At 71.1% G+C, this 113,932-nt stretch carries 104 protein-coding genes and 6 pseudogenes (2 of these 110 cut by a window edge); 29 read left to right on the top strand and 81 right to left on the bottom strand.

Annotated elements, in window-relative coordinates; genetic code table 11:
* Together ABZU53_RS13580 and ABZU53_RS13575 are read right to left on the bottom strand one after the other, a co-directional pair.
* Nucleotides 1-2,246 carry the 5' portion of a type 2 lanthipeptide synthetase LanM family protein gene (locus tag ABZU53_RS13580; RefSeq protein WP_355066001.1) on the bottom strand. The gene continues 916 nt to the left of window position 1, outside the view, so 2,246 of the gene's 3,162 nt are visible here — the first part of the coding sequence; its start codon is at nucleotides 2,244-2,246; the stop codon falls past the left edge of the window.
* Between the two features lie 85 nt (nucleotides 2,247-2,331).
* A complete protein-coding gene (locus ABZU53_RS13575) occupies nucleotides 2,332-2,514 on the bottom strand; it encodes a mersacidin/lichenicidin family type 2 lantibiotic (RefSeq protein ID WP_234581741.1) in 183 nt (60 codons plus the stop codon).
* 327 nt (nucleotides 2,515-2,841) lie between these two features.
* On the opposite strand from ABZU53_RS13575, the gene ABZU53_RS13570 reads away from it, so the two are divergent.
* On the top strand, nucleotides 2,842-5,487 hold the full coding sequence (locus ABZU53_RS13570) for an AAA family ATPase (protein ID WP_355065999.1): 2,646 nt from the start codon (nucleotides 2,842-2,844) through the stop codon (nucleotides 5,485-5,487).
* 83 nt (nucleotides 5,488-5,570) lie between these two features.
* Here the strand turns inward: ABZU53_RS13570 and ABZU53_RS13565 are convergent, their stop codons facing one another.
* From ABZU53_RS13565 to ABZU53_RS13535, 7 genes are all read right to left on the bottom strand, one after another.
* Nucleotides 5,571-6,548 carry a hypothetical protein gene (locus ABZU53_RS13565; protein ID WP_354862509.1) on the bottom strand — a complete coding sequence of 326 codons (978 nt, stop codon included), beginning with the start codon at nucleotides 6,546-6,548 and terminating at the stop codon, nucleotides 5,571-5,573.
* A gap of 32 nt (nucleotides 6,549-6,580) precedes the next feature.
* Entirely contained in the window at nucleotides 6,581-8,110 is a 1,530-nt protein-coding gene (locus ABZU53_RS13560) for a plastocyanin/azurin family copper-binding protein (RefSeq protein WP_355065997.1), read from the bottom strand.
* Nucleotides 8,111-8,118: 8 nt separating this feature from the next.
* Entirely contained in the window at nucleotides 8,119-12,066 is a 3,948-nt protein-coding gene (locus tag ABZU53_RS13555) for a ThuA domain-containing protein (protein WP_355065995.1), read from the bottom strand.
* Nucleotides 12,067-12,084: 18 nt separating this feature from the next.
* Nucleotides 12,085-13,089 carry a multicopper oxidase domain-containing protein gene (locus tag ABZU53_RS13550; protein ID WP_355065993.1) on the bottom strand — a complete coding sequence of 335 codons (1,005 nt, stop codon included), beginning with the start codon at nucleotides 13,087-13,089 and terminating at the stop codon, nucleotides 12,085-12,087.
* Nucleotides 13,090-13,323: 234 nt separating this feature from the next.
* Complete coding sequence (locus ABZU53_RS13545; protein ID WP_355065991.1) at nucleotides 13,324-14,163, bottom strand: amino acid ABC transporter ATP-binding protein; 840 nt, start codon at nucleotides 14,161-14,163, stop codon at nucleotides 13,324-13,326.
* A gap of 5 nt (nucleotides 14,164-14,168) precedes the next feature.
* Entirely contained in the window at nucleotides 14,169-14,963 is a 795-nt protein-coding gene (locus ABZU53_RS13540; RefSeq protein WP_354862518.1) for an amino acid ABC transporter permease, read from the bottom strand.
* A 76-nt stretch (nucleotides 14,964-15,039) separates the two neighbouring features.
* On the bottom strand, nucleotides 15,040-15,858 hold the full coding sequence (locus ABZU53_RS13535; RefSeq protein ID WP_354862520.1) for a basic amino acid ABC transporter substrate-binding protein: 819 nt from the start codon (nucleotides 15,856-15,858) through the stop codon (nucleotides 15,040-15,042).
* A 420-nt stretch (nucleotides 15,859-16,278) separates the two neighbouring features.
* Between ABZU53_RS13535 and ABZU53_RS13530 the strand changes: the two are divergent.
* Nucleotides 16,279-16,665, top strand: a pseudogene (locus tag ABZU53_RS13530) (helix-turn-helix transcriptional regulator); the annotation flags it as partial.
* Between the two features lie 284 nt (nucleotides 16,666-16,949).
* On the opposite strand, the gene ABZU53_RS13525 reads toward ABZU53_RS13530, so the two are convergent.
* The 3 genes from ABZU53_RS13525 to ABZU53_RS13515 form a co-directional block, all read right to left on the bottom strand.
* Nucleotides 16,950-17,858 (bottom strand): hypothetical protein, encoded by a 909-nt coding sequence (locus ABZU53_RS13525; RefSeq protein WP_355065990.1) that lies wholly within the window; start codon nucleotides 17,856-17,858, stop codon nucleotides 16,950-16,952.
* 83 nt (nucleotides 17,859-17,941) lie between these two features.
* Entirely contained in the window at nucleotides 17,942-18,604 is a 663-nt protein-coding gene (locus tag ABZU53_RS13520; RefSeq protein ID WP_355065988.1) for a response regulator transcription factor, read from the bottom strand.
* A complete protein-coding gene (locus ABZU53_RS13515; RefSeq protein WP_355065986.1) occupies nucleotides 18,601-19,719 on the bottom strand; it encodes a histidine kinase in 1,119 nt (372 codons plus the stop codon). Before ABZU53_RS13515 ends, ABZU53_RS13520 begins: the two co-directional genes overlap by 4 nt.
* Nucleotides 19,720-19,938: 219 nt before the next feature.
* Here ABZU53_RS13515 and ABZU53_RS13510 point away from each other — a divergent pair, with 219 nt between their 5' ends.
* Nucleotides 19,939-20,376, top strand: coding sequence for a DUF6223 family protein (locus tag ABZU53_RS13510; protein WP_355065985.1), 438 nt, complete (start codon nucleotides 19,939-19,941; stop codon nucleotides 20,374-20,376).
* A gap of 604 nt (nucleotides 20,377-20,980) precedes the next feature.
* Here ABZU53_RS13510 and ABZU53_RS13505 read toward each other — a convergent pair.
* The 3 genes from ABZU53_RS13505 to ABZU53_RS13495 form a co-directional block, all read right to left on the bottom strand.
* Nucleotides 20,981-22,234 carry an RNA polymerase sigma factor gene (locus ABZU53_RS13505; protein ID WP_355065983.1) on the bottom strand — a complete coding sequence of 418 codons (1,254 nt, stop codon included), beginning with the start codon at nucleotides 22,232-22,234 and terminating at the stop codon, nucleotides 20,981-20,983.
* Nucleotides 22,235-22,271: 37 nt separating this feature from the next.
* Nucleotides 22,272-22,643 carry a YciI family protein gene (locus tag ABZU53_RS13500; protein WP_355065982.1) on the bottom strand — a complete coding sequence of 124 codons (372 nt, stop codon included), beginning with the start codon at nucleotides 22,641-22,643 and terminating at the stop codon, nucleotides 22,272-22,274.
* Between the two features lie 67 nt (nucleotides 22,644-22,710).
* Entirely contained in the window at nucleotides 22,711-23,397 is a 687-nt protein-coding gene (locus ABZU53_RS13495) for a DUF998 domain-containing protein (protein ID WP_355065980.1), read from the bottom strand.
* A gap of 232 nt (nucleotides 23,398-23,629) precedes the next feature.
* Here ABZU53_RS13495 and ABZU53_RS13490 point away from each other — a divergent pair, with 232 nt between their 5' ends.
* Nucleotides 23,630-25,141: a PLP-dependent aminotransferase family protein gene (locus ABZU53_RS13490; protein WP_355065978.1), complete on the top strand. Its 1,512-nt coding sequence runs from the start codon at nucleotides 23,630-23,632 to the stop codon at nucleotides 25,139-25,141.
* Here ABZU53_RS13490 and ABZU53_RS13485 read toward each other — a convergent pair.
* From ABZU53_RS13485 to ABZU53_RS13415, 15 genes are all read right to left on the bottom strand, one after another.
* A complete protein-coding gene (locus ABZU53_RS13485; RefSeq protein WP_355065976.1) occupies nucleotides 25,086-26,546 on the bottom strand; it encodes a UbiD family decarboxylase in 1,461 nt (486 codons plus the stop codon). The genes ABZU53_RS13490 and ABZU53_RS13485 overlap by 56 nt on opposite strands.
* A complete protein-coding gene (locus ABZU53_RS13480) occupies nucleotides 26,546-26,911 on the bottom strand; it encodes a chorismate mutase (RefSeq protein ID WP_355065974.1) in 366 nt (121 codons plus the stop codon). Before ABZU53_RS13480 ends, ABZU53_RS13485 begins: the two co-directional genes overlap by 1 nt.
* Entirely contained in the window at nucleotides 26,908-27,255 is a 348-nt protein-coding gene (locus ABZU53_RS13475) for a cupin domain-containing protein (protein ID WP_355065972.1), read from the bottom strand. The genes ABZU53_RS13480 and ABZU53_RS13475 overlap by 4 nt, the downstream gene beginning before the upstream one ends.
* Entirely contained in the window at nucleotides 27,245-27,949 is a 705-nt protein-coding gene (locus ABZU53_RS13470) for a flavodoxin family protein (protein WP_355065970.1), read from the bottom strand. Before ABZU53_RS13470 ends, ABZU53_RS13475 begins: the two co-directional genes overlap by 11 nt.
* Before the next feature lie 56 nt (nucleotides 27,950-28,005).
* Complete coding sequence (locus ABZU53_RS13465; RefSeq protein WP_354855618.1) at nucleotides 28,006-29,310, bottom strand: TrpB-like pyridoxal phosphate-dependent enzyme; 1,305 nt, start codon at nucleotides 29,308-29,310, stop codon at nucleotides 28,006-28,008.
* A gap of 26 nt (nucleotides 29,311-29,336) precedes the next feature.
* Entirely contained in the window at nucleotides 29,337-30,557 is a 1,221-nt protein-coding gene (locus ABZU53_RS13460; RefSeq protein ID WP_355065968.1) for an MFS transporter, read from the bottom strand.
* Entirely contained in the window at nucleotides 30,548-31,783 is a 1,236-nt protein-coding gene (locus tag ABZU53_RS13455) for an ATP-grasp domain-containing protein (protein WP_355065966.1), read from the bottom strand. The genes ABZU53_RS13460 and ABZU53_RS13455 overlap by 10 nt, the downstream gene beginning before the upstream one ends.
* The gene (locus ABZU53_RS13450) at nucleotides 31,780-32,568 is read right to left on the bottom strand and encodes a phenylalanine--tRNA ligase beta subunit-related protein (RefSeq protein WP_355065964.1); all 789 of its coding nucleotides are present in this window, start codon (nucleotides 32,566-32,568) and stop codon (nucleotides 31,780-31,782) included. The genes ABZU53_RS13455 and ABZU53_RS13450 overlap by 4 nt, the downstream gene beginning before the upstream one ends.
* Entirely contained in the window at nucleotides 32,565-33,854 is a 1,290-nt protein-coding gene (locus ABZU53_RS13445; RefSeq protein WP_355065962.1) for an MFS transporter, read from the bottom strand. Before ABZU53_RS13445 ends, ABZU53_RS13450 begins: the two co-directional genes overlap by 4 nt.
* Nucleotides 33,854-35,143 (bottom strand): amidohydrolase family protein, encoded by a 1,290-nt coding sequence (locus ABZU53_RS13440; RefSeq protein WP_355065960.1) that lies wholly within the window; start codon nucleotides 35,141-35,143, stop codon nucleotides 33,854-33,856. The genes ABZU53_RS13445 and ABZU53_RS13440 overlap by 1 nt, the downstream gene beginning before the upstream one ends.
* 33 nt (nucleotides 35,144-35,176) lie before the next feature.
* Complete coding sequence (locus ABZU53_RS13435) at nucleotides 35,177-35,827, bottom strand: prephenate dehydratase (RefSeq protein WP_354855624.1); 651 nt, start codon at nucleotides 35,825-35,827, stop codon at nucleotides 35,177-35,179.
* Nucleotides 35,811-37,235, bottom strand: coding sequence for a phenylacetate--CoA ligase family protein (locus tag ABZU53_RS13430; protein ID WP_355065958.1), 1,425 nt, complete (start codon nucleotides 37,233-37,235; stop codon nucleotides 35,811-35,813). Before ABZU53_RS13430 ends, ABZU53_RS13435 begins: the two co-directional genes overlap by 17 nt.
* A 64-nt stretch (nucleotides 37,236-37,299) precedes the next feature.
* Nucleotides 37,300-38,010 carry an SDR family NAD(P)-dependent oxidoreductase gene (locus tag ABZU53_RS13425; RefSeq protein ID WP_355065956.1) on the bottom strand — a complete coding sequence of 237 codons (711 nt, stop codon included), beginning with the start codon at nucleotides 38,008-38,010 and terminating at the stop codon, nucleotides 37,300-37,302.
* Nucleotides 38,007-38,600, bottom strand: coding sequence for an aminodeoxychorismate/anthranilate synthase component II (locus ABZU53_RS13420; protein ID WP_354855627.1), 594 nt, complete (start codon nucleotides 38,598-38,600; stop codon nucleotides 38,007-38,009). Before ABZU53_RS13420 ends, ABZU53_RS13425 begins: the two co-directional genes overlap by 4 nt.
* Nucleotides 38,597-40,060 (bottom strand): anthranilate synthase component I family protein, encoded by a 1,464-nt coding sequence (locus tag ABZU53_RS13415; protein ID WP_355065954.1) that lies wholly within the window; start codon nucleotides 40,058-40,060, stop codon nucleotides 38,597-38,599. The genes ABZU53_RS13420 and ABZU53_RS13415 overlap by 4 nt, the downstream gene beginning before the upstream one ends.
* A 413-nt stretch (nucleotides 40,061-40,473) precedes the next feature.
* Between ABZU53_RS13415 and ABZU53_RS13410 the strand changes: the two genes are divergently transcribed.
* Nucleotides 40,474-41,823 carry a PLP-dependent aminotransferase family protein gene (locus ABZU53_RS13410; RefSeq protein WP_355065952.1) on the top strand — a complete coding sequence of 450 codons (1,350 nt, stop codon included), beginning with the start codon at nucleotides 40,474-40,476 and terminating at the stop codon, nucleotides 41,821-41,823.
* Nucleotides 41,824-41,943: 120 nt separating this feature from the next.
* Here the strand turns inward: ABZU53_RS13410 and ABZU53_RS13405 are convergent, their stop codons facing one another.
* The gene (locus ABZU53_RS13405; RefSeq protein WP_355065950.1) at nucleotides 41,944-42,540 is read right to left on the bottom strand and encodes a VanZ family protein; all 597 of its coding nucleotides are present in this window, start codon (nucleotides 42,538-42,540) and stop codon (nucleotides 41,944-41,946) included.
* A gap of 145 nt (nucleotides 42,541-42,685) precedes the next feature.
* Complete coding sequence (locus ABZU53_RS13400; RefSeq protein WP_354855631.1) at nucleotides 42,686-43,396, bottom strand: alpha/beta hydrolase; 711 nt, start codon at nucleotides 43,394-43,396, stop codon at nucleotides 42,686-42,688.
* 343 nt (nucleotides 43,397-43,739) lie between these two features.
* On the opposite strand from ABZU53_RS13400, the gene ABZU53_RS13395 reads away from it, so the two are divergent.
* Complete coding sequence (locus ABZU53_RS13395; RefSeq protein ID WP_355065949.1) at nucleotides 43,740-45,254, top strand: family 43 glycosylhydrolase; 1,515 nt, start codon at nucleotides 43,740-43,742, stop codon at nucleotides 45,252-45,254.
* Between the two features lie 99 nt (nucleotides 45,255-45,353).
* Complete coding sequence (locus ABZU53_RS13390; protein WP_355065947.1) at nucleotides 45,354-46,397, top strand: SMP-30/gluconolactonase/LRE family protein; 1,044 nt, start codon at nucleotides 45,354-45,356, stop codon at nucleotides 46,395-46,397.
* 59 nt (nucleotides 46,398-46,456) lie between these two features.
* On the opposite strand, the gene ABZU53_RS13385 is transcribed toward ABZU53_RS13390, so the two are convergent.
* Complete coding sequence (locus ABZU53_RS13385) at nucleotides 46,457-46,732, bottom strand: hypothetical protein (protein WP_354855633.1); 276 nt, start codon at nucleotides 46,730-46,732, stop codon at nucleotides 46,457-46,459.
* 489 nt (nucleotides 46,733-47,221) lie between these two features.
* Between ABZU53_RS13385 and ABZU53_RS13380 the strand changes: the two genes are divergently transcribed.
* The gene (locus ABZU53_RS13380; protein WP_354855634.1) at nucleotides 47,222-47,413 is read left to right on the top strand and encodes a hypothetical protein; all 192 of its coding nucleotides are present in this window, start codon (nucleotides 47,222-47,224) and stop codon (nucleotides 47,411-47,413) included.
* A gap of 72 nt (nucleotides 47,414-47,485) precedes the next feature.
* Here the strand turns inward: ABZU53_RS13380 and ABZU53_RS13375 are convergent, their stop codons facing one another.
* Entirely contained in the window at nucleotides 47,486-48,220 is a 735-nt protein-coding gene (locus ABZU53_RS13375; protein ID WP_354855687.1) for a cytidylate kinase family protein, read from the bottom strand.
* 79 nt (nucleotides 48,221-48,299) lie between these two features.
* Between ABZU53_RS13375 and ABZU53_RS13370 the strand changes: the two genes are divergently transcribed.
* Together ABZU53_RS13370 and ABZU53_RS13365 are read left to right on the top strand one after the other, a co-directional pair.
* On the top strand, nucleotides 48,300-49,160 hold the full coding sequence (locus ABZU53_RS13370) for an oxygenase MpaB family protein (protein WP_355065945.1): 861 nt from the start codon (nucleotides 48,300-48,302) through the stop codon (nucleotides 49,158-49,160).
* Nucleotides 49,161-49,331: 171 nt separating this feature from the next.
* Nucleotides 49,332-51,179: a glycoside hydrolase family 15 protein gene (locus ABZU53_RS13365; protein ID WP_355065943.1), complete on the top strand. Its 1,848-nt coding sequence runs from the start codon at nucleotides 49,332-49,334 to the stop codon at nucleotides 51,177-51,179.
* 36 nt (nucleotides 51,180-51,215) lie between these two features.
* Here the strand turns inward: ABZU53_RS13365 and ABZU53_RS13360 are convergent, their stop codons facing one another.
* The 3 genes from ABZU53_RS13360 to ABZU53_RS13350 are packed head-to-tail and all read right to left on the bottom strand — an operon-like array spanning nucleotide 51,216 to nucleotide 53,450.
* Complete coding sequence (locus tag ABZU53_RS13360) at nucleotides 51,216-52,397, bottom strand: aminotransferase class I/II-fold pyridoxal phosphate-dependent enzyme (protein ID WP_355065941.1); 1,182 nt, start codon at nucleotides 52,395-52,397, stop codon at nucleotides 51,216-51,218.
* Nucleotides 52,398-52,455: 58 nt separating this feature from the next.
* Nucleotides 52,456-52,674, bottom strand: coding sequence for an NAD(P)-binding domain-containing protein (locus ABZU53_RS13355; protein WP_355065939.1), 219 nt, complete (start codon nucleotides 52,672-52,674; stop codon nucleotides 52,456-52,458).
* 5 nt (nucleotides 52,675-52,679) lie between these two features.
* Nucleotides 52,680-53,450, bottom strand: a complete 771-nt coding sequence (locus tag ABZU53_RS13350) for an MBL fold metallo-hydrolase (RefSeq protein WP_355065938.1) — start codon at nucleotides 53,448-53,450, stop codon at nucleotides 52,680-52,682.
* A 254-nt stretch (nucleotides 53,451-53,704) separates the two neighbouring features.
* On the opposite strand from ABZU53_RS13350, the gene ABZU53_RS13345 reads away from it, so the two are divergent.
* Nucleotides 53,705-54,313: a helix-turn-helix domain-containing protein gene (locus tag ABZU53_RS13345; RefSeq protein WP_354855640.1), complete on the top strand. Its 609-nt coding sequence runs from the start codon at nucleotides 53,705-53,707 to the stop codon at nucleotides 54,311-54,313.
* A gap of 158 nt (nucleotides 54,314-54,471) precedes the next feature.
* On the opposite strand, the gene ABZU53_RS13340 is transcribed toward ABZU53_RS13345, so the two are convergent.
* The 7 genes from ABZU53_RS13340 to ABZU53_RS13310 form a co-directional block, all read right to left on the bottom strand.
* The gene (locus tag ABZU53_RS13340; RefSeq protein WP_355065936.1) at nucleotides 54,472-55,911 is read right to left on the bottom strand and encodes an NAD(P)/FAD-dependent oxidoreductase; all 1,440 of its coding nucleotides are present in this window, start codon (nucleotides 55,909-55,911) and stop codon (nucleotides 54,472-54,474) included.
* Nucleotide 55,912: 1 nt separating this feature from the next.
* A complete protein-coding gene (locus ABZU53_RS13335) occupies nucleotides 55,913-56,470 on the bottom strand; it encodes a hypothetical protein (RefSeq protein WP_355065935.1) in 558 nt (185 codons plus the stop codon).
* 75 nt (nucleotides 56,471-56,545) lie between these two features.
* Complete coding sequence (locus tag ABZU53_RS13330; RefSeq protein WP_355065933.1) at nucleotides 56,546-56,845, bottom strand: hypothetical protein; 300 nt, start codon at nucleotides 56,843-56,845, stop codon at nucleotides 56,546-56,548.
* A gap of 343 nt (nucleotides 56,846-57,188) precedes the next feature.
* Nucleotides 57,189-58,424: a low temperature requirement protein A gene (locus tag ABZU53_RS13325; RefSeq protein ID WP_355065931.1), complete on the bottom strand. Its 1,236-nt coding sequence runs from the start codon at nucleotides 58,422-58,424 to the stop codon at nucleotides 57,189-57,191.
* Nucleotides 58,425-58,567: 143 nt separating this feature from the next.
* Complete coding sequence (locus tag ABZU53_RS13320; protein WP_354855645.1) at nucleotides 58,568-58,861, bottom strand: DUF1330 domain-containing protein; 294 nt, start codon at nucleotides 58,859-58,861, stop codon at nucleotides 58,568-58,570.
* 232 nt (nucleotides 58,862-59,093) lie between these two features.
* Nucleotides 59,094-59,444 (bottom strand): transposase family protein, encoded by a 351-nt coding sequence (locus ABZU53_RS13315; RefSeq protein WP_355065929.1) that lies wholly within the window; start codon nucleotides 59,442-59,444, stop codon nucleotides 59,094-59,096.
* 255 nt (nucleotides 59,445-59,699) lie between these two features.
* Nucleotides 59,700-60,152 (bottom strand): VOC family protein, encoded by a 453-nt coding sequence (locus tag ABZU53_RS13310; RefSeq protein WP_354855647.1) that lies wholly within the window; start codon nucleotides 60,150-60,152, stop codon nucleotides 59,700-59,702.
* A gap of 281 nt (nucleotides 60,153-60,433) precedes the next feature.
* On the opposite strand from ABZU53_RS13310, the gene ABZU53_RS13305 reads away from it, so the two are divergent.
* Entirely contained in the window at nucleotides 60,434-61,780 is a 1,347-nt protein-coding gene (locus ABZU53_RS13305; protein WP_355065927.1) for a UvrD-helicase domain-containing protein, read from the top strand.
* Nucleotides 61,781-61,866: 86 nt separating this feature from the next.
* Here ABZU53_RS13305 and ABZU53_RS13300 read toward each other — a convergent pair whose 3' ends face one another.
* Nucleotides 61,867-61,989, bottom strand: a complete 123-nt coding sequence (locus ABZU53_RS13300) for a hypothetical protein (RefSeq protein WP_355065925.1) — start codon at nucleotides 61,987-61,989, stop codon at nucleotides 61,867-61,869.
* Here ABZU53_RS13300 and ABZU53_RS13295 point away from each other — a divergent pair.
* The 4 genes from ABZU53_RS13295 (at nucleotide 61,978) to ABZU53_RS13280 (ending at nucleotide 64,172) form a co-directional block, all read left to right on the top strand.
* Nucleotides 61,978-62,592: an ATP-binding domain-containing protein gene (locus ABZU53_RS13295; RefSeq protein ID WP_355065923.1), complete on the top strand. Its 615-nt coding sequence runs from the start codon at nucleotides 61,978-61,980 to the stop codon at nucleotides 62,590-62,592. The genes ABZU53_RS13300 and ABZU53_RS13295 overlap by 12 nt on opposite strands.
* 151 nt (nucleotides 62,593-62,743) lie before the next feature.
* A complete protein-coding gene (locus tag ABZU53_RS13290) occupies nucleotides 62,744-63,118 on the top strand; it encodes a metalloregulator ArsR/SmtB family transcription factor (protein ID WP_355065921.1) in 375 nt (124 codons plus the stop codon).
* Entirely contained in the window at nucleotides 63,115-63,597 is a 483-nt protein-coding gene (locus ABZU53_RS13285; protein WP_355065919.1) for an SRPBCC domain-containing protein, read from the top strand. Before ABZU53_RS13290 ends, ABZU53_RS13285 begins: the two co-directional genes overlap by 4 nt.
* A gap of 11 nt (nucleotides 63,598-63,608) precedes the next feature.
* Complete coding sequence (locus tag ABZU53_RS13280) at nucleotides 63,609-64,172, top strand: dihydrofolate reductase family protein (RefSeq protein WP_355065917.1); 564 nt, start codon at nucleotides 63,609-63,611, stop codon at nucleotides 64,170-64,172.
* Nucleotides 64,173-64,292: 120 nt separating this feature from the next.
* Here ABZU53_RS13280 and ABZU53_RS13275 read toward each other — a convergent pair whose 3' ends face one another.
* The 11 genes and pseudogenes from ABZU53_RS13275 to ABZU53_RS13225 form a co-directional block, all read right to left on the bottom strand.
* Entirely contained in the window at nucleotides 64,293-66,242 is a 1,950-nt protein-coding gene (locus ABZU53_RS13275; protein WP_355065915.1) for a translation factor GTPase family protein, read from the bottom strand.
* Between the two features lie 378 nt (nucleotides 66,243-66,620).
* A pseudogene (locus ABZU53_RS13270) lies at nucleotides 66,621-66,804 on the bottom strand (ATP-binding cassette domain-containing protein); the annotation flags it as partial.
* Nucleotides 66,805-67,233: 429 nt separating this feature from the next.
* Nucleotides 67,234-67,740, bottom strand: coding sequence for a hypothetical protein (locus tag ABZU53_RS13265; protein ID WP_354855654.1), 507 nt, complete (start codon nucleotides 67,738-67,740; stop codon nucleotides 67,234-67,236).
* A 338-nt stretch (nucleotides 67,741-68,078) separates the two neighbouring features.
* A pseudogene (gene ptsP / locus ABZU53_RS13260) lies at nucleotides 68,079-69,683 on the bottom strand (phosphoenolpyruvate--protein phosphotransferase); the annotation flags it as partial.
* A complete protein-coding gene (locus ABZU53_RS13255) occupies nucleotides 69,676-69,951 on the bottom strand; it encodes an HPr family phosphocarrier protein (protein WP_354855655.1) in 276 nt (91 codons plus the stop codon). The pseudogene ptsP and the gene ABZU53_RS13255, both read right to left, overlap by 8 nt.
* Before the next feature lie 9 nt (nucleotides 69,952-69,960).
* Nucleotides 69,961-71,001: a zinc-dependent dehydrogenase gene (locus ABZU53_RS13250; protein ID WP_355065913.1), complete on the bottom strand. Its 1,041-nt coding sequence runs from the start codon at nucleotides 70,999-71,001 to the stop codon at nucleotides 69,961-69,963.
* Nucleotides 70,998-71,432, bottom strand: coding sequence for a PTS sugar transporter subunit IIA (locus ABZU53_RS13245; RefSeq protein WP_355065911.1), 435 nt, complete (start codon nucleotides 71,430-71,432; stop codon nucleotides 70,998-71,000). The genes ABZU53_RS13250 and ABZU53_RS13245 overlap by 4 nt, the downstream gene beginning before the upstream one ends.
* Complete coding sequence (locus ABZU53_RS13240; RefSeq protein ID WP_354855658.1) at nucleotides 71,425-71,733, bottom strand: PTS lactose transporter subunit IIB; 309 nt, start codon at nucleotides 71,731-71,733, stop codon at nucleotides 71,425-71,427. Before ABZU53_RS13240 ends, ABZU53_RS13245 begins: the two co-directional genes overlap by 8 nt.
* Nucleotides 71,734-71,737: 4 nt before the next feature.
* Nucleotides 71,738-72,898 (bottom strand): PTS mannitol transporter subunit IICB, encoded by a 1,161-nt coding sequence (locus ABZU53_RS13235; protein WP_354855659.1) that lies wholly within the window; start codon nucleotides 72,896-72,898, stop codon nucleotides 71,738-71,740.
* Between the two features lie 60 nt (nucleotides 72,899-72,958).
* Nucleotides 72,959-73,867, bottom strand: a complete 909-nt coding sequence (pfkB, locus tag ABZU53_RS13230) for a 1-phosphofructokinase (protein WP_355065909.1) — start codon at nucleotides 73,865-73,867, stop codon at nucleotides 72,959-72,961.
* Nucleotides 73,864-74,625, bottom strand: coding sequence for a DeoR/GlpR family DNA-binding transcription regulator (locus ABZU53_RS13225; RefSeq protein WP_354855661.1), 762 nt, complete (start codon nucleotides 74,623-74,625; stop codon nucleotides 73,864-73,866). Before ABZU53_RS13225 ends, pfkB begins: the two co-directional genes overlap by 4 nt.
* Nucleotides 74,626-75,034: 409 nt before the next feature.
* Here ABZU53_RS13225 and ABZU53_RS13220 point away from each other — a divergent pair, with 409 nt between their 5' ends.
* The gene (locus ABZU53_RS13220; RefSeq protein ID WP_354855662.1) at nucleotides 75,035-75,238 is read left to right on the top strand and encodes a hypothetical protein; all 204 of its coding nucleotides are present in this window, start codon (nucleotides 75,035-75,037) and stop codon (nucleotides 75,236-75,238) included.
* A gap of 127 nt (nucleotides 75,239-75,365) precedes the next feature.
* On the opposite strand, the gene ABZU53_RS13215 is transcribed toward ABZU53_RS13220, so the two are convergent.
* The 4 genes and pseudogenes from ABZU53_RS13215 to ABZU53_RS13200 form a co-directional block, all read right to left on the bottom strand.
* A complete protein-coding gene (locus ABZU53_RS13215) occupies nucleotides 75,366-75,632 on the bottom strand; it encodes an ABC transporter permease (protein WP_355065907.1) in 267 nt (88 codons plus the stop codon).
* Nucleotides 75,633-75,733: 101 nt separating this feature from the next.
* Nucleotides 75,734-76,030, bottom strand: a pseudogene (locus ABZU53_RS13210) (ABC transporter permease); the annotation flags it as partial.
* 45 nt (nucleotides 76,031-76,075) lie between these two features.
* Nucleotides 76,076-76,660 (bottom strand): phosphatase PAP2 family protein, encoded by a 585-nt coding sequence (locus tag ABZU53_RS13205; RefSeq protein WP_355065905.1) that lies wholly within the window; start codon nucleotides 76,658-76,660, stop codon nucleotides 76,076-76,078.
* 107 nt (nucleotides 76,661-76,767) lie between these two features.
* Nucleotides 76,768-78,015 carry a hypothetical protein gene (locus tag ABZU53_RS13200; protein ID WP_355065903.1) on the bottom strand — a complete coding sequence of 416 codons (1,248 nt, stop codon included), beginning with the start codon at nucleotides 78,013-78,015 and terminating at the stop codon, nucleotides 76,768-76,770.
* Nucleotides 78,016-78,493: 478 nt separating this feature from the next.
* On the opposite strand from ABZU53_RS13200, the gene ABZU53_RS13195 reads away from it, so the two are divergent.
* From ABZU53_RS13195 to ABZU53_RS13180, 4 genes are all read left to right on the top strand, one after another.
* Nucleotides 78,494-78,988 (top strand): SMI1/KNR4 family protein, encoded by a 495-nt coding sequence (locus ABZU53_RS13195; RefSeq protein WP_355065901.1) that lies wholly within the window; start codon nucleotides 78,494-78,496, stop codon nucleotides 78,986-78,988.
* Between the two features lie 134 nt (nucleotides 78,989-79,122).
* Nucleotides 79,123-80,226 (top strand): FUSC family protein, encoded by a 1,104-nt coding sequence (locus ABZU53_RS13190; protein WP_355065899.1) that lies wholly within the window; start codon nucleotides 79,123-79,125, stop codon nucleotides 80,224-80,226.
* Between the two features lie 170 nt (nucleotides 80,227-80,396).
* Nucleotides 80,397-81,281, top strand: coding sequence for a class I SAM-dependent methyltransferase (locus ABZU53_RS13185; RefSeq protein WP_355065897.1), 885 nt, complete (start codon nucleotides 80,397-80,399; stop codon nucleotides 81,279-81,281).
* 648 nt (nucleotides 81,282-81,929) lie between these two features.
* Complete coding sequence (locus ABZU53_RS13180) at nucleotides 81,930-82,343, top strand: carboxymuconolactone decarboxylase family protein (RefSeq protein WP_354855690.1); 414 nt, start codon at nucleotides 81,930-81,932, stop codon at nucleotides 82,341-82,343.
* Nucleotides 82,344-82,841: 498 nt separating this feature from the next.
* Here ABZU53_RS13180 and ABZU53_RS13175 read toward each other — a convergent pair whose 3' ends face one another.
* From ABZU53_RS13175 to ABZU53_RS13165, 3 genes and pseudogenes are all read right to left on the bottom strand, one after another.
* Nucleotides 82,842-83,219, bottom strand: a complete 378-nt coding sequence (locus tag ABZU53_RS13175) for a hypothetical protein (protein WP_355065895.1) — start codon at nucleotides 83,217-83,219, stop codon at nucleotides 82,842-82,844.
* Between the two features lie 23 nt (nucleotides 83,220-83,242).
* Nucleotides 83,243-84,112: an ROK family protein gene (locus ABZU53_RS13170; protein WP_355066033.1), complete on the bottom strand. Its 870-nt coding sequence runs from the start codon at nucleotides 84,110-84,112 to the stop codon at nucleotides 83,243-83,245.
* A gap of 90 nt (nucleotides 84,113-84,202) precedes the next feature.
* A pseudogene (locus ABZU53_RS13165) lies at nucleotides 84,203-84,367 on the bottom strand (winged helix-turn-helix domain-containing protein); the annotation flags it as partial.
* A gap of 88 nt (nucleotides 84,368-84,455) precedes the next feature.
* Between ABZU53_RS13165 and ABZU53_RS13160 the strand changes: the two are divergent.
* The 4 genes from ABZU53_RS13160 (at nucleotide 84,456) to ABZU53_RS13145 (ending at nucleotide 92,116) form a co-directional block, all read left to right on the top strand.
* Nucleotides 84,456-85,730, top strand: a complete 1,275-nt coding sequence (locus tag ABZU53_RS13160) for a DUF1479 domain-containing protein (protein WP_354855669.1) — start codon at nucleotides 84,456-84,458, stop codon at nucleotides 85,728-85,730.
* Nucleotides 85,731-86,056: 326 nt separating this feature from the next.
* A complete protein-coding gene (locus ABZU53_RS13155; RefSeq protein WP_355065894.1) occupies nucleotides 86,057-89,440 on the top strand; it encodes a hypothetical protein in 3,384 nt (1,127 codons plus the stop codon).
* Nucleotides 89,441-89,444: 4 nt separating this feature from the next.
* Nucleotides 89,445-91,424: a pre-toxin TG domain-containing protein gene (locus tag ABZU53_RS13150; protein ID WP_355065892.1), complete on the top strand. Its 1,980-nt coding sequence runs from the start codon at nucleotides 89,445-89,447 to the stop codon at nucleotides 91,422-91,424.
* A 302-nt stretch (nucleotides 91,425-91,726) separates the two neighbouring features.
* Nucleotides 91,727-92,116 (top strand): OsmC family protein, encoded by a 390-nt coding sequence (locus ABZU53_RS13145; RefSeq protein ID WP_354855674.1) that lies wholly within the window; start codon nucleotides 91,727-91,729, stop codon nucleotides 92,114-92,116.
* A gap of 515 nt (nucleotides 92,117-92,631) precedes the next feature.
* On the opposite strand, the gene ABZU53_RS13140 is transcribed toward ABZU53_RS13145, so the two are convergent.
* A complete protein-coding gene (locus tag ABZU53_RS13140; protein ID WP_355065890.1) occupies nucleotides 92,632-92,829 on the bottom strand; it encodes a transposase in 198 nt (65 codons plus the stop codon).
* A 149-nt stretch (nucleotides 92,830-92,978) separates the two neighbouring features.
* Here ABZU53_RS13140 and ABZU53_RS13135 point away from each other — a divergent pair, with 149 nt between their 5' ends.
* Nucleotides 92,979-93,428, top strand: a complete 450-nt coding sequence (locus tag ABZU53_RS13135) for a hypothetical protein (protein WP_355065888.1) — start codon at nucleotides 92,979-92,981, stop codon at nucleotides 93,426-93,428.
* A gap of 300 nt (nucleotides 93,429-93,728) precedes the next feature.
* On the opposite strand, the gene ABZU53_RS13130 is transcribed toward ABZU53_RS13135, so the two are convergent.
* Both ABZU53_RS13130 and ABZU53_RS13125 read right to left on the bottom strand, forming a co-directional pair.
* A complete protein-coding gene (locus ABZU53_RS13130; protein ID WP_355065886.1) occupies nucleotides 93,729-94,136 on the bottom strand; it encodes a hypothetical protein in 408 nt (135 codons plus the stop codon).
* 114 nt (nucleotides 94,137-94,250) lie between these two features.
* Entirely contained in the window at nucleotides 94,251-94,967 is a 717-nt protein-coding gene (locus tag ABZU53_RS13125) for a DUF899 family protein (protein WP_355065884.1), read from the bottom strand.
* Between the two features lie 137 nt (nucleotides 94,968-95,104).
* Between ABZU53_RS13125 and ABZU53_RS13120 the strand changes: the two genes are divergently transcribed.
* Complete coding sequence (locus ABZU53_RS13120) at nucleotides 95,105-96,025, top strand: RNA polymerase subunit sigma-70 (RefSeq protein WP_355065882.1); 921 nt, start codon at nucleotides 95,105-95,107, stop codon at nucleotides 96,023-96,025.
* Nucleotides 96,026-96,036: 11 nt separating this feature from the next.
* Here ABZU53_RS13120 and ABZU53_RS13115 read toward each other — a convergent pair.
* Nucleotides 96,037-97,284 (bottom strand): annotated as a pseudogene (locus tag ABZU53_RS13115) (IS701 family transposase).
* A gap of 372 nt (nucleotides 97,285-97,656) precedes the next feature.
* Between ABZU53_RS13115 and ABZU53_RS13110 the strand changes: the two are divergent.
* Nucleotides 97,657-98,187 carry a tyrosine-type recombinase/integrase gene (locus ABZU53_RS13110; protein ID WP_354855680.1) on the top strand — a complete coding sequence of 177 codons (531 nt, stop codon included), beginning with the start codon at nucleotides 97,657-97,659 and terminating at the stop codon, nucleotides 98,185-98,187.
* 15 nt (nucleotides 98,188-98,202) lie between these two features.
* Here the strand turns inward: ABZU53_RS13110 and ABZU53_RS13105 are convergent, their stop codons facing one another.
* The 11 genes from ABZU53_RS13105 to ABZU53_RS13055 all read right to left on the bottom strand — a co-directional run bounded on the left by ABZU53_RS13105 (nucleotide 98,203) and on the right by ABZU53_RS13055 (nucleotide 109,585).
* The gene (locus tag ABZU53_RS13105) at nucleotides 98,203-98,364 is read right to left on the bottom strand and encodes a hypothetical protein (protein WP_354855681.1); all 162 of its coding nucleotides are present in this window, start codon (nucleotides 98,362-98,364) and stop codon (nucleotides 98,203-98,205) included.
* A gap of 486 nt (nucleotides 98,365-98,850) precedes the next feature.
* Nucleotides 98,851-99,231, bottom strand: coding sequence for a DUF4913 domain-containing protein (locus ABZU53_RS13100; RefSeq protein WP_354855682.1), 381 nt, complete (start codon nucleotides 99,229-99,231; stop codon nucleotides 98,851-98,853).
* On the bottom strand, nucleotides 99,225-100,658 hold the full coding sequence (locus ABZU53_RS13095; protein WP_355065880.1) for a glycoside hydrolase family 19 protein: 1,434 nt from the start codon (nucleotides 100,656-100,658) through the stop codon (nucleotides 99,225-99,227). The genes ABZU53_RS13100 and ABZU53_RS13095 overlap by 7 nt, the downstream gene beginning before the upstream one ends.
* Nucleotides 100,659-100,662: 4 nt before the next feature.
* On the bottom strand, nucleotides 100,663-102,411 hold the full coding sequence (locus ABZU53_RS13090) for a TraM recognition domain-containing protein (RefSeq protein ID WP_355065878.1): 1,749 nt from the start codon (nucleotides 102,409-102,411) through the stop codon (nucleotides 100,663-100,665).
* Nucleotides 102,408-104,162 carry an ATP/GTP-binding protein gene (locus ABZU53_RS13085; RefSeq protein ID WP_354855685.1) on the bottom strand — a complete coding sequence of 585 codons (1,755 nt, stop codon included), beginning with the start codon at nucleotides 104,160-104,162 and terminating at the stop codon, nucleotides 102,408-102,410. Before ABZU53_RS13085 ends, ABZU53_RS13090 begins: the two co-directional genes overlap by 4 nt.
* Nucleotides 104,159-105,658: an SCO6880 family protein gene (locus tag ABZU53_RS13080; RefSeq protein ID WP_354855686.1), complete on the bottom strand. Its 1,500-nt coding sequence runs from the start codon at nucleotides 105,656-105,658 to the stop codon at nucleotides 104,159-104,161. The genes ABZU53_RS13085 and ABZU53_RS13080 overlap by 4 nt, the downstream gene beginning before the upstream one ends.
* 20 nt (nucleotides 105,659-105,678) lie before the next feature.
* Nucleotides 105,679-107,220, bottom strand: a complete 1,542-nt coding sequence (locus ABZU53_RS13075; RefSeq protein WP_355065876.1) for a hypothetical protein — start codon at nucleotides 107,218-107,220, stop codon at nucleotides 105,679-105,681.
* A 1-nt stretch (nucleotide 107,221) separates the two neighbouring features.
* Nucleotides 107,222-107,959, bottom strand: coding sequence for a hypothetical protein (locus ABZU53_RS13070; protein WP_355065874.1), 738 nt, complete (start codon nucleotides 107,957-107,959; stop codon nucleotides 107,222-107,224).
* Between the two features lie 3 nt (nucleotides 107,960-107,962).
* Entirely contained in the window at nucleotides 107,963-108,331 is a 369-nt protein-coding gene (locus ABZU53_RS13065) for a hypothetical protein (protein ID WP_354863163.1), read from the bottom strand.
* A gap of 67 nt (nucleotides 108,332-108,398) precedes the next feature.
* Nucleotides 108,399-109,085 (bottom strand): hypothetical protein, encoded by a 687-nt coding sequence (locus tag ABZU53_RS13060; protein WP_355065872.1) that lies wholly within the window; start codon nucleotides 109,083-109,085, stop codon nucleotides 108,399-108,401.
* The gene (locus ABZU53_RS13055; protein ID WP_354863165.1) at nucleotides 109,082-109,585 is read right to left on the bottom strand and encodes a hypothetical protein; all 504 of its coding nucleotides are present in this window, start codon (nucleotides 109,583-109,585) and stop codon (nucleotides 109,082-109,084) included. Before ABZU53_RS13055 ends, ABZU53_RS13060 begins: the two co-directional genes overlap by 4 nt.
* A gap of 299 nt (nucleotides 109,586-109,884) precedes the next feature.
* On the opposite strand from ABZU53_RS13055, the gene ABZU53_RS13050 reads away from it, so the two are divergent.
* Nucleotides 109,885-110,847, top strand: a complete 963-nt coding sequence (locus ABZU53_RS13050; RefSeq protein ID WP_355065870.1) for a hypothetical protein — start codon at nucleotides 109,885-109,887, stop codon at nucleotides 110,845-110,847.
* 64 nt (nucleotides 110,848-110,911) lie between these two features.
* Here ABZU53_RS13050 and ABZU53_RS13045 read toward each other — a convergent pair whose 3' ends face one another.
* From ABZU53_RS13045 to ABZU53_RS13035, 3 genes are all read right to left on the bottom strand, one after another.
* Complete coding sequence (locus ABZU53_RS13045) at nucleotides 110,912-112,198, bottom strand: ricin-type beta-trefoil lectin domain protein (RefSeq protein WP_355065868.1); 1,287 nt, start codon at nucleotides 112,196-112,198, stop codon at nucleotides 110,912-110,914.
* 234 nt (nucleotides 112,199-112,432) lie between these two features.
* A complete protein-coding gene (locus tag ABZU53_RS13040) occupies nucleotides 112,433-113,515 on the bottom strand; it encodes a zf-HC2 domain-containing protein (protein ID WP_355065866.1) in 1,083 nt (360 codons plus the stop codon).
* A 99-nt stretch (nucleotides 113,516-113,614) separates the two neighbouring features.
* On the bottom strand, nucleotides 113,615-113,932 hold the 3' portion of the coding sequence (locus tag ABZU53_RS13035) for a sigma-70 family RNA polymerase sigma factor (protein ID WP_354863117.1). 249 nt of this gene lie beyond the right edge of the window; the window shows 318 of its 567 coding nt (coding positions 250-567); the start codon falls outside the window, past its right edge — the gene reads right to left on this strand; its stop codon occupies nucleotides 113,615-113,617.

Raw genomic sequence — 113,932 nt, 5'->3', positions numbered from 1 at the left:
GGAATCCGCTGGTCGAGGACGCGGGCCGCCAGCCCGGCAGCCGCCCGGCCGGCGAGGTCGGTCAATCGCCGTTCACCGGTGAGTCGGCCGGCGTGGGCCAAAAAGAGCGCCACGCCCGCGATGCCGTCGTAGAGGTGCGGGCCGAGCGGCGTCGGCGCCCACCGGCCCGGGTCGGCGGCCGAGGGCGTGAGGCCGAACCAGGTCGGCTCGGCACCGGGGCAGGCGAGACCGGCCACCACGTCCGCCACCTCGGCCGCGGCGGCCAGGTAGGCCGCCGGGGCGGGCGTCGACGCCGGTGCCAGATCCGCCAGCCGCCAGCGCACCCGCGCGTGGGGCGCGTCGGTGCCGTCCACCCGGGCGGCGAAGGCGGCCTCGATCAGCCAGCGCTGCCGGGCCAGGTCGGCCGGCCCGAGCCGGGCCAGCCGGCGACGCGCCTCGTCGAGTCCGGACCGGGCCAGCAGGCCCGGCAGTCGTTGGCCCCGGCTGCTCCAGAGGTCACGCGAGTCCACCCGGGTGGTGAACATCGGCACGTCGCGGCGTGCCAGGTCGGCGCGCTCCGACGCGACGGTGGCCGCCAGCAGCGGCAGTTCCGCGACCCCCGACCAGAGCCAGTCGTACAGCCGCTCGGTGTCGAGGCCGTCCTGCAGCGCGTCGGTGTGCAGCGCCGCGTCGCGCAGCCGCAGGTACGTGCGGGTGGGGCGGAGCACGACGCGGATCTCGTCGGCGGCGAACGCGGTGAGCGGCCCGTGCGGGGCCAGCAGGTCGTCTCGGACGGCGGCGAGGAGGTGCGTCATCGACTCGAACCCCTGCACCACCCGCGGCAGGTGCGCGGCGACGTCGATCGCCGCGCCGGCGGTGGCGGGGTCCTGCCGGCCCGGCTCGTCGTGGTGGTGACCGGGAGCGCACAGCCGCATCTCGTCGGTCCCCTCGTCCTGCCACGCCGAGCAGCTGCAGCCGTCGCCGACCGGTCCGGCGGCCTCGTCGGCGCGAGGCAGCAGGCCGACCGCGAGCACCGAGTCGGCGATCGCGTCCCCGCCCCGGGCGCTCGTGGACCGGGCGACCGCCGGAGTGAACACGGTCTCCAGGTCGATCAGGACCGGATGCTCACCGTGGGCGACCACGTTCTCCTGGTGGCAGTCGGTGGCGCCGATGGCCTGCAACAGGGCCAGCAGGGCGCCGAACCGGTGGGCGTAGCGGCGCTGTCCGGCCGGCGTGGCGGGCGCGCGGGTGTCGACGTACGCGGCCCAGCCGTACTCGCCGCGCGGCAGCACGGTGAAGGTGTGCAGGTCGGCGCCGCGGTCGTTGAGCCAGGCCAGCAGGTGCTGGAACCGGGCCTCGACGGCAACCGGGCGGGGCTTGTAGACCAGCCGCAGCCCACTGTCGAACGTCGCCACCAGCACCCGGCGGCCGTCGCGGTGGGGGTCGCCGGTCTCCTGGACCTCGACCAGGCGACCGAGCGGGGCCCCGGAGTGCAAGGTCGCCGCGAGCGTCGGCGCGTCGGCGCGGAGCCGGTGCAGGAACTCGACGGTGCGCTCGGCCCACGCGCGGGTCAGCTCGTACGCCTGCCGGGCCAGGACCGGGTAGTCGGCCAGCAGGTCCAGGGCGGCCTCGGGCGCGCGGTACCGGCCGAAGAACGCCACGAAGCGCTCCTGCGGCGTCGCCCCGGACGACGTGCCGCGCAGCCGGTCGATGTTGAGTTCCAGGACGACGGCCCGGCTGAGGAGCACGACCAGTTCGTCGAGCAGGCCGGTCAGTCCCAGCCGGTCCGCGTCGGCCGGCAGCGGCACAGCGTCGTCGGCGAGGTGACGAGCCTGACGTGCCACCTGGGCGCGGGCCTGTGCGACCAGGGGCGCCACCAGGACGAGGCAGGCGTCGAGCGGGCGGCCGGGCAGCAGATCGGGGTCGATCTCCCCGTCCGCCGCTCGCGCGTAGCAGGCGAGCAGTTCGTCGATCCATGCTGGCGTCCCGTCAAGACGTGCGGCGAGCAGCTCGGGCGTCTCGTCGAGCAGAGCGAGAAGCATCTGCTCGTCGATGCCCTCGGCCGCCAGCCGGCGTCGCCAGTCCTCGTCGTTGGTGAACGCGCCGGCGGTGCGCCACCGCGACAGCCGCCACCGCGACCGCTCGCCGGGCAGCGAGGCCGTCGGCACGGGCGCGGCCAGCCGTTCGGCGATGCTCAGCGCGGCCAGGAGGCGCTGCTCGACGCGGACACTCGGGTCGTCGGCGGCGCGGTGCGGGTGTTCGGACATGCGGGGCTCCCGTGACGGTGGGGTGGGCGGAACGACGGGGTCCGGGCCGGGCCCGGACCCCGTGCGGACCCGAGGGTTCGAAAGATCAGCAGACGCAGTGGCAGCACGCCGTGGTGTGGCCGGTGGTCGCGGCGGCGCCGCCGGCCACGGTCTCCAACTGGTCGCGGTCCAGCTCGACCAGACCGGCCGGGTGGGTCTCGACGGCCTCGGGCGAGGCGGCGCGGCGGTACTCGTCCTTCCAGCTGCTGACGATGTCGGTGATGGACATTCGTGGCTCCTTTCGCGACGACCGTCGGCCTGTCCGGCGGTCGCTTGCAGAAACCAGCGTGCGGGCCACGGGGGTGCCGGCACATGAGTAGCCGCTACCTCATCCCGGGCCGGTGGTGTCACGCGGACGACAACCGAACCGCGCGGTCGGAGCGTCAGGTGTGCAGGCATGTCTGGAAGCTGACGGCGCCACCGGATGGGGGTGTGTGAGGGTGGGGCCCGCGCCACCCAGACCGCCGCGCACACACGGTCCGGCCGAGCGAGCGGATCGAGGACGGAGATGGCGACCGGGCCCGGGGCGGGCACCCGGCCGGTTTGAAGGGGTTCCGTGGCTGCATCAGGGGGTTTCGTCGACGGGGACGCCGGATGGCCGTTCGTCGGCCGGGCGCGCGAGCGTGACCGGGCGGTCGAAGCGCTCACCGCGTCGGCGGGTTGGGGCGTCCTGCTCACCGGCGATCCGGGGGTGGGCAAGAGCCGGCTGCTGGAGGAGGTGCTGGCTGAGGCGCTGCGACGGCAACATGTCGTGCTCCGGGTCACCGCCACTCCGGGCTGGCGCGGCGTGCCGTTCGGCGTGCTCGCCAGCCGGCTGCCCCAGCCGTCGGACGCGAGCGTCGCCGACGTCTTTCGCGACGTCGAGCGCCGGCTGCGCGAGGTCGCGGCGGGCCGGGGCGTGGTGGTCGGGGTGGACGACCTCAACTGGCTGGACGACGCGTCCGGGGCGCTCCTCGAACGCCTCGTCGCGGGCGGCACCGTGCGGGTGGTCGCGAGCGTCCGGGGTGACGCCCTGCACGCGGCGCCGGTCGCGGCGCTGCACCGCTTCCGCGCGGTCGACCGGGTCCACGTGCCGCCCTTGGACCCGGACGAGACCGCAGTGCTGGTCCGCGAGGGGCTCGGCGGCCCGGTCGACGGTCTGACGATCGGCGCGCTGTGGCGGATCAGCCAGGGCAACCCGCTCTTTTTGCGCGAGGCGCTCCGGTGCGGGTTGCGCGACGGTGGCCTCGTCCAGCGCGACGGGATGTGGACGTGGCCCGCCGAGTCGCTGTGCTCCACACACCTGTCCGACCTCATCGAACAGACCCTCGGCACGCTCAGCCCGGAGGAGGCCGAGGCGTTGCGGTACGTCGCGCACGCCGAGCCGGCTCCGCTGGCGCTGATCGAGCGGACCGTCGACCCGCCCGTCGCGGAACGGCTCGAGGAGCGCGGCCTGATCCGCCTGGTCCGGCATGACACGGGCGTGCTGGTGCAGACCGGCCATCCGCTGTACGCCGAGGTGGTCCGCAACCGCACCGGGGAGCTGCGGGCCCGCCGGCTGCGCCGGACCCTGGCCGAGGCGCTGGCGGGCGTCGACGGCGGCGGCACCGAGGACCGGGCACGGATCGCGGCCTGGCGCTGCGAGGCCGATCTGCCGGTCGATCCGGACGACCTGCTGGCCGCGTCGGAGTACGCGCTGCGCCGTCACGACGCGGCGCTGGCCGAGCGGCTGGGCCGCAGGGTCGACTCGGCGCGGGGCGACTGGCAGGTGGGCCGGGCGTTGGTGGCTCAGGGGCGCGGCGACGAGGCCGACCGGCACCTGGCCCGCGCCGCGGCCGACCTCGACGACGCGCGCGACCGCGCCGAGGCGACGGCGCTGCGGGCGCTGAACATGTACTGGGGTGACCGACGGCCCGACCGCGCCCGCGAGGTGATCGACGCGGGCCGTCACGACCTGCCCGCCGACGCGCTCGCCGGGTTGCTCGCGGCGGAGGTGGGGATCGCGGCGTTCGGCGGCGACGCGGGGGGCGCGCGTGCCCTGATGGCACGCCTGGCCGCCGACCGGCCCCGGGACCCGCTGCTGGCGACGGCCGTCGCGGCGTTGCTGCCGTACCTGCTGCTGTTCGACGGGCAGCCGGGGCAGGCGGTGCGGATGTTCGACACCGGAGAGGTCGACATCCCGGAGACCTGGCCGACGATGCGTGCCGCGACGCAGGCCTGCCACGTGCAGGCCCTGCTGCTGTCCGGGCGACTGCACGACGCCGAGCGGCTGGCCCAACGCTACTACCGGGACGCGGTCACGCGGGGCGCGGCGGACGCGGTCGGGCTGCTCGCCTTCTCACTGGGCAAGTGCGCCTACCACGCCGGGCAGATGCGGCGGTCGATGCGCTGGCTGCACGAGGCGCGGACCCTCACCGCCGACCGTACGCTGTTCCCGATCCGCGACTACGTGCTGTCGGCGAACGCGTACGTGGCGGCGCAGTTGGGTGAGCTGGCGGAGAGCGGGAGGTTGTTGCGGCAGCTCTTCGACGATCGCACCGACGGCGACGGCCCGCACGGCGGCGGGCTGGTGGCCATCGACGCCGAGTTGACCGCGGCCTGGCTGACCGCCGCGCAGGGCCACCCGGCGACGGCCGTCGCGACGCTGCGGGAGTTGCAGGGGCGTGCCGGGCAGGCGACGACGGTCACGGTCGAGTGCCTGCACCTGCTGTCTCGCCTGGAGCCCGGCACCGCGACCGCCGAGCGGCTGTGCACGGTCACCGCCGACTGTGACAGTCCACTGTTCGCGCTGTGGTCCGAGTACGCCCACGCGCTCGCCGCCGACGACCCGGCCGCGCTGGAACGCGTCGGCAGCGCCCTGGAGGCCAGCGGCTACCTGACGCTCGGGCTGGAGGCCGTGGTCGCCGCCGAGAGGGCGTGCCACCGTCGAGGCGACCAGCGCCGGGCCAACCTGCTGGCCCGGCGCGCGGACCTGCTGCGGGAGCGGTGCGGCGGATACTGGCCCCCGTTGAGCCCTCGGCCGTCGGACCGGGACGGGCTCACTCCCCGGGAGCGACAGATCTGCGAACTGGCCTCGGCCGGGCACGACAATGCCGCGATCGCGGCCAAGCTGGTGTTGTCGGTGCGGACGGTGGAGAACCACCTTCAGCGGGCGTACGTCAAGCTCGGCGTCCGGGGCCGCAGCGGGCTCCCGACGGCGATCGGGGCGCAGCGGGCGGGGTAGGGCGCGGGCGCTCACCCGGTGACCCGCGGGGTCGGGTCGGACGCGGTGTGCCGTCCGACCCGACGCCCGCGGGCGTCGATCCCCTAGAGCCGGGCGTCGCCGGCCGCGGTGGCCTCCTGCACCGCCGAGGTACGACGGACCTCGGCGCGCTCGTCGCCCGCGTCCTCCCGGTCGGGGGCGGCCATCCGGGCCGCCCGGTTGGCGGTCGGCGCGGCCTGCTCGCCGGTCACGCCGCCGCGGATGCGGTTGTTCGCGGCCACCTGCGCGGCCGGGTTGTTGCCCGTCACCGTCAGCTGGCCGTTGATGATGTTGTCGTCGACCGTGACGCCACCGGTGGTGGTGGTGACGCTGACGTCCGCGCCCCAGTAGCCGCCGGAGGCGCAGCTGTCCAGGCCGCCGTTCGGGCCGAGTTGGACACCGCCGAGGTTGCCGGCGAACGTGGCCCGACCCCGGACCGCGCTGCCGCACACGACACTGCCGGTGGCGCTGTTGAGCACCGACAGGGTGCCGTCGACGAACGAGTCGTGCACGTCGGTGTAGTAGGTGCCGGTGCTGCTGACGTTGCGCGTCACCTGGGTGCCCCCGTCGAGCCGGACCTCACCGGCGCCGACGGTGACGTTCCCGGCGATCGTCGCCGCCTCGGCGAACAGGAAACTGTCGATGGTGGCCGAGCCCTTCGGCCGGACGGTCACCGCACCGGTCTGGGCGTCGGACAGGAAGACGCCGTACCCGCCGGCGGCCAGCACCACCTGGCCGTCGACGCTGGTCTCGGTGGCGTCGAGGTAGCCGTCGGCGGCGACGCGTACCTCACCGCTGACCCGGCCACCGGTGACCACCAGGTTGGCGCCGGCGGCGACGGTGACGTTGCCGGTGATCGTGGTGCCGGTCAGCGCACATGACTCACCGGCCGGAACGAGCAGGTCGTTGGGCACGGTCACCGCACCGCCGGTGCCGATGCAGTGGGTGACCAGGTCGGCGTGGGCGGTGGGCGCCACGGCCAGCACCGAGGCGGCGATAACGGCGGTCACGGTGGCCAGCTTGGCGACGGTACGTCCGGGCATCGTGGTACTCCCTGTCGGTGAGATTCGGGTGCTCATGCGCCGACGTCCGATCGGGCCGCGGCCCGGACGATGGCGCCCTGCTGCCGCTTGGTCAGCGTTCCGGTGGTCACGAGAGCGGTGGTGACCGCCTCGACGTGCCGGACGAAGTCGGCGTGGCCGGGGTAGTCGGCGTGTTCGTCGATCAGATCGTTGATGGTGCAACCGTCGCCGGTGTCGGCGTTGGCCACGCCGGTGTCGTCACCGTCGATGATCACCGTGGCCCGGGTGTCGGACGCGGGGCAGGCGTCGGTGCCGTCGGCCACCACAGTGAACGTGGTGGACCGCTCGGCGGCGGCGTTCCCCGCGGTGTCGGTCGCCCGGTACCGCAGGGTGTGCGCGCCGGGCGTGCGGACGGTGACCGGGCCGGCGTACGCGGTCCAGCCGCCGGTGTCGAGCGCGTACTCGACCGACGCCACGCCCGAGCCGGCGTCGGTCGCGGTGACGGTGACTGTCGCCGCGCCGACGTAGGCGCCGGCGGCGTCCCGCTCGCCGGTGACCGTGGCGGCCACCGTGGGCGGGGTGTCGTCCTCCTCCGGCGGGGCGACGACTGTGAAGTGGGCCATCTGCTCCGCCGAGGTGTTGCCGGCGACGTCGGTCGCCCGGAAGTGCAGCATGTGCATCCCGACCGCGGTCACCACGATCGGATTCGTGTACGCGGTGAAGGCCGCGCCGTCGAGGGCGTACTCGATGGTGGCGACCCCCGATTCGGCGTCGGTGGCGGTCAGCGTGGCGGTGGCCGTACCGACGTAGTTGCCGTCGCCGTCGCGGTCGCCGGCCAGCGCGTCCGTGACCACCGGCGCGGTGGTGTCCTCCTCGGTCGGCTCGACGATGCGGAACGACACCGAGCCGACCGTGCTGGTGTTGCCGGCCTGGTCGGTGGCGCGGAACTGCACCGAGTGGTCGCCGACCGCGCTGATGCGCACCGGCTGGGTGTACGGCGTGAAGCTGGTGTCGTCGACCTGGTACTCGACGGTCTCCACACCCGAGCCGGTGTCGGTGGCCGTGACGGTGACCGTCGCCGTACCGACGTAGTTGCCGTCCTGGTCGCGGTCGCCCGACACGGCGGCGGTGACCGTCGGCGGCGTGGTGTCGTCGCCTCCCCCGCCGTCGGTGACGACCAGTTCGCCGACCATCTGGCTGTGGCCGGGGATCGAGCAGAAGTAGCGGTACCGGCCCGGGGTCAGCGTGACGGTCGCCTGGTGCCGGCCGTCGTTGGCGTCGAACGGGCTGGCCAGGATGTTGACTGTGACGTCGTGGTTGTAGCCCTCGGTGCTGGTGTCGAAGGTCAGGGTGTGCGGCATTCCGGTCGTGTTGCCGGTGGCCGCGCTGTTCTCCCAGATGATCGTCGCCGCGCCGGCCACCGCCTGGGTGGGCACGGACTTGTAGCGGGTGGTGTTGTCGTCGGCGGTCCAGGTCAGCACCTGGTCCGCGGCGGCGCGCGGGGCGGCGGAGGCGGGTGGCGCGGCCAACGGCGTGACCGTGAGCAGGAGCGCCGCCAGCGCGGCCGTGAGTCGTCGGATCATCGTCTCTCCTAGAGTTCCCGCACGCGGATGTTGCGGAACTCGGTCAGGTCGTTGTCACCGTGGTTCTGCAGGCCGATGAAGCCGCGCAGGAACTGCCGCAGGTCGGTCGGCGGGTCGCCGGCACGGGAGGACTGCTTGCCCGGCGTGTTGTCGAACTCGTTGATCACCACGCCGTTCCGGATCATCGTGTAGTGCTGCCCGACCGCCCGGATCTCGTAGTCGTTCCACACGTTCTTCGGCGTGACGCCGGCCTGGGCGAGCGGCACCGGGTCGAAGTTGTAGACCGAACCGGTCTTCTGCGGCTCGCCGGTGTCCCCGTCGTAGATCTGGATCTCGTGTCCGCAGTAGATCGCCATCCAGGCCGGCGAGGTCCGGGCCGACCCGATCGTGCCGCAGCTGCCCGGTGGCCGCTGCTCCAGCGGGGTTCGCAGGTCCGGGAAGCGGATGAAGACGCCGGTGTTGGCGCGGCCGGTGCCCGGTGCGATGTCGCGGAACTGCACCTTGAGCGAGAAGTCCGCCAATTCCTTGGTGTGCCAGAGCATGCCGAGGCCGCCGCTGGAACGCAGTGCCCCGTCCGGCTGGATGCTGAACGATCCCGTCGGAGCCTGCTGCCAACCACGCAGCGACTCGGCGGTGCCGTCGTAGAGCGGCTCGTATCCGGTGCGCCCGTCCCGGCCGATCTCGGACGCGGCGGCCAGGCGGGTGAGCGTGCCCGATTCGCGGGCGTTGAGCAGGCCGTCGTCCTGCAACGCGCGGGTCACCGCGCTCACGTGCCGGACGAAGGCGTTGTGGTCGGGCCAGGTGCTCTCGTCGTCGATCAGGTCGTTGATCGTGCACCCCTGCCCGACCGTGCGGCTGGGCACTCCGGTGTCCGTGTCGCCGAGCCACACCGTGTCCCGGGAGTCCGGCACCGCGCAGCCGACCGTGACGGTGGTCTGCACCGTCGCCGTCTCGCCGTCGGCGTACGTGACGGTGAGCTTCGCGGTGTAGGTGCCGACCTTGGCGTACGTGTGCCGGGGGTCCGCCTCGGTCGACGTGGCGCCGTCGCCGAATTCCCACCGGTGGCTCACGCCGCCGGACCGGGAGCCGGTGAAGGCGATCGTCAACGGCTTGTTCTGCACGGCGACGGAGTTCGCCGCCGGTGCCGGGGTGGGCGCACCGCCGGTGTAGGTGATCCGGATGAGCTTCTGGTTGGGGTGCAGGCTGAAGAACCCGCCTCCGTAGTCGAGCAGGTAGAGCGCGCCGTCCGGGCCGAACTTGGCGTCCATCCAGCTCTGCAGCCGGGTGTCACCGTTGCCGCTGGGGATGATGGCCCGCAGCGACTCGGCGTACACCGGCGGGGTGGCCGTCGGCACGCCGGCGGGGTCGACGGTGACCGCGACCCGGTTGGCGGCGTTCGACTCGTCGCCGATGAACCACTTCTCGTCCCAGTACGCCGGCCACGCCACAGTGCTGTTCGGATCGACCCGGTCGCGGTGGTAGGTGGGACCGGACATGATGGCCTGCCCGCCGCCGCGCAGGTACGGCTGCGTGTAGGTGGCGTCGGCCGCGACGTACGTCGGGAGGCCGCTGCCGTCGGTGCGCTTCGGGAAGACCGGGCCGCCGCCATCCGGCGAATACCAGATCATGTTGTCCCGGGCCGCCGGGATGTCCACCAGCCCGGTGTTGCGCGGTGACTCATTCTTCAGGTTGCCGCAGTCGTACCAGCCGGTCAGCACTGTCGCGTCGGTGCTGCTGCGGTCCCGGTACGGCTGCCGGTTGCCCATGCAGTACGGCCAGCCCTGGTTGCCGGCCGACGTGATGATGGTGGCGGTCTCGTACTTGGCGGGGCCCAGCGTGGGGCTGGGCGAGGCGGCGTCCGGGCCGACCCAGCCGGCGGTCAGCCACTGGTGCTCCGGGTCGATCTGGAGGCGGGCGATGTTGCGCACGCCCATTACGTAGATCTCCGGGCGGGTCTTCTCGGTGCCGGGCGGGAAGAGGTTGCCCTCCGGGATGGTGTACGTGCCGTCCGCCTCGGGGTGGATCCGGATGATCTTTCCGGCGAGGTCGTTGGTGTTACCCGACGTACGGCGGGCGTCCTGGAACGAGATCCCCTGGTACTCCTGGGTCCAGTTGTTGCCGGAGTAGCCCTGCGACCCCTCGGAGGAGTTGTTGTCGCCGGAGCCGACGTAGAGGTTGCCCTTCGCGTCGAACGCCATGCCGCCGCCGGCGTGGCAGCAGCTGTGGATCTGCACCGGGAACTGCAGCAGGTCCTTGCGGGTGCCCTGGTCGATGGTCTGGGCCGCCCGGTCGTAGGTGAAGCGGGAGATGGTGCGCTGCCCGACCCGTTTCACCCGGTCGATCGACTCGTGTGGCATCCAGTAGACGTAGAGCCAGCCGTTCTCGGCGAACTTCGGGTCGGGCACGATGCCGAGCAGGCCCTCCTCGTTCTTCACCAACTCTGAGCCGCTGCCCCGGTTGCCCATGACCCGCAGGGTGGTGAGGAGTTTCACCTGCCTGCTGCGGGGGTCCCAGGAGTGGATGGTGCCGCAGCCCAGGCCGACGTTCGGGTCGTTCCAGTCCGCGATCGGGCCGCTGGGGCAGGCCGCCTTGCCGACGTAGAAGACCGTGCCGTCCGGCGCGATGGTGAGCCCGTGCGGCTCGCCGATCTGGTCCAGCTGCCCGGTCTGGTTGGCGGCGGTGAGCCGCTCCACCTTGTAGTTCGCGGCGATCGTCGCCTGGCAGTCACCGCGTACGCGCCCGGTGGTCCAGTTCAGCGCCCCGGCCAGGTGCGCGCGGAACGCCTCCTCGCCGTAGCTGCCCTCGGTGTGGCCCATGCCGGTGTAGAACGACCGCCCGCCGTCGTAGTCCCGGCACCAGGACACCGGGTGGAACGGGCCGTTGGCGCCCGGCCCCGGGTCGTAGTGCCGTTCCTCGACCTGGGCGAGGGTGTGCACCGCGCCGATCGGGTTCGGGTCCCAGTTGTCCCAGCGGTCCGACCGGGTGAGGGTCAGCGGCAGCGACGCGGTGGCCGGGTGTTTACGGTCCAGGATGTCGACCACCGCCCGGTTCACGGGGGTCGGCGGCGGCGCGGTGGCCGTCCCGGTGAACAGGCGCAGGTCGGCGAGCTGGATCAGCGGCTCGCCGCTGTTGGCGGTGATGTTCAGCCGGTAGCGGCTGAACTCCTGCGGCGTGGCGATGTCGAACCGCCGGGTCTGGAACCGCTCCGCGAAGGTCTGGTTGGTGCGCCGGTCCAGATCGGACCAGGTCTGGCCGTCCGTGGAGCCCTGCAGGGTCCAGTCCTTCGGGTCCCGCCCGACGAAGTCGTTGGCCGACGTCAGCGCGTACCCGGTGATCCGCTTCGGTGCGGCCAGCTGGTACGCCACCCACGCGGTCGGGGTGCGGACCAGCCACTTGGTGTTGGCGTCGCCGTCGGTCAGCTTCTCCTTGGTCTCGCTCGGCGGGTTCTCGCCGCTGGCGGTCACCGCGGCCACCGGCTCGGCAACCGGGATGGCGCCCGCCGGGCGGGTGCCGATCAGGCCGGTGAACCAGGTGGAGTCGACCTGCGCGCGGGCGGCGTCGGCGATGCCGACGAAACCCCCGCCGGCCTTCATGTAGCCCTGGAGCGCCGACTCCTGGTCGCGGTTGAGCGCGGCGCCCGTCGCGGAGAGAAAGACCACGCTGCGGTACGCCGAGAGCCCGGTCGTGGTGAAGACCGCCGGGTCCGTGGTGGCCGTGACATCGATGTCATGACTGGCCGCAAGCTGTCGGATGGTGTCCACGGCACGCGACACCGGGTCCTGTTGTTCGGCCACCGGCCCGTGGAATACGAGCACGGCTGTTCTGGGCGGCTGGGCCGCCTGGGCGGCGGCCGCGGGTCGCGGCGCGGCGGTCGCCGCCGTGGCCGTGGCCGTGGCCGGAATCAGTGTGGCGAAGGCCGCTACCGCGGCGAGGGCTCGTCGTACGTCTCTGGTCATCCCCGTCCCCACTTTCGGTCAGCTTCCATGCGTGTGGGTGTGGCCCTGGAACCGGTGGATCGCCTCCTCGGCGCCGGGGGGCATGCTGCCGTCGGCGTTGCGCACCAGGAAGATCCCGGCCATGCCGCCGTCGGAGTGGTTCTGCACGTGGCAGTGGTACATCCACGCGCCGGGTCCGACGCCCTCCCCGGCGAGCACCTGGAACCCGAACGAGCTGCCCGGGTTGAGGTCCTTGTTGTCGATGACCAGGCTCGGGTCGGCCGGTCCCTCCAGCATTCCGGTGCGGTTGTCCGCCCAGCGGTGCGCGTGCAGGTGGAAGGTGTGGAACAGGTTGCCGTGCCCGATGGCGAGCCACTCCACCCGCTGGCCCAGGTTCGCCTCGAACATCGGCGTGTCCGGGGCCATCCGGTTGTTGATCGTCATGTCGTGGAACACGACAGTGAACTGCTTCTCCGGCAGGATGTCGCCGCGCCGGCGGACGATCAGCGCCCCGTACAGGCCCTTCGCGACTCCGGCGGTGCCGTGGTCGGTGCCCATGGCGTGATCGTGGTAGTGCCAGTAGCCGGCGCTGCCCGGCATGTACCGGCGACCCGACGCGGCCACCATCTCGTGGGAGCGCCAGACGTACGTCCGGGTCTCGCCGGGGTTGTTGAACGAGTCGTTGAACGGGCTGCCGTCCGAGTCGGTGCTGTAGTCCACCCCGTGCGGGTGGATGGACAGCCGCTGGGTGGTGGTGTTGACCAGGGTGATCTCCAGGGTGTCACCCTCGTAGATCTCCAGCACGGGCCCCGGCACGGTGGCCTGCCCGGGTGCGAGGCCGTACCCGAACAGCCCGCCGGGCAACTGCTCGGCGTAGATGGTGACCTTCTTGGTCACTCCGGCGGCGGCCCGGGCCGGGCTGCCTCCGAACGCGCCGCCGAGCGTGGGCGCGGACGCGCCCAGCGCCCCGGCGGCGAGCGCCCCGGTGGCGATCAGTGATCGGCGGGACAGGTGACGATGGGAGCCAACGGCGTGATCGTCCATGGGTCTCCGTTCCCGACCGGGCGAAGACGCGACGAGGGCAGGGTGCATCGACCGCCGAGCACAAGGCGGCAGCACGACTGAGGTGAGGATCGTCGCGGACTTCGCTCGGAAGACTCAGAACTTTCGATGGATGAACCCAACTTATGTAATCCATCGACGAAAGTACAGGTCTGATTGCAGGAAGATTACCGCGAGATCACGCCGTACGTCGATTGACCAGGCGATGTGGAGTGCTCAGACGGTGTGCCGGTCGTCCGTCGGCAGGCCGGGCGCCTCGGGCGGCTCGGGCGACTGGTCAGGCTGACCGAGCCGCTCCACCCGGGTCGGGTCGAGGACCCGGGCGAGGAACGCGCGCGTCCGCTCGTGCTTCGGCGCGCCCAGCACCTCCTGCGGCGGCCCCTGCTCGACCACGACGCCACCGTCCATGAACACGACCCGGTCCGCCACGTCCCGGGCGAACGCCATCTCGTGGGTGACCACCATCATCGTCATGCCGTCCTCGGCGAGCCCCCGCATGACGGTGAGCACGTCGCCGACCAGCTCCGGGTCGAGCGCCGAGGTCGGCTCGTCGAAGAGCATGAGCTTCGGCTCCATCGACAACGACCGGGCGATCGCGGCCCGCTGCTGCTGCCCGCCGGAGAGCTGCGCCGGGAACGCGTCGGCCTTGTCGGTCAGGCCGACACGCTCCAGGTTGGCCCGCGCGATCCGCTCGGCCTCGGCGCGACCGCGCCGCAGCACCCGCCGCTGGGCGATGGTGAGGTTGTTCAGCACGGTCAGGTGCGGAAACAGGTTGAACGACTGGAACACCATGCCGATGCCCCGGCGTACCGCGTCGATCTCGACGTCGGGGTCGGTCATCTCGACGCCGTTCACCCAGATCGTGCCGGCGGTCGGCTCCTCCAGCAGGTCGACGCAGCGCAGCAGCGTCGACTTGCCGGAGCCGGACGGCCCGATGACGCAGACGACCTCGCCCTGGCCGACCTCGAAGTCGATGCCCTTGAGCACCTCGAGCGGCCCGAAGGACTTGTGCAGGTCGCGGATCTCGACGGCGGGACGGGACGGGGTGGTCGTCATGCGGGTCACCGGGCCTTGGCGTAGCGGAGTTCGAGGCGGCGCACCACCTGGGACAGGGGCAGGGTGATGACCAGGTAGGCGAGGCCGGCCACCAGCAGCGGCGTGGCGTTCACCCGGTCGTTGAGCATGTCCCGGCCGAACTTGGTGACCTCGATGGTCTGCGCCGTCACGCCCAGCACGTAGGCCAGCGACGAGTCCTTGGTGAGCAGGATGAGCTCATTGGTCAGCGGCGGGATGACGATCCGGAACGCCTGCGGAATGACGATGGTGCGCATGGCGGTGAAGTGCGACATGCCGAGGGTGCGGGCCGCCTCCATCTGCCCCTTCGGCACGGCCTGGATGCCGGCCCGGATGGTCTCGGCCATGTACGCGGCGGCGGTGAGGCCGAGACCGATCGCGATCGAGCCGAACACGCCGCCGGGAATCTCCCGCTCCGGGAAGGCGATGGGGATGCCGTACCCGACGAGGAAGAGGATCAGCAGCGCCGGCAGACCCCGGAACAGCTCGATGTACGCGGTCGCCAGCCAGCGGTACGGCGCCACCCGGGACAGCCGCATCAGGGCGAGGACGGTGCCGAACACGAGGCCGAAGGCGAACGCGCCCAACGTGTAGAGGATCGTGTTGCGCAGCGCCACGGTGATGATCGTCGGAAACATCGACTCGATGATGTCGACGCGGAAGAACGCGTCCTTGAGCCTGCCCCAGTCCGCGGCGAAGAGCACCGCGGCGATGATCGCGACGAAGACCAGGTACTGGATGCCGAGGGACAGTCGTTCCCGCTGGCGGCGTCGCAGCTTCACGTTGGCTCGTTGCCTTCCCGGAGTGTGCCGACGGGAAGGGCGCGCGTCGCGCGCGCCCTTCCCCACTGAGCTTCGATCAGGCGCTCGGCCGCTTGCCGATCCACTTGGAGTAGATCGCGTCGTACGAGCCGTCCTGCTTGGCCTTGGCCAGCGTCTCGTTGATCTTCTTGAGCAGTTCCGGGTTGCCGTCCTTCTTCACCGAGAACCCGTACTGCTCGCCGGTGTCGAACTCGGCGGTCACCTCGAACCCACCCGGGTTCTTGCGGAGGTACTCGGTCCACACCGGCAGGTCGTTGACGGCGGCCTCGACCTGGCCGTTGGCGACGGCCTGCTGCAGGGCGGCGAGATCCTCGAACTCGACCAGCTGCAGGCCCTTCTCCTTCTCGAACTTCCGGGCGTAGTCACGACCGGTGGTGGCCGCCTGGACGCCGAGCTTCTTGCCCCGCAGGTCGTCGAGCGACTTGTACGGCTTCCCGGTCTTGACCAGCAACGCCTGCGTCGCGTCGAAGTACGGGTCGGAGAAGTTCATCACCTTCTGGCGTTCGGCGGTGATGGTCATGCCGGCGGCCGCCGCGTCGCACTTGCCGGTGTTCAGGTCCTGACCGGACTTGATCCCCTCGAACGGCGTGTCGATGATCGTCTGCTCGACGCCAAGCTCCTTGGCCACGAGGTCCATCACGTCGACGTCGAACCCGGTGACCTTGCCGCTGGCGTCCTTCGACTGGAACGGCGGGTACGGCAGGTGGGTGCAGACGGTCAGCTTGCCGGCCTCGACCAGCTTGACCCCGCTGGCCTGGACCTCGCTGTCATCCTTCTTGGCGCATCCCGCGCTCAACGCCAGAGCGGCGACCGCCGCGACAAGGCCGGCCTGACGGACTGCGCTACGGACTCTCACGAGTGTCCCTCCGGTTCGGCTCCCCTGTGACGGGCAGCCAGGTTGGTGCGAAGACGGTGTGACAGGGGACGGTACCTGATTCGACGAACGGTACCCAGATCACGGGGCGTAGCCGTCGTGCTGCGGCGTCCATCACAGCCCGTGAACGGGACAGGCGGACACGTTCGGGACGACGGGCCGCAGCGGACCCCGACCGTCCGCCGTCGTCCGGTGACCCGAGGCGCGGGCCGCTCCGCCGCGACGAACGGCAGTTGAGTATCCGACCCACCTCGAACGAGTAAGCCGTCGTGCCGGCCACCGCTGCGCCACCACAGAAGCTGGTGGACGATCAGGGGTACCGCCGTCACGGGAATGGGGAAGCAGAACTGACCATCGAGCCGGGTACACCGAGGCGATTCCGGGTGGGAGGGCACGGCTGAGATGGACAGCTACCCCATGACCCCTCAGATGGCCTTCGCGCAGTTCGTCCGCCAGGCCGTCGACGACGCCCGCGAGGAGCACGGTTGGACCGTCGGCGACATCGCGCAGCACACCGGCGTCAGCCGCTCGACGCTGTTCCGCTGGCTCGCCGGTGACTGGCAGCGCTACCCCGAGCTGGCGAAGGTGCGCAGCCTCTGCGCCACCCTCGACCTCTCCATCGCCGCCGCGATCCGGCCGCTCGCGATGCCGAACGCCGCCGTGACGCCCCGGGTGCTGGCGGAGGTCGAGGCGGACATGGGCAGCATCCGCCGGCGGTTGCTCGACGACACGGTCTCCGCCGCGGACAAGCGCCAGATCCGGAAGCTTCTCCGCCGTCTCGCCGGCCGCGACCTCCCGGTCGAGGGGGCGTCGCCGTCCACGACCGGCTCCGGCGCCACCCCACCCTCCCCGTCGCAGGCAGGTGCGTCCCGCCGGTAGCTCGATCGGACGGGCGCCGCAGGGCCGGCCGACCTCAGCGCGCGGCAACTCCGCCGGCCTCAGCGCGTAGCGCAGCCAGCCTCAGCGCGTAGCGCAGCCAGCCTCAGCGCGTAGCGCAGCCAGCCTCAGCGCGCGGCGCGAGCCGGCCTCAGCACGGTGACGCGACCCGGCCTCAGCGCGGGACGCAGCCGGCCTCAGCGCGTGGCGCGGCCCGGGCGGCCCGGGCCGGTGCCGGAACGCCGGGAACCGATGCGGGGAGCCCGCACCACCGGGGAGCTGCCGGCTCCGGGGCGGAAGTCCCGTGCCGCGGCGGCCACCATGTCGTCGGGATCGCCTTCGAGCGTCCGCCGGACGTGCGCCGGGATGATCTCCGACGTGGCCATCGCCAGCCGGACCTGCACCGAACGGTCGTCGACCAGGGCCGCCAGATCCTCCTCGTCCAGCTCCAGCGCGCGGACCAGCGCGGCCCGCACGTCGACCGCCGGGTCCCTGGCCAGGGCGCTGCGCTGCCCGGCGGTGGTCCGCGGGTTGCGGGCGAGCCCCTTGCGGACGCGGACGGTGCGGTCGGCCAGCAGGGCGACGATGACGTCCGGATCGTGGGTGTGCGTGGCGAGCCGTTCCCGCACCTCGGGTGAGACGTCGTCGACCAGCCGGGCGGCCAGCTCGGGCTCCAACTCGCGGGTCTCGGCGAGCAGGCCCCGAAGCTCCTTGTCGGGTGCGGCTGCCATCACCCGGCGGACCGACTCGTCGCAGGCCGGGTTGCCGGCGACGGCCCAGCGGACCCACCGGTCCGCGTCCTTGACCAGACGCAGGAGATTGCCGACCGAGGTCGCGGGATTGCGCGCCACGGCCTCCCGGACATGACGATCATGGTCGCGGGTCAACGACCGCAGGGCCTGCGCGGGCGCGTCCGGCCGGGCCGCGACCGCCTTGCGGACCGCGACCGACGCGTCGGACGCCAGGTCGATGAGGGTCATCTGTGGCGTTGTGGGGTCGTGTGCGACGGCGAGCCGCGCGTCCGCCCCATCACCGGTCGGACGGTCGGCCGCCGTGCCCGACCCGCTGTCCCGGTCGGCCCCGCCGACGTGCTGCTGCTTGCCCATGGGCGCAATCATGGCACGCGCCGAACCGGACCCCGCGCGGCAAGCCCGCTCGCAGCCCCTGGTCCGCGGCGAGCCGCCGAGGGTCAGTCCTGGCGCGGGGCCACCAGGCCGGACTCGTACGCGACGACCACGAGTTGGGCGCGGTCGCGGGCGTGCAGCTTGGCCATGGCCCGGTTGATGTGGGTCTTGGCGGTCAGTGGGCTGATCACCATCCGCGTGGCGATCTCGTCGTTCGACAGGCCCTGGGCGACCAGGACGACGGCTTCGCGTTCCCGGGTGGTCAACTCCCGCAGGCCGGTCGGGGCCCGCAGGTGGCGCGGCTCGGCGACGTACCGGTCGATGAGCCGGCGGGTGATCGACGGCGCGAGCAGCGCGTCACCCCGCGCGGCGACGCGTACGGCATGCAGGAAGTCCTCCGGCTCGATGTCCTTGACGAGGAAGCCGGCGGCGCCGGCGCGCAGCGCGTGAAAGACGTGTTCGTCGAGGCCGTAATTGGTCAGGATCACGACGTGCACCCCGGCCAGGGCCGGGTCGGCGGCGATGAGCCGGGTCGCCTCGATGCCGTCCAGCACCGGCATCTGGATGTCGATGAGCGCGATGTCGGGCAGGTGACGCCGGGCGAGGGCGACCCCCTCCCGGCCGTCGGCGGCCTCGGCCACCACCTCGATGTCGTCCTCGATGTCGAGGAGCGCGCGGAAGCCGCTGCGCAGCAGCGCCTGGTCGTCGACCAGCAGGACGCGGATCATCCGGGCGGACCGACGGGAAGTTCCGCGTGGACGGTGAAGCCACCCTCGTCCCGCGGCGCCGCGTGGAGGCGACCGCCCAGGGCGGTGACCCGTTCGCGCATCCCGAGCAGCCCGACTCCGGGCTTTGGCACGGTGGCCAGCGTGGCCGTGCCGTCGTCGTCGACGCGGATCGCGAGGGCGTCCGGACGGTAGTCGACGCGGACCGACGCCGTGGCCGCGGCGGCGTGCCGGGCGACGTTGGTGAGGGACTCCTGCACGATCCGGTAGGCCGTCCGGTCCACCGCCGCCGGCACGGCCTGTCGTTCGCCCTCGACCGTCAACGTCGCGTCCAGCCCGGCCATCCGGGCCCGCTGCACCAACTCCGGCAGGTGTTCGAGGCCGCGCGGCGGGTTCCTGCCGTCGTCCCGCAGGGCCTCCAGGGTCGCGCGCAACTCCCGGCTCGCCTCACGGCCGGCCTCCCGGATCGCCAGCAGCGCCTCCGGCACCGCCTCGCCGCGTCGGCGGGCCAGGTGGACGGCCACCTCGGCCTGCACCTTGATGATCGAGATCTGGTGGGTGAGGGAATCGTGCAGCTCCCGCGCGATGTGCAGCCGCTCCTCGTCGGCGCGGCGGCGCGCGGTCTCCTCCCGGGTGCGCTCGGCCTCGTCGGCCCGCCGCTCGGCCTGCCGCAACGCCTCACCGGCGGCGCCTGCGGCGATCAGCCACGCCACCTCGAGCGCGCCCCGGGCCCGTGCGAGCGCCTCGCCCAGCGGCAGGTCCTGCGGCGGGGCGAGAGCCGTGAGGGGCAGAGCGACAAGCATCAGCACGGCGGCGACGACCGTGACGACACGGTGGCCGGCCCGCACGCCGGTGTAGACCGCGAACAGGAAGGCGACGGCCGGCACGTCGAAACCGACCGCCTGGTACCCCACGGCGCACAGCCCGGTGACGGCCAGGACGGCGACGGGCCACCGACGACGCGCCGCCAGCGCCAGACCGCTGGCCGCCAGCAGCGGATAACCGAGCAGGTCGCTGTCGAGGGTGGAGTGGTCCGCGGACAGCCCGGCGACCAGCAGCACCGCCGCCACGCCGACGGCGATGGCCCAGTCCCGGACACCGGCACGCCCTGTGCTCATGGGCGCACCCTAGCCCGAGGTACGCCCCGGGCGACTCCTGCGCGCGGACGACCGGCGCCTACCGCACCTGCGGTAGTCGGGCGCCATCCGCGCCGTGCGCGGCAGTCGCCTGCGCCGGTGGCGGCAGCGCGGAATGCCTCCGGCTGCCGGACGACCGACGGTCGAAGCGGCGACAGGATCGAACGACAACCAACGAGACGTACGACGAAGGAGAAGCACATGTTGCTCTCAGCAAGGCCGACGCGGGCCCGACTGGTGCTCACCGCTGCCGCGTCCGCCGTGGCCGGAGGATTCGGGCTGGCCGCGCCGGCCGCCGCGTACACCTCGTCCGCACCGCTGGCGGCCAGCGTCACCACCATGAGCGCCGGGCGACTCGGTGCGATCGTGGGCGGTCTGCTGGGCCTGGCGGGGGTGATCGTCGGCGCGTTGGCCCTGGCCCGGCCCGCCAGCCGCGTCGGCACCGGCAGCGGGCTGCTCGGGGCCACCGTGGCCCTGGCGGCCGGGCTGATCGGCGTCGCCCTCGGCGCGCTGGTGGTGGCAACCTCGGACGGCGGGATCGGCACCGGCAACGGACGCGGCGGTGCGTACGTGGCCCTCGTGGTGGGGGTGGCCGCCCTCGGCCTCGGCGGGTTGGCGCTGCGCCGCTCCCGCACCTGACCTCCCGTCCGGCGCGGCGTCACCCGTCGGATGACGTCGCGCCGAAGCCGCCCGGTGGTGAGACCGTCCGATCCGGGCGTCGGCCCTGGCGGCTGGCGCAACCTCTTCGGTCGGAGGACGTGTGGCTGCATGTCGCCGCTCGCACCGGACCTTGAGGAACGATGAACCGACAACCACACGCGTGCTCCTGCCTCTCACCCTCCTGGCGGGGCTGGCAGGCTGCGCCACTGCCGACCCCAGCCCGGTGGCCGGGGCCGGCAGCCCGTCACCCACTCCCGGCACCACGACCGCCTCCGGCGTGGCGTCGACCAACCCCGGCGTGCCGTCACCGACCCGCACCGCGGCGCCCGCCACGCCGATCACCACCGTCGAGGCCGCCTGCCCGGTCAGCGCCGCGACCCTGCAACGGGTGGCGGGGCTGGGAGACACCCACCGGATCGACCCGGACCACATCAAATGCGCGCGGCAGTGGGCCACCGCCGGGGTGATCGCCACGCACGACGCGGCCCGCAAACGGCACTCGTCACAGCCACTCCGCGTCGAGCATGTCATTGGACACCTAAAAAGAGGTGACTGGCCCTCCCGACAACCGCGCACGAGGTGGTCAGCCCTCCGACTTAGCGCGGAAGATCTCCCGTTCTTTGGCGTTGCGGGTCAGCGCGGCGGCCCGCGCGTACTCCTGCCGGGACTCGGCAGTCCGGCCGAGCCTCGCCAGGAGATCAGCTCGTACGGCGGGGAGCAGCGGGTACTGATCCAGCGCGCCACTCGCCTGCACCTTGTCGGCAATGTCCAAACCCTCGGCCGCTCCCTGGGCCATTCCCACCGCGACCGCCCGATTCAACTCGGCGACCGGCGACGGCCAGACATAGGACAGCACCAGGTAGAGCGCCGCGATTCGCGACCAGTCGGTCTCCTGCGCCGACCGGGCCCGAGCGTGACAGGCGGCGATCTCGGCCTGCAACACGAACGGTCCGAGCGCGCCGCCGATCTCCTGGGCCCGGGCCAGTGCCGCGAGGCCACGCCGGATCAGCAGTCGGTCCCAGCGGGCCCGGTCCTGGTCGCCGAGCAGAATCGCCGCACCGGCCTCGTCGGTGCGCGCCCACGTTCGCGACGACTGGATTTCCATCAGCGCCACCAGCCCGTGCACCTCGGCCTGATCCGGCATCAGCCCGGCCAGGACTCGGCCCAGCCGCAACGCCTCCCGGCAGAGGTCCGGTCGCATCCAGTCCTCGCCGGCGGTCGCCGAGTATCCCTCGTTGAAGATCAGGTAGAGAACTTCCAGGACCGAGGTCAGCCGCTGGGCGAGCTGATCCGGTGGCGGGAGCTCGAACGGCACCCGTTTAGCGGCCAGGGTGCGTTTGGCCCGCACGATCCGTTGCCCAACGGTCGGCTCGGCGACGAGGAAGGCCCTGGCGATCTCCTCGGTGGTCAGGCCACCGAGCACCCGCAGGGCGAGCGCGGTACGCGCCTCCGTCGACAGCACCGGATGGCAGGAAATGAAGATCAGCCGCAGCAGGTCGTCGCCGACGTGATCGTCCAACGCGTCGTCCACGGCCTCCTGCTCGTCGACCGGGGCGATCTCCAGGTCCCGGCCGATCTCCGCGAGCTTCTCGCCGTACCGGACTCTGCGCCGGACCAGGTCGATCGCCCGATGCTTGGCGGTGGCCATCAGCCATGGCCCTGGATCTCGCGGTACGCCCTGCCTCGGCCACTGCTCCAGCGCGATGACGAGGGTGTCCTGGGCGATCTCCTCGGCCAGGCCGACGTCGCGCACGATCCGGGTCAGACTCGCGATGAGTTGAGCCGCCTCGATCCGCCAGACCGCCTCGACAACGCGATGTGGATCGGTAGCCGTCATGGCTACCGATCCAACCACCATCGAGGTGCTCGCCTGCTCATCCCTGGGGTGCGAAGTCCTCCGGCCCGAAGACCCGGGAGACTTCAGCCTCGCCTTCCCAGCCCTCCCACAGGTCCCGGTGCAGGCGCATGAACCGGCCGGCCCACTCGACAGCCTCCGCCTTGGAACGGACGTCGTACACCACGTAGCTGATCAGCTCCTTGGCCTCGGCGAAAGGACCGTCGACGACGCTGAGCCCGCCGGCGGTGACGTCGATCCGGGCGCTGTCCACGGTGGGAGCCAGACCGCCCATGTCGAGCATCACGCCGGCGTTCGTCGCGTCCATGCCGAGCTTCGCGATGGCCTCCATCAGCTCTGCGGGCGGCGGGGTGTCGGGCTGGGCTGCCTTGAGAATCACCAGATAACGCATTGCCTTCTCCTCTTGGTCGTAGTCAGTGCGGGTTGGATCGGAACGAGTGTCCATCGGATGAGCTGAATCAGTGCGACGCGCGCCGGTAGCGATTGACCGCGACGGCCGCCTGCCAACCGGAAACCAGCAGCACCGCGCCAGTGAAGGCGAGCAGGCTCCAGGACGCGCCAGCACCGGCGGTCAGACCCAGGAAGCTGGCGCCGAACACCACGCCGACGACCCGCGAGGACCACGCCCAACCGGCAGCGCCTTCGGCGGCGAAGCGGCGGGCCAGCACGAAACACGCAGCGATCAGGCAACTGAACCCGATGGCACCGGCAGCGAAGTGACCGTAGCCGTGCCAGCTGATCGTGCCAGGGCCGTCCGGGGTGCCGACCGGGAAACCCAAACCCGGGTCCGCGCGCAGCAGACCGGCGGCGATCAGGCTCACGCCGTACCCGCCGATGAGCCTCGGCGCCCAGCGCGCTCCAGCCCCGGTCCCCAGCACCCGACGCAGCCCGACCGCGGACGCGATGGTCATCAGGCCGCTCACCAGGAAGTTCGTGATGTGAACCCAACCGCGGTCGCCGTTGCTGAGCATGCTCCACGCGTGCCGCGTCGGGTCGAAACCAGCCCGGGTGAACACCTCGATCAGCGACACCGCGACATACAGTGGGCCGGCGATGACGCCGTAGGCCAGGAGGGATTTCGTGACCCGGACCGCCGGGTCGCAGGTCGTCGCGGCCGACGTGGTGGTGGTCATCTGCTCGGTCATCGTCGTTGCCCTTCGCGGTGGGTCGGCTTGTCCGGCCCTTCACCACTCCCTCGAACGACCAGACCCCACTTCGACAGCCCAGCCCAAGTGTTTTTGCAGATCGGAAAACTAGAGTCGGCGGTATGCGGATCCGGATCGACGGCAGCGACCTCCCCGGCCGCCGCACCAGCGCGGATGCTGACGCACTGCGGCTCGCCAACGTACGCGTCGGGGTCCAGAGGAGCATGGGCAGGTGAGTTCTGACCAGCTCCTCGTCACGCTGGACCGCGACAGTTCGGTTCCGTTGCAGCAGCAGCTCTGCGACCAGATCAGTGGGTCCGTGCGGGCCGGCCGGCTGCGCCCGGGCGACGCGGTGCCGCCCAGCCGCGAGCTGGCGCACCAGCTCGGGGTCTCCCGGACGGTGGTGACCCGGGCGTACGAGCTGCTGCGGGCCAACGGGGTGCTCACCTCACGGCGGGGTTCCGGCACACGGGTCAGCGCCGCGCTGACCGACACGCCGCCACCCGCCACGCGCGCCGCCCGCGCGCACCTGCGGCCCGAACCCCCACTGCCCACCGACGCCGGCAGTGCGCTGTGGAAGCCGTGGGAACCGGCGCCGATGCACCGGCCGGACGGGACGTACGACTTCCGGCACGGCACGCCGGCGCTGGCCAGCTTCCCGGTGACCCGGTGGCGGCAGTCCCTCGCCGACGCGGTGAGCCGGGCCGACGCGGTGGCCCTGGGTTACGGCCCGGCCGAGGGCGCGCTGTCGTTGCGTGCTCAGATCACCGCCCTGCTGCGGCGCAGTCGCGCGCTGGACGCCACCCGCGAGAACACGGTGGTGACCAGCGGCGCCACCCAGGCCATGGACATCCTGGTCCGGCTGCTCGTCGGCCCCGACGACGTGGTGATCATCGAGGATCCGAGCCACACCGTGCTGCGGCAGATCTTCGGCTACTCGCGGGCCGCGGTGGTGCCGGTCGGTGTCGACGAGGAGGGCCTGCGGGTCGACGAGATCGAGTGCCAGGTCCGCGCGCACGGCCTCGACCCGGCCCGGGTACGCCTGGTCTACGTCACCCCGTCGCACCAGTTCCCCACCGGGTTCATCATGTCCGAGCGGCGGCGACGAGCGCTGCTGCGCTGGGCCCGCGAACACGGGGCCACGGTGCTGGAGGACGACTACCACAACGAGTTCACCTTCGCCGAGGAGCGGTTGCCGTCGCTGGCCGCCGACCCGCAGGACGCCGACGTGGTCTACGTCGGCAGCTTCAGCAAGACCCTCTTCCCCTCGCTGCGCATCGGGTACGCGGTGTTGCCGCCACATCTCGTCCGGTCGTTCCTGGGCGTCAAGTGGATCACCGACCGGCTGACCCCGACGCTTACCCAGGAGGCGCTGGCCGAGTTCATCTCCTCCGGCGCGTACGCCCGGCACATCGGCCGGATGGACCGCCTCTACCGGCAGCGGCGCGCCCGGCTGCTGGAGGCGCTGTACGAACACTTCGGCGCGGGGGTGCGGATCTCCGGCACGGCGGCCGGGCTGCACGTGCTGGTGACCCTGGGCGGCGCGCCCGACGTCGGCGAGGCCGAGATCGTGCGCGCCGCCGCCGCGCGAGGCGTACGGGTCTACCCGGCCTCGGGCTACTTCGTCACCCGCCCGCCGACCGAGCCGACCTTCCTGATCGGGTACGCGGCGCTGCCCACCGCAAAGATCACCGAGGGAGTGGCGCTGCTGGCCGCCGCGGTGCGGGACGTGACGGCTCGGTGAAGCGGGGCCGGTGAAAGCGCGCGCTCTGGGCGTACGGGACGGTGCAGTCGAAGACCGCCTTCGCCGTGCGCCCGTCGGCCGACAGCGACGGTGAGTAGCCGGTGTGCTGGCTCGGGTCGAGCGGAAAGCCCTCCCGGTCCGGCAGCACGAGCAGGTCCTGGTCGGCCTGGAAGCGGGTGACCATCGCCCACCACAGGTCCTGATCGGACTCGATGTCGACGTCCTCGCCCACGCACAGCACCAGCTTGGCCATCCGGAACTGCTTCAGCACCGCCTCGGCGGCGGCGCGTACCGCGGCGTCGTCGGACGGGCCGCGCTTGGCCGGCCACTGGAGCACCACCATGAGCTGACCACCGCCCGCGGTGTGACAGTGCGCCGCCAGGGCCGGCGTCCCCCGGCGGCGCAGCAGGTCCAGCACCGCGGCCTCCATCCCGAAGCCGAGCAGCACCGACTGCTCGTGCCCGGGCCCGGAGACCGCCTGCAGGATCGGGCTCTCCCGGGCGGTGATCGCGGTGACCTGGATCAGCGGCAACGAGGGATGCGCCCGACCCTGGTAGCCGAGGAACTCCGGCGTGGCCACCGTGCCGTGCGCGCTCTCCGGCACCCGGTCGGCCAGCAACTCGCCCTCGATGACGTACTCGGCGTGCGCGATGAACTCGGCGTCCACCGTGGCGCAGGGCAGCAGCTCCACCGGCTGACCGGCGAGCGCGCCGGCCACCGCCAGCTCGTCGAGGTCCGGCGGGACCAGCGAGGTCGGGCAGCAGGAGGACAGCAGCACCGCCGGGCTCAGCCCGAGGTGGATCGCGACCGGCAACGGACGCCCCCGGCGCAGGGCGGCCTGGTGCGCGAGCTCCAGGTCCCGTCCGGGCACCATCCAGATGGTCAGCGTGTCGGGCCCCTGCACGCACATCCGGTGCACGGACAGGTTGCGGACCCCGGTGTCCGGGTCGGTGGCGAGCACCGCGCCGAGGGTCAGGTACGGCCCGGCGTCCTCGTCGGTGAGGACCGGCACCGGCAGCGCGGTCAGATCCAACGGCAGCGTCTCGCGCGGCCAGCGGGACGCGTCGGGGGCGGGCACCGGCGGACGGGGGGCGGCCACCGCGGCGAGCAGCCGGTGCGGCAGCTCGGCCGGCGTGCAGCCGAGCAGACCGGAGGCACGCCGGCGGGTGCCGTAGAGGCCCATCAGCACCGCCCGGGTCGGGCCGTGGTCGGGGCGTACCCGGTCGAAGAGCACCGCCGGGCCGGCACCGGTGGGCGGGGCGGCGGGCGCACCCGCCCAGCGGGCGTAGTGGGCGGAGACGCCGTAGCGGGCGGGCAGCTCCGTGGCGACGCGGACCAGCTCGCCCGGGAGCGGGTCGAGGCTGGCCAGGGCGTGCCGCAGGTCGACGGGCGGGCGGTGGCTCATCACTCCTCCGCCAGTGACGCGGTGGCACGGCGGGCTGCCAGCAGGTCGAGCTGCATCCGGGTCAGCTCGTCGATGAGCGCACGGTAGGTGCCGACCGCGACCTCGGGCGGCATGCCGTGCCGGGTGGCCAGGTCGTGCACCCGGCCGAGCACCTGCCGTACCCGGTCGGGTGATCGGACGGTCGCCTCGTCCGTCTTGTGCGCGGTCAGCTCCTGCACCACCCGGGTACGCTCCGCCAGCAGGGCGATGATCCGCTGGTCGAGCGCGTCGATGGCGACCCGCAGCTCGGCGATCCGGGCCGGGCCGTCGGCGCCGCCGGCCGGCGGAGAGCCGGCCGGCGGCGCGACCCGGTGCTGATCGCTCACGGCTGCGGGACCTGGTCGATCACGAAGACGACGCTGGGCTCGGCGTCGCTGCCCTGGGACCGGTGCTCCTCGTCGTCGGGGATGACGAAGCCCATGCCGGGGCGGCACGGCACCGACCGGTCCCGGAAGTGGATGGTGAACTCGCCCTGCAGGACGTAGCCGGTGTGCCCGCGCAGGCACCAGTGGTGCTCGTCGAAGCCCGGCGGCAGCTCCAGCAGGCGCAGACGCTGACCCCCGACGTACGAGATCTTGACGCGCCCCTCGGCTCCCGGCTTGTCCCACCTCTCCCACTCGGTGGCCGGGAAGTCGATGCCGACCGGCGCGGCGACCTGCTCAGTGGACATTCTCGATATCTCCTCTGGTTGGGGCGGTTTCGGTACGGCGGGGCCGCGGAACACGCTCGTTGCGGTCGCGGCGCGGGAGGACCGGACCGCCGTCGACCCGCTGGTGCCGCTTGAGCAGCTGCACCATGTCGAGCATCCGGTGCACCATCCGCTCCAGCGCGTCGACGCCCTCGACATCGGTCAGGCCGGGAGCGCCGGTGGTGTTGCGCAGCAGGACGGGGAAGCCGCTGCCCACCAGAATCATCCGGTTGAGCAGCAGGTTGTTGACGATCTGGTTGTGCACCGACGAGTCGCTGTATCGGCGCCCGGTGACGATGATGCCGCCGACCTTGTCGGCCAGCGGCCGGGTGAAACGCAAATAGCCGACGCCCGCCCGCTCGATGAAGACCTGCATGAGGTGGGCGAGGCCGAAGCCGTGCACCGGGGCCGCGTAGATCAGCCCGTCGGCGCTGGCCATCTGCTCCACCAGGGCGGGGACGTCGTCGTCCACCTGGCAGGGCAGAGTACGGCTGTTGCAGTCGCCGCACGGGCTGCACGGCGAGATGCGGTGCTCGCGTAGCGCGATGGTGCGCAGGATCGCGCCCCGCTCGGCGATCAGCTTGCCCGCGTACGCGATGGCGTGGTCGGTGTTGCCACCGGCCCGTTCCGATCCGTTGATGGCGAGGATGGTCGCTGCTTCGCTGTGCAATGGCACCCCCGGTGCTCGTCGCGAAGGGTGGACGCCGCAGCGGCGCCCACCCCCTTGCGAGGTCAGTCCGTCAGTTTTCCGGCGAAGTAGTCGATGTAGGCCTGCATGTCGAAGTGGCCGTGCCCCGAGAGGGAGAAGACGATGGCCTTCGACTCGCCCGTCTCCCGGCAGCGCAGCGCCTCGTCCACCGCCACCCGGACCGCGTGGGTGGACTCCGGGGCCGGCACGATCCCCTCGCTGCGGGCGAACAGCACGCCCGCCTCGAAGCAGGCGGTCTGCGGCACCGCCCGCGCCTCGATCAGGTCGATGTCCCGCAGCGCGCTGACGATCGGCGCCATGCCGTGGTAGCGCAGCCCACCGGCGTGGATCGCCGGCGGGTGGAAGTCGTGGCCCAGGGTGTGCATCTTGGCCAGCGGGGTGAGCCCGGCGGTGTCGCCGAAGTCGTAGTCGTAGCTGCCCTGGGTCAGCGACGGGCAGGAGGCCGGCTCCGCCGCGACGAACCGCACCGTCGGGCCGCCCCCCAACTGGCGGCGCAGGAACGGCAGCGCCAGCCCGGCGAAGTTGGAGCCGCCGCCGGCCGCGCCGACCACGATGTCCGGGTAGTCGTCGGCCATCGCGAGCTGGAGCAGCGCCTCCTGCCCGATGATCGTCTGGTGCATCAGCACCAGGTTGAGCACCGAACCGAGGGCGTACTTGGCGGCGCCGCCGCTGGACATCGCCGCCTCCACCGCCTCGGAGATGGCCAGGCCGAGGCTGCCGGTGGAGTCCGGGTCGGCGGCGAGGGCCGCCCGGCCCGCCCCGGTACGGTCGCTCGGGCTCGCGGTGACCGACGCGCCGAACGTCTCCATCAACCCCCGCCGGTACGGCTTCTGGTCGTAGCTGATCCGCACCATGAAGACCTCGCAGTCGAGGCCGAAGTACGCGCAGGCCATCGAGAGCGAGCTGCCCCACTGGCCGGCGCCGGTCTCGGTGGTCAGCCGCTGCACGCCGTCGAGCTTGCTGTAGTACGCCTGCGGCACGGCGGTGTTCGGCTTGTGGCTGCCGGCCGGGCTGACCCCCTCGTACTTGAAGTAGATCCGGGCCGGCGTGTCGAGGGCCTGCTCCAGGCGACGGGCGCGTACGAGCGGGCTGGGCCGCCACTGCCGGTAGATGTCGAGCACCGGCCCGGGGATGTCCACGTCCCGCTCGGTGGTGAACTCCTGCTCGATCATGCCGGTGGCGAAGAGCGGTTCGAGATCCGCCGCGGTGATGGGCTCCCGGGTGCCGGGGTGCAGCATCGGGGGCAGTCCCTTGGGCAGGTCGGGAACCACGTTGTACCAGGTCGTCGGGATGTCACTCTCGGGCAGCACGAACTTCGTCGCGGTCATGGCCTCTTCCGATGCGGGGTGGGGTGTCAGGGACTGGCGGTGGCCGGTTCGGCGAGTGCCGGCACGGGCCGGACGGCCGGTCGGATCCGCAGCGCTGCGAACGCGACCATGCCGACCACCGGGGTCAGCAGGAGCAGCAGGAGAACGGGACGGTGTCCCTGGGTCTGCCAGACGAAGCCGAGACCCATCGGCACGACCAACCGGGCGGAGCTGAGCACGAAGGCGTTCAGGGCCATGAAGCCGCTGACCCGGTGCTCCGCCACGTGGTCGGCGATGTAGGTGGGCACCACCACCGACGCGATGATCTCGCCGAGGGTCCAGACCACAGTGGAGAGCAGCACGGCGGGCAGCGAGAACGCGAACACCAGGACGGCCATCCCGGTCGACCAGAGCAGGCCCGCCACGATCAGCAGGACCCGGGTCGAGTACGCCTTGATCCGCTTCTCGATCAGCAGGCTCGCGCTGACCACGACGACGCTGTTGATGGTGTAGACCGCCCCGACCAGCGCCACCGACGAGTGCAGCACTGTGGTGACCGCGAGGGGCAGCGTGTATTCCAGACCGATCAGCGGCGCGACGTAGCAGAACGAGACGAGCACCAGCACCGCCACGTCGAGGTCGCGCAGCAGCCCGGCCCGTCCGGTGCTCGCGGTCAACGACGCCGTCTGGGCACGCCGGGTGTCCGCCGGCACGAAGAGCCAGATGGTCGCCGCCGCGAGCAGGCCGAGCAGGATGTTCCCGGCGAACATCAGCTGGTACGAGAAGGCCGCCGCGAACCCGCCGAGCAGCGGGCCGACCCCCATGCCGAGGTTGTTGGCGAGGTAGCTGACCGTGTACGCGAAGGGCCGCTCACCGGGCTCGGTCAGGTCGGCGATCAGCGTGTTCGCCGCCGGCGCGAACATCCCCATCCCGACCAGCGCGACGAAGAGCAGCACCGCGTACGTCCAGGTGGGACCGTTGACCAGGGCGAGGCCCAGGTAACCGGCCGCGTTGAGCAGCAGGCTCGACACCAGCGCGGCGCGTCGGCCGGCCCGGGCGCAGACCGGGCCGCTGAGCAGGCTACCGGCGAGCAGGCCGGTGCTGCCGACGGAGATCAGCACGCCCGCCTCGCCGGTGCTGAGGTGCCGGCTCTGCACGAGGTAGACCGCGAGCAGCGGGAACACGAACATGCCGGCCCGGTTGATGAAGGAGGCGTAGACCAGCATCCGCAGCGGGCGCGGCAGGGCCCGGAACCGGGTCAGCCACATGACGGCTCCCCCACCGGCTCGGTGCGCACCTCGAAGGAGTCCCGGATGACCTTGAACCGGGCACGGACGTCGTCGAAGTCCCGGCCCTCGCAGACGTACCAGCCGAGCACGTCGTTGGAGGCGGTCGGCACGGCGAGCACGTCCCCGACGGTCTTCCACACGTCCGCGTCGCGCACCGCGTCCAGCGCCCGCAGCTCGTCGACCGTGGTGATCGCGGTGATCCGGCCGTACCGGTCGGAGCAGAGGTATTCGGTGCCGATCTCCGGGCCGAGGGTGGCCGCCGGCACGTGCTCCGGGTCCAGTTCCAGGCGGCACCACTCCCCCGCCAGGTTGATCCCCCGGCCGGCCTGGATGGCGGGGACGATCGAGCCGCCGCCGGCCCGTGCGGCCGCCTCGCCGAAGACGACCTCGCCGTCGTCGCGGAGGAAGAACTCCACGTGCGCCACGCCGGTACGCATCCCGAAGCCGCGCAGCACGGTGGCGCTGGCGGCCAGGATGCGCCGCTCCGCAGGGGTCAGATCGTGCTTGCGGGAGACCGTGCCGCCGGGCTCGTCGCGGAACTCCAGGACCGAGTACGTGTAGCGGGAGAGCTGCTCGAAGACCACCTCGCCGTCGCGCAGCAGCGAGTCGACGTGGTACTCGGCGCCCCGGACGTACTCCTCCACCCGGTAGTCGTGCCGGTCGTCGGCGATCAGCGGCCACACCCGGGCCAGGTCCTCGGTGGAGTCCACCCGGTGGGTGTCGCCGCAGGCCCAGCCGGCGTACGGCTTGATCACCACCGGCCAGCCCGCCTCGGCGGCGAACTCGGCGACCGCCCCCACCGTCTCCGGGCGGCACGAACGGGCCACCGGCACGCCCAGCTCGGTGGCCCGGCGGTGCATCACGTTCTTGTCCCGGAAGGTCAGGGCCTCCTCCGGGTCGAGCCCGTCGATGCCGTGGTCGCGCCGGCAGTACGCGGCGGTCAGCACGTCACCCTCGAAGAGCGGGAAGATGCGCCGCACCGGGTGCGTGGCGAGGATCGTCGCGACGACCGAGCGGACGGCCTCGGTGTCGTCGAGGTCGGCGTGGTAGCAGGGCAGGCCGGCGGCTTCGGCGGCCGGCTGCCCGGTCGGCAGCAGCGCCACGCTGGTCACGCCCAGCTCGGCGGCGGCGGCGACCACGCTGCGGAACTGGGCCGCGTACCGGCCGGCCGCCGGCCGGTAGATCACCAGGATCGCGCGGTTCACGGACGACTCCCCTGGTGGTTGCCGGCGGAGCTGAGCGGGCCTGCGGTACGCAGGACGGCGCTTGTCGTTCCTGCGTCGAGCACCGCCTCCTGCCGCGGGGCGTCGGACAGGTCGTCGAGGGCGGCGGTCAGCTGGGCCAGCGCGTCCACCACCTCCGCCCGGCCGCCGGGGTGGGCCGACTCGACGGTGAGCAGCAGCCGGTGCCGGCCCAGGTCGGTGCGGACCAGGTGTCCCTGCCGCCAGTTCCAGCGCCGGGAGTGGGCCCGCCCGTCGGCGTCGGCGTAGACGACCTCGCCCGGTTCGGGTCGCTCCGGCGCGTCGGGCACGCCAAGGGGCAGGAACGTCTCGGTGCCGTCGGCCGGTCGGACGACGAGGTCGGTGATGCCGTCGACCGCGCACGAGGCCACCGGCAGCGCCGCGCCGAGCGAGACGGCGTTGCAGAGGTCGACCAGGGCGTTGATCCGGGGCAGCCGGTCGCCCTTGGCGACCCGTCGGGCGATCGACTCGGCGGCGCAGGGGAACCGGTTCGGGTTCACCCCCACCGTCCGGTACGCCTCCCGCCACGCCGCGATGCCCGGCAACTCGGCCACCCCCGCCTTGTCCAGGTCGGCCGCGTGCAGCGCGTCCTCGGCGGCGGTCAGCAACGCCGACACGCGGGGAGGCGCCGGGGCGACCTCGATCGCCGGCAGGGCGAGCACGCCGAGGACGTAGTCCGGCACTGCGGTCAGCACCCGGTCGTCGATGCGGACGGTGAGGGTGTCCGCACCGTCGCTGAGCTGGGTCATCGTGATCCTCGTGAGGTTCGGGTCCGATTGTCGGTCCGACCGTACGCAGCGCGACGACCACCGGGTGTGGCCAATCCGGGGTGATCCGGTGTGGCCAATCCGGCGGTCGGTGGCTGGTCGTCGCGACCGCCGGCACGGGTCCGCGCGCCGAGCAGCGTGGTGCCCACCGCCAGGACGCAGAGCGCGGCGCCGACCGGCCCGAGCAGGTCGAGGGCGTCCGCGCCGCCGTGGCGCAACAGCCGGTTGCCGAGGAAGCCGCCGAGGGCGATGCCCACGAACGTGGCCGAGGAGTTGAGGGACAGCAGCAGCGGCCCGGAGGTCGGCGCGATCGTGAAGAGCCGGTGCTGCTGGGCCGGCTGCGTGGCCATCGCGGTGACGCCCCAGGCCGCCATGGCCAGCGCGGCCGGAAGCAGCGCCTGCCGGGTCAGCGGCAGCGTGACCAGCACCAGGGCGAGCCCGGTGATCGAGACCACCAGGACCGGCAGGCCACCGAAGCGGTCGGTGGCCCGCCCGCCGAGCACCGTCCCGACGACCGCCGGCACACCGAAGATCAGCAGCAGCACCGCGAGCAGGGTTCCGTCGCCGTCGGTGGCCGGCGCGAGCAGCGCCCCGACGTACGTCAGGGCGAGGTAGCCGCCGGTCATGAAGAGCGCGGTGGTGAGCACCGCCAACCCGACGCGGCTCTCGCGCACCGGGGCGAGCCGGGCTGCCAGCGATGGGCCGGGCGGCAGCGCCAGCCTCGGCAGGCCGACCAGCACCGCCACCGCGCAGGCGGCGCCGAGGGCGGCGAGCAGCCAGAAGGTGGCCCGCCACTGCAGGTCGGCGGCGAGCCAGGTGCCGAACGGCACCCCGGCCACGGTGGCCGCGGAGAGGCCGCCGAGCACCACGGCCATGGCCCGGCCACGCCGCTCGGGCGGGGCCAGCGCGGCCGCCGACGCGGTGGCGGCGGGGACGTAGAGCGCGGCGCTGACCGCCGTGAGGACCCGGGCCAGCAGCAGCAGCGGCAGGTCGGGGGCGAGCGCCGAGGCGACGTTGCCCAGGGTGAACCCGACCAGCGAGATCACCAGCACGGTACGCCGCTCCAGCCGGCCGGCCAGTGCGCCGAGCACCGGGGCGGCGACGGCGTACGCGAGGGCGAAAACCGTGCTCACCCACCCGGCCGAGGCGACGCTCACCCGCAGCGTGCGGGCCACCTCGGGGAGCACCCCCGCGACGACGAAGGTGTCGGTGCCGATGGCGAACGCCCCGACGGCGAGCAGCGGGACGACCGGCACGGACCGCCGCATCACGCCACTCCCGCCGGCTGCCCGGCGCGGTAGCGGGCGGCGTCCCCGGCGACCACCCGGCCGCCCAGCAGCACCAGCTCGATCGCCTCCGGCCGGCCCAGCACCGTGATGTCCTCGGCCGGGTCGCCGTCGGTGACGACCAGGTCGGCCAGCCGGCCCGGCTGCACCGTGCCCGCGTCGTCGCCGCGCCCGGCCAGCCGCGCGCCGTTGGCCGTGGCCCAGGTCAGCACCACCGGCGCGGGAATGCCGGCCATGCTCACGTAGGTCTCCAGCTCCTCGGCGTACCGGCCGTGCGGGGTCCAGGCGAACCCGAAGTCGTCGCCGGCCACGATGGGGATGCCCATCTGCACCATCAGCGGCAGGATGCGCAGGGTGTTCTCCACCTCGGCCTGGAACTCGAGCGTCTCCAGGTACTCCGGGGTCTTGCCGTGTCGCGTGCCGGTGGTGAGCAGCCGGTACGGCTGGTGCAGGCTCGGCACCACGAAGATGCCCCGCTCGGCGATCGCCTCCAGGGCCGCGTCGTCGGCGTACGTGGCGTGGTCGATCACGTCGACCCCGGCGGCGATGGCGTTGCGGATGCCGCCCAGCCCGCGCGAGTGCGCCCGGATGCGGACCCCCCGCTCGTGCGCCGCCCGCGCCGCGATCACCAGCTCCTCGGCCGTGAACAGCAGCTCGTGGGAGCGGCCGTTGGGGAACGTGTCGTCCCCGGTGGAGAAGACCTTGATGATCTCCGCGCCCTGCTTGACCTCGGTGTCGACGTACTCGATCAGCTCTTCCGGGGTGTCGGCCAGCCGCATGAGGTCACTCGGAATGCGTTGCTTGACCGCCGGGTTGCGGCGCTCCGGCGGACCGGACACCATCAGGTCCCGGCTGCACGGGGTGATGCGCGGGCCGGGCAGCTGGCCGGCGTCGATCGCCCGGCGCAGCGCCATGTCGATGCCGGCCACCGAGCCGGCGCCGACGAAGGCGGTGTAGCCCAGCCGCAGCATCTCCGCCGCGTTGGCGGCGGCCCCGAGGGTGACCTCCGGGATGCTGTACTTGAACAGCATCTCCCGGCCGTCGAGCACGTTCAGGTACGCGATGTGGGTGTGGCCGAGCGTCATGCCCGGCATGACCGTCCGGCCGTCGAGGTCCAGGACGTCGATGTCCGGGTCGTGCAGGGGCGCCTGCGCCTCGGGTAGCACGGCCGCGATGCGCTCGCCGTCGAGCAGCACGCTGTGGCGCGGTCGGGAGGGCACCGCCAGTCCTTCCTGGACGGTGGCGCGGTGCAGCAGCATTCGTCGGGACACGAGGCGTCTCTCCGGTTCTCTCGGTGTCTGGTCTCAGCGGCGGCCGAACAGGGTCCACACGATCTCGGCGCCCGGACGGCGGGCCACCCACCGCAGGCCGTGGCCGTCGACCCCGGGCGCGTTGGTCACGGCGACGTCGGCGCCGCCGGCGGCGAGGATCTCGGCGGCGTGCTGGGTGGAGTCGGCGTCGACCCACCGCACCGACCGGTCCCGCAGGGCCGGTGGCGCGAGGTCGGTGAAGATCCGCCGGACCTCCCAGAGAGCGGCCACGGCGAGCTGACCACCGGAGGCGTCCGGCTCGCGGTCCGGATGGGCCGCGATGCCGTACTCCGGGGTGGCCTGGGCGAAGTAGGCCTCCAGCCGCAGGTCGCGGTGCCAGTGGAAGCGGGTGAGCCCCTGGTAGGCGCTCGGCACGAGGGCCTGGTCGACCCGCCGGTCCACCAGCGCCGCGAGCACCGCGTCGAAGGTGTCGGACAGCTCGACGCGCAGCCCGTGCCGCTCGGCGAGGAACACCGCGGTCAGGTGGCTGGACGTCCCGGGCGGGCCGAGCGTGGCCAGCGTGGTGCCGGGCCGGCTCGCCCAACCGTCCACCACGCTGCGCCAGCGCCGCCCGTACGCCTCGGTGAGCGGCCCGGGCAGCGCCGGCACCCGCTCGTCGGCGACGGTCTCAGGTGGTGTAGCCACGGTTGCCCGCCATCCGCTGCGCCACCTGGGTCTCGTGGTCGGCCTCGACCCGCCGGTCGACGATCCGGGCGGCCTTCCAGCTCACGAAGGCGCCGGTGCTGACGATCGGGTCGAGCCCGTCGGTCAGCTCCACCTCGACGGGTACGCCGAGCGCGGCGGCGGCCCGCTCCCGGGTGCCGTCGGCCACCCCGGCGGGGTCGTCGACGAGGTCCTTGAGCAGTTCCAGGCGGACGGTCAGCCGGTCGCCGCCGGCGGCCGGGTCGTGGTCGATCACCACCTGGTAGCCGCCGGAGCCGGTGACCCCGGTCAACACGGCCGTCTCGATCTGGCCGGCGGTGAAGCGTCGACCGCCCAGCTCGATGCGGTCCAGGGTCCGGCCGACGATCTGCACGAGGTCGCCGGCCATCTCGCAGTCACAGTCGGACGCCTCGACGATCACCGCGTCGCCGGTGCGGTAGCGGACCAGCGGTTTCACCCCGTCGATCAGCATGGTGACGGTGAGTTCCCCGCTGCCGCGTGGGCCGTGCGACGCGCCCGTCTCCGGGTCCACCACCTCGATCAGGTAGTTGGTCTGGGAGAGGTGCATCCGCTTGTTGCGGCAGGCGGTGGCGATGACGAACGCCTCCTGCGAGCCGTACAGGATGTTGTAGACGTCCGCGCCCCAGACGGATTCCAGGTTGCGGGCCAGCGCCGGGGTGCACATCTCGCCGGTGACGAAGAGCAGCTTCACGGCGAAGTCCTCACGCAGCCGGTAGCCGTAGTGCTCGGCCGCCTTGGCGAGCATCATGGCCACACCCGGCGTGCAGCAGACGACCTCCAGCTCCAGGTCCTTCATGAGTTGCAACGCCTTGGCGAACCCGATCACCGGCGAGTACGGCCAGATCTTCGCGTTGAGCGAGCCGACGTTGCGGGCGATGTCACCGAGGGTGTCGCCGAAGGAGTGCACCTCGGTCGGGCCCATCAGCCCGATCCGCGGCGGGTGGTCGCCGAAGTGGTGGCGGAAGATCGACGCCCAGGACTCGGTGACGTGGGCGTTGCTGGCCACCACCTCCCGACCGTCGCGGGGGCACGGGGTCGCGCGGCCCGTCGTGCCGGTCGTCTCGTAGAAGAAGATTCCCTCGGCCAGCGGTCGGCTGAGCACGTCGAGCATCTCCTCGCGCAGGTGCGTCTTCGTCGTGAAGGGCAGCCGGTCGAGGGTCGCGGGGGTGATCGTGGCGAGGTCGACGTCGGCCAGGTGCCGGGCGTAGAACGGCGAGCCGGTCGTCACCTGGTCGAGCACCGTGCGCAGTTGGCGTTCCCGCCACGCGTTCAGCTCGGCGGGATCGAGGGTGCGGTCGTAGAAGGCCTTGTGCAGGGCCAGGTAGTCGACGGCGAAGTCGGCCGCCGGTCCGGTGGTCGGAAGCCACATGGTCGGGATCCTCTCCAGGGGTGAGCCGGCTGCGGTGCGATCGGCGCTCGGGCGGTGACGCGGCTCAGTGCAGGCCGCCGTTGACGTCCACCACCGTGGCGGTGACGTAGCTGCTGGCCGGGTCGGCGAGCCAGGCGACGGCCGCGGCGATCTCGGCCGGTGTGCCGAACCGGCCGACGGGAATCCGGGCCCGGTAGTCGTCGCGACGCTGCGCCGGAATCCGGGCGGCCATCGGGGTCTCGACCAGGCCGGGAGCGACCGCGTTGACCCGGATGCGGTGCTCGGCGAGCGACCGGCCGAGGCTGTGGGTGAGCGCGATGCACGCACCCTTCGACGCCCCGTACGCCGCGTCCGGGCTGCCGGACTGCCCGCTGATCGAGGCGACGTTGACCACCGTGCCCGGCCGGCCGGCGCTGATCAGGGCGCGGGCGAACGCCTGCGTGCAGAAGAACGCGGCGCCCACGTTGACGTCGAACACCTGCGCGTACGTCTTCGGGTCGTAGTCGAGGAAGGCTCGGGCGTGGTAGACCCCGGCGTTGTTCACCAGCACCTCCGGCAGGCCGTACCGCTCGCGGATCTCCGCGAAGAGCTGCTCGACCTGCTCCGGCACGGCCACGTCGGCGACCAGCGAGGCGTACGCCGCCGGGTCGCCGGCCGGGTCGACGTCCACGCCGAGCACGCGGTGCCCGGACTCGGTCAGGGCCGCCGTCACGGCCCGACCGATGCCGCCCGCCGCGCCGGTGACCACGGCGAGGGGTGCCGACCGGTCGGTCATGACGAACCCGCCGTCAGCGTCGCCGACGCACTGCGCAGGAAGTTGTCGAACAGGCGCAGCCCGTCCTCGGTGAGCACGCTCTCCGGGTGGAACTGCACCCCCTCGACCGCCAGGGCCCGGTGTCGTACCCCCATCACGTAGCCGTCGTCGGACGACCGCGCGGTGACGTGCAGGGCCAGCGGCGCCGGGTCCGCGACGATGAGCGAGTGGTAGCGGGTCACGGTGAGCGGGGCGGGCGCGCCGTCGAAGACCCCTCGACCGTCGTGCGTGACGACGCTGGTCTTGCCGTGCATCAGGTGCCGGGCGACCGCGACCGTCCCCCCGTACGCGAGGCCGATCGCCTGATGGCCGAGGCAGACGCCGAGCAGCGGGACCTGGCCGGCGAAGGCGTGCACCAGCTCCACGTGCCCGGACTCGGCGGGATGACCAGGCCCGGGGCCGAGCACCACCGCGTCCGGTCGTAGGGCCGCGAGCTGGTCGCTGGTCCGCGTCCGGGAGCGGACCACCACGGTCCGCGCGCCGAGCGTCCGCAGGTACTGGTCGATGATGTGGGTGAAACTGTCGTACGCGTCGACGAGCAGGACCTTCACGACAGCAGCTCCGCACCGGTCAGGGCCCAGAAGGTGGCGTTCATCTTGGCCAGCGTCTCCCGCCACTCGTCGCCGGGTGTGGAGTCGGCGACCACCCCGGCGGACGCCTGGGTGCGGTAGCGCCGGCCGTCGTGCACGGCGGTGCGGATGCAGAGCGCGAGCACGGCGTACCCGCGGACGTCCACGAGCCCGACGGCGCCCGCGTAGACGCCCCGAGGCTCGTCCTCCAAGCCGTCGATGATCTCCATCGCCCGCAGCTTGGGGGCGCCGGTCATGGTGCCGGCCGGGAAGGTGGCGCAGATCGCCGCCCACACGTCGGCGTCGTCGGCGAGCTGGCCGGAGACGGTGGAGACCAGGTGGTGCACGTACGCGAACGGCTCGACGTCGAACATGGCGTCGACGCTGAGCGTGCCGGGCACGCAGACCCGGCCGATGTCGTTGCGGCACAGGTCGACAAGCATGACGTGCTCGGCCCGTTCCTTCTCGCTGGCCGCCAGCTCGGCCACCCGCCGGCGGTCGGTCTCCGGGTCGGTGGCCCGGGGCGCGGTGCCGGCGATCGGCCGCATCGACAGTCGGCCCTGTTCGATGCGCAGGAACAGCTCCGGGCTCGCCCCGATGACGGTCTGGCCGGCCCACGGGGTCAGGTACATGTACGGCGACGGGTTGCGGTGGCGCAGCCGTCGGTAGACCTCCAGCGGCGTGAGCGTGGTCTCCACGTCGATCCGGTGGCCGATCTGGATCTGGTAGCTGTCCCCCACCTCGATGTGCCGCAGGCACTGCTTCACCCGGGCGGCGAACGTCTCCTCGTCGACGGTGTCCCGGACCAGGCTGGGCGGCGGGGCGGCCGGCACGTCCGGGTGGCCGTCGGCCGGCCCGGGAAGGTCCGGTAGCCGGGCGGCGGCGTCGTCCGGCGGCAGGTGCGGGCCGGAGGCGGAGAGCTGCCGCACCGTGCCGGCGCGCAGGTCCCACCAGACGGTGTGCCGGAACAGCGCGAGTGTGCAACGCGGGATGTCGTCGACCACCCGGTCGATCCAGAGCTCGTCCATGTCCCGCGCGGCCTCGTACGCCAGGGTGGTGAGGAAACCGAAGGCGAAGCTGTCGGCGGGGACTGTGGTGCGGACCGCGAACGCCCGCTGCACGGCCCGGACGGCGGCCCACACCTCGCTCGGTCCGGCGACCGGCCAGACCCGCTGGGCGCCGCGGCGCCGGACCGGCTCGCCCAGGACGGCGGTCAGCACGGCGGCCACGGCGTCGCCGAGCGCACCCTCGGCGGTCACCTCCAGCCGGTCGGCGATGAACCGCACCTCGGCGAGAAGACCCCAGCCGACGGCTGCCGCACACCGGTCCTGCGCCGGGCCGTCCAGGCTTTCGAAGAGATACAGATCGTTGTCCGTGCAACTTTCCGCGAGTGCCGTATAGAGCGACAAAGGATCGATCGACGGCAGTGTGACAGATGTCACCTCTATGGGAATTGAGTTGGTCAATGGTGTATGTGCCGCCGCCACCGAATGCGACGGGATGGGCGACGTGGCGAGCTCTGTTGACAATAGGGACACTTGCGGAACCCCCTCTGAACAGCCCGATTCCGCGCCACCGTTGGCGCTGACCCCACCGGCGACGCGGCAGGTCGGACCCTTCCCCCCAGACGAAAGGACTCGCACGACCACTCTGGCACCGGCGGTGGAGGCGTCCGCATTGGACATTCTCGGAACGTACGCCCTGATTCGCCGGTCAGTGAGCGGTTGCGCGCCCGGCCAACACTTTCCACAGGCACGGATCACGCTGTCCATACCACTTCGACGATCTCGGAGCGGACCACTTGTCCCTGAATCTAAGCCTGTCAATAGATGCCCAATCACGTGAAACGCTGGCGGTGCAGCTCCGTAACGCATTTCGTACGCAGATCGAGGAGGGCACGCTGCGTCCCGGCACCCGCGTGCCGTCGAGCCGGCAACTCGCCGCCGACCTCGGGGTGTCCCGCAGTGTGGTCGTCGAGGCGTACGAACAGCTCTGCGCCGAGGGGTACCTCGTCTCCCAGCACGGCTCGGGCACGTCCGTGGCGGCGACGCGTACCGACGTCGGCTCGGCGCTCACCCCGGACGACCGTGCACCCGCCGCGGCGGTCCACGACCTGCGCACCGGCGGCCTGCACGACTCCACCTTCCCCCGCCAGGACTGGATCCGGGCGGTCAGCGCGGTGGTCACCTCGGCCGGCCGCCGGGAGCTGGGGTACGCCCCACCGTCCGGCCTGCCCGTCGTCCGGCACACCCTCGCCGGCTACCTCGGCCGGGTCCGCGGCGTCCGCACCCGACCCGAACACCTCATGATCACGTCAGGCTTCGCGCAGGGCCTCGCGCTGCTCTGCCGCGAGTTGCGCGACCGGGGCCACGACACCATCGGGGTGGAGGACCCGGGACACCCGGGCGAGTGGGAGTTCATCGCCGAGGCCGGACTGCGTCCGGTGGGCATCCCGGTGGACAGCGACGGCATCCGGGTCGACGCGCTGGCCGCGAGCGGGGTCCGCGCCGCGCTCGTCACCCCGGCCAGCCAGTTCCCGACCGGGGTCACGCTCAGTGCGCAACGCCGGGCGCACCTGGTCGCCTGGGCGCAGGAGGTGGACGGTTACCTCGTCGAGGACGACTTCGACGCCGCCCTGGTCGCCCCGGCGCAGCGGATGCCGGCGCTGCAGAGCCTCGCACCGGACCGGGTGATCTACGCCGGCAGCGCCAGCAAGGTCCTCGCCCCGGCGCTGCGCCTCGGCTGGCTGGCCACCCCGGCCGACCTGACCGCACGCGTCGAGCGGATCCGCGCCGGCTGGGACATCGGCTGCTCCGGCCTGGAGCAACTCGCCTTCGCCCGGCTGATCGACACCGGCGCGTTCGACCGGCACCTGCGCCGACTCGGCGCCGACGTCCAGAAACGCCGTCAGGCGGTCCAGCAGTTCGTCTCCCGCCACCTGCCCGACGTCACCGTCCTCGGTCAGAACGGCGGGCTCCAGGCGTACCTGGCGCTGCCGGCGCGGTGCGCCGAGGAGGCGTTGGTGCAGGCGGCCCGCCGCCGGTCGGTGCTGGTCCGCGGCGGCCGCTTCTACGCCCTGCGTGCGAACGACCGGCCGCCGGCGCTGGTCGTCGGCTACGCCGGGGTACGCGGCCCCGAGCTGGGCCGCGGGCTGGCCGGGATCGCGGCGGCCTACCGGGAGACGACCGGCGGCAGCGGTGCGTGAAGCCGCGAAATCCGCTTGGTACTGGCGGCGGGCTCCGGCGGAGTGTCCCGGTGACCGCACGGGGTCTGGACGTCGACGCAACCATCGCGCGTGAAGCCTCGCTGGGGCGGAGCCCGGAGGTCAGCGTGGCGACGCCGTGACCGATCGCGGCCGATCCGACGCCGTGTCGGCCCTGCCGCGCCACCAGTGGCGCGCCGCGAACGCGGCCAGCCCGGCGCCGGCGGCGTTGAGCAGTACATCGTCCACGGACGTCACCCGGTCCAACCGCAGGACGTACTGCGCGGCCTCGACCAGGACCGAGCAGCCCGCGGCGAGCGCCACGATCCGTGGTACGGACGCCAGTGCCGCGAACCGCAGCGGAGCGAAGAATCCCAACGCCGCGAACACCAGGAGGTTGCCGACGACCTGACCCGTCAGCGTCAGCAGCCCTCCGTCGGAGAAGATGGTGAACAGGTCACGGAGCGGCACCAGGCTCAGCCGCCCGGGAACAGCACCCGCCCGGGAGCCCGGCAACATGATCATCCAGACCCACGGCAGCGTCCCGTACACGATGCCGACCTCGGCCAACGACGTTCGCCACGCCCACGGGGCGCCGTTCGCACGCCGACGGCGGGCCAGAGCCCACACCGCCAGCGCGGCCAACGGCAGTGCGGCCACCGTGATGAGCACGACGCTGGTGAACGAGCCGACCCAGCCGTGCCACCCCTCGATCACCACCCGGGCACCATAGCCGCCTTCCCACCGAGGCGTCGCCGTGCGTCCACGACGAACCGGGAGACGACCGGCCGCGGCGGTTGATCAGTCGCTGCGCCCGGCCCGGGTCGGCTCGCTACGACGTGACCCGTCGCGTCGCGTCGGCCACTCAGGTGGCCCGGACCGCCTCGATGATCGACTCGGCGACCTCACCCGGCCGGGCCACCGCCATCGCGTGCGAGCCACCGACGATCTCGCGCTGGCCCCGCGGGGCGGCCCGCTCGGCCATGAACCGGTGCGCGGCGGCCGGGATGTTCATGTCGGCGTCGCCGAACACGAACCAGCTGGGCAGGGCTCGCCAGGCGGGGTCGCCGGAGAGCCCGTCGCTCAGGGCCTGCTCGGTGATCGGCCGCTGGGTACGGGCCATCAGCGCGGCAAGGTCGCCCGACACGTCCGCGGCGAACTGCGCGTGATAGGCGTCCTGGCCGATCGCCACCTCGTTGCCGCCGGTCGACACCGGGTACTGCACCAGGGTGTCGGCGAGCGTGCTGCCGGGGAACTTCCCGGACAGCGACAGCGCCGATTCGCCGGTGTCCGGAGCGAAGGCGTTGACGTACACCAGGGCCCGCACCGTTGTGTCGCCCGCCGCGGCCTGCGTGATCACCATGCCGCCGTACGAATGACCGACGAGGACGACCGGGCCGCCGATCCCACGTACCACGTCCCGCACGTACGCGGCGTCGCCCGCGACGCTGCGCAGCGGGTTCGCGGCGGCCACCACGTTGTACGCGGCGCCCAGCCGCTCGATCACGCCGTTCCAGCTCGCCGACTCGGCGAACGCGCCGTGCACGAGGACGATGGTGGGCTCCGGATCGGGCATGACACGCGCTCCCTTGCTCCGTGACAGTGTTCATCCGCCGGCCACGCCGGCGTGCCTGATTACCCGTTCCGCGACCGCGAAACGTCCCGTTCCGCCGCACGTCGCGCTCGATCGTGGTGATCTGTCCGCCGCGTTGGATGCCATGGTCGGCACCGCCCTCTGCCGCAGCGTCCGGAACATCTTGACACTCATCGATGTTAGCGCCAACACTTAGGGCCGTTACGTGGGCGCAACGCGCTCGACATGATCCCGGCCCGCGGGCGTTCCTTCCCAGCGGGTGCCGCGGGTTGATCGCCGCTTTCGCGGCCGATCGGCTCTCGCGCACAGACGTCACGGAGGACAGATGCCGCTGCGACTCCACCGAGCCGATGCCGCCGCCGGCCGAGTCACCGGCCCGGGGCGTACCGGCCGCGGTGGCGCCCGACGCCCCCGATCGGTCCTGGCCGCGGTGCTGGTGGTGCTCGCCGTGTCGGCCGGCCTGCCGATGGCCGGGCCGGCGCACGCCGCAGCCGCCGTGAGCTACACCAACCCGCTGGTCAACCAGCGGGCCGATCCACACATCTTCCGGCACACCGACGGCTACTACTACCTGACCGCGACCGTGCCGCAGTACGACCGGATCGTGCTGCGGCGTGCGACCACCCTGCAAGGGTTGGCGACGGCCGCGGAGACGACGATCTGGAGCCGGCACACCAGCGGAGAGATGGGCGCCCACATCTGGGCGCCGGAGATCCACTTCATCAACAACCGGTGGTACGTCTACTTCGCCGCCGGCCGGACGGACGACGTGTGGCGCATCCGGATGTACGTGCTGGAGAACGCCAACGCGAATCCGCTGACCGGTTCGTGGACCGAACGCGGCCGGATCACGACACCCTGGGACACCTTCAGCCTGGACGCCTCGACCTTCGTGGCCAACGGCGTGCGCTACCTGACCTGGGCGCAGCAGGAGCCGGGCATCTCCACCAACTCGAACGTCTACCTCGCCCGGATGGGCGCCAACCCGTGGCAGATCACCGGCACCGTGACCCGACTCGTCGTGCCGACGTACGACTGGGAGACCCGCGGCTACCGGGTCGCCGAGGGCCCCGCGGTGATCCAGCGCAACGGCCGCCTCTTCCTGACCTACTCGGCCAGCGCCACCGACGCCAACTACTGCCTCGGGATGCTGAGCGCCTCCGCCACCGCGAACCTGCTCGACCCCGCCGCCTGGAGCAAGAGCCCCAACCCGGTGTTCACCAGCAACGCGGCCACCGGCCAGTACGGTCCCGGTCACAATTCGTTCACCGTCTCGGAGGACGGGCAGAGCGACATCCTGGTCTATCACGACCGCAACTACCGGGACATCAGCGGCGATCCGCTCAACGACCCGAACCGACGGACCAGGGTGCAGAAGCTGTACTGGAACGCCGACGGCACCCCCAACTTCGGCATCCCGGTGCCCGACGGGGTTACCCCGGTCCGGCTGCGGTCGCACGACCTGACCACCAGCTACATCCGACACTACGACTACCGGGCCCGAGTCGAGCCGAACGTCACCAACCTCGCCGACAGCCAGTTCCGCATCGTCAACGGCCTGGCCGGCGGCGGAACGGTGTCGCTGGAATCCACCAACTTCCCGGGCTACTACCTGCGTCACTACGGCTTCGCCCTGTCCATCGCGCGGAACGACGGCTCGTCGGTCTTCTCCAGCGACGCGAGCTTCCAGCTCCGATCGGGCCTGGCGGACAGCGCCGGGCTCTCGTTGGAGTCCCAGAACTACCCGGGCCGCTACGTCCGCCACCGCGACGGTCTGCTCTACCTGGAGGCGGTCAGTTCGAGCGGCGAACGCGCCTCCGCCACCTTCCACCTGGAATAGCTGGACCGGGCCGGCTGCCCCACCAGCACCGTGCCCGCCCCGCGACCCCGAGATCGTCGGCCGGTCCTCGCGACCCGCCGACGCCGATTGGAGCATCCGATGATCCGGCGTCCCACCATCGCCGTCCTGGCCGGACTCTGCCTCGCGGCCAGCGCCGCCCCGCTGCCCGCCGCCGCACCTGTGAGCGCTCACACCACGGCCGCCGTCGCGCTCGCCGGTCCGCCCGGCACACCGCCCGGAGCGTGCCTGACGGGGGCCGGGTCCGGGTCACCGCTGCCGTCCAGCTCCGTGACGGCGACGAAGATCCGAAGCGGCTTCAACTTCCTCGAAGGACCCGTCTGGGTCGCCGACGGTGGTTATCTGCTCTTCTCCGACATGGCCGCCGGCAGCGGGCCGTACAACGTCCAGCCGTCCACGATCCGCCGGTTCACCCCGCCGTCGACCTTCGACACGTTCGTCGCCAACGCCGGCAGCAACGGTCTGGCGCTCAGCGCCGACGGCCAGCAGGTCATCGCGGCCACCCACGACCAGCGCAGCGTGTCCGCGTACCGGTTGAGCGACCGGAGCCGCAGCACCGTCGCGGCGAACTACCAGGGCCGGGCGTTCAACTCGCCCAACGACGTCGCGGTCCGGTCCGATGGCGTCACCTACTTCACCGACCCCAACTTCCAGCGCGGCAACCGCCCGGACCAGATGAACGGCCGTACCAGCGTCTTCCGCGTCTCCGGCGGCCAGGTGTCGCTGGTGGACGACCAGTTGCGCCAGCCCAACGGCATCGCGCTCTCGCCGGACGGATCCACGCTGTACGTGGGCGCCTACTCCGAGAACAAGATCTACAAGTACGCCGTCCAGCCCGATGGCACCACCGGCGCGCGCAGCGTCTTCGTGAACTACATCGGCGGCCCGGACGGCGTCACGATCGACTGCGCCGGCAACGTGTACTGGGCCTCGGGCGGGGACTCCCTGGTCCACGTCTACTCCCCCACGGGCACCCAGCTCGGCACGATCCGGCCCGGCTTCTCCGGGACGACAAACGTGGCCTTCGGCGGGCCCGATCGGCAGACCCTCTACATCACCTCGGGTGCGTGGGGCGACTCCGGCCTCTACAGCGTGCGGCTCAACGTCCCGGGCTATCCGTACTGAGGGCGGCCCGGAGGCGACCCCGACGCCCGGACCTGTCCATCAACACCCGGCGATACGGCTCAGGCCGTAACGCGACGGCTGGGAACCCTTTTCCGCCCCGGTTGCCCGATCGTGACGGGTGCCGGGGCGGATCGCAGCCCCTCCTCCATGACGAAGATCGACCGTCGCGCCACCGCGTCGCCTCGATCGTCGAGCTGGTACCCGTCGAGCCAGACCCACCCGTCGTAGGTGATCCAATCGAGTACGCGGATCACGCGGAACCGGATGGGGCGGATGAACTGCACGCTGGCTTCTCGCCCCACGATCAACAAGTCGCCGGCCTTCATGCGAGCCATCCGAGGAACCTGCGGTATACAGCGTCGGTGGGAGCCCAGGACATGTCCTGCGCGGCTGCCACCAGGTGCGATCCCATGTAAGTCCGGAGACCCACCGGCGACGCGGCGTACTCCCCCAGCAGTTCCACCCGGCGTATGGCACATGGCCAGGGGCGGTCACACGCCTCGCACAGCCACAGCGGGAGGACCGGTCCGTGCGCGGTCATCGGCTCTCACCTGGCCAGTGACCCCGGTTGATCGGAACCTTGTGCCTGGCTCGACAGGGCAGCTCATTCCCGCACTTGCAGACGTTGCGCCACTTGATCCACGACCACACCGGCTTATGTCTGCGAGCCAAGGTCAGGGCAACGGCCGTCAGATATTCCGCAAAAGTGACGCGTCGGGTCATTCACCTACCGCATCACAAGGGGTTGCACGAGGGCAACCCCCAAAGGCGTTGTCCCACCCTGTATGGCCTCGTTCAATTCGCAGGGCTCATACCGTCAGATTGTGGAGCTGCTTGGGCTGGATGAGATCCGCGACTTGCTTGGCGGGATCAGCAAGCAGCGTGCCACGATCATCGTGGGCCGCAAGGGATTCCCTGACCCCCTCGCCACCTTGAGCATGGGCCGCGTCTGGGATGGCAAGGCTGTTCGATCCTGGATCGCCAAGAACCGCCCCAGCCCGACGGACGAGGACTGACGCAAACTCGGGCCAGACCGGGGGCACCTCTGTCAGATCACCAGCGGCTCGGCGGCGCGGCCGTCAAGTCGACTATCGGCGTGGTGCCGGCGTAGGACTTGACCGACTGTGCGGGCGCTCAGAGCGGCTCGCGAACCGGTCCAGTGTCTCCCAGACCGGCTGCCGGGGGTCGTCGTTGTGCACGATGATGTCGGCATGATCGGTCGGGCGGACCGTCGCGTTGTAGAGCTGCTGGGAGGGGATGTAACGCTCCCGCCAGCGCCGTTCGACGTCGGCCCGGGATGACACCCGGCTCTCTCGGACCACGGCACGATCCACCGTCGCCTCGAGCGCGACCGACACGAAGACGCGCAGGTCCCACCGGTCGATCAGTTCCGGGCGCATGAGGAAGACGCCGTCGAAGAGCAGCACCGCGTCGGTCGGGGCGGTCGTGACCGGCGGGGACACAACGATGTCGGTGGTGGGGTCGTAGACCGCGGGTCGGAAGCGTCGGTCTCCGTCCGGGCCGAGCGGATCCAGCAGAACCCGCTTCAGCGCCTCGTGGTCGTGGGTGTCGAAGTAGCAGCCTTCGGCCGAGTACTCGCCGCGCGGATAGCGCTGCGCCCTGGGGAAGAGGAAATCGTCGATAGTCGCGCGGATGACGTCGCGGCCCTGTGCGCGCAGGACGACGGCCAGTTCGTCGGCGAGGGTGGTCTTGCCGGCGGCGGGCGGTCCGTCGATGGCGACCCGCATCGGGTGTGCGACGGCGACGGATCCGACCGCTTCGGCCAGCCGGCCGAGCACCTCGTCACGGGCGCCGTGCGCCATGCCTGTCCCGCCCATCTGTGTTCCAAAACGGAGTGAGCTTACACTCACGTTCCGTGCCGATGTCTGGAGACGCCCGCCGATGAGAGGCCGCTACGACAACCTGAAGCGGACCCGCACGCTGGACCCGCAGCGTGACTACCTGGACATCTACCAGACCATGCTGCGCCGCGAGTTCCCCTGGGACATGAAGCTCGGGCTCAACCTCGCCTTCAACCGGTCCTTCTCCATCCCCGCCATCGCCGCCGTGCACACCGCCACCGGCGAGCTGACCGACCGCACCCAGAAGCGCATCGACGACACCGGCCTGCTGATGTACGAGATGGTGCTCAACGGCTTCGACCAACCCCGTGGCCGCGACGCGCTGCGGCGCGTCAACCAGATCCACCGCCCGTACGACATCGGCAACGACGACTTCCGCTACGTCCTCGGCTGCCTGGTCGTGATCCCGACGCGGTGGTTGCAGGAGTACGGCTGGCGCCCGCCCTGCTGTCACGAGCGGCAGGCGACGTACCTGTTCTACCGGGAGCTGGGCCGGCGGATGGGCATCACGGACATCCCCGGGTCGTACGCCGAGTTCGAGACCTGGTTCGACGCGCACGACGCGGCTCACCTGCAGCCCAGCGACGAGGCGGCGGCCATCGAGCGGGCCACCCGGGTGTTGATGCTCACGCGGCTCCCCCGGCTGCTCGCACCGCTGGGAAACGCGCTGGTCAGCGCCATGTACGACGCGCCGCTGCGACGCGCGACGCGGGTCGACGCGCCGCCGTGGCCAGTCCGGGCCGGCCTGCACGCGGCGTTGAAGACGCGCTCGCGGCTGCAGCGGTGGTGCGGGTCGCCACGGACGACACCGCTGTTCGCCGAGGGCATGAGAGCCAGGAGCTACCCCGACGGGTACGAGATCAGCCACCTCGGCCCGCACCACGACCCCGCCCCTGAGTAGCACGCCGCCGCCCAGGGGGTCAGGCCGCCCTGGCGAGAGGGGTGGCTTCCCGTGTCCCAGGGCCCGAGATCCCCTGCCCGCACGACAGGGTGGCTGAACGTGAATCTCGCCTGAGCCGACAGTTCTCCCCCTAGGTTCGATGCGCAGGACGCAGCCAAACCGGGGAGAGACGTGGACAGCTATCCGGCGATCGAGGATCACGGACTCATCGGCGACCTGCAGACCGCCGCGCTGGTGACGTGTGACGGCACGGTCGACTGGTTCTGCGCGCCGCGCTTCGACTCGCCGAGCATCTTCGCGGCCCTGCTGGACAAGGACAAGGGTGGCTACTTCCGCATCGCGCCACACGACGTCCGGTACGTCACCAAACAGCTCTACCTCCCCGGCACGCCCATCCTGATCACCCGGTTCATCAGCGCGGACGGCGTGGCCGAGGTGATGGACTTCATGCCGGTGACGGGCGAGCGGGTCACCGACGCGCACCGCCTGGTCCGCATCGTCACCATGGTCCGCGGCAGCATGCGCTTCCGCGTGGAGTGCCGGCCGCGATTCGACTACGCCCGGGAAGCGCATCAGCTGGAGCGCTACCGCAACGGCTACGTCTTTCGCAGCCGGTCGGCGACGCTGACGTTCAACCCGGTGGACCCCACTGGCCGGTTGATCTCCGAACGCGGCGAGATCCGCCTTGAGGGCGACGACCTCGTCGGGTACGGCACCCTGAACGAGGGCGACACCGGCGGCGTGGTCCTGGAGACCGCCGGCACCGAGCCGCGCGTCATCCCGGCGGAGGAGATCCAGGGCGTGTTCGAGTGGACCCGGGACTACTGGCGGCGCTGGGTCGAACGCTCCCGCTACACCGGCCGGTGGCGGGAGATGGTCGAGCGCTCCGCCATCACGCTGAAACTCATGACGTACGCCCCGACGGGCGCGATGATCGCCGCGCCCACGGCGGCGCTGCCCGAGCTGGTCGGCGGAACCCGCAACTGGGACTACCGCTACACCTGGGTACGCGACACGTCGTTCTCGGTGCACGCGCTGCTCGGGCTCGGTTTCACCGAGGAGGTCAGCCGGTACATGACGTGGCTGGACGAGCGGATCCGCGAAGCCGGCGACCACCAGGATCCCCTGAAGCTCATGTACCGGGTGGACGGCTCCTCCGACCTGCACGAGGAGGTGCTGGACCATCTGGAGGGCTACCGCGGCTCGCGGCCGGTGCGGATCGGCAACGGCGCCGCCGACCAGCTTCAGCTCGACATCCACGGCGAGGCGCTCTACGCCATGCACCTCGCCGACGAACAGGGCATCCGCGTCTCGCACCAGGTGTGGAAGAGCACCGTCCGGCTCGTCGACTGGCTCTGCCACAACTGGGATCAGCGCGACGCCGGCATCTGGGAGAGCCGCCACCACCCCCGCAACTACACCTTCGGGCGGGTGATGTCCTGGGTGGCGCTGGACCGGGCCATCCGGCTCGCCACCCGCACCGGCCGGCCCGGGGACATGACCTGCTGGACCGAGCAGCGCAACCGGATCTACGACCAGGTCATGGCCCGCGGATACAACCGGGAGCGCGGCACCTTCGTGCAGGCGTACGACGAGAGCGTGCTGGACGCGGCGCTGCTCGCCATGCCCTCCGTCGGTTTCGTCACGCCGAGCGACCCACTGTGGCAGTCCACCCTGGAGGCGATCGAACGCGAGCTGGTCTCCGACAGCCTGGTCCACCGGTACGACCCGGTCCACTCCCCCGACGGTCTCCCCGGCCATGAGGGCACCTTCAACATGTGCACCTTCTGGTACGTCGAGGCGCTGGCCCGGTCCGGTCGCCTCGACGACGCCCGACTCACGTTCGAGAAGATGTTCACCTTCAGCAACCACCTCGGCCTCTACGCCGAGGAGATCGCCGTGACCGGGGAGCAGATCGGCAACTACCCCCAGGCGTTCAGTCACCTGTCGCTGATCAACTCCGCGCTGACACTCAACGACCTGCTCGACACCGAGGCCGAGGCCCGCAACCGCCGGTAGCACGGGCACCCTCCGGTCGGCCGCGTCGCGCGTGGCCTATCCCGCGACGGCGAGGGCCATTCGGCGTACCGCCTCGGTGATCAACTCCGGCGCGGTGGCCAGATTCAGCCGGACGTGACCGCCGCCCCCGGTGCCGAAGGCCGTACCGGAGTTGAGCGCCACCCGGCCGCGGTCGAGGAACACGGCCGCGGGGTCGTCACCGAGGCCCAGCGCGCGGCAGTCGAGCCAGGCGAGATAGGTGGCCTGACCGGGCTCGTAGCCGATGGCGGGCAGATGCTCGGCGAGCAGCGCCGCGAGGAGCCGACGGTTGTCGTCCAGGCCGGTCAACAGGGCGTCGAGCCACTCGCCGCCGTCGCGGAAGGCGGCGGTGTGAGCGATCACGCCGAGGTGGCTGGTGCTGACACTGGCCCCGAACGGAACGCGGGCGAGGTCTCCCGCCGCGGCCGGGCCGGCGATCAGCAGCGCACCGCGCAGGCCGGCCAGGTTCCACCCCTTGGAGGCGGACATCAGCGACAGGCCGTTCTCGGCGCCCGGCACCGAGAGGTACGGCACGAAGCGCGCTCCCCCGAGCACCACCGGAGCGTGGATCTCGTCGGCGATCACCCGCACCCCGTGCCGCTCGGCCAGGTGGGCGACGGCGGCCAACTCGTCCGCGGTGTGCAGGACGCCGGTCGGGTTGTGCGGGCTGCACAGCAGGTACGCCGCCGGCCGCCCACCGGAACGAGCCTGCCGGAACGCGTCCTGAAGCGTGCCGAGGTCGATCCGCAGGTCCCCGCCGAGCGGTGCCTCCACGATCCGGCGGCCGGCGTGCGCCACGAACTCGTAGAACGGTGGGTAGACCGGGCAGTTGACGACCACCGCGTCCCCCGGCTCGGTGACCAACCCCAACGCCTCGACGACGCCGTGCATCACGTCGGGCACCAGCGCCGTACGTTCCACCGCCAGCCCGTCCCAACCCCACCGCCGCCGGGCGAACTCCGCCAGCGCCTGCGGGTACGCCGTGCCGGCGGTGTAACCGGTGTCGCCGCGCGCGACAGCGTCGGTGATCGCGGTGGCGACCGGCTCGGCCAACGGCACGTCCATCTCGGCCACCCAGAGCGGCAGCACGTCGTCGGGGTACTCCCGCCACTTGAGGCTCGTCCGTTGCCGGAGCTGGTCGATCGTGAACTGACGAAGGGGATTCACCGCGTCGCGCGGAGGGTTCAGCACGCCACTCATGGCCAAAGCCTATTCGGCGAGCCCGCAGCGCGCCGGACCCCTTTCACGGTGCGACGAACTACGCGCTGTCGCGCCCTCGACCTCGGATGACCGTCCCAGCCGCGTCGAACACTCCCGGAAGGTCGTCGGCCGCGCGCGCTCCGGCGGCGACAAGCTCCGCGACGGGCCCGGGCGTACGTGCCCAGACGACCACGTCGACGCCCGCGTTGACGAGGTTCGTCGCCATGGGCACGCCCATGATGCCGAGCCCGATGAATCCCACCGTACGAGCACTCATCCCGGCTACCTGCTTCCGGTCGTCACCGGATCTGGTGTGCCGAGCAGGACGGTGAGGCCTTCTTCGGCCGCCAGCACAGGCCCGTCGAACTCCAGCTGTGCGGCGGCCACTGCGGCTGCCCGGTCGTTGCCCGGCCAGAAGTGGGTGAGCAGCAGGCGGCGGGCGCCCGCCCGGCGAGCCCAGTGACCGGCCTCGGTGGAGGTCATCAGATGGCGGGTGGGTCGGTCGGTCTCGCCGTCGCGGTCGGTGGCCTCGACGATGAACAGATCGGCGTCGCGGCCGAGCTCGGCCAGCACGGGGGTCGGGCCGGTGTCCCCGGAGTAGGCCACCGCTGTCCCGTCGGCCTCGATCCGAATGCCCGCATTGGGCACGTGGTGCGGAAGGGACAGTCCGGTCAGGTCGAAGGGTCCCACCCGGTAGGTGCCGGGCAGCGGATGCACGTCGAAGACCGCGTGCAGGTCGACGTCCGGCTCCAGGCCGCTGATCCGGTCGAGCACGCCCGGCGGGCAGTACAACGCCAGCCGTGGTTCAGCAGAGGATCCGTAGAACCGCATCCGGAACAGTCCGTGCAGGTCGACGCAGTGATCGGGGTGCTCATGGGTGATGACGACAGCGTCGACCGCACCGTCTGGCCAGTGCCCGAGCAGCCGCGGCAGCGTGGCGTAGCCCAGGTCGAGCACCAGGCGGTAGCCGTCCCAGTCCACCGCGAAACCGCTACAGGCACGGCCCGGCTCGGGGAAGGCGCCAGAGGAGCCCAGCACGGTGACCCGTCGCATCCGCACAGAGTGCCAGACCGCCAGCCACGAGAGGCCGCACTGCCCACCGCCGGCGATACGCAGACCGGGCCGACAAGGACGGTCAACGGAGCATTTCCCCGGCAATACGCGTCAGCCCGCGATCCCGGCTCCGGCTTGCCGCATCCAGAATCCCGCATCGACGAGGGCGCCGTCAGTGGGATCGACGAACGGAGGGCCTCGTCCAATATCGCAGGCACAGATCAGACCGAACGTTCTGTCGCTAAGATGGTGGGATGACGCGCGACGAACCCGATGCCCGGCCCTCTGAGGCACGGCTCAGGCTTCTCCGCACGGCGATCAGAATCTTCTACGCGGAGGGCATTCACTCCGTCGGCGTCGACCGGATCATCGCCGAGGCGAAGGTGACCAGGGCCACGTTCTACCGGCACTTCCCCAGCAAGGACGACCTCATCCTGGCCTACCTACGTAAGGTGCATCAGCTGGAGCGCGGCATGGTCGACGAGGCCATCGCCGCCAACCGATCGCCGGTCGATCCACTCCTGGCCATCGCGGGTTCCATCGCTCAGAACATCCAGTCCCCCGGGTTTCGCGGGTGCGCCTTTCTGAACGCCGCAGCGGAATACCCCGACACGAACCATCCCGTGCACCAAGAACTCACGGCCCACCGGCAATGGTTCCTGGACACCATCACCATGCTCATGGCACAGGTCCACGAAGAAACGGCGGATCCCGCGGCACGCCACTTCGTCATGCTCCGGGACGGCGCCATGGCAGCCGGATGCCTTTCCGACCCCACGTTGGTGTCCGAGACCTTCCTGCGCGGTGTCGAAGGACTCCTCAGGATCAACTCGGAGCGTCAGTCGGCAGAGTCGGCCCGCTAGTCCTCGCGCGACCGTTGCCGCACGACGTCGAGCTGGGCCACCCCCGGTGAGGGGATGACCCAGCTCCTTCGTGTTGCCACCACCGGTTGAGCCCGTTCGTGAGCCTCGTCGCAACGGGTGCCCGGCCGGCGGTGGCGAGCACGGCCGAACGGCTCGGGTCAGCGGCCGTACGCCTCGAGCAGACGTAGCCAGACCTCGCTGACGGTCGGGTACGCGGGAACGGCGTGCCACAGCCGCTCCAGGGGGACCTCACCGACGACGGCGATCGTCGCGGCATGGAGCAGTTCCGCGACGTCCGGGCCGACGAGGGTGAAGCCGACGATGACCCGCCGGTCCTCGTCCACGACCATCCGGGCATGCCCCTGGTAGCCGTCGGCATGCAGCGCGGACCCGGCGACGGCGGCCAGGTCGTAGTCGACGACCCGGGTCCGCAGCCCGGCGGCCTCGGCGGCGGCTGCGGTCAGCCCCACCGACGCGACCTCCGGGTCGGTGAAGACGACCTGCGGCACGGCGCGCGCGTCGGCGGTGGCGACGTGCCGACCCCACGGGCGTTCGTCTGGCGCTTCGCCCCTGGCCCGCGCCACGATCACGTCGCCCACCGCTCGAGCCTGGTACTTGCCCTGGTGGGTCAGGAGCACCCGCCGGTTGACGTCCCCGGCCGCGTACAGCCATCCGTCGCCGATCAACGCGCCGGCACCGTCGACCACTCGCAGGGTGTCGTCGACCGTGAGCCAGGCGCCCGGCTTCAGGCCGATCCGGTCGAGGCCGACGTCGTGCGTGTTAGGCGTACGGCCGATCGCAACGAGGATTTCGTCGGCCTCGACCTGGTCGCCGTCGGTGAGCGTGATGTGCGCCGTGCCGTCGCCGTCGCGGCTCACCGAGGTGGCCTCGGCACCGAGTTGGACGGACACGCCGGCTTCTCGCAGGGACTGCGTGACCCGCTCGCCGACGAACGGCTCCGCCAGCGTGAGCACTCCGTCCCGCGCGAGGACCGTCACCGACGATCCGAGGCTGGCGTACGCCGTCGCCATCTCCGCGGCCACCACGCCACCACCGATGATGGCGAGCCGGCCGGGAACCTCGCTCGCGGCGGCGGCCTCACGGCTGGTCCACGGCGCCGCCTCATGCAGGCCGGCGATGTCCGGCACCAGCGCGCTACTTCCGGTCGCGATGACGACCGCGTGTCGGGCGGTGAGCGAGGTCGGGGCACCGTCCGCGCCGGTCACCTCGACGAACCGGTCGGAGCTGATCCGCCCCTGGCCCCGATACAGCGCGATCCCCGCCGAATTCAGCCAGGACACCTGGCCGTCGTCCTTCCAGTGCGAGGCGAAGGAGTCCCGGCGGCGCAGCACGGCCGCCGCGTCCAGATCGCCGGTCACCGCCTCGCGCGCTCCGGGCAGCTGACGAGCCGCCCGGAGCGCCGTCTGGCTGCGCAGCAACGCCTTGGTCGGCATGCAGGCCCAGTACGAGCACTCACCACCCACCAGTTCCCGCTCGACGATCGCGGCGGTCAGGCCGCCCCGCACGACGCGGTCGGCGACGTTCTCCCCCACCGGCCCCGCGCCGATGACAATGACGTCGTACGTGGCGTTCTGCACGTCAGTTCCCCTTCGCGGCGCGGCCGAGGCGGATGGCTGCGATGAGGAAGAAGATAGCGCCGGGGATGGCGTAGCCGATCGCGTTGGTCAGCGCCGGGTTGTCCGCGGAGGCAGCCGCGAAGAACGATCCACCGGCAATGACGGAGATGCCACCGCTAATGATCATCGGCCACTGGCCACCCATCTTGCGGCGGGTGACGCCCACGATCAGCTGAACCAGCCCGGCCACGACCGCCCAGGCGCCCCAGACACGCAGGACCGCCGGGATGCCGGACGCGCCGGCGATGCCCAGGCCCACCGCGGCGAGCAGGCTGATCGCGACGTTCACGTACAGCAGGGTGGGCGATCCGGTGGCCCGCGACGCGCGGACATCGACGATGGCGGCGGCCACGTCGAACAGCGGGTAGAGCACGAGCAGCGCGACGGTGAGGGGGTTGAGGTGCTGGGCGAGTGGAAACGTCACGGCAGCCCAGACGATTGCGAAGGCGAAGCGGCCGAAATACAACCGCCGCAAGGCAGCGGCCGTCGTCGAGATGCCGGGAACGGCAAGGGTGGTCATGGTCATCCTCTCGGTGATTCCGGAGCGGAGGGACGCCCAGCGGGTGCGGGCCACCGCCGGGACAAGACGGCGGTGCTACTCGATGTTGGAGAACAGCCCCGTGATCTCCACCTGAGCGCCCTGGAGCCCACCGAAGACGGCGCCGGCAGCGGGCGTCGCGACCGCGGCGGAGGCGTCCTCGTAGCTGGCGAAGTACAGGTCGAGCGTCCGGTACGCGGGAGTAGGCGTGCCGTCCTCCTTCGGCCACACCTTGGCTGACTCGACCCGCTGAACCTTCGGGAATGTCTCCGCGGCCCGACGCACGTCGTCGTAGACCTTCTCGAACTCGGCAGGGTCGGCGGGATTACCGATAACGAGGGTGATCTTGGTAGGCATGGCGCTCTCCTTCAGGGACAGCCGCACACCCGGCTGCGCCAGGTGGAACGAACGTTCTGTCCCTGAGAACCGTACCGACCGACACTTCTGCCGTCAAGACCGACCGTTCTATCTGGCCACTATTGATCGAGTGGGGCTCGCCACTACCCGTGACAGCAGCGCAGGTGCGGCATCCGCGCCCGGTGCGTGCCACGCCGGGCGATTACCCGGCGACACGGGTCATCGCGGCGATCGACCGCCTCGCCTCCGCTTCGGCCGTGGCGGTGTTGGACACGGAGATCGCGTCAGCCGCCGTCCTCGCCACGTGGTTCCGCCCGCGCAGCAGGTGCGCAGGACCGCCGCGTCACGCCTCGGAGTCGCGATCTCCGGACGTCTCCCGTCCGATCGGCGAGGCGGGACCCTCCAGCGGCTGCCCCCGGCTTCGCAGCGCGTCGAGTAGCGCGACCAGGGCCAGCACTCCGGCCACCACGCTCAGCCCGGCCATCGGCGTCCAACGGGCCAACGCCGGCGTGAACAGCAGCAGGGCCACCAAGCCGATCATGGGGGGTCGGGAAACCCGGCCGAAGATCTCGTATTCCAGCCGCATACGGGCGACGAGGAAGAGCATCGGACCGCCCACCACGAACAGCAGCCAACTGGGCCGCGGCTGCCCGAACGGATGATCGATCACCAGCTCGTAGCCGACCGCCGTGACGAGCACGCTTAGCACGATCAACAGATGCGTCCGTTCCAACACCGCGCCCAGCCGGCCCGGCATACCCGCTCGGCCGAACGCCTGCGTCAACAGCAAACCGGCGCGGTAGAAGTAGATCCGCCAGAGCAGCGCGCTGGTGACGAACGCGACCGCGAAGGCGGCGGCCCGCTCCGCGGAATAGTCCGCGCCGCTGAAGACCACGCCGATAACCAGAATCGACTCACCGAGTGCGATGAGAAACATCTGTTGATAACGGTCCGCGAGATGGGTCCCCTCGATCCGCCACCGACCTACTTTCGACACCCCGAGCCACGGCAGCGGCCAGCCCAGGGCCCAGGCGAGGTAGTCGACGGCGAGTGCGGCAGCCCACAGCGGCAGGCGGAGTCGGTCCGGGCCCAGCGCGCCGGCCAGCCACAGCGGCGCGCTCGCCGAGGCCCACACGGCAAGTCGGATCGGCACCAGCCGTCGCGGGTGGCCACGCAGCGCGGCGGCGATCACCACTGGCCGCACCACCATCACCATCAGGTACGCGGCCGTGAACGGGAGCGCTCGCTCCTCCATGGCGCGTGGCAACGTCACCGCCATGATCAGGCCGGCGAACATGGTGCCGACCACGACGGCTTGAATGATCGGTTGCTCTGGTTCGTAGCGACTGGTGATCCAGGCGGTGTGCGACCAGACCAGCCAGAGCGCCAGAAAGAGCAGCAGGGTACGTCCGAACCCGGTGACGAGCGCCCAGCCAGTGTCATCGCTCAAGGTGGCGAATCGTTGCGAGACCCGGGTGAGGGCAACGACGAAGGCCAGATCGAAGAACAGCTCCAGGAAAGTGGCACGGCCCGAACTGGTGGGAGGGCGCAGCAGCTCGGCACCCCGCCCCGCCGCCATCGTCCGCCTCCGTCCGCCCCGTGTCACCAACGAGCCGGTCGCCAGAGGAGTTGCGTCAGCCCTCATCCCGCCGCAACGACGCCTGGCAAGCGCAGGAGTCGTTCAGAAAGGTGAAATCGCTGGCGTTGGCGCGGTCGCCCCGGTCAGTCGATGCCTTCGATGATGCGGAAGTCGCGCTCGACGCCGTCGGAGAGGGCGACCAGCGCCTCCTGGTAGGCCTCGCTCTCGTGTGCCGCGACGGCCTGTTCGAAGCTGTCGAACTCGATCAGGACGGTGCGCTCGGCGATTCCGGCGTCGTGTGCGACGACTCGACCGCCGCGGGAGAGGACCCGCCCGCCCCCGGCCTGGACGGCTGGAGCGGCCAGCTTGTTGTAGGCAGTCAGCTTCTCAGGGTCTGAAATGGTGCGGTAGGCACTGACCCAGTAGCCCTTGGCCACGGAACCTCCAGTGTTCTTTCCACGATCGGCTGACGGGCTTGACCCGTTTCGAGGGACAGGGGCGCTGCGGTGTCAGGCTACCCGCCGGGCCGTACCGAGTGGGTCGCGGTGGCTACACAGGCCGCTGGCTGAGGTAGCCCAGGCTGCGGCCGAAGGCGTCCGTGCCGTAAAACTCCTGCGAGATCAGACCCTCGGACTGTCAATGAACGAATCGAGATTGATTGAGGTGATCTCAGCGGGAATCGGGCAGGTATCGGTGTTCGAAATGGGTCAATACGAGGCTGGCGCGGACGATGTCGCCGACGTCGAGGATCACGTGGGACCAGCCCTCGTCCGCGACCCGCCGCAGGGCGGTGTGTAGGTCCGGGGCCTGAGCGGACAGGACCGTGATGGTCTCGGCGATGTAGCGGTACGCCGCGGCCCTCGACACGGCGAATCCAGCGCCGAGCAGGGTCTTGTCCCCGCCTTTGCGGAACCAGACCAGCGCCATCAGCGCCTGACGAAAGCAGGTCATCGCCCTGGTGCCCTTTCGGGTGCCGCGGGCGCGGTGTTCGGTGGCCAGCAGCCGGGCAAGGTGGTGCACGAGTTCCCTTGGGGACGTCGAGCATGGCACGATAAGCGATCACGTGGAGTCCTGACTGGTGAAGTAGATTTTGGCAGATCTTCTTCTACCGAGGACTCCACGCCGAGTCCAGCACCGTCCGCTCTGGACGGTTGGGTCCGTGTCGACCCATTTCCGGACTCCAGCTCCGGCATTGACACTTCGCTAAAGAGCTGGCCAGACCGCAGGCCATGCCGCCGTACGCGATCCTGCGTCGCATTCGAAGGGCCGGCCCAATCAGCGTGGGAACGGACCCAGAGGTGACTTGTCGCCTACTGACCACTTGTGACCGAACGGGTCCGTGAAGCCACCTTGACGGTGCGTCCCCCAGGGCACGTGGTGATCCTCGATTCCCGCTCCGGCGATCGCGCCCGCGGCCACGGCGCGCTCGATGAAGGTGTCGGGATCATCGCCGAACACCTCAATGCGGGTGCTCGTGACCCCCGCCTGGCCGGGACTGGTCTCTGTGGGGTTCTCGGGATTGACCTCATGGAGGAAGAAGGCCGCGCCACTGATCTCAAGGCCGGCGACGCCACCAAGGTTCCACAGCTCTGTCGCGCCCAGCGCAGCCTTGTACCAGGCGACCGCAGCGTCAGCATCCGGGACGATCAGCATCACAGAGATCACTGATGGCGAAGCGGACACCGTGTCGCCGGACGGCACGGAACGATCTCTCAGTTCCTCAGTCATACCCACAGCATCCCCGATGTCACCAGCAGCGTCTCCCCAGTCCGGCCCACGGCCAGACTCCACCAGCCCCGAAGACGAGCAGCTCGCGAAGCGTCAGTGCCGTCCAACCCTTTGCTGAGATCACTTCACTGAGGCCACACGCGAACCCGAACTGCAAGGTATTGAGATTCCCCTCCCTGCCGGCGGATTTCCTGGCCGATGACGGAAACACAAACCTATGCTTGCCGCCGACCGCACTGCGGCTCGTCCGGGCCGAGGGACACCCATACAAGGACTTGCGAATGCGCCGGAAGTCTGCTCTGAACAACGGCACTGCTGGCGTCAGCGAACCACCGACCTCTACCGCGGAGGGCGTCGCGCGCCGATCCGCGATAGCCGAGGAACAGGCGTTTCTCGACGTGGCCACGGCCCGGCGCGACAAGCTGGTCGACCAGCTACAGGTCGAGCTTTCGTCGGAGGCGCTGGACGCATTGGCGCTGGCCCGGCAGCGCATGCTCCGCCAGCAGTTCGACGAGCTCCAGCGAGCAGAGGAAGGGCTGGTCTTCGGCCGCCTCGACGGTCTTGACGGCACCGTACGCCACGTCGGCCGTGTCGGTCTCCGCGACGACGGCGAGGGCAGCGAGCCAGTGCTGGTGGACTGGCGCGCTCCCGCAGCTCGGCCGTTCTACACCGCGACGGCTGTCGACCCACAGGGTCAGGCACGGCGCCGACACATCCGTACGACGGGATCGGTCGTCGTCGGCGTGGACGACGAGCCTCTGGACGGAACCACGACGGCGGAACTCGTCGGCGAAGGCGCTCTCCTGGCCGCCCTCGACCAGCGGCGCACCGGCCGCATGTCGACAGCGATCTCCACGCTGCAACGCGAACAGGACGACATCGTCCGGGCGGAGGCGACCGGCCCACTGATCGTTCAGGGCGGTCCCGGCACCGGCAAGACCGTTGTCGCCCTGCACCGCGTCGCGTACCTGCTGTTCACCCACCGCAAGATGGCCGACCAGGCGGTCCTGGTTCTGGGCCCCTCGCCGCGGTTCCTCCAGTACATCGCCCAGGTGCTACCCGCGCTCGGTGAGACCGACGTCGTCTCGGCGACCTGCGACACCCTGCTGACCGACGTTCAGGTGGGCCGCGACGAGAGCTGGCCTCTCGCCGAGATCAAGGGCCGCGCCCTCTGGCAGCCCGCGCTCGAAAACTACGTCACGTCGCTGCTTCCCCGGCCCCGCGAGCTGAAGCTGCGCTGGGAGGGCGAGTTCTACGTCATCGCAGCCACAACTGTGGCGCACGCCCTCGCCTCGGCGGTGCAGGGACGCCCCTACCACCGCGCCCGCGCGCCGTTCGCCGAGCAGTTGCATCACCTACTCGCCGATGTCGTCGCCGAGCAGCGCGAGGCGCTGATGGACGAGATGGAGGAGGGCTTCGAGGACATCCTCGCTCGCGTCGACAGGGACATGGGGAATGACCACCACTCCGCCCGGACGTCCACCGGCAGTGACATCGACGGGTTGCTCTCCGAGGAGGAGACCGAACAGTTGCGCGATGTCGTATCGCCGAGGACGCCACCATCGCCCGGTTCATCGAGGCATGGTGGCCCACCCTCGACCCGGAAACCCTGCTGGGTGATCTCCTGACCGACCGCACCCTGCTGGCCCGGTTCGCCCCGCAGCTGTCCACCGAGGAGATCACCGCCGTCGCGGCCGAGCCCGCCGGATGGGCATCAAGCGACATTCCCCTGCTCGACACCATTGCCGACCTGCTCGGCGAGGTCGACGCCCCGCAACCACAGGGCGAGTTCGTTGCCGACCGCGCTCGCCGGCAGCGTGGCTGGGTGTACGGCCACGTCGTCATCGACGAGGCGCAGGAGCTGTCCGAGATGCAGTGGCAGATGGTTCTGCGGCGCTGTCCCAGCCGCTCCATCACCGCCGTCGGTGACATCGACCAGGCGGAGGCAGCCCACCGGCACACCAGCTGGGCACAAGCGGTGCGGGCCGTTTTCGGAGACCGCTGGACCGCCGCGGAACTCACCATCTGCTACCGGACCCCGCGCGAGGTCATGGACCTCACCGAACCGGTCTTGAAGAAGGCTGGCAGCCACAACACGCCGCCACGGGCGGTACGCTCCTCCGGCATCGCCCCCTGGGAGCTCACGATCGCACCCGCTGATCTTGCTGGTGCTGCCGCCGAAGCAGTGCGGCAGCTGCAGCAGCGGTGGCACGGCGGCACGGTCGGCGTCATCGCTCCCGCCGACCGCATCGCCGAACTCCTGGCCGTGCTGAGTGATGTGCCAGTGCTCACCGCGACCCAGTCCAAGGGATTGGAATGGGACGCGACGCTCCTCATTGACCCCCAGGGCATCGCCGCTGAGCCGCGCGGTTGGAACGGCCTCTACGTCGCGCTCACCCGATGCACCCAGGAACTCGGACAGCTGATCCTCACGCAGTAGTCGCCACCCCTACTGAAGGGGCTGTCCGCGTCCGGCGTACGTCAGCGCTGGTGGCGGGAGCCGAGCCGGCCCAGGCGAACGAATCCGTTGACAACATCATCGGCACCTCAATACGCTTAACAGGTCCGTTAAGTGAAGGGGGACGGTTCGGGTGGGTGGCACCGATCAGCTCAGCGCGGTGTTCTCGGCGCTCGCCGACCCGACTCGACGCGCGATCCTCGCCGAGCTGGCCGAACGCGACGCCACGGTCACCGATCTGACCGCTTCTTTCTCCATCTCGATGCCAGCGGTGTCCCGGCACCTGAAGGTGCTCGAACGCGCCGCGCTCATCTCGCGATCGCGGTCGGGCAAGTGGCGCGAGAGCCGCCTCGAGGCTGCCCCGCTGCGCGAGGCGGCCGACTGGATCGAGCACTACCGGCGGTTCTGGGACTCGTCCCTCACCCGCCTCGATGCCCACCTTGCCGCGGTGCAGGCCGCCGGACGGGCAACGGATCAGATGGCCGACGACACCCGGGAGCTCGAATGAACGCCGAAACTCCGCAGCTCGTCATCTCTCGCGTGTTCGACGCGCCACGGAAGCTCGTCTACCAAGCCTTCATCGACCCTGACCACCTGGCGGCGTGGTGGGGCCCGATCGGCAACTCACTACCGCGCGACGAGATCGAGTTCGACGTACGCCCCGGGGGCTTTCAACGGTGGACGGAGGTCAATGCGGCCACACCCGACCTTCGCGTCCACGTCCACGTCGACCTCACCGACGTCGCCGACGGCGAACTGCTCGAAGGCGTCATGCACGTCAGTGGCCGGCTGCAGGAGGGCATCGAGCCGTTCGAGACGAGGTTGCGGGTCGAGTTCCACGACGAATCCGACGGGCGGACGCGACTGGAGATCCGCCAGTGGCTGCCCGAGCACCTGACACAGCCCAGCGAGGAGGGTTGGCGCCAGGCGTTCACCAAGCTGGACGCCGCGTTGGCGAATGTCCAGGTCCTTGCAGCTGATCATTGAGGGGTAGAGGCATGGCGAAGCTGATCTACGTGAACAACGTATCGCTTGACGGCTACATCGAGGACGAAAGCGGCGCGTTCAACTGGTTGCCGATGGACGATGAGCTATTCGTGCTCTACACCGACCTCCTTCGGTCCGTCGGCACGTTCCTCTACGGCCGGCGCCTGTACGAATCGATGGCCCACTGGGAGACCAACCCGGCTCTGGCCGCGCAGTCTGACCTCACGGCCGACTTCGCGAGCGTCTGGAAGGCGGCGAACAAAGTCGTCTACTCGACGACCCTCGCCGCGGTGTCAACTGCCGACACCCGACTCGAACGCCGTTTCGACCCCGCCGCGGTACACGAACTGAAGGCGACGGCCAGCAGCGATCTCACCGTAGGAGGTGCCAACCTCGCGGCGCAGGCTTTCAAGGCCGGGCTGGTCGACGAGTGCCAGCTGTTCATCTGGCCCGTTATCGTCGGCGGGGGCAAGCCAGGGCTGCCGACCGGCACACGCACCGACCTTGAGCTGATCGATCAGCGCCGATTCCGAAACGGCGTCGTACACCTCCGCTACCGCCCTCTCGGGCAGTGAACGACAGCCCTGCCCGATCGCCGGCGCTGGCATCACCGGCGGAGCGCTGACGACCGGTTCGGCGGAGGGTTTCCACAGGCCCTGACCTGTGGAAACCCGCTCGCGGTCGGAACGGCCGGCCTACCGCGGTACGGCACGGAACCACGCCTCCCGGTCGCCCGGGTCCGGTCCGCGCCGGGGCAAGGTCGGCGGGTCCTCGCCGGTGACCGGCGCGTAGTGGTCGAAGGTCGTGGTCAGGACAGCCTCCCCGCCGGTGAGGTCGGGAAGAGCGGCGACGACCTGCGGCACCCGGGAGGACGGCAGGGTGCCGCTCACCTCGAGGTAACCGCCGGCGACGGCGGTCTCGTGGACCACCCCTCCCCGCCTGACGAGCAGCGCCAGCACCGCCTCCACCGCGTGCTGGGGAAGGTTGACGTCGAACCGCTCGATCGGCTGGCACACCCGGGCACCGGCTTGGCGCAGCGCCGCGGCGACCACGACCGGGGCGAGGTTGCGGAAGTCCGCCGCCACGGTCGAGATGGACTTGTCGAACTTCTGATGCGGCCTGCTCTGTCGCGGGAGGTACCGGGAGGCCGTCATGGTTACCACACAGTCGGTGACCGGCCAGCCGTGCCGACCCTGCCGCAGCGCGGCCCGCACGCCCTCCTCCGTGGCGGCGACGAATGCCGGTGGCAGCCGGCCGGGTTCGACACCGGGACGAAAGTCGATGCCGTGCCCGACCGGGGAGGCCTCGATCCGTAGCCCGAGCCCGGCCAGGTACGGGTTGCCGCGCTCGTGCACCCGCTCCTCGAAGGCTCCGGTGCCGACGACCCGCTCGATGCAGGCCGTCAGCGTGCCGGAGAAGCGCACCCGGACGCCGTACCGGTCCTCCAGGAGGGCGGCCAGCACCTCCTTCTGGACCTCCCCGTGCAGACGGATCACCGCCTCCGCCTGCTGCTCGTCGAGCCGCAGGTCCACCAGCGGGTCCTCGTCGGCCAGCTCGGCCAGGCCGGCGAACATCGCCAGGCGCTGCTCCGGATTCACCGGCTCGACGACCGCCTGCCGGGTGGGCGGCGGAAACCGATAGCCGTGCCGCCGAGGCGGGTCCCCGATGTGCTGGCCGACCCGGGCCGAGACGCCACGCACCGCGGCAATCTGACCGGCGGACACCGAGGGGCGCACCAGCACGCCTTCGGGCTCGATGACGGCGATCTGGGTCACCGTCTGCGGGCGGGCCCCGGCCAGCTGCACCCGATCTCGCACCCGCAGACGGCCGGACCACAATCGCAGCCAGGCCCGCCGGCCGTGGCCGTCCCGATCGACGGCGAAGACCGTGCCCGCCAGCGGACCGTCCCGCTGCTCGCCACGCGGCAGCAGGTCGGCGAGGAGATGGCACAGCTGCCGTACCCCTGCTCCGGTGATCGCCGAACCGCACGCCACCGGGGTGAGCTCGGCGCGGCGCACCGCGTTCCGGATCGCACGGCGGACGTCGCGGATGCGTACCGGCTCGTCTGTCAGCCACCGCGCCGCCACCGCGTCGTCGACCTCCGCCACCGCCTCCAGCACCGGTTCGGCGTCGAGGCCGACGGCCCGCACCCGGACGTCGCGCCCGATCTGGCCGGTGACCGTGGTGAGCAATACCGGACGCGCCCCGAGCCGCTGGCGTACCTGGGTCAGCACCCGGTCGACGTCGGCGCCGCGGCGGTCCACCTTGTTCAGGAAGAAGACCGTCGGTACACCGATGCGGCGCAGCGCCCGCCAGATGGCGACGGTCTGCGGCTGGACCCCCTCGACGCTCGACACCACGAGCACGGCGGCGTCGAGCACTGCCAGCGACCGCTCGACCTCCGCGATGAAATCCGGATGGCCGGGGGTGTCCAGCAGGTTGATGCTCAGATCACCGATGGCGATCGACGTGACGGCCGCCCGAATGGTGATGCCGCGCCGGCGCTCCAGCTCCATCGAGTCGGTCCGTGTCGTGCCGGCGTCGACGCTGCCCAACTGGGACACGGCGCCTGCCTCGTAGAGCAGGCGCTCGGTCAGGCTGGTCTTGCCGGCGTCAACATGGGCGACGATTCCAAGGTTCAACAATGCCAAAGCAGAACTCCACGGTAGGACGGTCAAGGGTCCGGAACGTGGAAGCTGCTCGCATTGTCACTCCTCGTCATGGTCGTTGTGGCCGACGTGCTCCACCGGGGTGCAGCGGTGCGGCGTCTTGAGGTTCGCACGTCCGCTGCGACCGCCGCCACCGAATTCGATCGCGGCACCGCCACGGTCGGCCCCGCGCATCAGGCCGTGTCGACCCGCCACAACCCCTGGCGTCGCCGTGCCGCCGCCTGTGCGTCGGCACTCGGGTGGACCGCTACCCCGTACCATCGGGCATCAGGTAGAGCGGCTGTCGTGGCGTGGGCGGCGACAATCAGGGCAGGGCACGACGCCGTGCCGGCGACGCGAGCTTCCCGGCGTACCGACGTTTCGCAGCAACTCCAGAACCCGTTTGCTGGATCGGGTGTCCAGCGCGCCGGTCGGCTCGTCCGCTGCCCACCATGTCCGGACGGGTGATCAGCGCGCGGGCGACCGCGACTCGCTGCTGCTGGCCGCCGGAGAGTTCGCTGGGGCGCCGCCCGCCGTACTCGCTGATGCCGACAGTCGCCGTTCACCCCGACCTACCGCAGGCTGAGCGAGGACCCCCGCTGGACCACGCACGCGCTGGCCGGCGGCCACAACCTCATGCGCGACGCCCCGGACGAGCTGGCGAGGATCCTGAGCGACGTCGCCGCGTCCCGCTGATCGGCGCCTCCGCCGGCGCCGCCGGGAGACGCTCGCCGAGGCGTACCGCTGGAGTCCCCCAGAGCACCAGCGCGCCCAGGCCCGCACCCGATCCGCCGGCGCGGACCCGGCGACCTGCTGCGTCGACCGTACGGCAGAGCCCAGCTGCGGGCGACCTAAGGGGCCGGCTGCAGACCCGTGAACGGGAAGATCCACTCCGGGTGGGCTGCGGAGATCACCTGCACACAGGCATCCTCGATGATCGTCCTTACCGGATGATCATCGGGGTTACGGGGCGTTCGCTTGGCAGGATTCAGGATTGGGAGGCTACCTGGGGCAGGTGCCGGGCAAGTTCGGCGCGCAGGACGCCGGTCGCGGGCCTAAGCAAGCCGACGCTGACCGTGTAGACAGGCTGTCCCGCACGGAGCCGTGGACGAAGTGTCGTGGCAGACGGCACGACCGCTGCGGGGAGCAGAGTGACCTCAAGGACGGCGAACGGACCAGGACGGCGGACCATCGCCGACTGGATGGCCTGCCACGGGAGAACGGCCATCCGCCCCCGCTCGGCGAGCCTCAACGCCGGACCGGTTACGTCGACAGATGACCAGTTCCTTCGGTGCAGGGCGAGCGAGAAAGCGCTGAGGAGGACGGCGTAGAGGACGCCTGACGCGACGATGTTCGTCAGGTCGGCAGGCGGCCGCCCAGCAACGAGTGATAGAACGACTTGGACAAGAGCCCAGGCCAGCAAGCCGATCACCAGCCTGAACAGGAACATGAGGCGGGCGGACGTACGGAACATCGTCCCGTCGCTTGCGTCCATGAAGGGCCCTCCCGTCGACCGATGCAGCCGACTGTAGAGCAGCCGATCACCTCGGCTGCGGCGCAGGCGTCGGATGAGTACCTGCCGACGATCCGGCCCCACCAATCCGGCCTCGCCGGCACCAGTCCTTGACGACCGGCCATGCCCTTTACCCCGACCAGATGGTTCAGCGGTCACACTTCCGAGATGGAGGTCGGGTCACGAGACATCCCTTAGCGATCCCTGGGGCTGGACGATCTGAACGACGAATCGCCGGTGGCCACGACCGGCTCGCCGCACGGAAACGCCGTCGCCCAACCGGAGCTGGCGCGAAGCGCGGCCACCGCCGCCCGGGCTGCCTCCGGGCTGGGGGCAGCAAGGGCCGCCCCGGCGATCTGGCGGCACTCGTCCAGGGTGTGCGCGGCCAGGGACTCGTGCACCGCCGGAATGCTGCGGGGCGCCATGGACAGGCTGGTGATGCCCAGGCCTGCCAGCACCAGAGCGAAGTTGGGATCCGCTGCGGACTCTCCACACACGCCAACTGGCTTGCCCGCCTCGACGCCGGCTGCCGCGCAGGAGGCGAGGAGCGCGATCAGCGCGGGCTGCCACGGGTCGAGCAGGTCAGCGAGGTCGCCGCACATGCGGTCAGCGGCGAACGTGTACTGGCTGAGGTCGTTGGTGCCGATGCTGAGGAAGTCCGCGTGGCGAAGCACCTGGCTGGCACGCAGGGCAGCGGCCGGCACCTCGATCATCACGCCGGCGGTTGGCAGGCCGTGCTCGCGGCAGGACTCGGTGAACGCGGCCGCCTCCGCCGCCGTGGCGACCATCGGCGCCATCACCCACACGTCGGCGTCCGCCGCCGCAGCCGCCGTCGCGATCGCGGCCAGCTGCGTGGTGAGTACGGCGGGTGTCTGCCGCGCGACCCGCAGGCCGCGGATGCCCAGCGCAGGGTTGGGTTCATCGGCCAGACGCAGGAACGGCAGCGGCTTGTCAGCGCCGGCGTCGAGGGTGCGTACGACGATCTTGCGGCCGGGCAGCGCGGCGAAGACGTCGCGGTACGCGGCGACCTGCTCTTCGTGCGACGGCGGGTCGCTGCGGTCGAGGTAGAGCAGCTCGGTGCGGAACAGGCCGACGCCTTCCACCTCGCCGGTGAGGTCGCGGGCGGAGCCGATGTTGGCCAGTAGCGCGATGGGATGGCCGTCTGCGGTCCGCCCCGGGCCCTGGGAGCGGGCGCGGCGTTCGATCTCCGCGAGTCGGTCCGCGTTGACAGTGGTCACCGTGTCGGCGGAGACGCCGGCCACCACGACGCCGCTCGCCCCGTCGAGAGTGGCCAGCGTGCCGTCGGTCACGTCCAGGATGCCCGCGCAGCGGACCACGGCCGGGATGCCGAGTGTCCGGGCCAGGATCGCGGTGTGGCTGGTCGGGCCGCCCTCGGCCGTGACCAGGCCCAGCACCAGGGCCGGTTCGAGGCCGGCGGTGTCGGCGGGCGCCAGGTCGCGGGCGATGAGCAGGTACGGGTGGCCAGGGTTCGGCACGCCCGGCATCGGCAGCCCCAGGCACGCGGCGACGAGGCGGTCCCGCAGGTCGTCCAGGTCGCTGACCCGCTCGGCGAGGTACCCGCCCGCGGCTTCGAAGGCGGCCCGATGCACGGCGAGCACGTCGGTGATCGCATGCGGCGCGTCCGCACCGCCGTCGATGGCGATGTCGGCCGCGTCGATGAGCGTCTCGTCCTGCGCCATCATCACCTGGGCGCGCAGGACCTCGGCGGCGGTCGCGTCCAGGGCGGTGTCGGCGCGACGGGTCAGGTCGGCGGCGACGGCGAGGACCGCTTCCCGCACGGCCGCCTTCTCGGCTGCGGGATCAACGGTCTCCGCCAACGGCGGCAGGGCCGGCGGCGGAGCCAGCCGGTAGACCGGCCCCGCCGCACCGCCAGGGCTGGCCGCGATTCCCCGAAGTTCACGCATCGACGGCATCCAGATCACGTTCGAGGAGGTCGGCCAGGGTGTCGACGGCGGCCTGCGCGCCGTCGCCGTCGGCCTCCAGGGTGACCTCGGTGCCCTTCCTGGCGCCGAGCGACAGCACGGCGAGCATGCTGCGGGCCGGCACGGGTTTTTTGTCGCCGGTGCGGATGGTGACCAGCACCGGCTGCTTCGCCGCTTCGGCGACGAACAGCGCCGCCGGGCGGGCGTGCAGCCCGCTGGCGGAGCCGACGAGGACTGTTCTGGTGGGCAACGGATCCTCCTACGGTTCGATCGTCACCTTGATCGCTTCGCCGCGCGCCACGATGCCGAAGGCGTCGAGGGCGCGGTCGAGCGGCAGGCAGTGGGTGATGAGATCGGCGACCGGCACGGAGCCGTTGGCGATGAGTCGCAGCGCCTCCTTGTTGTGTTCCGGGCTGGAGCCGTTGGCACCGACGATGGTCAGTTCGCGGTAGTGCACGAGGTTGGAGTCCAGGGAGATGACCGGCTTGTCCTTCGGCAGGCCGCCGAAGAAGCTGATCCGGCCCTGCCGCGCGGTCATCTGCACCGCCTGCTCCTGGGCGGCGCCAGCGGCCGTGGCGGTAATGACGACGTCGGCACCCCGGCCCTCGGTGAGCTTGAGCACCGCGTCGACGACGTCGGTCTCGGCGCCGCAGATCGCCGCGTCCGGCTGCACCAGGTTGGCGGCCAGGTCGAGGCGTTCGCGGTTGAGGTCGACGAGGAGCACCCGGGCCGCGCCGCGCGCCCGGGCCAGGCGGACATGCAGGCAGCCGATCGGCCCGGCGCCCACGACGACCACGTCGTCGCCCTCCCCCACACCGGCGAGGTTCTGGCCGTTGAGGACGCAGGCGAGGGGCTCGGCGACGGACGCCTCGGCGAAGCTGAGTCCCTCGGGGATCCGGTTGAGCCCGTCGACGGCGAGGACGTTGTGGGGCACGACCACGTATTCGGCGAACCCGCCGTCGAAGTGGTATCCCATCGACACCTGGTTGGGGCACACGGTCATCCGGCCGCGCTGGCACTCGGCGCACGTACCGCAGGGGATGGCGGCGATGACCTGGACCCGGTCCCCCGGCCGCCAGCCCGTGACGTCGTCACCGACTTCGGTGATCTCGCCGGCGATCTCGTGGCCCATGACGCGCGGCGGGGCGATGTGGTGGTGGCCGAAGCGGGAGATCTTCACGTCGGTGCCGCAGGTGGAGCATGCGCGGACGCGGATCTTCACGTCGGCGGGGCCCGGCGTGGGCTCGGGCGCGTCCTCGATGCGGACGTCACCGGGTGCGTGGAATCGGACAACCTTCACGAGGGGTTCCCTTCGAGGATAGCGATCACGTCATCGGCGCTCGTCGACTCTCGTAGCCGCTGCGCCTGCGCCGGGTCCATCAACACCGAGGCGAGTTGGGCCAGGATGTCCACGTGCCCGTCGCCGGCCGCGGCGATGGCGACACAGACCCGCACGTCGAAGCCGTCCCAGTCGACGCCGTCCGGGAAGCGCAGCACCGCGAGGGCGTCGCGCTGGACCGACTCCTTGCTGTTCAGCGTGCCGTGCGGGATGGCGACGCCCTCCCCGATGTACGTGGAGACGCTCCGCTCGCGGGCGAGCATCGCGTCCACGTACGCCGGGGCGACCGCGCCGACCTCGACGAGTACCGCGCCGCAGCGGCTGATCGCTTCGTCCCGCGATCGGGCCCGCTCGTCGAGCCGGATCGCGTCACGGGCCAGCAGCTCAGCCACTCAGCTCACCACCGCGCTGTACCGCGTTCACGACCCTGGTGACGGCCGGGTCGCCGATGAACACCTGGATCGGCACGATCACCTTGTCGGGTGCGCTGACCCGGGCCCGCGCGGCGAGCCCCTGGTGGCAGATGACCACGTCTGCGTCCGCCGGGATCGAGTTGACCGGGGTGTGCTCGACGGTCACCGCATTCTTCGCCAGTTGCCGCCGAAGTTGGCTGGCCAGCATCACGCTGCTGCCCATGCCGGCGTCGCAGGCGACGACGACCTTCTTGATTTCGGTGCCGTTGATGGTGGGCATCTGTTCAGACCTCCTGCTTCGCCGGCTTGTCGAGGGTCTCGTCGGGGTCGACAGCCCTTTCCTGCTCTGGGCGGACAGCCACCTCTTCGTCCGGGCCGACAGCGTCCGCTGCGGGCTCGCCGCGCCCGAAGCCGAGCAGGGCCGAGGCGACCGCGAAGGTGACGGCGGCGGCGATCACGACGCCGAGAATGACCCCGAAGTGGCCGCCCTTGGGAGTGACCGCGAGGTAGGCGAAGATGCTGCCCGGCGAGGGGGTGGCGACCAGGCCCGCACCGGTGATCACGAAGGTGCCGACGCCGGCCGCGCCCCCGGCGATCATGGCGAGGATCAGCTTCGGCTTCATCAGCACGTACGGGAAGTAGATCTCGTGGATGCCGCCGAGGAACTGCACGATGATCGCGGCCGGAGCGCTGGGGCGCAGCGCGCGGGGGCCGAAGAGCATGAAGGCGAGCAGCAGACCGAGGCCGGGGCCGGGGTTCGACTCGATCATGAACAGGATCGACTTGCCCTTGTCGGCGGCCTCGGCGATGCCCAGCGGGCCGAATACGCCGTGGTTGATGGCGTTGTTGAGGAAGAGCACCTTGGCGGGTTCGACGAGCACCGAGGTCAGCGGCAGCAGGTCCTTGCCGACGAGCCAGTCGACGCCTGCGCCGGCCTGCTTGGTGAGCCATTCGACCACCGGGCCGATGCCGTAGACGCCGCCGATGGCCATCGCGGCGCCGATGATGCCGGCGCTGAAGTTGTCGACAAGCATCTCGAAGCCGGGGCGGATCCTGTTCTCGACCAGGCTGTCGAACAGCTTGAGGAGATAGGCCGTGAGCGGCCCAATGATCATCGCGCCGAGGATCATCGGCACGTCCGCGCCGACGACGAGGCCCATGGTCGCCACCGCGCCCACGACGGCACCGCGCTGGCCGTGGACCAGCCGGCCGCCGGTGTAGCCGATGAGCACCGGTAGCAGGATGCTGATGATCGGGCCGACCAGTTCCGCCAGGGTCTTGTTGGGCAGCCAGCCGGTCGGAATGAACAGTGCGGTGATCAGGCCCCAGGCGATGAACGCGCCGATGTTGGGCATGACCATCGCGGCCAGGTAGCCGCCGAGGCGTTGCACGGTGGCTTTGGGGCCCTGGCCCTTTACTTCTGGTGTGTAGGAAGAGGAGGTCACGGGGGTATCTCCTTCATGAGGGGCGGTCCAGACAGCCGCAGGGGGAAGAAGGTCGTCCGGCTAGGTGTGGATGGTGACGTCGTGGCGGAACAGATCCGCCGGCCCGGGCATCCGGCTGCCGGGCAGGCTCACCGCGGCGGCGCCCCAGGCCAGGCCCTCAGCGAGGGCGGCGGCACCCTGCGCCCCCGCAGCGAGGAACCCGGCGAGCAGCGCATCGCCGGCACCGACGGTGCTACGGGGCCGGGCGACCGGACAGGTGCCGGTGCGGACCCCTTCGGCGTTGACCAGGACAGCGCCGTCAGCGCCGAGGCTGGCCACGACGGTGCCGGCTCCCCATGCCCGCAGGCACTGAGCGGCATCGACCACATCGCCGAGGTCCTTCAGCGGGGTGCCGACCACTTCGGCCAGTTCGTCGCGGTTGGGCTTGAGCAGGGTCGCCCCAGCCAGAGCGGCCTCGCGCAGGGCAGGACCGCTGGTATCGACGGCGACCCTGACGCCGGCAGCGCGCAGCTTCCGGCACAACTGAGCGTAAGCGTCGGCGGGCAGGCCGGGCGGGACGCTGCCGCACAGCACGGCCCAGTCGGCACCGCTGGCGCGGGCGAGCACACGGTCGATCACCTCGTCGAACTCGGCGCGGCACATGGCCGGGCCAGGCTCGTTGATTTTGGTGACCGTGCCGTCGGGCTCGGCCAGGGTGATGTTGGAACGGGTCCGTCCGGAGATCGACACGGCGAGGACCTCCACACCCTCCGCCTGGAGTAGGCGGATGAGCTGATTGCCCTCGTCACCGCCGGACGGCAACACCGCTACCGACGGCACCCCGTTGGCCAGCAGTGCACGGGATACGTTGACGCCCTTGCCGCCGGGGTCAAGGTGAGCTGTGGCAGCCCGGATGACCTCGCCCCGGGTGAGTGAGTCGACCTCCACGGCCCGGTCGAGGCTGGGGTTGAGGGTGACGGTGACGATCATGCGCGTACCACCCGGACATTCGCGGACTCCAGGTCACCGACCAGGTCGACGTCGGCACGGCTGTCGGTGATGAGCAGGTCGACGTCGGCCAGCTCAGCGAACCGGGCGAAGTAATCGTTGCCGAGCTTGGTGTGATCGGCGACCACCACCGTGCGGCGGGCCGCACGAACCATCGCCCGCTTCACCGCAGCCTCGGACGGGTCCGGGGTGGTCAGCCCGCGCTCGACCGAGATGCCGTTGGTCCCGACGAACGCGACGTCGACGTAGAGGTCCGCCAACGGCGACAGCGCCCAGTCGTCGACGGTCGCCAGGGTCTTCCCGCGGACCCGTCCACCCAGCAGCAGGACGTTGAGGTTGGCATAGGTACCGAGGGTCGTGGCGATGACCGGCGAGTTGACCACGACGGTCAGCTCTCGGTCCACCGGCAGCAGCTGGGCCAGCCGGGCGGTCGTGGTGCCGGCGTCGAGGATGATCGCGCCCTCCTCCGGCACCTCGCTCAGGGCGAGCTTGGCGATGCGCTCCTTCTCCTCGATCAGCACCGCGTCACGCGCCGCCAGCGCGGGCTCGAACCCGAGCCGTTCGACCGGAATAGCTCCACCGTGGACTCGACGCAGCACCCCGGCCCGCTCCAGGATGGTGAGATCGCGGCGGATGGTCTCCGACGTCACGTTGAGCCCGTCGGCCAAGCCCGCCACCTCGACCCGGCCCATCTCTCGGGCGATGCGGAGGATCTCCTGCTGTCGTTCTTCGGCGTACATGTTGTTGTTTCACCGCCGTTTCGTTTTGCTTGTGCTTTGTTTACGCCCGACTTTAGGGGAAGTCAAGAGACGGACCACAGAAAGCCACACCGGTCGGCACCTGGCAGGACGAGCGGGACCTAGCTTGATCTTTAACCGTGCTCACGCGGCGTCGACCCTCGGCTGCGTGGCAGGCGCTGCCGCCTGCGAGCGCGCCCGTAGCTCCAACCCGATCCGCACCGATACGCCAGTAGGGTCATCGGGGCGGCTGCGGCCGCCCCAGCCCACGAGCAACTCAAGCCTCTCCGCGGGGCTCCGCATATGTGGACGTCGCCGTGCGCGTTGTCAGCCGTGCGCGTTGTCAGCAGCAAAGCCGCGGATTCCGGCCCTGCCGAAGCGGTGGAGCGTGAAGTGCGATTAGGGTCTACGGATGCGGGATGACATCGTTCTGCGGCTGGACCGCGCAACCGCCGAAGATCTGTACGTCACGCTGCACGAGGCCGGAGAGCACATTGCGGCTGGCGCAGCCATCACTCCGCCCACCGCCGAGGAGACCGAGCGGCTGGGCACCCTCCTGCGGGACCTGGGCCACGCACTTGGCCGTCGCTGTTCTCCATACCGCGAGCACCTCTAGTTGGTGGAGAGTCGCCCGTATTCAGCCAACATCACACCCACGGCCACCTGGCTCGAGGTCGCGGTCTGGGTGGCGTACGCGGCCGGTGTGCTGTTCCTGTAACTCCGCCCGGCCCGGCCGCGGACGGCTATGGAGCCACCGGCCGACGAAGCATCCCGCCGGCAACCAGTTCCAGAGTGAGCCCGACGACGATCGCCTCCGCCGCCAGCAACGCGATCAGCACCAGCAGCTGAGTGGCGCCGGCCTGCACGGCGGAGCCACCGCCGAGCAGCACTCCGACGAAAGCACCGGGCAGCGTGACCAGACCCACGGTCCGGGTCTGGTCCAGGGCCTGACCGGCGACAGGCCGGCACACCTCGAGCGCGGCCTCGCGAGGCAGGAAGCCGAGCGCCAACGCCGCCTCGTACTCGCCCTTCCGATCCCGTAACTCATTGGAGTCCGACGGCCAGACAGCGACGTCGCGGTCATCGCGCCGCCGATCAGGATGCCGGCGATCGGCAGGACCGCCACCTCGGTCAGCGGCATCGTTCCGGCCCCGACGATCAGCGCGCCGACCGGCAGCGCCCCGGCCGTGATCGGGATGATCGCGAGCCACCCGAGCCGGAACGTGCTCACCCTGCGGGCCGCGGTGACGCCGGCGACCAGCAGCATCACCGCGAGGAACCCGGCAGTGGCCCACCAGGAACGCAGCACGGCGGCGATCAGCAACGAGACGACCACCAGCTGCAGGATCGCCCGGAGCGACGCCGTCGCGCCCCCACGGCTTTCCCCGAGCCGGGCGACCAGCGCCACCAGCACGACGGGCCAGCGTGGGTCCGGCGGAGATCGTTCCCTGATTCACCAGAGCACCCACGCATTGAGAGAAGAGACGGGCTCTACGTTCTGGTGCGCTTGCCTGTTCGTGGCCGCGAGCGCGAGCCCGAACCGCGCGGCGGCCACCACTTCGAGGACCGCCACACCGCCGATGATTGCCCCAGCGACGATGTCCCTCGGATAGTGCACGCCGACCCAGATCCGGGCGAAGCCGATCGCCAGCGCCGCGACGGCCAGCACGACACCCCAGCGGCGGCCCAGGAACGCGTACACGCCGAACGCCAGCGTAAACGCCGCCGTTGCGTGATCGCTGGGCAGCGAGACACCGGGGTCGTGCGCGATGAGCTGGTGCACCTGATGGCTCTGGAACGGCCGCCCCTGGGCGCTGATGTGTGAGAGCACGACGGCGAACCCGAACGCCAGAACGAGCGCGGCGCCGAGCTGGACCACCGGGCGGATCCGACGGTCGAGCAGGGCCCGGCCCCCGAGCACGGCGGCGACCGCGAAACCCGGATAGATCAACCAGGTCGCGGCGAACTCCATCACGTCGTCTACGCTGTCGGCCCGACCCGCGGCGCCGTTGATCAGTTCGACGAGCTGATAGTTCACGCTGGCCAATCTCCCTGGGTGGCGCATTTAAGAGGTGCTGAAAGCCGTGGGCCGGCCCATCCCAGCGGGGGCACTGAGATGGGCCGGCGGCCTGGGTCGGCGTGGAGTCACACGCCGTCGAATTGGTTCAGGGTGGTGGTGAGGGCCCGCAGGTTGGCGGAGCAGTCGGCTGGGCTCGGCTGTCCGGCTCGCAGCGAGGTCAGGACGGCATCGATTTCGCTGTCGAGCCTGTGCCAACTCGCCGGATCGCGGGGTTTGAGGCCGGCCTCGGCGTCGTCCCAGCGCACCTCCAGGTCCTTGGCGCGGGTCCGGCCACCCGCGAGGTCGTTACGGGCAACCATGGCCTGCATGTCGCCGGCGATCCTGGCGAAGCCGGTCAGGTCTCCCAGGCGGGTAGTGGGGTGCACCGGCTGGGCGGCAGCCTGCGTCGCCCCGTCGGGCTGAGCGACGGTGACGGTCTGCGCGTCCGTGCTGCCTGCCCCCGGGCGGAGGGCGCTGAGGCCGAAGCCGGCGATGACGACAGCCGCGACACCGGCGGCCGCCCAGGCGTAGTCCGGGCGGCGTCCGCCGAGCGGACCGTCACCCTTGGCCGCCACCCCGTGCCGATTGGCCAGCACCTGCTCCCGGCCAACCAGCACCAGGATGACCGCGAAGAACAGCAGGCTGGTCGCGCTGCCGCCCAGGTCGAGGCCACCGAAGTCCTTGGACTGGGTCAGCAGGTCGCCCAGGGACGCGCCGAGCGGGCGGGTGAGGACGTACGCGATCCAGAACGTCAGCACGGTGGAAGCGCCGGCGCGGTTGCCGATCCAGGTGAGCAGGATGAGGCCGCCGAAGATCAGTGTGCCGTTGCGGAAGCCCAGGCTGAGCGCCTCGGTGGCCAGGTCGCCGGCCGCGGTGCCGAGTGCGAACGTGGTGAGGATCGCGGCCCAGTAGAAGCCCTCGCGCCGCGGTGTGTCGATCGAGGTGATCGCCAGAGTGCGCTCCTGGCGATACCAGATCATGAAGACCACGGCCAGGATGACCGAGAAGACCGCGGTGCTGACGTACAGGCTGACGCCGAGGGTGTCGGTGAAGAAGTCGGTGATCTGGGTGCCGACGATGCTGACGAGCACCACGCACAGCCAGTAGATCCACGGGGTGTACTTGCGCGTACGGAACTGCACGGTGAGCGCGGCGGCGAGCACGGCGATCATCACCGCGGTGGTGACGAGCGGGCCGAGCCCCACGTTGACGGAGAGGTAGTCGGCGAACGTCTCCCCGATCGTGGTCGACAGGACTTTGATGACCCAGAACGTGGCGGTGATCGCCGGCACCTTGGTCAGCCAGCCCCGCGAACGCGTTGCCAGGTACTCCATGAAAACTCCAGTCGACGCTCGGACGACCGCGGTCGGCGGCCGGTGACGTTGACCAAGGTGCGGCATGCGGCCTGAAAACTTGCTGAGGACCACGGCGGGCGGATATCCGGGGGAAAGGCTAATTTTCGGGGTGAGCAGGTTGCTGGTGGTGGAGGACGACACCGGACCATGCCCTGGGCGTTTCCGATCGACCGTCGGCCGTTCATTCTGATCACGGACTTCATGGGCCTCGCGAGGAGAGCCCAGGAGCGAGCGGTGTACCGACGGGTCAAGGAAGAGAAGGGAAAGCCGGTGGAGCCAGCGCAGCCGTGGGAGAGGGCCGCAGTAGAGCTTGACGCCCAGTTGTGGGCGTCGCTGTACCGCCCCGGCGTGGACGCGCTGGCGTTGGCACGCCGAGTCGTCGAGGTTCAGGCACGCTCATGCCGGACGTCCAGCTGGGCCCGTCAATTCAGCCTGGCAGAGCGACTACCGTCGACGAGTGCTCGATCCCACGATCATCTTCGACACCTCCGGTCCGTTGGAAAACCCGCTCACCGACGAGCTTCTGCGTGAGGTGCAGGCGCAGCTCGGACACAAGCTACCCGCTGCGTACGTCGACCTGGCCGGGCGCCACAACGGCGGGGTGCTGGCCCGGGACGCCCACCCCTCGCCCAGCCGGACCTCCTGGTCGGCAGGCCACGTGGCGGTGTACACACTGGCGGCGATCGGTGACACCGCCTCCTTCAGCCTGTGCGGCGAACTCGGGAACGCGTTCTGGACGACGGAGTGGGCCTACCCCGACATCGGCGTCTACATCGCCGACTGCCCCTCAGCGGGCCACGACATGATCGCTCTCGACTACCGATCCCCCGGCGAGCCGACGGTCGTACACGTCGACCAGGAGTGGGACTACCAGATCACCGTCATCGCCCCCGACTTCGAGACGTTCCTGGGCGGCCTCGTCGACGCGGCCGAGTTCGACGGAGACGACTGACCGCGACCGGCCTTCCATCCCGAGTGCCGCCCACCACCTGACGATTGAGCAGGTCACGGGCGGGGTAGTGCCCGTTCTCGCGGAAGATCAAGCGGCGGCCGTCCCCGGTCCGCTGGGCGGAAGGGGTATCACCGGTGCGGACGTGGGGGCGCGACGCCGTCGCGCGGTTGCGGGGCGACGGGATGACCGTGGTCGAGCTGACCGCCGCCGCGGTGGTCGCCTGGATCGTGGCAGCGGTGGTGATCCGTCACCCGGACCCGTTCTACGCCCCGACCGCTGCGCTCGTCGTGCTCGGTGAGTCCCGCGGTCGACGGCTGCGTCAGACCGTCGAGATCCTGCTCGCCGTGGCCGCCGCCGTGCTCGTCGCGGAGCTGCTGGTGTACGCGCTGGGCCCGGGCACCGGCACGGTCCTGCTGGTGCTGGTACTGACCACCACGACGCTCGTGGTGATCGGTGCCCGCCGTGCCCTGGTCGTGCAGGCCACCGTCTCGGCCATGTACCTGGTCGTGGTCGCCGCACCGCACGGGACGCTGATGCCGTTCCGCTTCGTCGACGCGCTCATCGGCGGCGCGGTCGCGTTGGCCGCCAGCCAGCTGATGACCGCCCGCGACCCGCTGGCGCCGCTGGTGGCCCAGGCTCGGTGCAGCTACACCGACCTGGCCGACCTGCTCGATGAGGTGAACGCGGCGCTGCAGGGCTGCGACGAGGATGCCGCCCGCGCCGCGCTGGACCAAGCCCGGCAGGTGGACGACTGCGTCGCCCAGCTGCAGACCGCCGTGCTCGCCACCGGTGAGACGCTGCGGCTGGGGCTGCGCCGCCGGCACCTGGGCAAGCTCGCCGACGTGGAAGGGACGCTGCGGCAGCTCGACTACGCCGCCCGCAACATCCGGGTGCTGGCCCGGGCCGCTGTGACCCTGACCCGCCGGCACACCGCCACACCGCCGGAGCTGGCCGCCGCGATTGGCGCGCTGACCGCCGCCGTACGGTCGGCCGGGGAGGCGCTGGCCAGCGACCTGAGCGGCGCCGACGCCGACCGGCATGCGCAGCGGGCCGACGCGGTGGCCCTGGAAGCGGTCCGGATCGCCGCGGGCCTGCTGCGGTCCGATCCGCCGCTGCCGGTCACCATGATCGTCGGACAGATCCGGGCGACCGCCATCGACCTGCTGCGCGGCGTCGGCCACGACGACATGACGGTGCTGGACCGGGTGGACGAGGCGCTCGGCCTGAGCCGGGCTTGACGCCTGTCGTCCGGCCGGAGACAACGATCCGCGCCACAACGTGATGCCGCGTCACAGCGTCCGGCGCCACCGCCTGGCGGCGACCGACGACGGCGTGGCGTTGCCCGACTCCACGTTCTCGCTGTTCGCGAACGATCGTCCGGGTATGCGTCGGGGGTTACGCTGACCCGGTGGCGAGGGACAAGTGGGCCCAGTGGCTCCTTGCCCGCCGGGACGGCAACAGCGCGGGCCTGCGCGCCCGTAACGCCCTGGATCTGGCGGCGTTCCGTGATGGCGTCCTTGAGGGAGCCGGGCTGGTGGCCGACGACGTGGTCCTCGACGTGGGCTGCGGGACGGGACTGATCGCGTTCGGCGCGCTGGATCGGCTCGGCCCGGACGGCCGAGTCATCTTCAGCGATGTCTCACCGGATGTGCTCGACGAGTGCCGGCGCACCGCCGGTGGCGACGAGCGGTGCAACTTTGTGGTCGCGCCGGCCGATGACCTCGCCGGAATCGCTGACGCCTCTGTCGACGTCGTGACCACTCGCTCGGTGCTCATCTACTCCGACCGCAAGACCGCCGCCTTCGCGGAGTTCTTCCGGGTCCTGCGGCCGGGCGGACGGATGTCCCTGTTCGAGCCCATCAATGGCTTCGCGGAGCGGCTCCGGCCCGATGATCTGTTCGGCTTGGGCAACTCGCCCGTCAACGACCTGATCGCCAAGGTCAGCGACGTCTACCGGAGCACCACCGCGGAAACCACCCGACCGATGATGGACTTCGACGAGCGTGACCTGGTCGACTGGGCAGTATCCGCCGGCTTCGAGGCGGTGGAGCTGAGCTACCGCGCCCAGGTCGACGTGCCCGCCGACCCGATCGGGGACTGGGAGGCACTCAAGCGAGTGGCACCCAACCCCCTGGTCCCCACGTACGGCGAAGCGATCGCCGCCGCCCTGACCGACGACGATCGCGAGCGTCTCGACACATACATGACCGCCCTGGCCGCGGCCGGTACGCCGACGCGGCGCACGATGGCCACGGTGTTCCTTCGCGCACGGCGTCCACACGGGTACCGCTGAGGACGTACCGCGTCGCCCCGCATTCACTGACCCGACGGACACACGTCTTGCGCTGGCCCGGTCGTCCTCAGCAGGACCACCGCCTCGCCCCCTTCAACCATCGCGAGCCCGAGCTGCAATCGCGCTGGTTGCGACAGGCACGGAGGCCTGTCAGTCGCGACGGCCGTCGGTCAGGTGGAGGTGACGTAGTCCCGGACCAAAGGCGGCGACATGCTCCGCTGTGCCGTGGTGCGCGGCGGCCCCTGCCGAGCCGCCCCCTGGCGGGCATCGGGGAGGTCCGCACACTCGGCCAGCAGCCGACTCCTCAGTGCATCCGTCTGCTCCCCAGCCTGCTCCCCTAATATTGGCACGACACCGCCGGCAGCCGTCAGCGAGCACGGTCAACTTGATCAGCGCCTGACGCCCTTGGGTCGGGCCGGCCTCCTGCTTCGAGGTGCCATCGCGACGCCGCGCAGGCTGAGGTGAGCGCGTCGGCCTCGTCTCGGGCGGCGTCCTGGTTCGGCAAAGCAGCTTGGAGGACCTCCTCCTTGATCTCACTGGCCGCGCCCCCTATCGACCGACGCGCGGGACGCGACCCGTTTGTCCGGCACGGCAATGGGTACCCGCCGGTCCAGCCGACAGGACGATTGGCAGAGGTGGGGCGTGAGCATGGCGGAGGACGAACAGTACGAGCGGGGTCTTGAGGCGCTGCGACAGGCCGACGGCGGCGCCGCGCAAAGACTCCTGGAAGCCCTCGCCGACGTCTCGCCCGAGCTCAGCCGTCGCTCCGTCGCCTGGTCCTACGGGGATCTCTACGTCCGGCCCCAGCTCGCGCGCCGGGACCGGGAGCTGCTCACCCTCGGCATTCTGACCGGCCTCGGTGATGCCGGGGCCCAGCTAGAAGTGCACGTCAACGGGGCACTCAACGCGGGCCTGACGCCGTCGGAGATAGTCGAGGCGCTGCTGCAGGCGGTGGTCTACTGCGGCGTGCCGCGGGCCGTCAACGCCACGCTCGTCGCCAAGAAGGTCTTCGCAGAGCGCAACCTGCTACCTGTCCCGGCAAGCCCCACCCCGGCCGGCTGACCTCGCCGTCGTCGCTCACGCGTCGCCGACACAGCTGATAGCGCCCGCTCACGTCGCCCGGTCTGCTGCCGGCCCGAGGCGACGGTGCCGCGCCCGAACGGCGGCACCAGGGGCTGCCTTAATCTCGCTTAGCACCATCGTGAACTGCTTCGGCTTTTCGAGGGCCTGACCGGGGCACGACGAAGGCAGCGGCGTCGCCGCTCCGAGCGGTAGGAGCGGAGCGTCGGCCGCTCACGCCGATCGGTAGGCGGTCAGCGAGCAAACAGCGGGCTGCGCCGTCGACGATGAGACGTGGTAGCAGTACCTGAACATCGAGAACCGCAACATGCTCAACTGGCCATGTGGTCAGCGCCCGGTCTCGATTGACGGAACTACGGCGAACCCCATCAAGCTGACCCGCAACGCTCCACATCGATCTACAGCACGCCTACAAACGTAGCCTTACAACTCCTAATAAAAATGATGTTGTGGGGCGGTTTCGTGCGTGGCATCGCTTGATCAGCTCCGAGGCATCCCACCATGCGGACTGTTGACGATGAGCGGCACGCTGTCTGGTGCCAGGAAATGGTGACCCTCGAAGTACTCCAGGTGAACGTGGCCGCCGTCGTCCATGCTGGCTACATCGCGTAGCAGGTCGGCGAGGAGCGACCGGCTTTCCGCGCCACCGTGGATGCTGAGATAGCTGCGATCGTCGACACCAATAACGACGGGGCCCTGCGTCACTTCGATGAGCACACCCCGTAGATGCCGAGGGTGAGCGGACGGCGCAAGGCTCAGCTCGCCTCCGCTTGCTACCAGGTCAGCGAGGTGACAAAGGTCTGCCCGGCCACTCGCGACGTCGACGCCTTCGGCGGCAGAAAAGTAGTCAAGCTTCACCCCGCAACCGTAGGCTGCCGCGCCTATCTAGTGCCTTGACCACGAACGTTCACGGTGTTGGATGTCGTGATGGCTGACCGGAGGCGGTTGAGCGCCTCCGCGCGCACACCGGCCAGAACCGGCTCGCCGGTCAGCACGGCGGGCCGCACGGGGACCTCGCGCGGCATCGGTGTTGTCGCCGAGCGGATGCTACCGATCAGGGCAGGGCCCCACGAACCGCCAACAACGATCTCCTGCGGGTCGGCAAGCGCGACCACGGCGGCGACGACACCGGCAACGGCCTGGCCGATGAGCTCCCGCGTCGCGGGGTCGCTGTCGAGGAGCCGCTCGACGTCGATCGCGGTCGAGCCGTCGCGGCGCAGACCCAGCTCGCCGAAGACCTCGATCAACCGGACCGCGCGACCACCCGGCCCGACGGTCAGCAGGTGGGCGATCTCACCGGTCAGGCCGGTATGCCCGCGGCGGACCTCGCCGTCGCTGACGATCGCACAGCCCAGCCCTTCACCCAAGTAGAGGTAAGCGAAGTCGCGGGCGGTGTTCCGCTCGGCCAGCGCCGCCCAGTTCACGTCGTTGTCGACGACGACCGGGCCGCCCGCGTGCGGCGCGAGGACGGCGACCGGGTCGAGGTCACCGACCAGGAAAGGTGAGTCGGGCAGCTGCACCAGGCGGCCGGTGGCGCGATCTACCGGGTCAGCCGCGCTGACGACGGCCAGCCGGGCCGGCCGGCCGGCTGCGGCGAGAACCTCGACGGTCGCGGCGGCCAGCGCATCGGCAGCCTGGCTCGGGCGGGCCGGCCGGTCGATCGGCCGGACCGCGCGCGACACCGTGTCACCGTAGATGTCCAGGCACTCCGCCACGACACCCTCCGGAGCGATGACGACGGCCAGCGCCACGCCCACCGCCGGCGCGAGCGCATAGTACGAGCCCACCCGACCGCGACCGCGACCACCCGGGGTGCGCTCACCTGTGTCGGCCACCAGGCCGCGTTCGGTCAGCCGGCGCACGCTCTCCCCCGCGGTCGGCTTGGAGATGCCGATCTCGACGGCCAGCTCGGCGCGAGTAAGTCGACGGTGCTGCATCAACGCGCGAAGCACGTGCTCGTCGGTGAGCGACCGGACGATCTCCTGCGACGGCAAGGTGGGCTCCACGCCAACATTCTAGTCAGGGCTATTGCCTAGAAGAGGCTCGACCCAGTAAAGTCTTTCAAGTAACGGGGGCTAACTAGAAGGAGACGCCGTGTCGACCAGCACCACACTGCCGCACTGGGAGCAGACCCCCGCCGACCTCAAAGCGGCCACCCGGGAGATCAAGGCCGCGCTGCGCGCCCGGATCGAGGCCTCCGGGCGTACGGTCGATGAGGTTTTCGCCGTCGTCGAACAGCGGGTCCAGGCCGCCGTCGATGACATCAACGCCGCCCGCCGTCGCGGCGAGAGCGTCTGGCCGGTCATCGACTACGCCGACATCGCGAACTGCACCGTCACCGCCGGGCAACTCGACCTGCTGCGCCGCCGCGGCTGCCTGGTCGTGCGTGGCCACTTCGACCGCGACCAGGCCCTCGCGTGGGACCAGGACATCGTCGACTACGTCGAGAGCAACAACTTCTTCGAGAACTACCGCGGCCCCGGCGACGACTTCTTCGGCAGCGTCGGCTCCAAGCCCGAGATCTACCCGATCTACTGGTCGCCCGCACAGATGCAGGCCCGCCAAAGCGACCGGATGGCGGCCGTCCAGGCCTTCCTCAACAGCCAGTGGAAGTCGGAGTCTGACGGCGTGCAGTGGTTCGACCCGAACAGGGATTCGCTTTACCCCGACCGCATCCGCCGCCGCCCCGAGGGCGCCGACTCTGCCGGCCTAGGCACCCACCTCGACCCCGGCACCCTGGACCTGTGGATGACCAGGGCCTACCAGCAGGCGTTCCGGCACCTGTTCGACGGCAGCGTCGAACAGTACGACCCGTGGGACGCCGCGCACCGCACCGACGGCCCGCAGTACCCCGGCACCACCATGTGCTCGGCATTCCGCACCTTCCAGGGCTGGACCGCCCTGTCTGACATGGCCCACGACCAGGGCGTGCTGCACACCGTGCCGATTCCCGAGGCTATGGCGTACCTGATGCTGCGCCCACTGCTGTCTGACGTCCCCGACGACGACATGTGTGGCGTCACCGTCAACCAGGTCTTCCCGGCTGGCCACAAGTGGCACGCCCCGCTCATGGAGGCACTGGCCGGCATCCCCGACGTGCAGGCCGGTGACTCGGTCTGGTGGCACGCCGACATGATCCATAGTGTCGCGCCGGTCGAGTCGCAGAAGGGCTGGGGCAACGTCATGTACATCCCCGCCGCACCGTGGTGCCCCCGCAACGAGAAGTACGCCGCCAACGTCCGCGAGGCGTTCCTCAGCGGATCGAGCCCTTCGGACTTCCCCGCCGAGGACTACGAGCGCGAATGGCCCAACCGCTTCCAGCCCGAAGACCTCAACGAAACCGGCCGCCGCGGCCTCGGAATCGCCTAGACATCCACGAACGCTGCACGACTCTTTCCGGCCCCTGGGATCTGCGCCGTTGACCGGCATCCGGACCCACAACGAGGATGGAGGCGTCAGCGGGCCCGCGGCGGTTCAAAATCCCATGGACAAACTTAAAGCCCTGACCAGCGTTTCCGCTGGTCAGGGCTTTTTCTCTGTCGGGACCTCCGGATTCGAACCGACGACCCCTTGACCCCCAGTTTTACAACGATTCTGTCACGCCGTGCCGGGATAGGTTGAAACATTCCTAGAAGGGGACAAGAACGGCGGACACAAATGCCGTTCCATGCCGTGGATCACCGCCTCATCCACCTATGGCGATCCCCTCCGCTACCGGGCTCGTTACCGCGGATCGTCAAGCGCTTCCCGTGCCAAGAAGTCCGGACGAACTCTTGTCTTGCACGACCGCCAGCGGCTCCAACCACCGGTCTGTAGACCGACGCGTCCGCGGTGCTGGGGCGTCCGGTGTCCCCCGGGGCCAGCGAAGGCACCGCCGCGAGCCGCGGCACATCAATCGCTCCAGACGAATCGGCGGCCACTGCGGCCGACAAGGTCCTCGAGGTGTCCGATCGGTCCACCGCCGATGGAGTACCCGTCACGCAGTGGTCCGACCTGAGCCTCGCCAACCAGCGGCGGCGCGTCATTCCTGGCACCTGAGCCGTTCCGAGCAGGTCGGTCAGCATCATCGCGAAAGGCCGTCGAGCACGACAGGCAGTGCCGTCCACGTCGCTGGTGACCTCGCCCGTTGTCGGCTCGGCGAGGCCGCTATCCGACAGACACTGTGCGCACGCGTCGCGACGTCCTACAACAGACTTATGCCAGACAGTCAGACCGTCGATGCCTTCAAGTTCGTCGCTGTACGTCCGCCGCAACTGGTCGGGCAACGTGAGGCGGCCCTCGGCCTGATCACCGACCAGCGCAGAGCCCCCGGCGGCGGGTCGCTCGCCGGCAACGATGATGGCGAGTCCACGCGGCACCCGGACCCGCGGCTGGCCGCGCTGGCCGAAGCGGCCCGCGCGCTGGCCGACCACTTCGGCGCGCAGCCCGGCGGCGACCCGCTGGGCGACGCGGACGCGGAACTGCGTGACGTGCGCGCCTTGGCCGACCGCGATGCCGCCGAGCTGGCCGGGACGGCTTGGGACGCGCTGTACCGGGCGTATCGTCAGGGCCCGGCGGCCGGACCCGACCTGGAGACGCCGACGGCCGCGCTGCGGGCACTGCACTTCGCCGCACTGTGGCGCGCCGACGCGGCAACCACCGCCGCCGACGCGGTGACCGCGCTGGGCGCCACCCCGGTTGTGCCCGCGGAGCTCGCGGTCGTCGAGGCGCCCGAGACCACACGCTGGCGCGGCTCCGCCTCGGTGGCAGGGCACGCCGAGGTGTCCGACGAGCCGGTCCGCGCGCTTCTGCGGGAGGTCGCGGCGACCCGCACACTGCTGGACGCCGTACGGGCGAACGCCGCGCCGATCCGCGAGCGGGTGCTGTCGGAGGAGCCAACCCAGCACGGCGACGTGTTCCGCAACCGGATCACGCTGGGACGCGTGGCGAGCATGGCCCGGATATTCGATGGCAACCTGCCCGAGGAAGCGCGGAGCGTCGCGGCCCGTCTACGGATCGGGGAGGCCACCGCGGTTCCGACGGCGACCGCGACCGCTCAAACGCACCTGACCACGCTGCTGCGGAGGGTGGACGCTCTGCGTGACGACCCGGCGCTGCGGCGCGAGTTCCGGGCGCTGTCGGGCACGCTCGATCTGCACGACGTGGGCACCATCGCGCCGGGCCTGGACCTCCCGCCGATCTTCGATGCCGACCCCGACCCGGGCACCAGCCCCGACGTGGATGTCAGCGGCCGGATCCGGCCACTGGGCGTCGGCGACCTGAAGGTGGTCAAGCAGACCCTGCTCGGGTACGCCCCGGGAGAAGTTGCACACATAGAGAACGTGCTCAAGGGCGAGCACCGCGAGCGGGTGCACCGCATGCTGGACCGGGTCGAGACCACTTACTTCGAGTCGTCGGAGGAGGTGAACGAGACCGAGCGTGACCAGCAGTCCACCGACCGGTTCGAGCTGAAGAAGGAGGCGGACCGGACCGTCAAGGAGGACATGAGCGTGCAGGCCGGAGTGACGGTGACCGCCGCCTTCGGGCCGGTCGTCACCACCGCGCACGGCGACTTCGCCTACGCGACATCCAAGCAGGAGTCGACCAGAAGCAGCTCGAACTTCGCCCGCGATGTGGTCGACCGCTCCGTCACAAAGATTCAGAAGAAGGTGAAGACCGAGCGCACCACCAAGACTTTCCACGAGGTCGAGGAGACCAATACCCACGGCGTCGACAACGCCCAGGGCGCCGCGCACATCACCGGCGTCTACCGCTGGGTAGACAAGCGCTACCGGGCACAGGTCTACAACTACGGCCGGCGGCTGATGCTGGAGTTCATCGTGCCGCAGCCGGCGGCCTATTGGCTCGCCTCGCAGCTGCGGCCGAAGACCGTGGTGGGCGCTGAGCCGCCGATACCGCTCGTCAACGCTAAGAACCAGCCGCTGACCGCCGCCGACCTCGACGAGTCGAACTACCAGACGTTCGCCAGCCGCTACAACGCCCAGGGAATCACCACGCCGCCGCTGGAATGGACGTACGCGGCGACGTCGTTCGAGCAGAGTGGCGTCGACAACGGCAAGACCGTATCGAAGATGCTCAAGGACCTGGTCGTGCCGGACGGCTACACCATGATCTACTACATCGCCAACGTGTCGCTGATCTACGTGGTCGGCGGGCCACGGTTCTCGATCCAAATCGGTGACGACGCCGCCGAACTCATCGCCAGCACCGCGGTCAAGCAGGGCGGAGTGCACACCCTGGGGTGGGCGCAGTCCTCGGAGACCTTCGACAACCCGACAGGGCCCATGGCGGTCAGCTGCATCGGGTACGACATCAACGCGTACTCGGTCAACGTCGGCATCAACTGCTACCGGAACGACGCGCACCTGCAGGACTGGCAGAACAAAACCTTCGAGAAGATCAGCACAGCCTACCTGGCCATGAAGACGGCGTACGACCAGAAGGTGGCCCAGGCCGGCGCGCCGGAGGGGGCCGTGGTGATCCAGGGCCGCAACCCGGCCACCAATCGGGAGATCGAGCGCACCGAGCTAAAGAAGCTGTGTGTCACCATGATGACCGGCAGTCACCTCGGCGACTACAACGCGATGACGGACCCGGCGGACGCCCCGGCGAAGCTGCCCGAGGTCGACGTGTACGAGGCGATGGCAGAGGGCCCGGTCATCCAGTTCTTCGAACAGGCCTTCGACTGGCCGCAGATGACCTACCTGTTCTATTCGTACTTCTGGGGCCGCAAGACTAAGTGGACCGAGGCCAGCAACCGCTCCGACATCGACCCGTTGTTCGCCCAGTTCAAGCAGGCAGGCGCGGCCAGGGTGGTGGTCCCGGTGTCGCCCGCATACAACCTGGCGGTCGCGTACTTCCTGGCCCGCAGGAGCCCTCGTCTGGCCGACCGGGTCTGGCTCGGCGGCGAGCCGCCAACCATCGACGACCCGCTGTACAAGTCGGTCGCCGACGAGGTGCGGGCGCAGACCGACGACCTGGCCGGCGCGTTGCCCGAGGGCAGCCCGTGGGAGTTCACCGTGCCGACCACGCTGGTGTGGTTGCAGGAAGGCCCCGAACTCCCCGTCTACCCAGCCTGACTCCATGGCCATCGACCTGGGCCCCTACCGGCGAATGCTGACCTCGGCTCGTGTCGAGTTCGAGGCCGGCATGACCGGCGGCAGGGCGAGCGCCTTCGAGCTGGCCGTGCTGCGCGGCGGGGTCGCCATCATGGCCGAGGATCTCGCTCGGCGGCCTGACTCCCTTGCCGCATACGAGCATCGCAAGGAGGGCGGTCTCTCCGGCCCGGAGCTGTGGAAGGTCACCGCGCGGCGGCAGGCGGCAGCCCCGCTGCGCCGCCGTGAGCTGACCCCGGAGGCCTTCACCGCCAAGAACAACGAATACCTGGCGCTGATGCGGATGCTGCGCGAACGCGCCACCATGCCCACGCACCTGGTCGTCGATCGCACCCGCAAGCGCGTACTGCTGGTACAGGAACACGACCGGGCATCGGCGGTGCCAGGATCTCCGGTGCCTCCCACGCCTTCTGTTCCCGACGCCCTCGACGCCATTGCGGCGACCCTGGCCGCGTGGGTGATGGCGCACCAGGGCGACGACGACTTTCTCACCCTGCCCGCGGCCGAGGGTATGAGCCGGATGCTGGCACAGCGCCAGGACCTGCTGGTCACGCTGCGGATAGCCCAGCAGCAGCCCACCGACACCAATTCCTTCCCGCTGCCCGTCGAACACCGTCCGGCGGTGCTGGAGGTCGTCGAGTTCGGGATCGCCCTCATCCCGGTCGTCGGCACCGCGGTTGCGATCTTCGAGGCGGCCTTCGGGTACGACATCTTCGGCTACGAGCTGACCGAGGTCGACCGGTGCATCATCGCCGCGGGCGTGCTGCTGCCGTTCGCCTCCCGGTTCGTCAAGGGCGGTCGGGCGCTCTACACCGCAGCGCGGATGGAGCGGCTGTACGGGCTCGGCGCCGCACGGTGGAGCCTCGCCCTGGCTGCGGGTGAGAAGGTCAGCGAGGACGTCACTGGGCGCCTCGCCATCTCCGAGGCCCGGACCCTGATCGCGGCGGGAAAGAAGGTCGATTCGGCGCTGGCGGCGAGGGCCGTCACCGCGCTGGAGAGGATGGGCGTCAAGCGGGGCAGCCCGCGGGGCATGTCCATCGCCACGTACGTCGCCGACTCGCTGAAGAAGCTCGTCAGCGGCACGGCAGTGCTCAGCGAGCTGGACCATCTGGCGCTGATGCGGGTCGTTGAGAAGGGCCCGAACATTAACCTGATGAAGGGGCAGCTGCTGGAGGAGTTCCTGGAGGCGCGGATCGCGGCGTGGCTGCGTGATCCCGCCGGGGCGCGTGCCCTGGGCATCCACATCCCCGCGCCCCAGACGCTGGAGTTCATCCCGGGCCACATGATCCGTGACGCGTCGGGACGCCAGCTCACCGACGGCATACTGGCCCACCGGCAGAACGGTGAGCTGATCATCGTCGCCGTCTTCGAGGCCAAGGCAGGCAGGCACGCCGCCCGGGAGTTGAAGATCGCCTCCGGCGGCATCAGTTCCCTGTCCCAGGCTGAGCGCGCCGAGCTGCGCGCGTATGCCCGTGACGTGCTGCGCGCCCGCAACAACCGGGCCCGGCTGCGCGGCGAAAAGTTCCCCACCAGGGCCGACGAGGTCGACGCGGCCCTGGACAGGATCGAGCGTGAGGTCGTGCTGAGCGAGGAGGGCGGGCAGGTCCGCCGCGACATCGAGCGGCTGGCGGCCAATGAGGACGGTACCGCGGCAGTGGTCCAGGTCGGTGAGGAGTTCCTGCCGGTGCGGGTCTCCCCGAAGGACACAAAGGTCTTCGGTGTACTTCCCAGGGATGTGCCGGTGGGGAACATGCAGGAGCAGCTCACGGGACTGGGCTACAACTTCGAGGTGCTCGGAATGAATGTGACGCAGAAGGAGCTGGTCGACCTGTCCAACAGCCTGCGCATCCACGTGCCGCCGGAGCACCTGCTGGGCCCGGCTCCCCTGCTCCCCCGCGGCGTGCCCGGCCAGGCCGTCCCGGTGCCCGCCACCGGCCAGCCGAAGTAGCAGCCCCACCGAACAGGCCCCATCCGGCAGCCAACCAGTCCTGTCGGCGTACGGGTCCAAATGCACAAGCAGGTACGGCTGGAGCGTACAGAGGTCGACGCTCCAGAAGGGGCGACGACGTCTGTCGAGCACCTTCCCATGTCGCATGACGGACCGCCCTGCCGACTACAATCCGTCACCGCTGGGGTGGTCGCGCTCGCGCCGGATCGCGGCTAGAAGCGGATGTCTCGGTATCTGGTGGTGATGCTGGTGACGGGCGACAATGAGCCGGTCGGGTGAGGCAAAGCGGACAGGGGCAACCGGTGGAGCGATTCGCGGTCGTGGTCGGCGCCGGCTCGTTCAGATCAGATGACGGTGGTGCGATCGGGTTCCCTCACCGCTGGACACCTGAGGGCGTCACGGTCGAGGCGGACTTCACCGGGGCACACCTGTTGCACCTCGCCGCCGCTGGCTGCGTCCTGAATGACATATATCGGGAGGCAGGCGAACTCGGCATCCGGATCGACGGGGTACGTGTATCGGCCGAGGGAGGTTTCGACACGCAGACGTGGATATCGAGCGGCATCACCTACCAGGTCGAGTTGAGCTCGCCCGCGTCCGGCGACGAACTTGCCACGCTGCTGGATCGTGTCGACGATGTCGCCGAGATACCGCGGGCGATTCGAGCCGGGACCACGGTACAAAGAAGCTGACACGCCTCTCGACTCTCACATCACCAGCGGTCACGCCGGGCATCGCGCGAGGAGAGGCTAAAAGGGGCATGGGTGGGCGCCTCCTCGGCATCCGGGTCCCGGCGCTGACCGCGTTCCACCCGCACCCCCACATCGACTACTTCCTGACGCACATCTTCTGCCACCCGGACCAGGTCGAGCGGACCAGGCGCGGCCGCGGACGAGCTGGTAGCCCAGCTCGCCGCCGAGGGCACCCCCCTCGGCGCTGCATAGGGTGCACCGTCACCGATCGTCGACCCTGGCACCATCCACGTCATGCGCGGCGACCCGCTCCACCAGGCACTAACAGCGAAGCAGACCAGGCTCATCTGACCCACGTACGAAAGGGTCCGGTCCGGGCCCACCGCGGTGATCCGGCGAACACGGTGGTGCCCACTGCGGCAGCGTGGACGTGGACGCGGCCGACCCTGCAAGTGTCACCCGGTACCGTGCCAAAAATTGTGTTGCAGGCTATGAGCTGCGGATTTGTGAGCGGATCAAGCGGCCCTGTGATACTCGTTGATGAGGCCACCAAGGATGCGGCGCCGGCGGATCGGCTTGTCGATCGCGACGACCGCGCCGCCGGGGTCGTAGTCGGGTGGATGCTGCTCCAGGCCCTGGTGTGGCCGGTGCCAGTCGAAGTGGTCCTCATAGTCACGGAGCACCGTGCGGGCGTGCTGTTCGTTGTAGATCACTACGACCCGCACAGCGTGCCGAACTGGCCGCCCTGCTCACGCCCATCGACCCGAAGGGGTCACACCCGTGGGAGGCCAACGCCTTCGATGCTGGAGCCCGGCACACCGACCGGTACGTCCGCTGGCTCACCGATCCGGACCCGCAGCTGGTGGGGTACGCCGCCGAACTACTCGCCTGGTTCGCGCCCGACGAGGCAGCGCTGGCCGGGCTCATGGCGGTCCCGGATGACGCGGCCCGCGCCGCCACCCGGGCCAGCGCCAACCTGACCCTCGCCCACTGCCCGGTCGGCTCGGAGCGGGTCGACGCCCGCCTCCGCGAGCTGCTGTCCGCGAACGCTGCGGTCGTCCGGGTCACGGCGGCGGTGGGGCTGGCGTACAGGCTCGGCGACCAGCTACCCGACCTCGCCCTCGACGTCCTCACCGACGCCCGCAGCTCGGACTTCGATGCCGAAGTACCCGGCTGGGACCGGTCGGTGCGCGGGTTCGTGGCACTCGCTCGGTCTCGGCTGACTTGCCGCCGCGACACACGGTTTTCAAAGGCAGTAGCCTCAGCACGCACGCCCTTCTTCTACCACGGTGTATGTGCAGTGAGTCGCTGACGGGCCGCTCGGTCATTCCGCACATGTTCCGGATCTTGCGGATCAGGCTGTCATCATTTCGCCTCGGCAAGCTCCGCCCGCCGCGCGCGCTGTCTTGCCGACATATCCTGGTTCGGCGCGGCCCGGAGTGCGAGTCATGGACGCCTGCGGGGCGAGGCGGAACATAGTTTCCGCTGATCAGACGGGGCATCGTCTGAGTACCGGGGTTACATCCCTCCGGGCCGTGCTCATATTGTGCCAGCCCCCGCTCTTACGGCCTAGTACTCCAACGTCACTTGATCTGCCGGCTGGCTTACTCGGCTAGCTCATGAAGAAGATCATGGCCGCGAGGCTTGCCCCCATGGCCAGGTGCTCCCAACGGAGCAGGTCCGTGATCGGTCGATTGCGCAGCCGGACGAGTGCGGCCGCCATCCAGCAGAGGTAAGCCGCCGTGGCGGCGCGTAGCAACACGAGCGCCGCGTCATGGCCGGTGACGATGCCGTGGTCCATCCGGGGCCCGGCGGCCATGTGGTGGATAGCCATCGACCCGCCGTGTTGATGCATCAGCACGGCGAGCGCCATGAGCACGGCCCCGGCCGTACGGTGCCACTCCACCTCCGGGCCGGGCTCGGTCGGACCGCTGGTGACGAGTGCCGCCGCGAAGGCGAGGAGCAGCAGCGCGCCCGCGTACTGCACAACCGGTGCGGCGTCGAGGGTCACCGCGACCATGACAGCCACCATCGCACCCGCGAGCATCCGGGCCCTGCGGGACGCGCCCGCCCGCGGCACGACGCAGCAGCAGGCCGACACCGCGGCCGACCCGAGCATGATCATCTTCGAGCGTCAGGACGTCACCGCCGGCGTAACGGCGGGGCGTGACCATTGGGCGGTGGGGCGGCCGTTGAGCCGCCACGGGTGACCACTGACCCGCGGCCAACCTTGGGGTGAGTTTTCCCAGTTCTCTTGCCGGCCGTACACGGTGAGGTCCAAGGCGTGGTAGCTGGTCGTCAACGCCTCCACGCCCCGCCCGGTGGTCCAGTAGGTTTCGTAGACCTGGTCGCCGTCGCGCAGGTAGCAGGCGATGAACCCGAATTCGCGACCGTCGGCCAGAGCCGGGTCGGAGTCTTTCGCCGAATACCAGGGGAACGGGTAGCCCATGAACTCCGCGAACGGGGCACTTTCGTCGTAGGGGCCCTGGCAGAACACGGCGTAGGTGACGTCCCGGGCATGCAGGTAGTCCAGCATCTGCATGTGACAGGTCGAGAAGGTGCACCCCTCACACTGATCCCCGTACGGTTTGCCGTCGTGCCACATGTGGAAGTAGGCGATGAGCATCCGGCGGCCCTCGAAAACCTCCACCAGCGGGGTGTCCCCGCCGGGGCCCTGGACCGTCACCGTCGGCATCAAGGTCATCGGCAGCTGACGACGAGCGGCTGCGATCGCGTCTCCTTCGCGGGTATGGGCCTTCTCCCGGACCAGCAGTTCGTTGCGCTCGCGCAGCCAGGTCTCCCGGTCGGCGACCGGGGGCGTGGCTGCGCTGGACGCGGGGGTTGCCGTCATGGCTGTCTCCTTCGTGGGGTGGGGATTGGTCACAGGTACAGACGACCGAGTCGGCGATCGTCATCGGTGACCGATGACGGATGGGGTCCGCGGTCGTCAGTACGGTTGTGAGGACCATTCAGCCCCGGGGAGATCACATGTCCGACTCGCCTGACGAGCAGGCGGTCTGGCTGCAGCGCGCCTTCGACGAGCACCGGCGCGAGCTACACGTGCACTGCTACCGCCTTGCAGGGAACGTCACCGACGCGGACGACCTGGTGCAGGAGGCCTTCCTGCGTGCCTGGCGGGCTCGCGACCGCTTCGAGGGTCGGGCGTCGGCGCGCACCTGGTTCTACCGGATCGCCACGAACGTCTTCCTCGACAGCCGCAAGGCGGCCGGTCACCGGACGGTTCCGTATGGTGACCCGCTGGAGTGGTCCACCGAGCTCGGTCCCTATCCAGACGCCCTGTTGGCCGACGATCCGCAGACCGGTCTCGCCGCCCGGGAGACCGTCGAGCTGGCCCTGATCGCAGCGCTCATGTACCTGCCGCCGCGGCAGCGGGCGGCCTTCGTGCTGCGCGACGTCTACGGCTGGACGCCGCAGGAGATCGCCGGCGCGCTCGACACCGCCGTAGCGGCCGTCAACAGCCTCCTCCAGCGGGCCCGCCGCACCCTCCGGCGGCGCGCTCCGTCGGACCCACAGGACTGGCGCCGCCCGCAGCTCACCAGCGAGGACGAAGAGATCCTGCGCCGCTACGCCAACGCGAGGGACCCGAAGACGGTCCGGGCACTGCTCGCCGAGGACGTACGGATCACGATGCCGCCCGAGCCGCCGGTCGTCGGGATCGACGCGGCCGCGGAGTTCCTCGGCCGACCGCTCGACTGGCGTACCTTCCCCACCTCGGCCAACGGGCGCCCGGCACTGATCAACTATCTCCGCCGGCCCGGCAGCCCGCACTATGAGGCGCTGGTCGTCGACGTACTCCGGATCGAGAACGGGAAGATCGTAGAGAGCAACGCCTTCATCGGTGCCCGTCACGTCGCCGCCTTCAGCATGCCCGCCACGCTCGAGCCCTAGACGAGTAAGTCTCAAGCTAAGTGGCCGAGTCTGCGCTGGTAGTGGGATCGCCGGGCTCGGGCTTGGGATGTTCGTCGCCAGGTGGACCAGTACAGGGTGTGCGCTGGGGGTAGTGGCAGGGCGAGGACGAAGGCGTTGAGGAGTCGGCGGATCTCGGCGACGGTCAACGCGATGATCTCCGGGTCGGGGTCGGGCTGCTGCGCGGTGGTGGCGGCGAGGATGGTCAGGACGGCCAGGGCGAGCATGGCCAGGGTGATGAACCGGTGCCAGCCGGTCCAGCCGCGGACCTGGTAGTGGTCAAGGCCGACCTGGCCTTTGCCGGTTTGGAACAACTCCCCGACGCTTCAGCGGGATCCGGCGACGGTCACGAGGGTGTGCAGCGGCACCAGGCGAGGTGACCCGCACAGGTAGAAGGCCAGCTCGCCGGTGGTTCGGTTGCGGCGGATGAGCAGCCACCGGTGCTCACCGGGGCTGGTGGCGGTGGTGACCCAGGCCCACAGATAGTCGCGGGGACCTTTCGCTCCCGGTCCGCAGCTGTGCTGCTGCCACTCGGCGGTGGGTATCCGGTCGGCGAGGTCGTCGACGCGGATCAAAGTGCGGCCGTCGTTGACGTGCACGCGTCGGTCGCAGCCGACGGCCAGGACGTAGCCGATCCCGCGGTGTTCCAGGTCAGCGCGCAGGCCGGGGTCGGCGCCGTAAACCTCGTCGCCAGTCACCCACCCGAACGGGACACCGGCGTCCAGCGCAGCGGCGATCATCTGCCGGGCCAGGGCAGGCTTCGTAGCGAACCCGACGTCGTCCGGGACGCCGGCGGCGGTGAGACGGTCGGGGCGATCGCACCAGGATGTCTCGGGTAGGTAGAGCCGGCGATCGATCATCGCCCGCCCCGCCGGTGACACGTAGGCCAGGAACACCCCGACCTGGCTGTTCTCGACCCGGCCGGCGGTGCCCGTGTACTGCCGCTGCACCCCGGCCGAGCACACGCCCTTCTTCAGGAAGCCGGTCTCGTCGGTGACCAGCACAGCCTCGGGGTGGCCAAGCTGCTCGATCAGCCAATCACGCACGTCATCGCGGACGGCGTCGGCGTCCCACACCGCCGTACGCAGCAGCCGCTGCATCGCCTGCGGATCGTCGTGACCCGCCCGTTCGGCCAACGACCAGCAGGTCTTACGTTCCACGCCCGACAGCAGCCCTTCCACGAACTGCCCGGCGGTCCGACGGGGCTCCGCCCGCACGAACCGGTCCGCGACACGTGTCACCGCCTCGTCCAGGATGACCCGTCACCCGGTCGGGTCTACGCTGTGGCACACGGCCACCGCACGATCTTCGGTTGTCCTCACAAACCATCGATGATCAACGCGGTGGCTGTCCTCATGCCCGCGCCACGCCCAACGCCGAAGCCAAGTGACGTTGGAGTACTAGTTCTTCCTGTTGCGACCCTCGCCCGCCCGGGGACTTCTCCTTGCCTCCGCGAACCGGCCTCTTAAACACGATCCTGACAGTCTCAACCGGGGCGTGACACTGTGAGCAGGCATTAACGAGCCCGGCGGCGACAATGCGTAGCGCTCGGTTCGCGGCAGGTGCGGACGTCGAAGGCTGCGGTGTTTGGCTTCCGAGCGACCGGTCATGGTGTGGACCCCGCAACAGGCGGCGCGTTCCTCGACCACGCCGAGGAGCACGACATCGCCCTCTACCCACTGTTCGCGCTCATCCTTCACCGCAGCCTGCGCCGCGGCGAGGCCGTCGGACTCACCGACACCGCCGTCGACCTCGACAACTCCCTGATCAGCGTCACCCAACAGATGGCCACCCAGGGCTACACACCCGTGATCAAAAAGGTCAAGTCCGAGTCCGGCAACCGGATCATGGCCAGAGCCAGCATCACCCGCGTCATCCTGCGCGCCCACGACCTGCGGCACTGCGCCGCCACCTACCTCAAAGCCGCCGGCGCCGACCTCAAAGACATCCAGGAACTCCTCGACCACTCCTTCGCCGCCGCCATGACCGACGTCTACACCTCGGTCATCGCCGAACTCGACGTCAAACGCGCCAAAGCCGAAGCCGCCACCGAGGATGACCTGCCGTTGCTCGCGTTCGACGTCGACGCCGCGTCCTGGCGGTCCTTCGTGGACCTGGCCAAGCGGATCGGCCCCACCGGCTGACCCCCCACGACGGGCTCAGGCCGACGGCTTAACCGGGGGCCGCACGCCGAGCCACTGCTCGGCGTCCCAGGCGTGGAACCGTTCCACCTCGGTGAACCCCAGCTTTGCCGCGAGGCGCATCGAGTTGACGTTGGCGGACTGGGTGGTGAGCAACCACCGGCTCGCCGGGAAGGACACCGCCGAACCAGTCGAGCGCCGCCACGCACGTCGCGGTGGCGTACCCGAAACCCCAGGCAGGCGGCAGGAACAGGTAACCGAGATCGGCCTTTCCCACGGGCCGCCGGACGACGATGCTCCGTCGCGCGCCAAAGCGGGACCCGGCCGATTATCGCCCTGTCGAGGTCGACGACGAAACTCCCTCGCCACCGTGCGGGCACCTCGGGCAGCTCGCACTCAAGCTCGTCCGACGACCGGGGCCACCGAGGTAGGTGTGCCTCCGGCGACGCCAACAGCTCGATGAACGTCGACCGGTCCCGGGCCTCGGACGCGCGAAGCACCAGTCGCTCGGCCCGGATCGGTTGGGGCGGCCAGGCGACGGGTCAGATCTCAGTCATGCCGAGCATCCAACCAACGCTCGCCGCCACCGCTACCTAGGCGGCATCGGCCCGAAGGACGGCCGGCCCCCCGGCGGCCGTCCTTCGGACGGTTCTCCCGGCGGGTCGCTCAGTCGTCGCGCTCGACGTAGGGCCGGTCCTTGGGCCGGTGTCCCCCGGGCTTGCAGCCGGCGAACGGTCCGTTGGGGTTGCGCAGCGCGTCCATGGTCGGCCAGAGGTGGTTCTGGTGCCAGAGGGCCGGGTCGGTCGGCGCCGCCCGGGGGCCGGTACGTTCCTGCCAGGCGAGCCAGAGCCCGTGCAGGTAGGCGATCGCCTCCGGGTGTTCCCGCCAGCGGGGGCACCAGGGCGCGCCGGAGGTGACCTCGCCGCCGTAGACCGGGAGCAGCAGACCCTCCACCCAGGAGGTGAGCCGGCGCAACTCCTCGGCGTACTCGGGTCCGTCTAGGTAGAGGATGAAAAACGGCCTCGGCGGCGGCTCGTCGGTCAGCACGTCAGCGTCCCCTCGTCACCGGGGTCGACGCCGAGCGCGGCGGTGAACCGCCGGTACGCGTCGACCCGCGCCCGCACCAGCGCGGCGTTGCCGCCGCCGCACTCCAACGCCCCGTTGATGCTGCGGATCGTCTCGCCGAACCCACCGCCGCCGGTGATCGCGGCATGCGGGGTGGTCGTGCCCGCGCCGCTCTGGGTCATCCAGAACCAGAGCGCGGTACGCCATGCCACCGCCGGGTCAGTGGCCACCAGGTCCGGGTTGCCGAGCAGGTCCAGCCCGAGCGCGTCGCCGGCCGCCTTGTAGTTGGTGTTCCAACTGAGTTGGATCGGCCCCCGCCCGTGGTAGGCGCTACGGCCGGCCGGGCAGCCGTAGGGCTGGCCGCCGTCGCAGTAGGTGCCCCACGCGGCCCGGTCGATCTCCTCGACGTGGACCAGGCCGCCGGACTCGTGGTCCACGTTGGCCAGGAACGCCGCCAGTTCCCGCTTGCGGGTCGCCTCGTCGCCGGTGCCGGCGAAGTCGGGGAACGTGGCCATCGCGTCGGTGAGCCCGGCGTACGTGTAGAAAGTGTTGCGGTCGGGGAACATGGTGTCGAACGTCGACCCGGTCAGCAGCGTGCCCTCGTCCCCCGTCACCACGCGCTTCTTCGCCCCGGCCCCCGGCGACGCCGTCGGTGTCGGCAAGGCGGTGGACGTGTCCGTCCCGCCGATGGTGTAGCGGGCGAACAGCCCGCGCACCCGCAACGGGTAGCTGTCCAGCACGATGACCGGCATGCCGCCCAGCGCCTTCACCGCCTCCGTGCCCTGGTCCCAGGCCATCAACGTCAGCGTGAGATGGTCGCCGACGACCGTCTTCTCGTCCAGCATCCGCTGGGTCTCCTCGGCCAGTTGACAGAACCACCGGGCGTGGGCGTGGATCGAGTCCTCCGGGTCCAGCGCCGAGGCCTCGCCGCTGTCGTCGTCGTCCTTGCCGTAGCGCTCGAACACGTCGGGGGTGAGCTGGGACAGCCCCTTGCGGCCGTCCTGACCCTCCTTGTCCGCGTCGAAGTCCGACGCGTACTCGATCTGGGCCGCGAGGATCACGGGGGTGAGCAGGTCGCACTCACGGGCCGCCTCCCGGATCGGCGCGACCAGGTCCGCGTCGGGCACGCCCGACTCCTTGAACCCGCCGCGGCCGTCGCCGCCGGCGAGTTCGGTGAGGACGCTGCCGCCGGCGCCCGGGCCGAGCGTGCTGTCCGGGTCCGGTGAGTACGAGGTCATCTGCGAACCGCTGAGCAGGATGACGACCACCAGGACGATCAGGGCCAGCGCCGCCATCGCGGCCAGCGGGAGCATCCCGACCATCGAGATGATCAACCAGGTGATCTGGGTGGCGCCGAACCGGTTCGTCGCCGTCTGGTGCGCGGCCCGCGCGGCCGCCAGCTTCGACACGCCGTCACCCGGCCCGCTGGCGCCCGGCCGCAGCCCGCGCCCGCGCGGTGACCGCCTCCGCCTCGGTGCGGGCCGCCGCCGCGATCGGCCCGGCGTCCGGCTCCTTGTACCAGGGACGCAACCGGATCACCGCCGGCCGCACGCCGGTTGCCAGCAGCAGCGCGGTGCCCTTCGGCAGCGCCCGGATCCGGTCCGCCGGCAGCACCTGCTCCTGCCGGTACGACACCGACCGGGACGAGCCGTCGCGGGACCGGGAGTAGGTTGGCGTGCGGACGTCGTGCTGGCCGATCAGACGGGCCACCTTGTCCACGAAATCGGCGTCGTCCAGCCCGGCGCCCAGCAGCTTGACCGTGGCGGCGCCCCACAACGCGTCCATCCCCGCCTCGCCCCAGACCCGTACCCCCTGCCGGTAGCTCTGCAGCAGCGTCACCACGCTGATGCCCCGCGAGCCGAGGTGGCTGTAGAGGTCGGGCAGGTCGGCGATGCGGCACACGTTCGCCGCCTCGTCCAGCACGGCGGTCATCGGCGGGTCCAGCCGGCCGCCCATCCGCTCGGCGGCCACCACGCCGGCCCGGACCACGGCGTCCGCTAGGCCGGCGATCACTCCGGCGGCCGAGCCGCCGCCGTCCTTGGACAGCAGGTAGAGCGTGTCGCGGCTGAGCACGTGCTCCTCCGGGACGAACTCGGGGCGGTCCGGGTCCGGACTGACCCAGGCCAGGATCTCCGGGTCGAGCAGGCAGGCGACGCACTGCCGGGACGTCTCGTAGATGCCGTCGCGGGTCTCGACCGCGCCGCGTACGGTGCCCTGGAGCTGATCGGCCATCGCGTCCAGGCCGGCGTCGCGCAGTAGGTCGACCGGAGTACGGTCGCCCGGGTCGGCGAGCCAGGCCAGCATCTCCCCGACCGTCGCGCCGCCGTGCGAGGCGGCGAGGAAGAGAGCGGTCAGCGTGTTCTGCGCGGCGGCGATCCAGAAGTCCCGCTTCGACGCGTCGTCGTTGACCGAGCTGACGAAGTGGCCGGCGAGCCGCCGCGCGCCCTCCAGGGTGCGGCAGCCGCCGAGCAGGTCCCACCACATGTCGCGCTCGGTGTACGCGACGCCCTGCGGGTCGAACGTCCACACCCGACCCACCCGGGCCCGCTCCTGCCGGGTGACCAGGTAGACGTCCGACTTGTTCGAGGTGAGCAGCACCGCGCCGGGCGCCCGCAGCACCCGGGGGATGGCGATCCCGGTGGATTTGCCGGCCCGCGGGGCCATCAGGTCCAGCTCCACGTCCTCGTACGACGAGCGCAGCTCCGGCCCGGACGGCAGGAGATCGCCGAGCAGGTTGCCGGTGTCGTCGGGGCGCAGGCGGGCGGCGTCGCGCAGGGACGGGCGCAGCTCACGGGCCCGGGCCTCGGCCGCCTTACCGGTCATGGCGCGCAGGTCGGCTGCGCGGGCCAGGTTCGACGACTGGCCGAGGCGACGGGCGACGGCGCGGGCCGCCGCGACCACCGGTGCCGCGACGGCCGGGACGAGCACGACCGCGCCGCCGTACACCAGGGCCGGCGGCACGCCCGGCCAGACCGTCCCGACACCGCCGCCGAGCAGGCTCAGGTAGACGTCGAGGCGGAACGGCGGCGGATGCCAGCCGTACCCGCCGACGGCGGTGGCCAGCGTGCCACCGAGCCACAGCAGGACGAAGGCGGTGAGGTTGATCAGCGCGAGCGTCGGGATCAGCCAGGCCAGCAGGTCTCCGCCGGTGCCGCGCTTCACCGGGCACCCGCCCCGGGAAGGTCGCCGGCCGTCACGGCGCGCACTACCGCGGCGCGTTCGGCCAGCATCCGCTCCGCGTCGCCGTTGGCGATCCACCGCGTGTTCGTGTCGTGCAGGTGCCGCTCGGCGTCCGTGATCGCTACCCGGATCGGGATGCCGGGCCGCCCACCGACCTTGATCAGAAACCGGCCTCGGCCGGGCGGCTCCTCGTTGGCGCCGTCCTGCGCCCAGCCGGCCGGCGAGGACCAGGACGAGACCAGGTCGATCTCGCGCCGGGAAAGCCCCACCACGCGGCCCAGGTCCTCCATCTCTGCCTTCGGCAGCCCGGCGCAGGCGACCATGCCGGCGCGCTCCACGAAACCCCGGGCCTTCGCCTTGTCCGCCTCGCTGCCCAGGGCCTCGGCGTCCTTCAAAGTGTGGGTGATCTTCGCGTCGGCGAGCCCGAGCGAACGGTTCAACCGGGTGAGCGCGTCGATCCGGTCGACGATGCCGGAAGCCGCCCGCAGCGGGCGCCACAGCTCGTCCAGCACGGTGAAGAACCAGCGCCGGGGCGCCAGGCCCGCATCCGCCAAGGCGTGCGACGCGGACACCGTACCCAGGCCGTCCGACCAGGCCGCGAGCATCGCGGCGGCGGTCAACTGCCCGTCCGCCTCACCGATGCGGGAGATGTCGATGCAGACGGCGGTGGCGTCCGGGTCGATCCGGGTGGCGGTCTCGGAGGCGAAGGTGTCGCCGAGCGGGCCGTCGAGGATGCCGAGCAGCGACCGGTGCAGCGGGTCGACGGCGTCACGGTAACGCGACTCCTGACCCCGGTCGAGCGTGACCTGCCGGACCCGCGGCGGCCCCGCCTCCAGCACCGCGAGCAGGTCCGGCAGCCGGTACGTCCGGCCCGGCGGCGTGGCTTCGCGCAGGTGCCGCAGGCAGGCCGAGAGCACCGACTGCTCGTGGTCGCTGATCGGCACGCCCCGCACGATGGTGAGCAGCGCCGCGACCATGTTCAACACCCGGCCGTGGGTTTCGGCGGCCAGCGCCTGCCCGGCCTGCCCGCCGATCCGCGCGGCGGCGGCGCCCATCGCGCCGGGGTCCAGCACGTTGAGCCCGCCGACGCCCCGGGCGATGGAGATGACCTGCCCGCCGAGCGCGCGGACGGTGTCCGCGTAGTCGGGCTTCAGGTCGCCCAGCACCAGAGGGACGACGCCCTGCGCGGCCAGGCCGATCAGCATCCGATTGATCAGCGTGGACTTGCCGAGACCCGGCATGCCGAGCATGAACAGCGACGGGTTGGAGATGTAGCGCGCCCGGGTGAACCAGTTGAGCGGATCCCCGCACACCGTGGCCCCGGTGCTGATGTGCTGGCCGAGCGGGACCCCGGTCATCGGGGCGCCGGAGCCGGACGCGAACGGCCAGAGCCCGCACGCCTGCACGGTAGTGGCCCGCCACATGGTCGGCGGGTCCAGCGTGGCCACCCGTCCGCCGCCCACGACGGGCGACCCCCGGTGCGGCACCTGATCGGCGCGGTCAGCCCGGGCCAGCCGCTGCCGGTACCGCTGCTCGGCGGCCTCCTCCGCAGCCCGCCGCCGACGCGCCCGGCGCAGCGCCCGCGGGGTCTGCTCGCCCGTCTCGTCGGGCTCCCGGTCCTGCGCGTCCACGTCCGGCACCACCAGACCGGACATCGCGGTGACCGGTCCGGACGTCATCCGGGGCCAGCCCGCCCCGAGATCCAGCAGCCGCACGCCGTCGCCGCCCGTCACATCGCCTCCTGCAGGTCGTGCGGAACGAACGCCTGCTCCCAGGGCAGGATGCCGACGGGCAGGGCGCAGGTGAACGCCGCGGCCTGCATCCGGTCCGCCGGGCGCATCGCGATCCGGGTGGCGCCGAGCAGGTTCCGCATTGTCACGTTGGCGTCGCGCACCTCGGCGGCCGAGTCGACGGTCAACGTCACAAGCATCGAGAACTCGACCAGACCGGCGCCGGAGGCCTCCTCTGCCGCCGTCTGCTCGGCCGCCTGGATCTCCGCGACCGCGCGGGCCCTGACCAGGCCCTTCGTTGAGTTCGCCATGAACTGGGCGGACCGGCGGTCCGACTCGACGATCCGGGCGGAGGTCGCCGGATCGATCGGACGGTAGATCAGGGCCACCCGCTTGCGGCGGATGCCGGCGGCCGGGTCGAGCAGGCTGCGCAGGATCCCGGAGCGCACCACGCCGCGCGGCGCCATGGTCAGCAGCCAGCTCCGGGACACGCCGGAGTCGTGCTGGTAGGCGGTCACCGACTCGATCGCGGCGGCCGGCCCGGCGTCGTCCCACTCCAGCCCGGTGCCGCCGTGCTGGGCGCGTACGTCGAGCACCTCGGCCGAGACGGCCGGGTCGTAGGCGACCCGGACGACCTCGGCGATCCGCTCCGCGGACAGCGGCTCCGCCGACCCGCCGCCGGCCGCCACCAGCCCGTTGAGCACGCCGTGAAGCCGCAGCCCCAGGTCGGCGAGCATGGTGTCGTCGTCGCGCCGGGCGCCGCCGGGCGCCGAGTAGGTCAGCGTCAGGTAGGTGTTCATCTCCGAGGACGCGTCCGGGTAGTTGCGCACCACCTCCTCCATCACCGCGCGGGCGGCGGGCGGCGCGTCCGGGGAGATCCGGCCCAGCACCTCGGTGGCGAGCCGGGTGCCGGGGTCCGGCGCGGTCTCCACCACCACCGAGGCGCCGCGCAGTCCCGGCTCGTGCGCCAGCCGGGACAGCCAGTCGCCCCACAGCGCCACCCACGTGTCGACCTGGTCCGGGTCGACCAGCGACCCGCCGTCCGGCTCGCAGCTGAGCACGATCGTGTACTGGTGACGGTTGGGGTGGTGCAGCACGCCGAACGGGCGGTCGTACGGGTCGCGCCCCTCCAGCATGACCGCCCGGCTCAGCAGGCCGGGCGGGCGGAACCGTCCGCCGGGGCGTGTCGACAGCGGCCCGGAGACGTAGAGGTGCTGCCGCTTGGACTTGCGGCGCAACCAGCCCACCCGGACGCCGACCATCTGGAAGACGTTGCGGCCGTCCGGAGTGCGGATCGCCAGCGGCGCCAGCGTCAACGCGAGCGGCAGCCCCACCACCAGGGCCGCGTCCAGCGAGATCATGGACGCGAGCAGCACCAGCACGAGACCGCCGAAGAGGCCGACGGTCCCGATCAGGCCCAGCGAGCCCAGGCCGGCCTTGCGGGGGCGGCGCCAGTTGCCGTACGTGAGTGTCTTGATCTGTTCGGTTGCCGTGGTCATGGTCGTCCTCCTGGGCCGGCCTAGTCTCGATCGGGGTCCGGCAGCGCGCCGCGGGCGATGCCGGCGGCGTGCCGGTGGGTGCCGGCGACGACGCCGGCGCTCTTCTGCACGGTCCAGGCGGCGGCGCCGACCGCGCCGCCGACGACCCGGCCGGCCGTCGACGCGACGCTGCGCCCGCCGCCACCTGCCGACCCGCCACCGCCTGCCGCATCGCTGCCGGACGGCGGGCTACTCGCGGGCGCCGGGGTGCTGCTCGCGGGGGTGCTGCCGGATGCCGATTCGCTCTCGGGCGCCGGTCTGCTGCCCGACGCCGGCTCGCTACCGGACACCGGCTCGCTACCGGACGCCGGTTCCCCGCCGGACGCCGGTTCCCCGCCGGACGCCGGTTCCCCGCCGGACGCCGGCTTACTCCCGGACGCCTGCTGTCCTGCGGACGTCGACCCGCCACCGCCGGCCGTGCCCTCGGCTGTGGACGCCCCGTCGGGCGTGGAGGCGCCCTCGGCCGTGGACGCCCCGTCGGACGTCGACGCCCCGTCGGCCTTGGACGCGCCGTCGGCCTTCGACGCACCACCAGCCTTGGACGCGCCGCCCCCCTTGGACGCCGCGCCGGTGGGCGCGCCGCCGCTCGGCGCCCTGGCCGCGCCGCCGCCACTCGAACCGCCGCCACCGGCGATCCGCTTGGCCCCGCTCGCCACCGCGCCCGCGCCGGCGGCGCCGGCGGCGACACCCGCGCCCACGCCGTCGGACGAACCGAGCGCCGCCATGGCCGGCACGATCAGTCGCATCAACGCCGGCAGCGCGACCGCGGCCATCAGCAGGATGGCCGCGCCGGCCAGCTTGTAGTGCTTGGCGTCGCCGTCGACCGAGCCGATCATCGCCGCCCCGGAATACATGATCAGCCCGACCACCGGTTTGAACGCCAGCCAGGCCACCATCCAGGCGATGTGCTTACGCCACCACCCGCCGCCCGACTCGGTCATCGACGCCGCGGCGGCCAGCGGCAACGTGCCGGTGAGCAGCACCATCGCGCCGAGCCGCAGGTACATCAGGATCACGTGGATGCAGCCGGCGACCAGCAGCAGCAACCCGATGATGATCAGCAGGAACGCGGTGAGCCCGTCGGTGCCACAGTTGGCGATCAGTTTGAGCTGCGCCTTGATGCCCTGGTCGTACAGGTGGTCGCTGTAGTGGTCGGCCTCGGTGGCGAGCAGGTTGAGCACGGTCCACGCGGCACCCACGGTCAGGATCATGCGGACCAGGCCCGACAGCGCCGTCCACAACGCCTGTCCCCGCCGTAGCAGTGCCATCCGGAACGCCGCGGCCAGCAACGACGCCACCGCGATGGTCACCACGAGCCAGTCGGTCTGCAGGTGGATCTGGTCGTTGATCTTCTCGTCGCCGAGCGTCGGCACGTCGCCGAGGTTGGCGAACAACTCCACCGCCGCGCCCATGATGGCGCCCGCGATGTCGCTGAGGATGCCGTCGATGCCCCGCTCGAAGAAGCCGACGACCTGGCCGATCTCCCCGATGTAGACGGCGTCGCCGGTCGCGCACTCAGCCATCTCAGCTCTCCTTCCACAGCACGAAGCCGGCCAGCGAGAGCACCGGGGTGACCGGGCCGTAGAGACCGCCGGAGCTCAGCGGCCGCAGCCGCCAGTCCACGCCGTTCCAGTCCGCCGTGTAGTCGACCGAGAAGTAGCGCGCCGTCGCCTGCCGGACCAGCACCCGGACCACGGCCGTCCGGGGCGTGTAGCGCACCACGAGGAACCCGGCGAGGCGGTTGGAGGTCTGCGGCGGGCCGCCGTCCTCCAGCGACTCACGCATCGCGTCGAAGTAGTCCCGCCCGAGCCCGGGCACGAGCTGCTGCCGGCTGACCGTACGCCAGTCCGGGCCGCTCATCTGCCGGGAGATGGTGTGCACCGCCAGCACCGCGCCCATCGGGGTGTGCGCGAAGCACCAGCGCAGCGGCCCGGTGGCCTTCAGCGGCCCGGCGGAGGCGGAGAACGGGGTCTGCGCGCCGTTGAGCGGGTGCCACGTGACGTCGGTCGGCGCCGCGTCCGGGATCCGCTGTACGGCGTCCACGGTGCGGCAGCCCTGCGGTCGCGACCCGTCCGGCGCGAGGCCGCCGATCACCGGCCCGGACGCGGGCGCGGCCCGGGAACCGGCGTCCCCGCCCCCGTAGAACGCCGCGCCGACGCCGGTGCAGAGCGCCAGCACCACGAAGGCCGCCGACACCTGCCATCGACGGTGCCGCCAGAACGGCCCCTCCTCCGCCGGCCCGGATTCGTGTCGCGCGCGCATGCGTCAGTTCCCGTCCGCCTGGCCGCCGGTGCCGAAGACCCAGGTCACGATCGGGCCCGCGGTGGCGACCAGGATGCAGCCGCCCAGCACCATGCCCAGCCGGCTCATGTGCTCCGAGCTCTCACCCCGCTTGTGTGAGATCGCCATCACCGCGCCGGTGATCAGCACACCGAGGACGCCGGCCGCCGTACCCGCCCAGGCGACCAGGCCGAGCGCCTGCTCGACCTTCGTGGCGAGCTCACTGGGCACCGAGTTTTCGCCGGTCGCCGGCTGCGGCACCCCGCCAACGAAATCGCCGCCCAGTTCGGGCGCGGGACGGATCCCGAACGGGATCCGAACCAGACCGCTGTAGTAGATGTCGGAGAGGGCCATTGGGTGCTCCTTCAGTGCTGGGAAAAGGGGTTGGTCAGTCGGCCGGGGCCGGGGCCCGTCGGGGTGGTCACTGGCTGAACCCGAGCGCCTCGACGATCGGCCCGGCGGTGGTCGCGAGCAGGCACGCCGCCATCACGAACGCGATCTGCTTGGTGTACTCGGTCCGCTCCTCCAGCGCGCCGCGCCGCAACTGCGAGGCCAACGTCATGCCGGTCAGCAGCAGACCGAGCACCGCGGCGGCGCTCACGCACCAGGCCATCAGCGTCAGAAGCTGCACCACCGGGGCGTTCGGGTCGTCGACGGCCACCTGGTACGGCTCGATCGACGGCGCCTCGAAGCTCTTCTTGTTGATCGCGTTCTCGCACTTGAACTTTCCCGCGTACAGGGCGCCCTTGAGCGTGCACGAGTGCGACCCGGTGATGTCCACGTTGTCCTTGGTCCGCGAGTGGCCGCTCAGGTCCACCAGCATCTCGACGTCCATCCAGACCGTGTCGCCGTCGGTGAACTCGGCGGTCAGGTCGAACGACCCGTCGGTCGAGCCCTTCTTGCCGGAGCAGACCCGGTCGCCGCCACCGGCCGGGTAGGTGTTCACCGTGGTGGTGGTCTTCAGGCAGATCTTGTAAAGGAACGCCGCGTCACCGCCGTCCACCGTCACCGTGTAGGTGCCCGCCGCCGCCCATGCGGCCGGCGCCGGCCCGAGCAGCGCCAGGACCAGGGCGGCGACGACCCAGCCCGCCCGGCGGGTCCGGCTCACCGCGACCCCCGCCCCGGCCGGGCCTCCACCAGGGCGGCCAGCCGGGCCAGCTGGCGCGGCGGACGCTTCGGTTCCGCACCCACCCGGTACGACGGGACCCACGGCACCCGGTGCACCGGGGCGATCGCGCGCAGCAGCCGGATCCGGCCGAGAAGCGGCGCCGGCAACCGGCCCGGGGCGTCGGCGATCAGCACCACGCCCACCAGCCGCATCCCGGCCGGGTGCCGGCCCTCCCGCATCGCGTTCAACGCGCGGGAGACCGCCCGCAGGCCGTCGAGGCTGGTCCGCCCGACCACCGCGACCCGGGCCGGCTCGCCGATCGCCGCATCCGGCCACCGGCATCCGATGTCGGTGCCGCCGAGCAGGCGGGTGAGGGTGGAGGCGCCGGCGCCGCCGTGCGCGCCGATCCAGCCGATGCCCTCGTCCGAGAGGACATCGCGGTGTCGGATCGGACGCTCGTCGCGCTCCCGTGGTCGCCGCAGCATCACCGGCTGGCTCATCGTCCGTCTCGCCTCCCTGTCTGCTCGCCGTCGTCGGTCGCCGGCCGCGCCTGCGGCGTCTCGGCGGCGCGGGCGGAGCGGTCGACGGCCGCTCTACGACGCGACCGCCCACTCGGTTCAGCGCGGGTTCGAGGTTTTTTCCAGCCGCCGCCCGGCGGAGAAATCCGGGGGCACGGCTGAACCGGGGCCGGGGCCGCCGCGTAGACGGTGCACCGCGATCCGTGGGAGGGAGGCGGCACACCGAGCCGGCGGCGAACCGCCGGTTGGCCCAGCACGAACCAGCGCTCGAAGGAGTGACCATGTCCGACCCCAGGTACGGCTACGAGCCGGATCCGCTGCAACGCGCCCAGACGTTCGCCGGTGCGGAGAACGACTACGAGATGGAGGCTGCGGACCGGCACTACAGCCTGCCGGTCAACCCGTACAGCCAGGCGGCGTACGCGTCCACGTCCGCGTCCACGGCGCCCCCGCAGTTCACCGACTCGTTCAACGGAGGGCGGCGGGTGTCGCCGCCCGCCGCCCCGGCCCGTTCGGAGCGGAACTCCGCCGCGCGTGGCTCCGGCGCGAGCCGGAACTCCGCCGCCGCCGACCAGCAGGTGGGGCGGCTCCGCCGCCGGTCCACCTACGTCGCCACCGACCCGGACGCGCTCGTGCGGACGGCCATGCAGGTGGGTGCCGTCACCACGCCGGCGCCAGTGGAGCCGCGACGCGGCAGCCAGGTGCGGCCGGCCAACCCGGACCGTCCGACCGAGAGCGAGGCGCGGCAGGGCGCCAAGAACGCCGGCTTCACCGGCCTCACCCAGTTCAAGGAGTACATGAACACGTACCTGCCGCCGGGTGCGGAGTTCACCGCCGGCTCGTTGAGCGCCATCTCCGGCGTCCTGGAGGGCTGGGCGGCGCGCGGCACGCAGATCAGCGCGTCCGCCGTGACCGCCTTGAAGTCCGGTGTGGAGTTCATCGACGCCGCGCAGAGGGGTGACTGGACGAAGGCCGCGGTGCACGCCGGGAACCTCAGCGGCCTGGGCATGAGCATCGCCGGCACCGCCGCCAATACCACCCAGCTCACCGCGGCCGGCGGGTTCGTCACCGCCGGCGCCGCGCTGACCAACGCGGCGGTCGACCAGCGGCGCTCGGCGATCCAGCAGCAGTCGCAGAACGTCGACCTGGAACGCGGGCGGACCAGCCCAGGGTCGAGTACGGGCCCGGCGGCCAGTTCGTCGAGCGCGGCACAGGGTCAGGCGCCGGCACGCGGCCGGAGGTGACCGCTCGACACGACCGGTGGGCCCGGGTGAACGATCACCCGGGCCCACGTCGCTTCCGGCCGGCTCAGCGACCCGTCTCGCGCCAGTTCTGGTTGCTCTGGCTGGCGGCGCACTCCCAGATCTGCAACGGCGCGCCGTCGTCGGAGTTCCAGTCGCGCACGTCGAGGCACTTGCCGGAGTTCGGGTTGCGCAGCAGGCCGCCCTCGGCGACCCAGACCTGCGCCGGCCCGCCGTTGCACCAGGCGAGCTGCACCTTGGCCGCGTTGTCCCGGGACGCCCACGCCACGTCCATGCACTTGTCCAGCACCTTCAGCGTGTCGCCGGACCCACGGGTGAACCGCTGGCCCGGGGTGCCGTTGCACTGCCAGAGCTGCAACCGCACGCCGTCGGCCGACTCGCCGCCCGGCACGTCCACGCACTTGTCCGCGTAGCCGCGCAGCGCGAAGCCGGATCCGGAACGGTCGGCGGGACGCTTCGCGGGCGGGGTCGACGGAGTGCCGCCGTTGCGGAACGTCACCACCACCTCCGCGCAGCCCGGGCAGTTGTAGACCGTCTCGTTGCCGGCGACCCGGTCGTGGGTGGACCACAGGTAGGCGCGCGGCCCGAACGGCAGCAGCGCGGCGGTGTACGCGCTCTCCGCGTCCCGGTTGGGGTTGACGCAGTTCACCCGGTCGCCCCGGGCCGGGTCGCGTACGGCGTGCGCCTCCGGGCAGGCGGCGAGCATCTGCCCGGCGGAGCAGTCCCACCGCGCGCAACTGCCCGCCTTCTCCGGGCGGGGAGCGCCGGGCGCGTCGATCGTGATCGTCGTCGACAACGCGTCGACGTAGCTGACGTTGTACCAGGGCGCGCCCGCGTTGTTCCGGTCGAAGTTGAACTCCGCCAGGCTCACCGGCTCCGCGCCCCGCTCGCACCGGTCGGCGAAGGCGCCGCAGTCACCGACCAGGCAGCGGAACGAGCCGTTCGGGTCGCCGCCGCAGCGCTGACGGGCGAAGAACCGGCCGCGCCAGTGGCCGGGCTCGCCGGCATCCGGGATGACGATCGTGCTCGACTCGCCGGGGCGCAGCGTGGGCAGGCCGGTGATCGGCCGCGAGCCGTCCCCGCTCTCGCCCGCGCCGATCCACAACGTCTCCGCGGTGCCGTTGACGAACGTCACCCGCTCCCCGGTGGCGGCGGTCGCCCGCCCGCCCGGCACGCCCACGATCAGCCCGAGCGCCACCAGCACCACGGCGAGCAGCGCGGCCCTGCGTGCTGGGCGGGGGCCCCGGTTGACGCCCTCGGATGGGCCCGGGCCCCCGCCCGACACCCCGGCCCGCGTCCCACGGGTCGACGACGATCCGGTCCTCACAGCCATGTAGCCCTCCCTCGGCCTGGCAGGGACGCGCCGCGTCCCCCGACGGGTGCGGCAACCGCACGGCGACATGACGGCGCGGGAGAGCCTTCGGTTCAACGGGAAGTGCGGCGGATCGGTCGGAGACCATCTGTCCCGCACCACAGGATCGGTGTAGATCTTGGAAGGAAAGCGCCCCGATAGGGGCCGTTCGGTACCAAGATCTGTGAGCCGCTGGCCGCGAACAGCCTTCCGTCCTCAGCGCGAGATCGGCGCGGTGACCACCGAGGTGCCGTCGGCGAGGCCCACGCCGACGAAGGAGAGGTCGTCGACCGGCGGTGACAGCTCGCCGGTCACCTCCTGCGGGCCGGCCGAGGCGGTCCAGTCCCGCACCTGGTGGGTGACCCCGTCGCGGGTCACCGCGAAGAGCCGGTAGCGCAGCCCCGGCCGCAGCCCGGTCGCGGTGATCCGGATCGTGGAGCCCCTGCCCTCGTGCGTGGTGATCGACACGGAGAGGCTGATGCCCTGGCCGGGTGCCTCACCGGTCGCGGTCAACACCAGGTCGTCACGGCCCCCGCCACCGACTGTGGCCACGATCCCGCCGGTCAGCACCGCGAGCGCCAGCACGACCGCCCCGCCCCAGAGCAGCAGCCGACGGCGGGCGGACAAAGCCCGGGGGCGGCCGCCGGACGCCCTCCCCGGCCCGGTCGCGCCGGCGCCGCCCGGCGCACGCCCCGGCCGGACGCCCCACCGCCGCGCCGGCCCGCGACCGGCCGCGGCGCCGCTCGGGCCCGCCGTCCCCAGGACCTCGGTCCGGGGTACGCCGGTCGGACCCGACGCCGACGCCACATCCGGCACGCCGGCCCGGGACTCGCCCGAGTCCGACGCCGACGCGACATCCGGCAGGCCGGCCCGGGACTCAGCCGGGCCGGACGCGGTGTCCGACAGGTCACCCGGTTTCGGCGTCGGGTCCGAGGCCGGCGGGGTGGTCGACGTGCCGGGCGTCGGGTGGGCCGACGACCGGGGCGCCGGATCGCGGCCCGGCGGGAGTGCGTCCTCCGGTCCGGGCGCGGGACGCGGCGGAAGGACGGAACGCGGCGGAAGGACGGAGGCGGGGGGCAGGACGGAGGCCGGTGGGAGGGCGAACTCGTCCCAGTCCGCCGCGCTGAGTCCGCCGAGCCCGCTGGTCACCCCGCCCAGGTCGCCTGCGGCGGCGAGGCACTCCCAGCAGCCGGCCAGGTGCGCCTCGAAGGCGACGCGGTCGGTCTCGTCGAGCGCGCCGAGCAGATAGAGCGCCAAGGCCTCGTGCTCGGACGTCGGGTTCTCACCGCCGGTGCGCATCACGCCCCCTTCCCGACCCGACAGAGGGTGCGCCGGAGCGATGATCCGGGACACCGCGCCGGTGCCGGGGATCGGACGAGTAGTCGCCGGGACGTGACATCAGGCCGACTCGATCGGGCCGATCGCCGCGTGCAGCGCCCGCACCGCGTAGTACGTCCGCGACTTTACCGTACCCTCGGGTATGCCGAGCCGCTGCGACGCCTCCGCGACCGAGGCGCCCTTGTAGTACATCTCGATGAGGACGTCGCGGTGCTCCGGCTTGATCTGTCGTAGCGCCAGGCGGACGGTGTGGGCGGTGACCACCCGGTCCATCTCGTCCTCGGCCGTGGTGAGCCGGTTGAGGTCGGGCACGGCGACCTCGGGCGGCCGGGCCTGCCGGGCCCGGCCGGCGTCGACCGCCACGTGCCGGGCGACGGT

It is taken from the genome of Micromonospora sp. NPDC005194 (assembly GCF_040608335.1).
Classification (GTDB): domain Bacteria; phylum Actinomycetota; class Actinomycetes; order Mycobacteriales; family Micromonosporaceae; genus Micromonospora.
Note: the sequence above shows the minus strand (reverse complement) of the source record. Positions and strands in the feature narration are given on the sequence as shown.

Bases quoted from the DNA above. Each gene is read 5' to 3' on its own strand.
- ABZU53_RS13310 (WP_354855647.1), bottom strand. From the start codon at position 60,152: ATGACTGAGGAACTGAGAGATCGTTCCGTGCCGTCCGGCGACACGGTG.
- ABZU53_RS13330 (WP_355065933.1), bottom strand. From the start codon at position 56,845: ATGCCTACCAAGATCACCCTCGTTATCGGTAATCCCGCCGACCCTGCC.
- ABZU53_RS13055 (WP_354863165.1), bottom strand. From the start codon at position 109,585: ATGAGCCAGCCGGTGATGCTGCGGCGACCACGGGAGCGCGACGAGCGT.
- ABZU53_RS13335 (WP_355065935.1), bottom strand. From the start codon at position 56,470: ATGACCACCCTTGCCGTTCCCGGCATCTCGACGACGGCCGCTGCCTTG.
- ABZU53_RS13430 (WP_355065958.1), bottom strand. From the start codon at position 37,235: ATGTGGCTTCCGACCACCGGACCGGCGGCCGACTTCGCCGTCGACTAC.
- ABZU53_RS13155 (WP_355065894.1), top strand. From the start codon at position 86,057: ATGGCGATCCCCTCCGCTACCGGGCTCGTTACCGCGGATCGTCAAGCG.
- ABZU53_RS13565 (WP_354862509.1), bottom strand. From the start codon at position 6,548: ATGCCCGGACGTACCGTCGCCAAGCTGGCCACCGTGACCGCCGTTATC.
- ABZU53_RS13390 (WP_355065947.1), top strand. From the start codon at position 45,354: ATGATCCGGCGTCCCACCATCGCCGTCCTGGCCGGACTCTGCCTCGCG.
- ABZU53_RS13385 (WP_354855633.1), bottom strand. From the start codon at position 46,732: ATGGCTCGCATGAAGGCCGGCGACTTGTTGATCGTGGGGCGAGAAGCC.
- ABZU53_RS13125 (WP_355065884.1), bottom strand. From the start codon at position 94,967: ATGACGGCAACCCCCGCGTCCAGCGCAGCCACGCCCCCGGTCGCCGAC.
- ABZU53_RS13395 (WP_355065949.1), top strand. From the start codon at position 43,740: ATGCCGCTGCGACTCCACCGAGCCGATGCCGCCGCCGGCCGAGTCACC.
- ABZU53_RS13520 (WP_355065988.1), bottom strand. From the start codon at position 18,604: ATGATCCGCGTCCTGCTGGTCGACGACCAGGCGCTGCTGCGCAGCGGC.
- ABZU53_RS13505 (WP_355065983.1), bottom strand. From the start codon at position 22,234: ATGACGGCTACCGATCCACATCGCGTTGTCGAGGCGGTCTGGCGGATC.
- ABZU53_RS13575 (WP_234581741.1), bottom strand. From the start codon at position 2,514: ATGTCCATCACCGACATCGTCAGCAGCTGGAAGGACGAGTACCGCCGC.
- ABZU53_RS13510 (WP_355065985.1), top strand. From the start codon at position 19,939: ATGTTGCTCTCAGCAAGGCCGACGCGGGCCCGACTGGTGCTCACCGCT.
- ABZU53_RS13360 (WP_355065941.1), bottom strand. From the start codon at position 52,397: ATGAGTGGCGTGCTGAACCCTCCGCGCGACGCGGTGAATCCCCTTCGT.
- ABZU53_RS13560 (WP_355065997.1), bottom strand. From the start codon at position 8,110: ATGATCCGACGACTCACGGCCGCGCTGGCGGCGCTCCTGCTCACGGTC.
- ABZU53_RS13345 (WP_354855640.1), top strand. From the start codon at position 53,705: ATGACGCGCGACGAACCCGATGCCCGGCCCTCTGAGGCACGGCTCAGG.
- ABZU53_RS13495 (WP_355065980.1), bottom strand. From the start codon at position 23,397: ATGACCGAGCAGATGACCACCACCACGTCGGCCGCGACGACCTGCGAC.
- pfkB (WP_355065909.1), bottom strand. From the start codon at position 73,867: ATGATCGTCACCGTCACCCTCAACCCCAGCCTCGACCGGGCCGTGGAG.
- ABZU53_RS13305 (WP_355065927.1), top strand. From the start codon at position 60,434: ATGCGCCGGAAGTCTGCTCTGAACAACGGCACTGCTGGCGTCAGCGAA.
- ABZU53_RS13080 (WP_354855686.1), bottom strand. From the start codon at position 105,658: ATGACCACGGCAACCGAACAGATCAAGACACTCACGTACGGCAACTGG.
- ABZU53_RS13400 (WP_354855631.1), bottom strand. From the start codon at position 43,396: ATGCCCGATCCGGAGCCCACCATCGTCCTCGTGCACGGCGCGTTCGCC.
- ABZU53_RS13220 (WP_354855662.1), top strand. From the start codon at position 75,035: ATGCGGGATGACATCGTTCTGCGGCTGGACCGCGCAACCGCCGAAGAT.
- ABZU53_RS13280 (WP_355065917.1), top strand. From the start codon at position 63,609: ATGGCGAAGCTGATCTACGTGAACAACGTATCGCTTGACGGCTACATC.
- ABZU53_RS13240 (WP_354855658.1), bottom strand. From the start codon at position 71,733: ATGCCCACCATCAACGGCACCGAAATCAAGAAGGTCGTCGTCGCCTGC.
- ABZU53_RS13375 (WP_354855687.1), bottom strand. From the start codon at position 48,220: ATGGCGCACGGCGCCCGTGACGAGGTGCTCGGCCGGCTGGCCGAAGCG.
- ABZU53_RS13515 (WP_355065986.1), bottom strand. From the start codon at position 19,719: ATGAGCACAGGGCGTGCCGGTGTCCGGGACTGGGCCATCGCCGTCGGC.
- ABZU53_RS13075 (WP_355065876.1), bottom strand. From the start codon at position 107,220: ATGGCTGAGTGCGCGACCGGCGACGCCGTCTACATCGGGGAGATCGGC.
- ABZU53_RS13545 (WP_355065991.1), bottom strand. From the start codon at position 14,163: ATGACGACCACCCCGTCCCGTCCCGCCGTCGAGATCCGCGACCTGCAC.
- ABZU53_RS13445 (WP_355065962.1), bottom strand. From the start codon at position 33,854: ATGCGGCGGTCCGTGCCGGTCGTCCCGCTGCTCGCCGTCGGGGCGTTC.
- ABZU53_RS13050 (WP_355065870.1), top strand. From the start codon at position 109,885: ATGTCCGACCCCAGGTACGGCTACGAGCCGGATCCGCTGCAACGCGCC.
- ABZU53_RS13525 (WP_355065990.1), bottom strand. From the start codon at position 17,858: ATGGGCAAGCAGCAGCACGTCGGCGGGGCCGACCGGGACAGCGGGTCG.
- ABZU53_RS13550 (WP_355065993.1), bottom strand. From the start codon at position 13,089: ATGGACGATCACGCCGTTGGCTCCCATCGTCACCTGTCCCGCCGATCA.
- ABZU53_RS13070 (WP_355065874.1), bottom strand. From the start codon at position 107,959: ATGCGCGCGCGACACGAATCCGGGCCGGCGGAGGAGGGGCCGTTCTGG.
- ABZU53_RS13065 (WP_354863163.1), bottom strand. From the start codon at position 108,331: ATGGCCCTCTCCGACATCTACTACAGCGGTCTGGTTCGGATCCCGTTC.
- ABZU53_RS13425 (WP_355065956.1), bottom strand. From the start codon at position 38,010: ATGACCGACCGGTCGGCACCCCTCGCCGTGGTCACCGGCGCGGCGGGC.
- ABZU53_RS13355 (WP_355065939.1), bottom strand. From the start codon at position 52,674: ATGAGTGCTCGTACGGTGGGATTCATCGGGCTCGGCATCATGGGCGTG.
- ABZU53_RS13130 (WP_355065886.1), bottom strand. From the start codon at position 94,136: ATGGTCGCGGTGACCCTCGACGCCGCACCGGTTGTGCAGTACGCGGGC.
- ABZU53_RS13265 (WP_354855654.1), bottom strand. From the start codon at position 67,740: ATGGACGCAAGCGACGGGACGATGTTCCGTACGTCCGCCCGCCTCATG.
- ABZU53_RS13225 (WP_354855661.1), bottom strand. From the start codon at position 74,625: ATGTACGCCGAAGAACGACAGCAGGAGATCCTCCGCATCGCCCGAGAG.
- ABZU53_RS13450 (WP_355065964.1), bottom strand. From the start codon at position 32,568: ATGACCCAGCTCAGCGACGGTGCGGACACCCTCACCGTCCGCATCGAC.
- ABZU53_RS13370 (WP_355065945.1), top strand. From the start codon at position 48,300: ATGAGAGGCCGCTACGACAACCTGAAGCGGACCCGCACGCTGGACCCG.
- ABZU53_RS13045 (WP_355065868.1), bottom strand. From the start codon at position 112,198: ATGGCTGTGAGGACCGGATCGTCGTCGACCCGTGGGACGCGGGCCGGG.
- ABZU53_RS13555 (WP_355065995.1), bottom strand. From the start codon at position 12,066: ATGACCAGAGACGTACGACGAGCCCTCGCCGCGGTAGCGGCCTTCGCC.
- ABZU53_RS13475 (WP_355065972.1), bottom strand. From the start codon at position 27,255: ATGTCCACTGAGCAGGTCGCCGCGCCGGTCGGCATCGACTTCCCGGCC.
- ABZU53_RS13460 (WP_355065968.1), bottom strand. From the start codon at position 30,557: ATGTGGCTGACCCGGTTCCGGGCCCTGCCGCGCCCGCTGCGGATGCTG.
- ABZU53_RS13485 (WP_355065976.1), bottom strand. From the start codon at position 26,546: ATGAGCCACCGCCCGCCCGTCGACCTGCGGCACGCCCTGGCCAGCCTC.
- ABZU53_RS13325 (WP_355065931.1), bottom strand. From the start codon at position 58,424: ATGGCGGCGGGGCGGGGTGCCGAGCTGCTGCGCCCTCCCACCAGTTCG.
- ABZU53_RS13150 (WP_355065892.1), top strand. From the start codon at position 89,445: ATGGCCATCGACCTGGGCCCCTACCGGCGAATGCTGACCTCGGCTCGT.
- ABZU53_RS13180 (WP_354855690.1), top strand. From the start codon at position 81,930: ATGGCGGAGGACGAACAGTACGAGCGGGGTCTTGAGGCGCTGCGACAG.
- ABZU53_RS13465 (WP_354855618.1), bottom strand. From the start codon at position 29,310: ATGACCGCGACGAAGTTCGTGCTGCCCGAGAGTGACATCCCGACGACC.
- ABZU53_RS13285 (WP_355065919.1), top strand. From the start codon at position 63,115: ATGAACGCCGAAACTCCGCAGCTCGTCATCTCTCGCGTGTTCGACGCG.
- ABZU53_RS13040 (WP_355065866.1), bottom strand. From the start codon at position 113,515: ATGCGCACCGGCGGTGAGAACCCGACGTCCGAGCACGAGGCCTTGGCG.
- ABZU53_RS13500 (WP_355065982.1), bottom strand. From the start codon at position 22,643: ATGCGTTATCTGGTGATTCTCAAGGCAGCCCAGCCCGACACCCCGCCG.
- ABZU53_RS13350 (WP_355065938.1), bottom strand. From the start codon at position 53,450: ATGCGACGGGTCACCGTGCTGGGCTCCTCTGGCGCCTTCCCCGAGCCG.
- ABZU53_RS13120 (WP_355065882.1), top strand. From the start codon at position 95,105: ATGTCCGACTCGCCTGACGAGCAGGCGGTCTGGCTGCAGCGCGCCTTC.
- ABZU53_RS13200 (WP_355065903.1), bottom strand. From the start codon at position 78,015: ATGGAGTACCTGGCAACGCGTTCGCGGGGCTGGCTGACCAAGGTGCCG.